The sequence below is a fragment of the Gilliamella sp. B2887 genome, assembly GCF_026537015.1.
Classification (GTDB): domain Bacteria; phylum Pseudomonadota; class Gammaproteobacteria; order Enterobacterales; family Orbaceae; genus Gilliamella.
The window spans coordinates 1-96,641 of the sequence record NZ_JAFNMX010000011.1 but is presented as its reverse complement, the minus strand read 5'-3'; the positions used below and the strand labels follow the sequence as shown (position 1 = coordinate 96,641).

At 34.1% G+C, this 96,641-nt stretch carries 92 protein-coding genes and 5 tRNA genes; 40 read left to right on the top strand and 57 right to left on the bottom strand.

The features are described 5' to 3' along the window. From J3U13_RS09360 to J3U13_RS09325, 8 genes are all read right to left on the bottom strand, one after another. The coding region (locus J3U13_RS09360) for a GTP-binding protein (RefSeq protein ID WP_010312103.1) at positions 1–85 on the bottom strand (85 nt) is incomplete at its 3' end. 184 nt (positions 86–269) lie between these two features. Next, positions 270–345 (bottom strand) — tRNA-Thr (locus J3U13_RS09355). 3 nt (positions 346–348) lie between these two features. Next, positions 349–423, bottom strand: a tRNA-Gly gene (locus tag J3U13_RS09350). 57 nt (positions 424–480) lie between these two features. After that, positions 481–565, bottom strand: a tRNA-Tyr gene (locus J3U13_RS09345). Positions 566–598: 33 nt separating this feature from the next. After that, positions 599–674 (bottom strand) — tRNA-Thr (locus J3U13_RS09340). A gap of 153 nt (positions 675–827) precedes the next feature. Then, the gene (adhE, locus tag J3U13_RS09335) at positions 828–3,524 is read right to left on the bottom strand and encodes a bifunctional acetaldehyde-CoA/alcohol dehydrogenase (protein WP_267341689.1); all 2,697 of its coding nucleotides are present in this window, start codon (positions 3,522–3,524) and stop codon (positions 828–830) included. 317 nt (positions 3,525–3,841) lie between these two features. After that, a complete protein-coding gene (tcdA, locus tag J3U13_RS09330) occupies positions 3,842–4,645 on the bottom strand; it encodes a tRNA cyclic N6-threonylcarbamoyladenosine(37) synthase TcdA (protein WP_267341688.1) in 804 nt (267 codons plus the stop codon). A 283-nt stretch (positions 4,646–4,928) separates the two neighbouring features. After that, a complete protein-coding gene (locus J3U13_RS09325) occupies positions 4,929–5,492 on the bottom strand; it encodes a hypothetical protein (protein WP_267341687.1) in 564 nt (187 codons plus the stop codon). A 354-nt stretch (positions 5,493–5,846) separates the two neighbouring features. Between J3U13_RS09325 and J3U13_RS09320 the strand changes: the two genes are divergently transcribed. Next, positions 5,847–6,851: a dihydroxyacetone kinase subunit DhaK gene (locus J3U13_RS09320; protein ID WP_267341685.1), complete on the top strand. Its 1,005-nt coding sequence runs from the start codon at positions 5,847–5,849 to the stop codon at positions 6,849–6,851. 1 nt (position 6,852) lies between these two features. After that, positions 6,853–7,482: a dihydroxyacetone kinase subunit DhaL gene (dhaL, locus tag J3U13_RS09315; protein ID WP_267341683.1), complete on the top strand. Its 630-nt coding sequence runs from the start codon at positions 6,853–6,855 to the stop codon at positions 7,480–7,482. Between the two features lie 185 nt (positions 7,483–7,667). Here the strand turns inward: dhaL and J3U13_RS09310 are convergent, their stop codons facing one another. The 7 genes from J3U13_RS09310 to J3U13_RS09280 all read right to left on the bottom strand — a co-directional run bounded on the left by J3U13_RS09310 (position 7,668) and on the right by J3U13_RS09280 (position 14,636). Further along, positions 7,668–8,330: a class II aldolase/adducin family protein gene (locus J3U13_RS09310; protein WP_267341682.1), complete on the bottom strand. Its 663-nt coding sequence runs from the start codon at positions 8,328–8,330 to the stop codon at positions 7,668–7,670. A 28-nt stretch (positions 8,331–8,358) separates the two neighbouring features. Continuing rightward, a complete protein-coding gene (locus J3U13_RS09305; RefSeq protein WP_267341681.1) occupies positions 8,359–10,464 on the bottom strand; it encodes a BglG family transcription antiterminator in 2,106 nt (701 codons plus the stop codon). Positions 10,465–10,511: 47 nt separating this feature from the next. After that, positions 10,512–11,891 (bottom strand): PTS galactitol transporter subunit IIC, encoded by a 1,380-nt coding sequence (locus J3U13_RS09300; protein WP_267341679.1) that lies wholly within the window; start codon positions 11,889–11,891, stop codon positions 10,512–10,514. A gap of 9 nt (positions 11,892–11,900) precedes the next feature. Continuing rightward, positions 11,901–12,179, bottom strand: coding sequence for a PTS sugar transporter subunit IIB (locus J3U13_RS09295; RefSeq protein ID WP_267341677.1), 279 nt, complete (start codon positions 12,177–12,179; stop codon positions 11,901–11,903). Between the two features lie 9 nt (positions 12,180–12,188). Further along, on the bottom strand, positions 12,189–12,626 hold the full coding sequence (locus J3U13_RS09290) for a PTS sugar transporter subunit IIA (RefSeq protein WP_267341675.1): 438 nt from the start codon (positions 12,624–12,626) through the stop codon (positions 12,189–12,191). Positions 12,627–12,976: 350 nt separating this feature from the next. Continuing rightward, positions 12,977–14,332 carry a PFL family protein gene (locus J3U13_RS09285; protein ID WP_267341674.1) on the bottom strand — a complete coding sequence of 452 codons (1,356 nt, stop codon included), beginning with the start codon at positions 14,330–14,332 and terminating at the stop codon, positions 12,977–12,979. Between the two features lie 34 nt (positions 14,333–14,366). Next, positions 14,367–14,636 (bottom strand): ACT domain-containing protein, encoded by a 270-nt coding sequence (locus J3U13_RS09280; RefSeq protein ID WP_267341672.1) that lies wholly within the window; start codon positions 14,634–14,636, stop codon positions 14,367–14,369. Positions 14,637–14,781: 145 nt separating this feature from the next. On the opposite strand from J3U13_RS09280, the gene J3U13_RS09275 reads away from it, so the two are divergent. Continuing rightward, entirely contained in the window at positions 14,782–15,996 is a 1,215-nt protein-coding gene (locus J3U13_RS09275; RefSeq protein WP_267341670.1) for a pyridoxal phosphate-dependent aminotransferase, read from the top strand. A gap of 356 nt (positions 15,997–16,352) precedes the next feature. On the opposite strand, the gene J3U13_RS09270 is transcribed toward J3U13_RS09275, so the two are convergent. Further along, a complete protein-coding gene (locus tag J3U13_RS09270; RefSeq protein ID WP_267341668.1) occupies positions 16,353–17,108 on the bottom strand; it encodes a M48 family metalloprotease in 756 nt (251 codons plus the stop codon). Between the two features lie 192 nt (positions 17,109–17,300). Here J3U13_RS09270 and queA point away from each other — a divergent pair, with 192 nt between their 5' ends. After that, a complete protein-coding gene (gene queA, locus J3U13_RS09265) occupies positions 17,301–18,338 on the top strand; it encodes a tRNA preQ1(34) S-adenosylmethionine ribosyltransferase-isomerase QueA (RefSeq protein WP_267341667.1) in 1,038 nt (345 codons plus the stop codon). A gap of 95 nt (positions 18,339–18,433) precedes the next feature. Here queA and J3U13_RS09260 read toward each other — a convergent pair whose 3' ends face one another. Beyond that, a complete protein-coding gene (locus J3U13_RS09260; protein ID WP_267341666.1) occupies positions 18,434–19,039 on the bottom strand; it encodes a M48 family metalloprotease in 606 nt (201 codons plus the stop codon). Between the two features lie 212 nt (positions 19,040–19,251). Here J3U13_RS09260 and tgt point away from each other — a divergent pair, with 212 nt between their 5' ends. Then, positions 19,252–20,400 (top strand): tRNA guanosine(34) transglycosylase Tgt, encoded by a 1,149-nt coding sequence (tgt, locus tag J3U13_RS09255; RefSeq protein ID WP_267341665.1) that lies wholly within the window; start codon positions 19,252–19,254, stop codon positions 20,398–20,400. Between the two features lie 60 nt (positions 20,401–20,460). Next, a tRNA-Pro gene (locus tag J3U13_RS09250) sits at positions 20,461–20,537 on the top strand. A 126-nt stretch (positions 20,538–20,663) separates the two neighbouring features. Here the strand turns inward: J3U13_RS09250 and J3U13_RS09245 are convergent. After that, the gene (locus tag J3U13_RS09245; RefSeq protein ID WP_267341664.1) at positions 20,664–21,695 is read right to left on the bottom strand and encodes a LacI family DNA-binding transcriptional regulator; all 1,032 of its coding nucleotides are present in this window, start codon (positions 21,693–21,695) and stop codon (positions 20,664–20,666) included. A 328-nt stretch (positions 21,696–22,023) separates the two neighbouring features. Here J3U13_RS09245 and J3U13_RS09240 point away from each other — a divergent pair, with 328 nt between their 5' ends. The 4 genes from J3U13_RS09240 (at position 22,024) to rimL (ending at position 24,888) form a co-directional block, all read left to right on the top strand. Next, positions 22,024–22,467, top strand: a complete 444-nt coding sequence (locus tag J3U13_RS09240; RefSeq protein ID WP_267341663.1) for a PTS sugar transporter subunit IIA — start codon at positions 22,024–22,026, stop codon at positions 22,465–22,467. 31 nt (positions 22,468–22,498) lie between these two features. Continuing rightward, entirely contained in the window at positions 22,499–22,771 is a 273-nt protein-coding gene (locus tag J3U13_RS09235) for a PTS sugar transporter subunit IIB (RefSeq protein ID WP_267341661.1), read from the top strand. 20 nt (positions 22,772–22,791) lie between these two features. After that, positions 22,792–24,153 (top strand): PTS ascorbate transporter subunit IIC, encoded by a 1,362-nt coding sequence (locus tag J3U13_RS09230; RefSeq protein ID WP_267341660.1) that lies wholly within the window; start codon positions 22,792–22,794, stop codon positions 24,151–24,153. A gap of 183 nt (positions 24,154–24,336) precedes the next feature. After that, positions 24,337–24,888, top strand: coding sequence for a 50S ribosomal protein L7/L12-serine acetyltransferase (gene rimL, locus J3U13_RS09225; RefSeq protein WP_267341658.1), 552 nt, complete (start codon positions 24,337–24,339; stop codon positions 24,886–24,888). Positions 24,889–24,993: 105 nt separating this feature from the next. Here the strand turns inward: rimL and J3U13_RS09220 are convergent, their stop codons facing one another. From J3U13_RS09220 to J3U13_RS09210, 3 genes are all read right to left on the bottom strand, one after another. Then, entirely contained in the window at positions 24,994–26,442 is a 1,449-nt protein-coding gene (locus tag J3U13_RS09220; protein WP_267341657.1) for an APC family permease, read from the bottom strand. A gap of 195 nt (positions 26,443–26,637) precedes the next feature. Next, positions 26,638–27,672 (bottom strand): alcohol dehydrogenase AdhP, encoded by a 1,035-nt coding sequence (gene adhP, locus J3U13_RS09215; protein ID WP_267341655.1) that lies wholly within the window; start codon positions 27,670–27,672, stop codon positions 26,638–26,640. Between the two features lie 496 nt (positions 27,673–28,168). Further along, positions 28,169–29,488 carry an MFS transporter gene (locus tag J3U13_RS09210; RefSeq protein WP_267341653.1) on the bottom strand — a complete coding sequence of 440 codons (1,320 nt, stop codon included), beginning with the start codon at positions 29,486–29,488 and terminating at the stop codon, positions 28,169–28,171. Positions 29,489–29,735: 247 nt separating this feature from the next. Between J3U13_RS09210 and J3U13_RS09205 the strand changes: the two genes are divergently transcribed. Continuing rightward, positions 29,736–30,770 (top strand): tagatose 1,6-diphosphate aldolase, encoded by a 1,035-nt coding sequence (locus J3U13_RS09205; protein WP_416380658.1) that lies wholly within the window; start codon positions 29,736–29,738, stop codon positions 30,768–30,770. Positions 30,771–30,925: 155 nt separating this feature from the next. On the opposite strand, the gene grxB is transcribed toward J3U13_RS09205, so the two are convergent. Both grxB and J3U13_RS09195 read right to left on the bottom strand, forming a co-directional pair. After that, complete coding sequence (gene grxB / locus J3U13_RS09200; RefSeq protein ID WP_267341650.1) at positions 30,926–31,576, bottom strand: glutaredoxin 2; 651 nt, start codon at positions 31,574–31,576, stop codon at positions 30,926–30,928. A gap of 2 nt (positions 31,577–31,578) precedes the next feature. Next, positions 31,579–32,202 carry a Pr6Pr family membrane protein gene (locus tag J3U13_RS09195; protein WP_267341648.1) on the bottom strand — a complete coding sequence of 208 codons (624 nt, stop codon included), beginning with the start codon at positions 32,200–32,202 and terminating at the stop codon, positions 31,579–31,581. A 254-nt stretch (positions 32,203–32,456) separates the two neighbouring features. Here J3U13_RS09195 and J3U13_RS09190 point away from each other — a divergent pair, with 254 nt between their 5' ends. From J3U13_RS09190 to J3U13_RS09150, 9 genes are all read left to right on the top strand, one after another. Then, a complete protein-coding gene (locus J3U13_RS09190; protein ID WP_267341646.1) occupies positions 32,457–32,729 on the top strand; it encodes a hypothetical protein in 273 nt (90 codons plus the stop codon). 12 nt (positions 32,730–32,741) lie between these two features. Beyond that, positions 32,742–33,134, top strand: coding sequence for a hypothetical protein (locus J3U13_RS09185; protein ID WP_267341644.1), 393 nt, complete (start codon positions 32,742–32,744; stop codon positions 33,132–33,134). Positions 33,135–33,269: 135 nt separating this feature from the next. Then, positions 33,270–33,533, top strand: coding sequence for a hypothetical protein (locus tag J3U13_RS09180; protein ID WP_267341643.1), 264 nt, complete (start codon positions 33,270–33,272; stop codon positions 33,531–33,533). Between the two features lie 599 nt (positions 33,534–34,132). Further along, positions 34,133–35,032 (top strand): site-specific tyrosine recombinase XerD, encoded by a 900-nt coding sequence (gene xerD, locus J3U13_RS09175; protein WP_324123803.1) that lies wholly within the window; start codon positions 34,133–34,135, stop codon positions 35,030–35,032. Between the two features lie 25 nt (positions 35,033–35,057). Continuing rightward, on the top strand, positions 35,058–35,762 hold the full coding sequence (dsbC, locus tag J3U13_RS09170) for a bifunctional protein-disulfide isomerase/oxidoreductase DsbC (protein ID WP_267341640.1): 705 nt from the start codon (positions 35,058–35,060) through the stop codon (positions 35,760–35,762). An 80-nt stretch (positions 35,763–35,842) separates the two neighbouring features. Then, a complete protein-coding gene (gene recJ / locus J3U13_RS09165) occupies positions 35,843–37,579 on the top strand; it encodes a single-stranded-DNA-specific exonuclease RecJ (RefSeq protein ID WP_267341639.1) in 1,737 nt (578 codons plus the stop codon). Positions 37,580–37,703: 124 nt separating this feature from the next. Continuing rightward, entirely contained in the window at positions 37,704–39,098 is a 1,395-nt protein-coding gene (gene mpl, locus J3U13_RS09160; protein WP_267341637.1) for a UDP-N-acetylmuramate:L-alanyl-gamma-D-glutamyl-meso-diaminopimelate ligase, read from the top strand. A 70-nt stretch (positions 39,099–39,168) separates the two neighbouring features. Beyond that, the gene (locus J3U13_RS09155; RefSeq protein WP_267341636.1) at positions 39,169–40,647 is read left to right on the top strand and encodes an NAD(P)H-hydrate dehydratase; all 1,479 of its coding nucleotides are present in this window, start codon (positions 39,169–39,171) and stop codon (positions 40,645–40,647) included. Between the two features lie 70 nt (positions 40,648–40,717). Next, positions 40,718–41,077, top strand: a complete 360-nt coding sequence (locus J3U13_RS09150; protein WP_267341635.1) for a helix-turn-helix domain-containing protein — start codon at positions 40,718–40,720, stop codon at positions 41,075–41,077. Positions 41,078–41,172: 95 nt separating this feature from the next. On the opposite strand, the gene J3U13_RS09145 is transcribed toward J3U13_RS09150, so the two are convergent. Both J3U13_RS09145 and J3U13_RS09140 read right to left on the bottom strand, forming a co-directional pair. Beyond that, positions 41,173–42,540, bottom strand: coding sequence for an L-serine ammonia-lyase (locus J3U13_RS09145; RefSeq protein ID WP_267341634.1), 1,368 nt, complete (start codon positions 42,538–42,540; stop codon positions 41,173–41,175). Between the two features lie 198 nt (positions 42,541–42,738). Beyond that, the gene (locus J3U13_RS09140; RefSeq protein WP_267341632.1) at positions 42,739–44,040 is read right to left on the bottom strand and encodes a serine/threonine transporter; all 1,302 of its coding nucleotides are present in this window, start codon (positions 44,038–44,040) and stop codon (positions 42,739–42,741) included. 422 nt (positions 44,041–44,462) lie between these two features. Between J3U13_RS09140 and proS the strand changes: the two genes are divergently transcribed. The 3 genes from proS (at position 44,463) to J3U13_RS09125 (ending at position 48,387) form a co-directional block, all read left to right on the top strand. Then, positions 44,463–46,184, top strand: a complete 1,722-nt coding sequence (gene proS, locus J3U13_RS09135; RefSeq protein ID WP_267341631.1) for a proline--tRNA ligase — start codon at positions 44,463–44,465, stop codon at positions 46,182–46,184. A 144-nt stretch (positions 46,185–46,328) separates the two neighbouring features. Beyond that, positions 46,329–46,796, top strand: a complete 468-nt coding sequence (locus J3U13_RS09130; protein ID WP_267341630.1) for a dual specificity protein phosphatase family protein — start codon at positions 46,329–46,331, stop codon at positions 46,794–46,796. Positions 46,797–46,932: 136 nt separating this feature from the next. Then, positions 46,933–48,387, top strand: a complete 1,455-nt coding sequence (locus J3U13_RS09125; protein ID WP_267341629.1) for a M48 family metalloprotease — start codon at positions 46,933–46,935, stop codon at positions 48,385–48,387. 78 nt (positions 48,388–48,465) lie between these two features. Here the strand turns inward: J3U13_RS09125 and J3U13_RS09120 are convergent, their stop codons facing one another. Both J3U13_RS09120 and rluC read right to left on the bottom strand, forming a co-directional pair. Beyond that, on the bottom strand, positions 48,466–49,128 hold the full coding sequence (locus J3U13_RS09120; protein WP_267341628.1) for a histidine phosphatase family protein: 663 nt from the start codon (positions 49,126–49,128) through the stop codon (positions 48,466–48,468). Between the two features lie 20 nt (positions 49,129–49,148). Next, positions 49,149–50,138: a 23S rRNA pseudouridine(955/2504/2580) synthase RluC gene (gene rluC, locus J3U13_RS09115; protein ID WP_267341627.1), complete on the bottom strand. Its 990-nt coding sequence runs from the start codon at positions 50,136–50,138 to the stop codon at positions 49,149–49,151. A 148-nt stretch (positions 50,139–50,286) separates the two neighbouring features. Here rluC and dsbB point away from each other — a divergent pair, with 148 nt between their 5' ends. The 4 genes from dsbB to rapZ all read left to right on the top strand — a co-directional run bounded on the left by dsbB (position 50,287) and on the right by rapZ (position 53,167). Beyond that, complete coding sequence (dsbB, locus tag J3U13_RS09110) at positions 50,287–50,829, top strand: disulfide bond formation protein DsbB (protein ID WP_267341625.1); 543 nt, start codon at positions 50,287–50,289, stop codon at positions 50,827–50,829. A 67-nt stretch (positions 50,830–50,896) separates the two neighbouring features. Then, positions 50,897–51,553 (top strand): bifunctional tRNA pseudouridine(32) synthase/23S rRNA pseudouridine(746) synthase RluA, encoded by a 657-nt coding sequence (gene rluA, locus J3U13_RS09105; protein WP_267341624.1) that lies wholly within the window; start codon positions 50,897–50,899, stop codon positions 51,551–51,553. A gap of 85 nt (positions 51,554–51,638) precedes the next feature. Further along, positions 51,639–52,235, top strand: a complete 597-nt coding sequence (locus tag J3U13_RS09100) for an XTP/dITP diphosphatase (protein ID WP_267341623.1) — start codon at positions 51,639–51,641, stop codon at positions 52,233–52,235. Positions 52,236–52,318: 83 nt separating this feature from the next. Then, positions 52,319–53,167 carry an RNase adapter RapZ gene (gene rapZ, locus J3U13_RS09095; protein ID WP_416380289.1) on the top strand — a complete coding sequence of 283 codons (849 nt, stop codon included), beginning with the start codon at positions 52,319–52,321 and terminating at the stop codon, positions 53,165–53,167. Here the strand turns inward: rapZ and J3U13_RS09090 are convergent, their stop codons facing one another. Together J3U13_RS09090 and envC are read right to left on the bottom strand one after the other, a co-directional pair. After that, positions 53,168–53,986, bottom strand: a complete 819-nt coding sequence (locus tag J3U13_RS09090; protein ID WP_267341621.1) for a divergent polysaccharide deacetylase family protein — start codon at positions 53,984–53,986, stop codon at positions 53,168–53,170. After that, complete coding sequence (envC, locus tag J3U13_RS09085; protein WP_267341619.1) at positions 53,986–55,197, bottom strand: murein hydrolase activator EnvC; 1,212 nt, start codon at positions 55,195–55,197, stop codon at positions 53,986–53,988. The genes J3U13_RS09090 and envC overlap by 1 nt, the downstream gene beginning before the upstream one ends. Before the next feature lie 210 nt (positions 55,198–55,407). Here envC and glyQ point away from each other — a divergent pair, with 210 nt between their 5' ends. The 4 genes from glyQ (at position 55,408) to ybaK (ending at position 59,876) form a co-directional block, all read left to right on the top strand. Next, complete coding sequence (gene glyQ / locus J3U13_RS09080; protein WP_267341617.1) at positions 55,408–56,340, top strand: glycine--tRNA ligase subunit alpha; 933 nt, start codon at positions 55,408–55,410, stop codon at positions 56,338–56,340. Between the two features lie 10 nt (positions 56,341–56,350). Beyond that, on the top strand, positions 56,351–58,420 hold the full coding sequence (glyS, locus tag J3U13_RS09075) for a glycine--tRNA ligase subunit beta (protein WP_416380657.1): 2,070 nt from the start codon (positions 56,351–56,353) through the stop codon (positions 58,418–58,420). 67 nt (positions 58,421–58,487) lie between these two features. After that, positions 58,488–59,291: a hypothetical protein gene (locus tag J3U13_RS09070; protein WP_267341614.1), complete on the top strand. Its 804-nt coding sequence runs from the start codon at positions 58,488–58,490 to the stop codon at positions 59,289–59,291. Positions 59,292–59,390: 99 nt separating this feature from the next. Continuing rightward, positions 59,391–59,876, top strand: coding sequence for a Cys-tRNA(Pro) deacylase (gene ybaK, locus J3U13_RS09065; protein WP_267341612.1), 486 nt, complete (start codon positions 59,391–59,393; stop codon positions 59,874–59,876). A 144-nt stretch (positions 59,877–60,020) separates the two neighbouring features. Here the strand turns inward: ybaK and J3U13_RS09060 are convergent, their stop codons facing one another. The 4 genes from J3U13_RS09060 to J3U13_RS09045 all read right to left on the bottom strand — a co-directional run bounded on the left by J3U13_RS09060 (position 60,021) and on the right by J3U13_RS09045 (position 63,120). Beyond that, complete coding sequence (locus J3U13_RS09060) at positions 60,021–60,293, bottom strand: HU family DNA-binding protein (protein WP_267341610.1); 273 nt, start codon at positions 60,291–60,293, stop codon at positions 60,021–60,023. Positions 60,294–60,467: 174 nt separating this feature from the next. Continuing rightward, positions 60,468–61,061: a YjaG family protein gene (locus tag J3U13_RS09055; protein ID WP_267341608.1), complete on the bottom strand. Its 594-nt coding sequence runs from the start codon at positions 61,059–61,061 to the stop codon at positions 60,468–60,470. Further along, positions 61,054–62,127 carry a uroporphyrinogen decarboxylase gene (hemE, locus tag J3U13_RS09050; protein WP_267341606.1) on the bottom strand — a complete coding sequence of 358 codons (1,074 nt, stop codon included), beginning with the start codon at positions 62,125–62,127 and terminating at the stop codon, positions 61,054–61,056. Before hemE ends, J3U13_RS09055 begins: the two co-directional genes overlap by 8 nt. An 87-nt stretch (positions 62,128–62,214) precedes the next feature. Continuing rightward, positions 62,215–63,120, bottom strand: a complete 906-nt coding sequence (locus tag J3U13_RS09045; RefSeq protein WP_267341604.1) for a LysR family transcriptional regulator ArgP — start codon at positions 63,118–63,120, stop codon at positions 62,215–62,217. Positions 63,121–63,326: 206 nt separating this feature from the next. Here J3U13_RS09045 and rpiA point away from each other — a divergent pair, with 206 nt between their 5' ends. Together rpiA and serA are read left to right on the top strand one after the other, a co-directional pair. Beyond that, positions 63,327–63,992 carry a ribose-5-phosphate isomerase RpiA gene (rpiA, locus tag J3U13_RS09040; protein ID WP_267341602.1) on the top strand — a complete coding sequence of 222 codons (666 nt, stop codon included), beginning with the start codon at positions 63,327–63,329 and terminating at the stop codon, positions 63,990–63,992. Positions 63,993–64,060: 68 nt separating this feature from the next. Further along, positions 64,061–65,302, top strand: coding sequence for a phosphoglycerate dehydrogenase (gene serA, locus J3U13_RS09035; protein WP_267341600.1), 1,242 nt, complete (start codon positions 64,061–64,063; stop codon positions 65,300–65,302). 189 nt (positions 65,303–65,491) lie between these two features. Here serA and srlR read toward each other — a convergent pair whose 3' ends face one another. The 6 genes from srlR to srlA form a co-directional block, all read right to left on the bottom strand. After that, positions 65,492–66,271, bottom strand: a complete 780-nt coding sequence (srlR, locus tag J3U13_RS09030; protein WP_267341599.1) for a glucitol operon DNA-binding transcriptional repressor SrlR — start codon at positions 66,269–66,271, stop codon at positions 65,492–65,494. Positions 66,272–66,384: 113 nt separating this feature from the next. Beyond that, complete coding sequence (locus tag J3U13_RS09025) at positions 66,385–66,744, bottom strand: transcriptional regulator GutM (protein ID WP_267341598.1); 360 nt, start codon at positions 66,742–66,744, stop codon at positions 66,385–66,387. A 79-nt stretch (positions 66,745–66,823) separates the two neighbouring features. Further along, positions 66,824–67,603 (bottom strand): sorbitol-6-phosphate dehydrogenase, encoded by a 780-nt coding sequence (gene srlD, locus J3U13_RS09020; RefSeq protein WP_267341596.1) that lies wholly within the window; start codon positions 67,601–67,603, stop codon positions 66,824–66,826. 11 nt (positions 67,604–67,614) lie between these two features. After that, on the bottom strand, positions 67,615–67,983 hold the full coding sequence (locus J3U13_RS09015) for a PTS glucitol/sorbitol transporter subunit IIA (RefSeq protein WP_267341594.1): 369 nt from the start codon (positions 67,981–67,983) through the stop codon (positions 67,615–67,617). Between the two features lie 89 nt (positions 67,984–68,072). Further along, positions 68,073–69,065, bottom strand: a complete 993-nt coding sequence (locus J3U13_RS09010) for a PTS glucitol/sorbitol transporter subunit IIB (RefSeq protein WP_267341593.1) — start codon at positions 69,063–69,065, stop codon at positions 68,073–68,075. A gap of 19 nt (positions 69,066–69,084) precedes the next feature. Next, positions 69,085–69,633: a glucitol/sorbitol-specific PTS transporter subunit IIC gene (gene srlA, locus J3U13_RS09005; RefSeq protein WP_267341591.1), complete on the bottom strand. Its 549-nt coding sequence runs from the start codon at positions 69,631–69,633 to the stop codon at positions 69,085–69,087. Positions 69,634–69,909: 276 nt separating this feature from the next. On the opposite strand from srlA, the gene J3U13_RS09000 reads away from it, so the two are divergent. The 5 genes from J3U13_RS09000 (at position 69,910) to J3U13_RS08980 (ending at position 75,526) form a co-directional block, all read left to right on the top strand. Further along, positions 69,910–70,470 (top strand): Dps family protein, encoded by a 561-nt coding sequence (locus J3U13_RS09000; RefSeq protein ID WP_267341589.1) that lies wholly within the window; start codon positions 69,910–69,912, stop codon positions 70,468–70,470. Between the two features lie 83 nt (positions 70,471–70,553). Then, complete coding sequence (locus J3U13_RS08995; protein ID WP_267341587.1) at positions 70,554–71,102, top strand: NADPH-dependent FMN reductase; 549 nt, start codon at positions 70,554–70,556, stop codon at positions 71,100–71,102. A 69-nt stretch (positions 71,103–71,171) separates the two neighbouring features. Then, complete coding sequence (gene mutH / locus J3U13_RS08990; protein ID WP_267341586.1) at positions 71,172–71,849, top strand: DNA mismatch repair endonuclease MutH; 678 nt, start codon at positions 71,172–71,174, stop codon at positions 71,847–71,849. A 392-nt stretch (positions 71,850–72,241) separates the two neighbouring features. Further along, positions 72,242–73,657, top strand: coding sequence for a glycoside hydrolase family 28 protein (locus tag J3U13_RS08985; RefSeq protein ID WP_267341585.1), 1,416 nt, complete (start codon positions 72,242–72,244; stop codon positions 73,655–73,657). 615 nt (positions 73,658–74,272) lie between these two features. After that, positions 74,273–75,526, top strand: coding sequence for a PTS ascorbate transporter subunit IIC (locus J3U13_RS08980; protein ID WP_267341584.1), 1,254 nt, complete (start codon positions 74,273–74,275; stop codon positions 75,524–75,526). A 40-nt stretch (positions 75,527–75,566) separates the two neighbouring features. On the opposite strand, the gene argA is transcribed toward J3U13_RS08980, so the two are convergent. The 7 genes from argA to J3U13_RS08945 all read right to left on the bottom strand — a co-directional run bounded on the left by argA (position 75,567) and on the right by J3U13_RS08945 (position 83,227). Further along, positions 75,567–76,895, bottom strand: a complete 1,329-nt coding sequence (gene argA, locus J3U13_RS08975; RefSeq protein ID WP_267341583.1) for an amino-acid N-acetyltransferase — start codon at positions 76,893–76,895, stop codon at positions 75,567–75,569. 237 nt (positions 76,896–77,132) lie between these two features. Continuing rightward, a complete protein-coding gene (locus tag J3U13_RS08970) occupies positions 77,133–78,431 on the bottom strand; it encodes an MFS transporter (RefSeq protein WP_267341582.1) in 1,299 nt (432 codons plus the stop codon). 76 nt (positions 78,432–78,507) lie between these two features. After that, a complete protein-coding gene (locus tag J3U13_RS08965) occupies positions 78,508–79,707 on the bottom strand; it encodes an MFS transporter (RefSeq protein ID WP_267341581.1) in 1,200 nt (399 codons plus the stop codon). Between the two features lie 285 nt (positions 79,708–79,992). Continuing rightward, positions 79,993–80,505, bottom strand: a complete 513-nt coding sequence (gene aroL / locus J3U13_RS08960; RefSeq protein ID WP_267341580.1) for a shikimate kinase AroL — start codon at positions 80,503–80,505, stop codon at positions 79,993–79,995. 221 nt (positions 80,506–80,726) lie between these two features. After that, positions 80,727–81,080: a DUF1870 family protein gene (locus J3U13_RS08955; RefSeq protein WP_267341579.1), complete on the bottom strand. Its 354-nt coding sequence runs from the start codon at positions 81,078–81,080 to the stop codon at positions 80,727–80,729. A gap of 161 nt (positions 81,081–81,241) precedes the next feature. Then, positions 81,242–82,072 carry a shikimate dehydrogenase gene (aroE, locus tag J3U13_RS08950; RefSeq protein WP_267341577.1) on the bottom strand — a complete coding sequence of 277 codons (831 nt, stop codon included), beginning with the start codon at positions 82,070–82,072 and terminating at the stop codon, positions 81,242–81,244. A gap of 255 nt (positions 82,073–82,327) precedes the next feature. Continuing rightward, on the bottom strand, positions 82,328–83,227 hold the full coding sequence (locus J3U13_RS08945) for a LysR family transcriptional regulator (protein WP_267341575.1): 900 nt from the start codon (positions 83,225–83,227) through the stop codon (positions 82,328–82,330). Between the two features lie 306 nt (positions 83,228–83,533). Between J3U13_RS08945 and rpmB the strand changes: the two genes are divergently transcribed. Beyond that, a complete protein-coding gene (gene rpmB, locus J3U13_RS08940) occupies positions 83,534–83,770 on the top strand; it encodes a 50S ribosomal protein L28 (protein ID WP_025314527.1) in 237 nt (78 codons plus the stop codon). 15 nt (positions 83,771–83,785) lie between these two features. Further along, the gene (rpmG, locus tag J3U13_RS08935; RefSeq protein WP_025314526.1) at positions 83,786–83,953 is read left to right on the top strand and encodes a 50S ribosomal protein L33; all 168 of its coding nucleotides are present in this window, start codon (positions 83,786–83,788) and stop codon (positions 83,951–83,953) included. 252 nt (positions 83,954–84,205) lie between these two features. Here the strand turns inward: rpmG and gltP are convergent, their stop codons facing one another. The 11 genes from gltP to J3U13_RS08880 form a co-directional block, all read right to left on the bottom strand. Next, a complete protein-coding gene (gltP, locus tag J3U13_RS08930) occupies positions 84,206–85,528 on the bottom strand; it encodes a glutamate/aspartate:proton symporter GltP (RefSeq protein ID WP_267341570.1) in 1,323 nt (440 codons plus the stop codon). Between the two features lie 75 nt (positions 85,529–85,603). Continuing rightward, positions 85,604–88,300: a DNA topoisomerase (ATP-hydrolyzing) subunit A gene (gyrA, locus tag J3U13_RS08925; RefSeq protein WP_267341568.1), complete on the bottom strand. Its 2,697-nt coding sequence runs from the start codon at positions 88,298–88,300 to the stop codon at positions 85,604–85,606. Between the two features lie 98 nt (positions 88,301–88,398). Beyond that, positions 88,399–88,977, bottom strand: coding sequence for an SIS domain-containing protein (locus tag J3U13_RS08920; protein ID WP_267341567.1), 579 nt, complete (start codon positions 88,975–88,977; stop codon positions 88,399–88,401). A 16-nt stretch (positions 88,978–88,993) separates the two neighbouring features. Then, the gene (locus J3U13_RS08915; RefSeq protein ID WP_267341566.1) at positions 88,994–89,362 is read right to left on the bottom strand and encodes a YraN family protein; all 369 of its coding nucleotides are present in this window, start codon (positions 89,360–89,362) and stop codon (positions 88,994–88,996) included. Beyond that, entirely contained in the window at positions 89,331–91,166 is a 1,836-nt protein-coding gene (locus J3U13_RS08910; RefSeq protein ID WP_267341565.1) for a penicillin-binding protein activator, read from the bottom strand. The genes J3U13_RS08915 and J3U13_RS08910 overlap by 32 nt, the downstream gene beginning before the upstream one ends. Positions 91,167–91,188: 22 nt before the next feature. Next, on the bottom strand, positions 91,189–92,271 hold the full coding sequence (gene rlmM / locus J3U13_RS08905; RefSeq protein ID WP_267341564.1) for a 23S rRNA (cytidine(2498)-2'-O)-methyltransferase RlmM: 1,083 nt from the start codon (positions 92,269–92,271) through the stop codon (positions 91,189–91,191). A 45-nt stretch (positions 92,272–92,316) separates the two neighbouring features. Then, positions 92,317–93,267 carry an LpxL/LpxP family Kdo(2)-lipid IV(A) lauroyl/palmitoleoyl acyltransferase gene (lpxL, locus tag J3U13_RS08900; protein WP_267341563.1) on the bottom strand — a complete coding sequence of 317 codons (951 nt, stop codon included), beginning with the start codon at positions 93,265–93,267 and terminating at the stop codon, positions 92,317–92,319. Between the two features lie 213 nt (positions 93,268–93,480). After that, positions 93,481–94,275 (bottom strand): thymidylate synthase, encoded by a 795-nt coding sequence (gene thyA / locus J3U13_RS08895; protein WP_267341561.1) that lies wholly within the window; start codon positions 94,273–94,275, stop codon positions 93,481–93,483. Further along, the gene (gene lgt, locus J3U13_RS08890) at positions 94,272–95,141 is read right to left on the bottom strand and encodes a prolipoprotein diacylglyceryl transferase (protein ID WP_267341560.1); all 870 of its coding nucleotides are present in this window, start codon (positions 95,139–95,141) and stop codon (positions 94,272–94,274) included. The genes thyA and lgt overlap by 4 nt, the downstream gene beginning before the upstream one ends. After that, positions 95,138–95,710 (bottom strand): RNA pyrophosphohydrolase, encoded by a 573-nt coding sequence (rppH, locus tag J3U13_RS08885; RefSeq protein ID WP_267341559.1) that lies wholly within the window; start codon positions 95,708–95,710, stop codon positions 95,138–95,140. Before rppH ends, lgt begins: the two co-directional genes overlap by 4 nt. A gap of 96 nt (positions 95,711–95,806) precedes the next feature. Beyond that, complete coding sequence (locus J3U13_RS08880; protein WP_267341557.1) at positions 95,807–96,367, bottom strand: YgjV family protein; 561 nt, start codon at positions 96,365–96,367, stop codon at positions 95,807–95,809. Positions 96,368–96,641 lie beyond the last annotated feature (274 nt).

The window sequence follows — 96,641 nt, the reverse complement described above, 5'->3', positions numbered from 1 at the left end:
TTAAAGTTGTTTTACCATGGTCAACGTGGCCGATTGTACCAACGTTAACGTGGGGTTTTGTACGTTCAAATTTTTCTTTAGACATTGATTGTCCCTCAAATGTAATACAAATCGGTGGTGAATCACCACATTAACCAAGTATCATATTAAATTATCAACATAATACTAACTTAAAATTAGCTCTGAATAATAACAGATAAAGCTGTATAGTGACAAGCTTTAAAGCAGGCAAATTCGATATTTTTAGAAGTTTAGGAGAATAACAAGAATGGTGCTGATAGGCAGATTTGAACTGCCGACCTCACCCTTACCAAGGGTGCGCTCTACCAACTGAGCTATATCAGCAATTGGAGCGGGCAGCGGGAATCGAACCCGCATCATCAGCTTGGAAGGCTGAGGTAATAGCCATTATACGATGCCCGCATGTTCAAACTCGGCTACCTAAATGCTTCGATTAGCTATTGCTAATATCAGATTACATGGTGGTGGGGGAAGGATTCGAACCTTCGAAGTGTGACACGGCAGATTTACAGTCTGCTCCCTTTGGCCGCTCGGGAACCCCACCCCGAATCTTTATTAATTTGTCTACTTAGGAAAATGGTGCCGGCTGCCGGAATCGAACTGGCGACCTACTGATTACAAGTCAGTTGCTCTACCTACTGAGCTAAGCCGGCCTAAGTGCTGCGCATTATGTACTAGAACATTTAACCTTGCAAGCAAAAAAAACAAATTTTATTTTGTTTGCTTAAAAATAAATCAAAAAATACAAAAAAGCCTGAAATTTAGGCTATTTCAGGCTTTTTTTAGATCAAAAATAATGTATTAAATTATTTCTTTTTTGACGCTTTTTTCTTAGTACTTGCTACGCCTTTGGCTGCTGTATGTACAGCAACTTCCTCGCTAATATCTCCATTATCTTGATATGCACGACCATAATATGTATCAAGTAGGATTTGTTTTAATTCAGCAATTAGAGGATAACGTGGATTAGCACCCGTACATTGGTCATCAAAGGCATCAACAGCAAGTTGATCCACTTGGGCCAAGAAGGTCTTTTCATCCACACCAAACTCTTTAATTGAGAATGGAATATCAAGTTCTTTTCTTAATTGATCTAACCAACCAATTAATTTCTCAACTTTCTTCTCATCTTTATCAGCTACAGCAGTTAAACCTAAATGATCAGCTATCTCAGCATAACGGCTAACAGCTTTAGGATAACCATATTGGCTAAAGGTGCCTTGTTTAGTAGGTTTATTGGTTGCGTTAAAACGCACCACATTACTAATTAGCATTGCATTTGCCACCCCATGAGGAATATGGAATGCAGCACCAATCTTATGCGCCATAGAGTGACAAACACCTAAAAATGCTTGAGCAAAAGCAACACCAGCTAATGTTGCAGCACTATGTACTTTTTCTCGAGCCAGTGGATTTTTAGCCCCTTCTTTATAGCTAGCAGGTAAATAAGCTTTTAACATGCTTAATGCTTGTAATGCTTGCCCATCAGAAAACTCCGTTGCCATAATTGAAACATAAGCTTCTAAAGCATGAGTTACTGCATCATAACCACCCGCAGCACAAAGTGATTTTGGCATATTCATTACTAAGTTAGCATCAACAATAGCCATGTTTGGAGTAATTGCATAATCAGCTAAAGGATATTTTTGACCAGTAGCATCATCAGTAACTACAGCAAAAGGAGTCACTTCAGAACCTGTACCAGAAGTGGTTGTAACACAAATTAGTTTCGCTTTTTTACCCATATTAGGGAAATGGCAGGTACGTTTACGAATATCCATAAAGCGTAATGCTAGCTCATCAAATTTGGTCTCAGGGTGTTCATAAAGAACCCACATAATTTTAGCCGCATCCATTGGTGAACCACCACCTAAAGCAATAACAGTATCAGGTTGGAAGGATGTCATTGATTCAGTACCCTTTCGAACCACACTTAACGTTGGATCGGCTTCAACATCATAAAATGTTTCACAGATAACGCCTTGCGATTCTAATTGATCAGTGATTTGTTTTGAGTAACCATTGTTAAATAAGAATTTATCGGTTACTAAAAATACTCGTTTTGCGCCTTGTTCGACAACTTCACTTAAAGCAACAGGCAATGAGCCCCGTTTAAAATAGATAGAACTTGGTAATTTGTGCCATAACATGTTTTCTGCTCTCTTAGCGATGGTTTTTTTGTTTAGTAAGTGTTTCGGTCCAACATTTTCAGATACCGAGTTTCCACCCCAAGAACCACAACCTAATGTTAAAGATGGCGCTAAATCGAAGTTATACAAATCACCAATACCACCATGAGCAGCTGGTTGATTAATTAAAATACGGCAAGTTTTCATCTTACTGCCAAAATAATCAATACGATCACGGTTGCTATCTTGATCTGTATAAAGTACAGAGGTATGACCCATCCCCCCCATTTCTACTAATTTTTCCGCTTTCTCAACTGCTTCAGTAAAATCTTTTGCTCTAAACATTGCTAAAGTAGGGGAAAGTTTTTCATGCGCAAATGGCTCAGATAAATCAACTTTAGTTACTTCACCAACAAGTACTTTTGAACCTACCGGAGCTTTAAATCCTGCTAATTCTGCAATTTTAATAGCTGGTTGACCTACAATATTAGCATTTAAAGCGCCTTTATCATTCAATATAATGCCTTGTACTGCTCTAGTTTCTTTAGCATTTAAAACGTATGCACCATATTCTGATAATAAACTACGCACTTCATCATAAACAGAGTCAACTACAACGATCGCTTGTTCTGACGCACAAATCATACCATTATCGAATGTTTTAGACATCAGTACTGAAGCAACAGCTCGTTTCAAATCTGCCGTTTCATCAATAATTACTGGCGTATTACCTGCTCCAACACCTAGTGCTGGTTTACCAGAGCTGTATGCCGCTTTGACCATACCTGGTCCACCAGTCGCTAAAATAGCTGCAATATCATCATGATGCATCAAAGCATTAGACAATTCGATAGATGGCTCATCAATCCAACCAATAATATCTTTCGGTGCACCAGCTTTAATTGCGGCATTTAATACAATTTTGGCTGCTTCGATAGTGGATTTTTTTGCTCGAGGGTGAGGTGAAAAGACAATAGCATTGCGAGTTTTTAAACTGATTAACGATTTGAAAATTGCGGTAGAAGTTGGGTTGGTAGTTGGGACGATACCACAAATGATGCCCAAAGGTTCTGCTAAAGTAATAGTGCCAAATGGTTCGTTTTCAGCCACTACGCCACACGTTTTATCGTGACGATATTTATTTAATATATACTCTGCGGCAAAAAGATTTTTTATTACTTTATCTTCAACAATTCCCATTCCTGATTCTGCAACTGCTTGTTGTGCGAGAGGGATTCGAGCTGCGGCGGCCGCTGTTGCTGCTGCTATGAAGATTTTGTCGACTTGCTCTTGAGTATAATTTGAATAAGTTTCTTGTGCTTTCTTCACACGAGTCATTAACTCATTTAACTCATTCATATTAGTTACTGCCATAGATTTCTCCTTGAAATATAAAAAATAAACCGGGATCGTTTGGCGTCTTCCTTGAAACTTTTTAATGCTTAGACATAATTACAAAACGAAATTGGCATTATCGTAAATCAGATTTGCGCTTTATACAATAATATATGAACAAAAAAAAAGATTGTTTTTTAAATCAATAGATATATTTAGACTTTTAGAAGGTAAATAAAGAAAAATATTTACAATAGGAACTCAAAAGACAATTATTTTTAGTCAAACGTTAATTGTCCTTTAAAAGAATTTATTTTAAAAAAATAAAAACTATTTTTTTAAATTGAGAGAGAGAATCATATGTTACATAATTTGTTCAATACATAACTCACAGCAACAAAACCAAACGTTGCTGTTACCGTTGTTATTGCTCCGAATCCTGATTCACAGTCCATTTTTTTATTACTGTCGGCTTGATTTTTAGCAAAACAAATCTGACCATTTTTAGTTGGATAAGTTAGCTGCTCAGTCGAAAATACGCAAGGGATGGAATATTTACCTTTACTGTCTTTATTAAGCTTATAATCATTTTTTAACTTTTCGCGTAATTTAGCCGCTAAAGGATCTTGAATGGTTTTTGCTAGATCAACAATCTTTATTTGTGTAGGATCTTTTTGACCTCCTGCCCCCCCTATTGTAATCATTTTTAATTTTTGACGCTTACAATAAGCAAGGACAGCTGCTTTATCACGAACGCTATCAATTGCATCGATAATATAATCATATCGTGGATTTTGTTTCGTTCCCAAATATTGGCTAACATTATCAATATTAATAAAATCATCGATTTCATTGACAATACATTCAGGATTAATTTGCAAAATTCGTTCTGCCATGACGGATGTTTTAGGTTTGCCAATATTAGATTTTAATGCGTGAATCTGACGATTAGTATTAGTAACACACACATCATCCATATCAATTAAGGTAATTTGCCCTATACCACTACGCGCGAGTGATTCAGCAACCCAAGAACCTACTCCGCCAATACCAATCACACAGACATGTGCACGAGAAAAAAAAGTTAATGCAGACTCACCATATAATCGTGCAACTCCGCTAAAACGTTGAAAATAAGATTCTGAAAATGTGTTTTGCATAATTACCATTCATCTATCAAATTATGCCAGCATACTAACAGCGCATAGATTCAAGCGCAATATGTTAACCAATCTCAATAGATGGTCTCCTCTACATGAGTAATAATCCTAAAATAGATGTTTAATTCTAACCGTTTCTCCATTATTTTTAGTATTTATTGTTACTCAACTGCTTTTTTTAAAGCTATTAATAACTTTTTAATTACTGTCCTTTTATAAAGGTGAGAACATTTACTTTTATTGTGGTTAGTTCTCGTCAAAATACGAATACAATCACAAATGATTATTTAGCAAAATTGATTAATTCATCAACCAGTTGCTGTGGTTCAATGGGGTTTATGATATCAAAAAAATCAGTATTTTTAGTATTGAGTCGATAGACTAAAGATTTTATTGTTACTAAACTGTTAGCCTCATCAAATTGTTGGACAAGAATATAACGTCTGTTTAATCTGGAATCAATACCATCAATATATTTGACGTTATTATAAAGTTTGATTTCTGGTTTTGGATTACCACGCGTTTTAGCTTGCCCAAGAAATATTTGCATGGCCTCTTTTTCATTAGCGACAACTTCATTAATAATTAAAATTCTTGCGTCATTCAAATCATTACTATAAAGCACGACATAATTATCAGTGAAATTCTGGATATTATTAGAATTGAACGCTTCAGTTTTTTCAAAATCGATAGTAAAAAATCGACTTTTCTCTGGTAACTTAAATTTTGACAAGACTTTATCAGATGATTGAATTGAAATTTCATCCGTTTTAGGTACAGATAACGCTTGATTAGTTGGCATGTTTATTAAAATGCATGCAGTAAAGATCGCTCCAAGATTTTTCATACTCTCTACTCTATTTATTCATCAAATCATCATGCTTGAAAATCGATTATAACCTTATTGTGCAAGTTAGCAATTTATATGAGAATCCCTTAACAAAAATTTTTCTAATATCAAACCAATGATTTAAATAAATTTTATCTTATTGAATTAATAATGTTTTTACACAAATACACCTATAACCTCAAACTTTTTTACAAACAGATGTTGTATTTTATTAAATAAATGGTTGAAAAGGTTGCTTCCTATGATGAGCAACCAAAGGGATATTATTTGTCATTAAATGTGTTCGTTTGATTTTTTAGTTTTACCTACAATAAATGCCATTAAACATGAACAATTAAAGAGGAAAAATCAATGCGTAAGCCTAAAAAATTACTTAATGATCCAAATAACATAAGGCAAGAAGTCATGCAAGGATTGGTCTATGCCTATAATGGTAAATTAACGGCTATTTCAGATTATTGTGCTGTTTATGGTAACCATATCTCAAACAAACAAGTGGTAGTTATTTCAGGAGGCGGTAGTGGTCATGAACCAACTTTTGCCGGTTTTATTGGTGAAGGAGGCATTGATGGTTGCGCATTAGGAGAAGTATTTACTTCACCATCACCAGACCAAATAATTGAACTCACGAAAGCCATTGAAAATGGTAAAGGTGTCCTTTTTTTATATGGTAACTATTCAGGTGACGGGATGAATTTTGATATTTCAGCCGAATTATTAGCGGAACAAAACATTGTCACTAAAACTGTTCGAGCAACCGATGATATTGCCTCTGCTCCTTTATCCAAGCTTTCTAACCGCCGTGGTGTAGCCGGTATTATGTTTTTATATAAAATTGCAGGTGCTGCATCTCAATTTGAGAAATACCATCTTGAAAATCTTTATCAAGTTGTATCAAAAGCTAACGTTAATGTTCGCACTATAGGTGTCGCACTTGATGGCTGTGCTTTACCTCAATCAAATAATTTTAATTTTGCATTGGATGAAAATGAAATCGAAATTGGGATAGGTATTCATGGTGAGGCAGGATTACATCGACAAGCTATGACACCAAGTGATGAAGTGGTCAAAGAGATGATAGATCGCCTGTGTGATGATTTACCTTTTCAAACAGGAGATCGTGTATGCGTACTGATTAACAATTTAGGGGCACTTAGTAATACAGAATTATTAGTGGTAACACGCAAAGTCGGAATTGAACTTAATAACCGAGGTATTATCAGCCACGATATTGCTGTCGGGCATTTTTGTACATCACTTGAAATGTCAGGTTTTTCAATCTCACTAATGAAATTAGATGATGAATTGCAACGTCTTTATGATCTACCTTGTCAAACTCTTGGATGGAGAAAATAAAATGAATTTATCACACATTCGTAAAATAATGTTGTTTACTGCTCAAAGAATGGTCGAAATCGAACCAGAATTAACAGCTTTAGATCAGATAATTGGTGACGGTGATCATGGAATTGGGATAAAACGAGGATTCACATCTATCATTGAATTACTCCATGATGAGAATTTTCAACCTGAAGATATAGGTGATTTATTTACCCAAATTGGCACAAAATTAATGACAAGTATGGGCGGAGCTTCAGGTGCTATATTTGGAACATTATTTAGGACAGGCGGAAAAAGTATTGCTGGCACGATGGAATTAAACTCTGAACTCTTCGCTAAATTTCTTAATTCCGGTTGGCAAGGAGTATATCAACGTGGTAATGCAGAACCAGGAGATAAAACGATGGTAGATGCATTAGCAGCAGGTGCAAAAGCAGCCAATGAATTAACTTCACTTACACTTAATGAAGCGTTACCAACAATTGCTAAATCAGCAATGGAAGGCGCAGAAAAAACCAAACAAATGATTGCGGTATTTGGGCGGGCTAAAAATTTAGGCGACCGTACGATTGGGCATATGGATCCTGGGTCGGTTTCAATGGCATATATTTTAAAATACATGAATGAATGTATTCAAATGCAATAAATAACATAATCCGCTGGTCATCGGCGGATTTAAATAAATCACATTGAGTAAAAACAGTTTATAAAACTCCTATTGAGTAACAATAAAAAAGATCTTTCAGTTAATAGTATCAAAATAAATGAAAACATCTGCATTTTATAACGTAATGTTGAATTATTACGTTATAAAATAAAGAATATTAAACATTAGTTTTTAAATTTGATTTGTGAAGGATACGCCCAGTTTTGTAACTCTTCTGGTGGAAAACCGCCTGGATCTTTACCATCATTGATAAGCAATGCGTGATAATAAATTTCAGCCATTTCCTCAATATAAGCAGCTTTTAAAACAGCTTCATAAGGATCTTTATCCACAGCTATAACGCCATGTTTTTCCATTAAAATCGCATCAGCACGTTTAATGGGTTCTATAACACTATGTGAAAGTTCCGTTGTTCCTGGTCTGCCGTAAGGTGCAACAGGGATAACGCCATCTTTTAAATTAAGAATAGCACATTCATAAACGACCGCTGGAATAGGTCTTGATAAGACTGCAAATGAAGTAGCAAAAATAGAGTGAGTATGTGATACAGCAAAAATATCTTCACGAGCTTTATAAATCTCAAGGTGCATTAAACATTCACTTGTAGGTCTTAATCCTGAATCAGCTTCAATAATATTACCATCAAGATCCATCACCACAATATCCCGAATGGTTAATAATTTTTTGTCAATGGTTGTTGGTGTTACCAGCACATACCCAGTTTGTTCATCTCTAACACTTGAGTTACCAGCTTTATGTTTACATAATCCCCATTCGCTGGATTTTTGTGCCATATCAACAACCTTCTGTTTTTGAATCTCTAACATTTTATGACTCCTGTTTTTGGCAAAATATTCATTGATAGTGTGCAAACAATTTCCTAATTTCATGGCTATCGTTTGCTTTTCGTATATTTGCTGCTCCGTCATGAAGTTCTAATAATTCATTTAATTGAGCTAAAGCTTTAAGATGTTTTTGTGGATTATTGGTCGCAAGAACAACGATTAAATCTGCTTGAATGTAACCACAAATATCAATTTTCTGGGGGAATTTAAGCAACGACATGGCTACTTTATTAACACCATCATCTATTCCAGCATGAGCAATAATTAAACCATCCACCAACATAATATAAGGTTGTTCAAATTGAATTTTGTTAACCATTCTTTCAAGATAACAACGCTCAATAGATTGATTACTTAAAAGTGGCTTAGCGGCTAGTTCAAGTGCATCTTGCCATGAAAGATCGACTAATTGCGCTATATTGATATGTTCTTGTTGCATTAAATCAGCAAGCGATGGAATTTCCTGTTGAGTAATGCGTAAAGGATTATCATTTACTTCATCGTTATACAAATATGCGGTTAACTCTTTTTGTAAAGCTTTTCGCTCTTTTATATTACTGAACTTTTCAATAATTAACATGAGCTCTTCAACTTGAATGATGCTTGGATCAATTCCTTGTAAAGTACCGATCACCTGATTACGAAAAGCATTTTTATGAAAATTATTAACGGAAGGATTAACAATAAATAAAAGTTTATCCGTCGATAAATATGATGTTGAAAACACAATATCATAATAGTGATTATATTTTTCAAACTCACGTTTTGACATCGCATCGGAGAAATGCAATTCAGGTAGTAAGACCTGTAAAGTTAAATAAAGATAAGTTGAAACCGTTGCGCTATTTTCACAAACAACAATTGCGATTTTTTTGGTTTTAATTTGATTTATCAAACCTTCACGAGTTAACCAACCACCGAATAAAACCGTAATAAAAGCGACCTCTTCATCAGGCATGTTACCATGCAAAATTTTTTCAAATGGTGCGATGGCTTTTCGTACCATTTCATGCAAATGACCAAACTCTTGTAATACGATGTCATAGACACTATTAATATTGGTAATGTGGTAACGAATTCGATAATAGGCGGGTTTCCAATGTTGGTAAATGCGTTCAATAAGTTCACTTTTATCCTTAAAAGTAATACAGCTAATCTGCTCAAAATTATTAATCACTTCAACAGCGCTTTCCAATAAGACTGTATCTAAATGGAAATATTTATCGGATAACGTTTGGATATTTGAACTTTGCACAAGAATGGTTAAAAAAATCTGCTCATTTAAATCGGTAATACCAAATTTTTCAATCAACTTTTTCATTAGTTGAAAATCACGGCTATTAGCAACTTCAGCATAATTTTTTGGTAAATATTCAATTTTTTTATTCGATTCAATGCGCCTTAACATAAAACAAATAAAATAGGTCAGTTCTTGTAACTGCTCATCGGTAAAAATAATTTTTAATTTTTTCTCTATTTCACTAAATACTTGTCCTACTTGTTCTAATCCGCCTTGGGTAATAATATCATTTTGTTTAAAAATTTTATCTGCGATAGGCATACTGATAATTCTATGAATTAATTCCAGCAACAAATAACGCTTGTCAATTTCGTTACCGACAATTCTGTAACCATTTTCACGGTCGTAACTTATTTGAAGATGATATTGCACCATCATTATTTGTACTTTTTTTATGTCATTAATAACGGTATTTTGACTAACAGTAAGAGCGGAAGATAAATGTATCAAGGACAATCTTTCGGTTCGAGTTAATAAAAAGAACAAAAGCAAATGGACACGCTCATCTTCCGAATATATATAACGTCCGATAGTTTTGGAAACAGGTTCATCTCTAAATGTTTCAATGACATGTTTTGGTACACTAAATTTTCCTGTTTTAAAACGTTTAATTAATTCAAGATTAGAAGACTCAAGAAAATCATTAATTTTCTTAAAGGTATAACTAAGCTGTTTGCGTGTTAACCCAAATTCAGCTTGAAGTTCTACACCACTGATACTTGGATTTTGAATCAAGGCATTTAGGACAGTATGAATTCTCTTATCAACAACCATATCACAATTACCTTTTGTTCGTTGTCTGATGATCATTACCATCAGAGAGACCAAAAACTATTTCCAACGAAAGCTTAAATACTCATTTATCAATTATTTTTAGCTAAATCTTGTAGTGTTTCCCTGCGCAGCTCACGGGAATAAAAGAAATACCCGACACACCAATAGACAGCAAAAATTAAGGGTATAAAATAACCTTGCAAACATTGCCAAATAAAAGAAAACGCATAGGTAAAAATCGGTGCATCAATAGAGCTGTTTGAAATCAATTGATTGGCTGGAATATCAATTGCTTTTGTTGATAATCCTAAATCTGTAATAATAGGCGCAAATTGGGTACCAACAAATAAAAAAAATGGCACACCTATAATTGCTAAAATCACCATTCTTAAAGTATTACCTTTAGTCAAAATATAAGCTGGAACAATAAGAGCAATGTTAATGATGCCAGCAAATGGTAGAATTTTATTGCCCGGTAAAATAACTGCCCAAATTAAAGTAACCGGAATAGCAACAATTACACTAAACCAAATCTCACTAGCCCCGCCCATAAATGGCCAGTCCAAACCTACGAACAATTTCCGTCCAGAAAAACGCTTATTCATATAATCACTAATTGCTTCAGAAATTGGCGAGAGCGCTTGCATAAATAATTTAGAAATCATTGGAAATAACATCAATGCAGTAGCGGCTTGCACTCCTAACATTAAGATGGCTGCTACATCATAACCAGCAATAATTCCAAAGGTCACGCCTAATAAAAAACCAATAACATGATTTTCAGCAAAAATACCAATTTTGGCACGTAATGTTGCTGCATCCATCGGTTTATTTAAAATAGGGATTTTGCGAAGTAGCAGATCAAAAGGATAATAAATCGCACAGAAAAATAACATTCGATGGGTACACGTCACCCCAGGAATACCAGTTAATTTTTCAATACGATGTTGATTTATATCACCAGAATTGAGTTCCAATATGATTTGGAGTATGGCAATAATAAAAGCAAGAATTAATGCCACAAGAGGACCTAAAATAGGTGTAGCTACTGCGACAACAATAAATGCAGTAAAGATTTTGCCCCATACATTCCATAAATCAGCGTTAAATGTATCGGTCTTTCTTAAGACCAGCATTAAAATATTGACGCCCACTTGTAAAGGAAACATAAGAAAAGCATACGGCCAAGCCCAAGATACGTTTGCCATAGTCGTCCAACCGCCATCAACAATACTAAGCTCAATGCCTGTACGTTCCATCATTGTTTGTGCAGCTGAGCCAATGGCACCAACCATAAAACCAATCAACATACTCATACCCACAAATGCAACACCTAGCGTAATAGCGGCTGATGCGTCTTCTCTAAATTTCATTCGTACAATTAAGCCAGCAATAAGCATAATGAAAGGTACAAAGACTGGAGCACCTAAATTTAAAATATAATTTATCATTGTTGCAAGAAAGTCCATAATGCACTCCTATTTACAGGCATCGATAATTTTTTGTAACTCAGCTTCCATATTTATTCCCGTTAAAAATGCAATGCCATTAATTACTGGGATAGGATATTGTTTTTCAATTTTGGTTATCGCTATGTATGCCGCGCTATTTTTGATGTGAGCATCAACCGATTTTAGATCGACAACTTCGACCTTTATGTCATCAAGATTTCGTTCTTTTAATAAACGTGTAACTTTACTTGCAACAGTTTGAGATGTAGCAACTCCACTGCCACATGCAACAATAACTTTTTTCATATTGCCTCCTTATAGATTAATATTCGACGTTAGTAATGTAAAAACTTCATGTTTGTTTTTTGCATGAAAAAGCGACTCTAAAAAACCTGAATTGACAAAGTGGGACATTAATTTTTGTAACAAATCAATATGTCCATTTTTTTCATTAAATCCAAGTAAAAAAACAAAATTAGCATTTAAAACATGGTCGTTATTTGCCATTTCACACCATGGAATGGTTCCTTTGAGTCGAGTAAAAAAGATAAATGGCTTAATCACATGTTCAATGTCAGTATGAGGCATAGCAACGATATAAGGTTCAGTAGGTAAAGCGGTTGGGAATGAAGATTCTCTTTTTTTAATTGCCTCTAAGAAGGAGTGAGTAACATACTTTTTCTTTTTTAAGACAGAAAATGTGAATTCAAAAAATTGATTTGTATTTTGGAAGTCTTTATCTAAAAGAATCAAATCTTCAAAAAAATTTGGTCGCTAGATTCATTCCCCATTTCATCCTCCATCATTCTGTGATCATCAAATTTTAAAATACTGATTGTTGGCTATTGCTTGAATTAAATAAGTACTGTTTAGATGTGATTGATTTTATGAAATAAAAATAAAAGACACGAATGGATTTGATACCAAAAAGTCGCCATGATATTGCACATCATAGGGAGCGTTATAACTTCAGTGATAATAATTTTACCAAGCGAGTAAAAGATATTTCTGAAGGAAGAATAGAATAGAATATAAATCGGTTGACTTCCGTCTGCTTTTTACAGACGGTGTATAATATAAACAACCAATTTATTAAAAATGAATTAATTTTTAAATGAATGAATTGGAGCCGGAATTCGTCCACCACGATGGATAAAATCACTAGAGGAATATTTATTGACTGACATCACAGGTGCATGCCCAAGTAACCCACCGAATTCAATATTATCTCCGACTTTTAGACCAACCGCTGGAATAATTCGCACCGCGGTAGTTTTGTGATTAATAACACCAATAGCAGCTTCATCAGCGATAATTGCCGAAATGGTTTCAGCTGGAGTATCACCAGGAATGGCTATCATATCAAGCCCTACTGAGCAAACACACGTCATAGCCTCAAGTTTTTCCAAATTTAATGCGCCATTATTTACTGCATCAATCATCCCCGCATCTTCCGATACAGGAATGAAGGCGCCACTTAAGCCCCCCACATGCCCACATGCCATTACACCACCTTTTTTAACTGCATCATTTAGCATAGCCAGTGCTGCAATTGTTCCATGAGTGCCAACAGCTTCTAATCCCATTTCCTCTAAAATATGGGCAACAGAATCACCAATAGCAGGAGTTGGCGCTAAAGATAAATCAACAATACCAAATTTTACGCCTAAACGCTCTGATGCTTCTTTACCAACAAGCTGTCCCATTCGAGTAATTTTAAATGCGGTTTTTTTGATCGTTTCAGCAACAACATCAAACGGCTCACCTTTCACTTTTTCAAGCGCTCGTTTAACGACACCAGGACCACTGACCCCCACATTAATGACACAATCGGCTTCACCGACACCATGAAATGCCCCAGCCATAAAAGGATTGTCTTCAACCGCATTAGCAAATACCACTAATTTAGCACATGCCATACTGCTATTATCGGCTGTTAATGCCGCAGCTTCTTTAATGATCTGCCCCATTAATTTTACAGCATTCATGTTGATGCCTGTTTGCGTAGAGCCGACATTAACTGATGAACAGACTCTTTCTGTTTGTGCTAATGCTTGAGGAATTGATTTAATTAGAATTTCATCACCTTTATGGCATCCTTTTTGTACCAACGCTGAAAAACCACCAATAAAGTTAACCCCCACAGCTTTAGCTGCTGCATCAAGCGTTTTAGCAAATTCAACATAATCTTTATCGTCACTCGCTCCAGCAATTAACGAAATAGGGGTAACTGAAATGCGTTTATTAATAATTGGAATGCCAAATTCTGAAGTAATTTCATCCCCAACTTTAACCAGATTTTTAGCTAATCGCGTAATTTTTTTATAGATTTTTTGACGTGCTTTTTCACCATCACTGTCAATACAATCCAGAAGTGAAATACCCATGGTAATTGTACGAATATCGAGTTTTTCTTCCTCAATCATTTTAATCGTTTCGAGGATTTGTTTGGTTTCCATAAGTATTATCCTTTAATAAAGTACAAAATTTAAATTATAAATGATGCATTGCATCAAAAATTTCTTCCCGTTGAATATTCACTTTTACTTTTAGATTGTCGCCCGTTTGAGTCAATGCAGTCTTCACATCATCAAATGACATATCAATTTTCGATAAATCCAATAACATAATCATGGTAAAATATTCACCCATAATCGTTTGACTTACATCTAAAATGTTAATATTTAACTCATATAACTTCTGACTGATACCTGCAATAATCCCCGTTCGATCTTTACCGATTACCGTTAAAATAGTTTTCATAACACTCCCGCACAAATTTTACACAATCAAAAGACATTTCCTAAGCTAATTATAATAACATCTTCAAAAATTATCGAAATAGGAGTAGATTATTTTTTTAATTAAAAAATAAAAAATTATCACAATAAATAGAAAGGGCAGAATTATGGTAAATTTCCAAAAATCCAATAAATTGGATCATGTTTGTTATGACATACGTGGACCAATTCTTGAACATGCAAAGCGTCTCGAAGAAGAAGGTCAAACGATTCTTAAACTCAATATTGGAAATCCCGCCCCGTTTGGTTTTACCGCTCCAGATGAATTATTAGTTGATGTCATTCGCAATCTCCCCACTTCACAAGGATATTGTGATTCAAAAGGTCTCTATTCTGCTCGCAAAGCAATTATGCAACATTATCAATCGAGAGGAATTACAGATTTAGATGTTGAAGATATCTACATAGGAAATGGTGTTTCAGAATTAATCGTACAGTCAATGCAAGCACTACTCAATAATGGGGATGAAATTTTGGTTCCAATGCCTGATTATCCATTATGGACAGCCGCAATTAGTCTATCTGGAGGGAATGCAGTCCATTATCTCTGTGATGAAGAGTCCAATTGGTCACCCGATTTAGAAGACATTAAGCACAAAATTACTTCCAAAACAAAAGGAATTGTGATTATTAATCCCAACAATCCAACGGGTGCGGTTTACAGTAAGGAAGTGTTACTTGAGATTGCAGAAATTGCTCGACAAAATAATTTAATTATTTTCGCTGACGAAATTTACGATAAAATTTTATATGATGATGCTGTTCATCATTCAATTGCAGCCTTGGCTCCCGATCTTTTTGTCATAACCATGAGTGGTTTATCAAAGACGTATCGGACAGCAGGATTTCGACAAGGGTGGATGGCTCTTTGTGGACCAAAACAGCACGTAAAAGGCTATATTGAAGGTTTAAATATGCTGGCGTCAATGCGTTTATGTGCAAATGTGCCACTGCAACATGCCATTCAAGCTGCTTTAGGAGGATACCAAAGTATTAATGAGTTTATTGTTCCCGGAGGGCGACTCTACGATCAATGTATGTTGGCATGGCGATTACTCAATGATATCCCTGGCGTATCATGTACTAAACCACAAGGTGCTTTGTATTTGTTCCCAAAACTTGATCAGAAAAAATTCAATATTCATAACGATCAAAAATTAGTCTTAGATTTTTTACTGCAACAAAAAGTATTACTGGTACAAGGCACTGGATTTAACTGGCATCAACCTGATCATGTTAGGATTGTCGCCTTACCTCATATTGGTGAACTTGAAGATGCTATTGAAAGATTCGCTAAATTCTTATCTTCCTATAAACAATAAAATAACCCCAGTCACCGCTGGGGTTAGGATATCAAAATATTAAATTGGGTAATAAAGCACATTAATTCTGTCAAGTGCTTTTCAATTTGTTTGATATTTAACCTTAATACTGTGAGTGACTGTTTATAAATAAGATCTACTTTTCTCATTGAGTAAGACTGATTATTTCCACTACATTGCTTTTCAACATCTCATCGTAACTATACTCAATATTAGAAAAGAACCGAACATTACTTAATAGGTCAGGAGAAGAAAAATAAGATCACTGACGATGGTTTTTTATCAATGTAGAAAAATAATTGCATAAAAGTTAGATAAAAAACGCCATAAATGGCGCTTTTAAAAATAAAGGAGTTTTATTTTTTTATTTGGGCAATTTTTTTGCGGATATTTGCTGCACGGGATTTAGAAGATGGATGACTGCTTAATATTGAAGAATCTCCGCCACCTAATTTATCAAATGCAGTTGCAAGTCCTGATGGATTAATTTTTTTCTTAACTAAGTAATCAAATGCGTAATTATCAGCTTCTTGTTCTTGTTTTTGTGAGAATTGAGAATTAATTACTGTAGATGCTAAAGCACCTAATTTAGATTTAGAGATTGAAGAAACTGCTGCATTACCAGATGCAGATGCGGCATCTTGAGCAATTTCGGTTGCATAAGCAATTTGCATGGCTTTTTTACTATGACCTAAAGCAACATGACCTAATTCATGTCCTAAAACACCTTGAATTTCATTATCTGTCATTAAGTCCATTAAACCACTATAGACACGCACACAACCGTTCGCCATTGCCCAAGCATTAACGTCTTTAGTAATATATACTTTATAGTTAATAGGCGTACCATCAACTTTGTTACCCAAAGCTTTAACGATTTTCTTTAATCTTTTAGAGTAAGCGCTGTTTGCAGAAGCAACTTTTGACGTAGCATCCATTTGTGCACAAGAATCTTTACTTAATTGTTTAACATCAGCATCACTTAATGTTGCAGCTTTCAGACCTTTCATGCCAAGGTTAGCTAAATCATCTGGGTTCATATTACAACCAGTGAGAGACATGGTTGCAACTAGTGGTAAGGCAACTAATAATGTTTTTTGATGTTTTTTCATAATATTTTCCTTATTTCAATAATTATTTATATCCATCTAAACTAAAGATAAGTTAAGTTAGACGAAGAAATTTTAAACTAACTTTATTAATAATCAATAAATAATTGCTTGTTTTAACACTTGAAAAATATTTACTTGATTACTCAGTATATGAGATTTAGACTAATCATCCATTTTTTAAGGTATAAACTTATGCAACTATCTGATTTCGATTTTACACTTCCTAAAGAACTCATTGCCAAATATCCATCAGAAACTCGAAGTGCATGCCGACTTTTATCGCTTGATGGAAAGACAGGTAAGATTAGCCATGGCATTTTTACTGACATTATAGACAAAATTAATCCCGGCGATTTACTTATTTTTAATAACACACGAGTCATACCAGCACGTGTTTTTGGGAAAAAAATATCTGGCGGTAAAATTGAAATACTCATTGAACGATTATTAGATGGAAATCGTGCACTTGCACATATAAAAGCGTCAAAATCACCTAAAGAGGGAATGGAATTAATCTTAGGAGAAAACTCAACTGTTACTGTAACTATGGTAACTCGTCATGATAGTCTTTTTGAACTACAATTTCCGGACGACGTACTTACCATTTTGAATCAAATTGGACATATCCCTTTACCTCCTTATATTGATAGACCTGACGATGACCAAGATCGTGAAGTTTACCAAACAGTCTACAATAAAGTACCTGGAGCAGTTGCAGCGCCTACGGCTGGACTTCATTTTGATGAAAGTTTATTAGAAAAACTGAATCAAAAAGGGGTTGAAATGGCTTTTGTCACTTTACATGTTGGTGCAGGAACATTTCAACCGGTAAGAGTTGAAAATATCGAAACGCACATTATGCACGCAGAATACGCGGAGGTTTCCGAAGAAGTTGTCAAAGCGGTATTAGCCTGCAAAGCCAGAGGTAATAAAGTTATCGCTGTGGGTACCACTTCGGTTAGAGCACTTGAAAGCGCCGCACAAAAAACCGGAGAAATTGCTCCTTTTTTTGCTGATACACAGATATTTATTTATCCTGGTTACCACTTTAATGTCATTGATTCACTGATCACAAATTTTCATCTGCCTGAATCAACATTAATTATGCTTGTATCAGCATTTGCAGGATATGAAAACACAATGAATGCTTATCAGGAAGCTGTCAAGCAACAGTATCGATTCTTTAGTTATGGTGATGCTATGTTTATCACCAAACAATCTAATGAATAATTCTATAATCTTATCGATATTTAATGAAAAGTTGCTTAATCAAGCGGATAGGTCAAATTTGATTGGTAACTTTTCCAATAAATCAATTTTACTATCTATTGATTATCTAATTTATCTAAAATATTATTAATACGATACAAATTTGAAGGATGAGATGTTGGATGCTCTGATGCATGAATGGGCATTTTAAATAACATATTTACCAAACCTCTTGGATCAATTTTTTCTTTTAATAACAGATTAAGAGCATACTCGTCAGCCTCAATTTCATACTTTTGAGCAATCTCTTGTTTTACAATGATAACAATTTCATTAGCTTTATCGGTAACTTCAATATACGGGGCTTGTCGAAATGATTGAATAGCATGGTTAAGTGCAATATGTCCGTGCTCATGCGCCAATACAGCTTGCAATTCATTATCCGTTAATAATTTCATTAATCCACTGTTCACTCGAACACAACCATTTGCTGTAGACCATGCATTAGGTTCAGTATTTAAATAGACTTTATAATTTACTTTTATGTTATGAATATTATTAGGCAATGTTTCAGCTATTTTAGTTAACCGTTTACTTAAAGCATGATGATTAGCTGCAATCGTTGCCTTATTATCCATTTCATTACACGCTTGCTTGCTAATTGCTAGAATATCTTGTTCAGATAAAATTTTTACTGCTTCAGATGGTATGCGTTTAGGCATACAATATTTTCTGTTATTTTGACATGCGGTCGACAAAAATATTAATGATAATAAAAATAACAATATCACATAATTCACAATTCTAAAAATCCCATCAAAAGTTGTTAATTCAAGTCAAGCACGATAAACTAGGCATCGCAATGTAATAATACACAACGCATTATATCAATAATACGCGCCAAACTGTTTATTTGGTCGCAAGAGGTAAATAAATGAAATTTGAATTAGATAATACCGACGGCTTAGCTCGTCGTGGGCGTATGAAATTCGATCGTCGTGGAGTCGAATATACGGTAGAAACCCCTGCATTTATGCCTGTCGGAACTTATGGAACGGTAAAAGGTATGACACCGGAAGAAGTCGCCGCAACGGGAGCTCAAATCTTATTAGGTAACACTTTCCATTTATGGCTAAGACCAGGTCAAGAAATCATGCGTAAACATGGTGATCTGCATGATTTTATGCAATGGCATGGCCCAATCTTAACCGATTCAGGTGGTTTTCAGGTATTTAGTTTAGGTGATATTCGCAAAATTAAAGAAGAAGGTGTCTATTTTAGAAATCCAATCAATGGAGACAAAATCTTTTTATCTCCAGAAATTTCTATGGAAATCCAATATGATCTTGGTTCTGATATCGTCATGATATTTGACGAGTGTGCGCCATATCCTGCCGAATGGGATTATGTCAAAAAATCAATGGAAATGTCACTACGTTGGGCCAAACGAAGCAGAAAACGCTTTGATGAACTAGGCAATAAAAATGCTCTATTTGGCATTGTTCAAGGTGGTATCCATCAAGAATTACGAGACATCTCAATTAAAGGATTAACGGAAATTGGTTTTGATGGTTATGCCGTTGGTGGTCTTGCAGTTGGGGAACCTAAAGCGGATATGCATCGTGTTTTGGAAGGTACATGCCCGCAGTTGCCGATTGATAAACCTCGTTATTTGATGGGTGTTGGTAAACCTGAAGATTTAGTTGAAGGTGTTCGCCGCGGCATTGATATGTTTGATTGCGTAATGCCAACACGTAATGCACGCAATGGTCATCTCTTTGTAACCAATGGTGTAATCAAAATCCGTAATGCCAAATATAAAGACGATACGACACCGCTCGATCCTCAATGTGATTGTTACACATGTAAAAATTATACAAAATCTTATCTGCACCACTTAGATAAATGTGGGGAAATTTTAGGTGCACGATTAAATACTATTCATAATTTGCGTTATTACCAACGTCTAATGGCAGAGATCCGTGAAGCTGTAGCAAACAAACGTTATGAAGAATTTGTTATCGAATTTTATCAACGTATTGGTAAAACGCCTGCCCCATTTACAAAATCTGAAAATAACTAGCATATTTTTTTAGGTAAGTATTGACACTTTTTTGTTAGCGCAGTATTATGCGCTTCCTAACGGCGAGTAGCGCAGCTTGGTAGCGCAACTGGTTTGGGACCAGTGGGTCGGAGGTTCGAATCCTCTCTCGCCGACCAATTTCAAATAAAAAAGCCTACTCAGTAAGTGGGCTTTTTTATTATCTGTATTTTGACAGGATGAGAACTGATTAGAGGTTCGAGTCGAGTGTAATATAATTTAAATCATCTATCTTATAAAACTAGTTAAACACTAGCCCGCAATCGAATGACTGGAGCTAATTCGGACAAATCTGTTTTTTCTGATGCTTTTTTATTCTTCAAACTATCTAATAACAAAGTGGCCGTATATTCACCGATCTTTTTATATGGTAAAGCGATGGTTGTTAATGCAGGAAAACTCACTTGGCTGAACTCATTATCACCAAAACCACTTACCGCTAACTGATGAGGTACTCGAATATGACGACGTTGGCATTCATACAGGACACCACAAGCTAATTCATCGGAAGTACAAATTAATGCGTCCAATTCTGGCCAATTTAATAACATATCGGGTAATAACTCACTTCCAGTGCTAAAATTAGCTGGTTTAGCGGCATTAATAATTCGATACGTAGGAAGATGATAGACCAACATTGCTTTATGCCATCCGTGTAAACGCTGTTGAAAAATTTGATATTCTTGGTTAGCACAAAGTAAACCAATGTATTGATAACCTTTTTTAATTACATGTTCAGTTAGCATATACATAGCCAAACTGTCATCTATTCCAATATTTATATTGGTTAATCCGTCATAATTCTTACCAATATTCAAAATAGGAACAATTTTATTTTTCAAAATCTGCTTAACAAAACCTTCATCTTCAAATTGGAATAGTAAAATTGCTTCAAGATTGTGACTATATATAGCATCTAACATTTGTGATTCAAATTTGTAATAATGATAAGATTCAATGATTAAGGTTGTATACCCCGCTTTTGCTAAGTGTGTTTGAAGCGAATTTAACCATAGTTGAGCTGAATGATCATATATTTTAGTCGTGATAACAGCAATAACTCGATTCGCTGATGCGGAAGCTAACAAACTTGCTGCAATATTGGGTTTATATCCTAACGTATCAACAGCAATTTGAATTTTTTGGCGAAGTTTATCTGAAACTCGATCTGGGGTTCGTAAAGCTCTGGATACGGTCATTGTTCCGACACCTGCATATTTAGCAACATCAAACAAAGTAATTTGTCCCGTTGTTTTACGCTTCTTTATTTCTTGCATCTTTTATTCCGATTGAATTTAATCTAAACTTTTACTAATAAATGTTATATTAATGACAGCAAAACACGAAAAATAGACAGCATATAATCAATAATATATAAGTGTGATAGCTTCATTTGAACTCACTCTGATTTACATAATACTATTACGTCTAAATAACTATTTTATGTTCGTCGTATTAAAAATGTTATCTCCATCACAAAATAAGAAAAATTTTCATCAACTTTGATAGCGCTATCACATTTCTATTTTTTTTTTATTTCTATTCTTATTTAGTATGTTAGTTTTTAAAGTAACTATTATTGATATCGGTTTTAATGGAGGAAAAATGTTAGGTAAATGGTTAACCAGCCAAGCAGTCAACATTGTCGATTCTGTTCAAGATTGGAAAGAAGCGATACAAATTTGTGCAAAACCATTATTAGAAAATAATGCCATTTCACCCAATTATGTCCAAGCAATTATTCAATTGCATGAATCAATTGGACCTTACTACGTATTGGCGCCTGGCATTGCCATGCCACATGCCAGACCGGAGCAAGGTGTCAATCAATTAGGGTTATCTATGCTATTGGTCAAACAAGGAGTGAAATTCAATTCAACAGAAAATGACCCCGTATATTTAATTACTTTGTTAGCCGCTAGTGACAGTACAAGCCATATTGAAATATTAACTCAATTAGCTGGTCTGTTTAGTGAATCAAACGATATGCAGACAATTTTTAAGGCACAAAACAGTGATCAAATTTTGGCTGTAATCAATCGCTATTAAATTTAATAACATTAAGAAAGGGATAAATAAAATGAAAATTATGGCAGTTTGTGGTTCAGGTCTTGGTAGCAGTTTTATGGTTGAAATGAATATCAAAAAAGTTCTAAAAAAATTAAGTATTGAAGCAGAAGTAACACATGCAGATCTTGCCTCAGCAACACCTGAACAGGCTGATGTATTTGTTATGACCAAAGATTTAGCAGACAGCTCTGGCATTCCTAGTAATAAACTTGTGGTTCTAAATAATATAATTGATATCAATGATTTGGAATCCAAGCTCGTTGAACATTTTGCTAAGCAATAATCGGATAATGAGGTGTTGCGATGATTCAAGAAGTTGTTAAATTTATCGTTGATATTTTAAAAGTACCTGCTGTGTTAGTTGGCATGATTGCTATGGTTGGGTTAATCGCCCAACGCAAATCATTTGCTGATACGGTAAAAGGAACGGTTAAAACGATTTTAGGATTTTTAGTTTTAGGCGGTGGTGCAAGCGTACTCATCAGTGCAATTACACCCTTAGGCATGATGTTTGAGCAAGCCTTTAAATTACAAGGCATCATTCCTAATAATGAAGCAATTGTATCGATGGCATTAAATGAATATGGAGCAGCAACAGCATTGATTATGGCTTTTGGGATGATTGCGAATATTGTTGTTGCGCGTTTTACATGTTTAAAATTTATCTTTCTAACTGGGCATCATACATTTTATATGGCGTGTATGATCAGCATTATTCTAACTGTTGCAGGTTTTGAAGGATGGCAATTAGTCTTTACTGGAGCATTAGTACTAGGGTTAATAATGGCATTTTTCCCTGCGATAGCTCAACCTTATATGTGTAAAATTACAGGTAATAATGATGTTGGATTTGGTCACTTTGGTACCTTAGGTTATGTATTAGCGGGAGCGTTTGGTCAAGTCGTAGGTAAAAACTCTCGATCAACAGAAGAGATGAATTTACCTAAAAATCTCAGTTTTTTACGTGATAGCTCAATTTCAATCTCATTAACAATGATGATTATCTATTTAATTCTTGCCATTTTTGCAGGACCTGATTATATCCAAACAACATTAAGTAATGGTGATAATTACCTCGTTTATGCAATTATCGAAGCAATTACCTTTGCAGCTGGTGTATTTATTATTCTACAAGGCGTACGCTTAATTCTTGCTGAAATTGTCCCTGCATTTACAGGTTTTTCAGAAAAACTTGTGCCAAATGCCAAACCAGCTTTAGATTGTCCAGTTGTTTTCCCATATGCACCTAATGCCGTATTAATTGGTTTTTTATTTAGTTTCCTTGGTGGATTAGTTGGTCTATTTGTATTAGGTCAGTTAAATGCTGTATTAATTCTACCTGGCGTGGTTCCTCATTTCTTCTGTGGCGCAACGGCAGGTGTCTTCGGTAATGCAATGGGCGGACGTCGAGGTGCTATACTTGGTGCATTTGCTAACGGTTTATTAGTCACATTTTTACCGGTACTTTTATTACCTGTTTTAGGTTCACTTGGTTTTGCAAATACGACTTTCTCAGATGTTGATTTCTGTGGAATTGGTATTATCTTGGGTAATATGGCTAAATGGTTCAATAAAGACATAATAATGGTGATTATTATTGCTATCTTTACGCTATTGGTCATCCACAATTACTTGTTTAACCATAAAAGAACCGCAAATGATTAAAGCGTAAAAGTTTCTAATTAATACAAGATAACAATTCAATGACCAGATCAAATGGTCTGGTAGGTTTTTATAAGTACAGTAACAGCACAATTAAAATTACAACTCATGAACTAACTTATATTTATATCATTCTTTAATTTGTGTTAATAAAAAATTGATTGTACTCTTTTAAAGGAATCGTTAATGACAAATCCCAATCAACAAGGCATCTTTGTCAATGAGCATATTCACTTAGTCCCACCAGATCGACGATACTCGACAAAGTTATACAATATTATTGATGTAAACCGTGATAATTTTAGTCAATATATGGCATGGACGAAGTTTGTCAGTAATGAAACAGACACATCAAATTTCTTAGATAATTGTACAATTGAACATCAAATAGATCTCACCAAAACTTATCTAATTTTACTGGATAATAACCTCGTCGGTTTACTGTCTTTCAATCAGATAGATAAAAACAATAAAACCGCTTATATTGGTTATTGGCTCGATAAACGAACAGAAGGTAAAGGTATTATGACTCAAGCCATTCAAGCTCTTACTCATCACTATGCATCACAAAAAATAATTAAACGATTTGTTATCAAATGCTCTGTAGATAATCCAAAAAGTAATGCTGTTGCAAAACGATGCGGTTTTAGCTATGAAGGTACACTTAAACAGGCGGAATACTTAAATGGAATTTATCATGATCAAAATATTTATGGTCTAATTTCAACGTACCTTTAAAATTATCACGATGAAATTATGCACAAAAAAACCGACTAATGTCGGTTTTTTATTTCTATCATTTTTAAATAACCTATCTCACGATAAGCTTTATACATTCAATAATTATCTACTAACCACATTACCATAAAGAGCTAACAGAGCAACGATAATCATTGCAGAAATGGCGATAATATATTGCATTTTCACTTTGTATTTCTTCATTTTACCAAGCGAAAGCTCTTTATTCTGATTCTTTCTATGGTAATAATAATATAAAGGTAAACCAATTAATGTCAGAATGATGGACGCAATGCCATTAAAGGTTTGATAAACAAGCATACCATAAATAACATACATAGCACCCAATATAGCTATAATCGGAATAATTGGATAACCAATTACTTTATAAGATCTTGGAACATTAGCATACTTTTTACGGGCAATGATAACACCGATAAATGTTAATAAATAAAATACCCAAATTGAAAACATCGAGATTTCCGATAAACGATCTGCATCAAGCAAGATCGAATATAAAAAAGAAAATATCACTAATACACATATAGCATTAACCGGTGAGCGGCTATCATCATCAATTGTACTTAAATAACGTGCACCAATGATGGTTCCTCGTTCTGCCATACTAAAAATAGTACGAGATAACGTCATAATATAACCATTAATTCCTCCTAAAATTGAGATCATAATGCCAACAGCAACTAAATTACCACCTAAATGGCCAAACATACGTTGTGAAGCAACAGCCGATGCATCATGACCGAGTGATACCATTTCTTGTACAGGAAAAATTTTAAATAATGCAATATTGATGCAAGCATAAACAATAACTAAAAATATAATACCCAAAATGATTGCTTTAGGTAACACTTTTGCAGGGTTATGAATTTCACCAGCAACCGAGGCTACTTGAGCCCAGCCATCATAAGCAAATAAAGTGGCCAAAATCGCTACAGCAAACGGAGCATAAGTTTCAATACCTTGACCACTAGTACTAAATAATGCGACTTGACCATTGCCTTTCAATAGTCCAAATACCGCTAATAATAAAATAGGAATAAGCTTACAAACAGTAGCAATCGTTTGCAGATAACCGGCTTGTTTCACGCCAATAGCATTAATAACAGCAATAAAACCTAAAACACCAGCACTGACCGCCATTTTAAAAGAATCATCTATGCCAAATAACAGACAAAATACCGAACTAAAATACCCCACCAATGCGCCAACTAATGACGGAGCAAAAAGCACCGTAATCATCCAACCATAAAGATGGGAAACTTTTGAGCCATAAATTTTTTCCAAATAAACCAGCATACCACCTGTACGTGGAAACATAACACCCAATTCACAAAGTGTTAATCCACCACAAATAGAAAAAACACCACCAATAATCCACGCTAATAATGCATAGTTATAATCACCAGCAACTTCTAATACGGCAGGTGGTTTCATAAATGCACCTGCCCCTAAAACCATACCAACCACCAGTGACAATGCAGAAACTAAACCAAGATCTTTCCGTAAATTATTTTCTAAATTGTGATCTTCCATACAGGTCCTCTTAAAACATATTAAATTAGCGAGCAAAATAGATTTATGATAGGGATTTATCAATAAAATACAAGAAAGATTAATATTATTGATAGTAAAAGTCGCGAAAGTAAAATGAATAAATCAATATTTAGTCAAGAAAAAAGCCGGCATCAAGCCAGCTTTTATTCTTTTTCAACTTAAATAGAAAAACGATCAGCTCTGTTTTTTCATTTTCATATCAACAACCATACGACCGCGAATTTTACCTTCTCTCATTTCATTAATCATTTCGTTGATGTCTTCAAATGGACGCTTTTCAACTATTGGTACAACTTTACCTTCAGCACTAAATTGGAATGCTTCAGCTAAATCTTCACGCGTACCAACCAAAGAACCTAAAATTTGAATCCCATCTAATACCGTTTTAGGAATACTTAAATCCATAGTTTCAGAAGGTAAACCTAAAGCGACCACTCTACCTAAAGGACGAACAGACTCAATTGCTTGATTAAAGGCTGTTTTAGTGACCGATGTCACTACCGCACCATGCACACCTCCACCCGTATGTTTTTTAATATAAGCACCAACATCAGTTACTTTTTTCGGATTGACAATTAAGTCAGCACCCAGTTCTTTACATAGTTCTAACTGGCTGTCACTATTACTAATCGCCACCACTTTATTGTTGAATACTTTTTTGCCATATTCAACTGCCAAGGTGCCTAAACCACCAATACCAAATACCGCAAGCCATTGCCCCGGTTTGGTGTCTGCAACTTTAATACCTTTGTAAGTTGTTACTCCTGCACAAGTTATACTGGTTGCTTGAGCTGGATCTAATCCTTCTGGCACTTTAACAGCGTAATCCGCTTTTACAATACACTGTTCTGCCATACCACCATCAACACTGTATCCAGAATTTAAAGCACTACGGCAAAAGGTTTCTTGACCTGAAATACAATACTCACACGAACCACAGCCAGCATGGAACCAAGCAATACTGACACGATCACCTATTTTTAAGCTTTTTACATCTGGAGCAATTTTAGTCACGATCCCTACTCCCTCATGTCCAATAACACGACCTGGTTTTTTACCAAAATCACCTGCCGCGACATGAAGATCGGTATGACAAAGGCCACAATATTCAACTTCTACTAAAGCTTCACCTGCTTCTAATGGACGCAGTGGAATATCTTTAATTTCAACTTGACCATCGCACTCTTGTCTAACAACTGCTGCCTTCATTTTTTTCTCCTACATAATTTGAAAATACAATATAACTGAGTTTATTTTATCCTAACCATGCTGAAAAAAAATGAGTTATTTCACAAAATTATTAAAAACATTGAATATTTAATAATCCTAATTGAAACGTATATCTAACCTCAAACATATTGACAAACAATAGCGAAATATTTCAAAAAAACGTGTTTAAATTAGATTTTGATAATTTGGTTAGTTTTTTATTTTTTTGTTCTCTATTGAATAAAAAAGCATACTTATAAACTTAATTAAACTTTGCCAAATAAATGGATAACAAAAGTATTTTCACGATCAATAATCCTAATTTTAACTTTGCATTCATATCATGAAATTTAACGCCAGTTAACAACGTATTAAGATATTTTGAAAGATTCTGTCAGGAAAAGAATGGACGATCATGGGCAGGAAAAAATGTTTATATACCTTAAAGGAACGAGTCTAAATACTCGCTCCTTATTTAAGTTTAACACAATGATTATTAACCAATATCTTTTGCAATATATTTCTGACTCTGGTTATTTATTAATAAAAATAGCCCAATTAATGCACCTAGTGTAAATAACCCAACCACATACATAGCAGGTGCCATTTTGCTTACAAAGTCACTCAAAAAAGATATTAATAAAGGTGTTAATCCACCTGCGATGGCATACGCCATATTAAATGAAAACGATACGCCACTATAACGAATTTGAGCAGGAAAAACTTTCACCATAAAACACGCAAAAGCCCCAACAATACCAACACAGAATCCGGCTAGAGAATAAGTGATAAATAAAAGTTGATGGTTATCTAATGATAAATAAAAAATAGCGATAGCAAGTGTAGCAAAAATACAACCCATTAATATGACTTTACCCATAGCAAACTTATCCATCATCATGCCATAAAAAGTACAACTTATAATCAGACCAATGATGGCTAATATATTAGCTTGTAATGCATCAATAGGTGAGTAACCAAATGCTTTTTGCAATAAAATGGGGGTCATTAACATAATGACCATAATACCGGCAGACAAAACCCAAGTCAGTAACATTGATAATATTGTCTGGGGTAAATATTGAGTTATCACGGTAATAACAGGAATTTTATTAGACAATTCTTGCTGTTTACGTTTCTGAATTTCAAGAAAAATTGGGGTTTCTTTTAACCAACGGCGCAAATACATTGCCATCAAACCAAAAATACCACCAATAAGAAAAGGAATTCGCCATCCCCAATCAATTAATTGTTCGGGAGAGACGCTTTTATTTAAAACAGTTGAAACCAATGATCCGAATAAAATACCTAAACTTAAGCCACTGGTTAAAATTCCACATGCTAAACCAATTTTATTTTTTGGTACGTGTTCAGCAACAAATGTCCAAGCACCGGGTACTTCACCGCCTACTGCCAGACCCTGACATAATCGCATAAGTAGGAGTAATAAAGGAGCAAAAACACCAATATGGGTATATGTTGGTAAACAACCGATAAATAACGTCGGTAAAGCCATAAGCAGTATACTAAGCGTAAACATTCGTTTTCGACCAAAAAGATCGCCAAAGTGCGCCATAATAATTCCTCCAAAGGGACGAATTAAATAACCTGCTGCAAAAATACCGAATGTTTGTACCTGACTTAACCATACTGGCATATCATTTGGAAAAAACAGATGACTAATAGTAATTGAAAAGAAAACAAATATAATAAAATCATAAAACTCTAAAGCTCCACCTAAAGCAGACAATGCTAACGTTTTATAATCTTGTTTATTTAAAGTACGAGTGTACGTAATGGGTGCTGTGTATGACATGATCTTCCTTGTAATTTTTTTTTTACACATAGTATATTTTAATGTACTAATATACCTGAACACCCTATTTTTTAAAAGAAAATATCAATTAAAACGACAACCTACATTTTATTATCGGTATAATATAAAATCTTTTTTTAAAATATATCTTATTTGATTAGATAAACAGCACTAAATGATTAATATACCGTGACAAATTAAAACTACAATCAAAAAATATTTTAAAATGGAGAGTCGTGAAATGGCTATAAAACATATTACTCGAGGTAAATTCACACGCATGCAACAATTATCTAACCAAGATGGTGTGATTGCAGCATTAGCGATTGACCAACGCGGTTCAATGGTAAAAATGATGGAATCGGCAGTAGGTAAAGATCACTATCATATAGATATGGTGTATGAGTTCAAAGAGCTTGTCTCACAAGAATTAACCAAATATGTTAGTGCTATCTTGTTAGATGAAGAGTATGGCTTTAAAGGTATGGCTAAAAAAAATAAAGATGCTGGATTAATCATCTCCTACGAAAAAACAGGTTATGATGCTAATACTCCAGGTCGTCTACCCGATGTTTTGCCAGAAGACTCTCTACAACGGTTATTGAAAAAAGGAGCCGATGCCGCAAAAGTTTTGGTTTATTATAATCCCGATGATCCTCAAGATATTCTAGAAAAAAAACATGCCTTTTTAGAACGTATCGGTACTGAAGCAAGAGCGGCGGATATCCCGTTATTTGTAGAACCAATCGTCTATGATAATGTGGTAACTGATGATAAAAGCCCTGAATTTGCCAAAATAAAACCTCAAAAAGTCATTAATACCATTAAAGAGTTCACTAAAAATCAATATTATATTGATGTACTAAAAGTTGAAGTCCCAGTACTTTTCAAAAATGTTGAAGGATTTAATGATAATAATGTTGTTGTTTACACCCAAAAACAAGCTGCTGATTATTTTAAACAGGCCAGTGACGTAGCAACTCGCCCATTTATTTATTTGAGTGCAGGTGTACCCACTAAAACTTTCCATCAAGAATTAATTTTTGCTGGCGAAAACGGCGCTAAATACAGTGGTATTTTAGGTGGTCGCGCAACATGGTTTGAAGGCGTTGCAGCTTATGCCAAAGAAGGAAAAGACGGTCTTAAACGCTGGTTAGATCAAACAGGACGTGAAAATGTTGAACACCTCAATAAAATTTTAAAACAGTATGCGACACCTTGGTATGATATTTATGGTGGTAAACAAAACATAGAAGTGATCGATATTAAATTAGGTAATTAATCATAAATTCGAACCAAATAGCTGTAAATTACGAGTAAGCAAAGATAGAGTACAGGATGTTATCCTATTTACCTGTACTCTCTTTTAAAGTGCTAAAAATGTTATTACCAAGATGTGCTGTCAATAAAAAATAAATTAGAACGTCCTAAATGATATTAGAGCGCTTTATCAAAAAATAAATTTACTTTAGTTAATTTAGCCATCGACTCAATATAACTTTGCACTTTAGGTGGAAAAGACAATCCTTTTACACATGTTAAGTTGCGTAGCACAGGAAACAAACATATATCATCTAAAGATAATTGCCCATTACACGCTTGTGACGAGATAATTAACGGTTCAAGATCATTCAATAATTTAGATATTTTAGATACCAATGAATCCGTCTGTGCTAAACATTCATCAAACGAACCTATTTTTTTAGTTTTACTTGTGACAAAGTAGTTAATTGCACTTTGAGTAGTAAATTCTGCCAAACCAAGTTTTATATAGCGTGGGCACTCTAATTTATAATCATATTGTTGTAGTTGTTTAATTAAATTTTCAATATTTGCAGATGTTGGTCCGATTAAAATAGGTTTGCTCCCATAATGATTATCCACATAATGAACAATATCTAAACTTTCAGGCAAATAACTGCCATCATCTTTTTGTAAAATTGGGGCCATTTTATGACCTATCATGCTTTCGGGAGACTTAAAATCATCACTTAGAAATACATGTAGCTCAACTGGGATATTTTTTAAACCAAAGATCATTCTAGCCCTTACACAAAAAGGACAATGTTCGTAAATATATAATTTCATTTTTACCTCCTTCTTAACCAATCAATAGCCCATAATAAATATGCGAGCCCGAGGAATACCAGTATAACAATGCTTGCATTAATCAATGCTTGCCAATAACCGATTTTTGTTACATTGATAAAAGGATACGGATAGAAATGAGTAAAATACCCTCGTACAAAAGTATAAACACCATAAATTAACATGCTAATTAAAGATCCCATAATGACGCGAAAATTAATCCGCTGAAATGGTCCCCAAATCAACCAACTTAAAATACCAAATGTGGGAATAACGACATGTAAACTTTCATTAGCTAATCGCATATATATATTGGGCGGGATATGAATGCCACGCAAAAGCGAGTTATACACAATAGCAGTAATGATTACCCCCACCAACCCATTTAATCGAATAACTCGAAAAATAAAACGATTACAATTCGGGCTAAAAGCTAACCATAAACAACTTATTGCCAACATAAGGTTAGATAATACAGTAAAAAAACTGTAATAAAACACCATACGCCCTATTGGTGTTGCTGGTTGCCAGCTTCGAAGTTGTGCATGCCAATAAGTATAAGTTTCAAAACCGACAACAAACAGCACATATAATGCAATAAAAAAATGAAAATTTCGTTTCAACATAACAAACATAAAAAAATCAAACCGTATTGCAGTATATATCAGTTCATATAAAAAAACGAAAATATAAAAATAGATTAATGTGTGACTTTTAATCAAAACTCTGAACAAAATACTCATAAAGAAAGCATAAAGAAGGCATAAAGAAGGCATAAAATCTAAGTATTTTTCACTATTGCAATTTACGCTTCTAATTTAAAATTACCACGATTTTAGAATAAAACGGTATACACTCCTGAATATTTTTTACAACTTAAATGATCATTTTTGTCATTATTTTGGGTTTTATTATCGGTATTGGTCTTATATATTTAAGCAATGATGATTCAAAAAAACAAAACCATGAACTTAATCAACCGGAAAATTTAATTATAGACCTTACAATTTACCCTTCAACCATTCCTGAAAATCAATTATTACATATAAAAGAAGCTAAAAAGTTGTATGAATCAGCTTTTGACGATCAAGTATTCCATGCGGTAGTTAGCCCGGACAACTTAATCAAATTTTTAAAACATGCCTGGCAATAAGATAAAAATGCCATGCCATATTATTACTCTCTTCTTACTTGGCATAAATTCTTTGATGAAGATTACGAAGAAAAAGGGATGATCTCATTTACAGAATTTATGCATAAGTATCGGGATCAGTTAGTGGATAATCCAGGTAAACCGTTAGTCGAACCTTACGTATTTAAAAGTGAGCAAATGCGGGGGTACTTATGGGATAAGTTTGCCGATTTAAAATATCCGTATTTTGCAATTAGAAAAGGTTGGAGTAAGGGGGCTTGTAGGTATGATGAACAAGGCATGGCGAGACCCTGTACAGATGAGCAATTAGAAAAAAGTATTGAGTATTTTAATTACGCCATTGACGGTGGCTATCATTGCTACGAAGGTTTGATAGCCCGTATGTTATTTCAACAAGGGCGTTAATATAAAGATCAGAAATATGAGCAACTGAATAAATTAACCGAATACCGCAAAGTATTAAAATCAGACAATTTAAAACAGGCGATAGATTATGCATAGCTAATAGCAGAGCATAGCTCGATTATAGGCATATTGCGCATGACTGAAGCCTATTTATATGGTTTAGGACGGGAGCAAGATCCGGTTAAAGCCAATGCCTGGTCACTATTAAGTGATTATGCAAAAAAAATTATCGAGATAGGCAGGAATTTAGCGTGGGATGCAGAGCAACTACCACCGGTTTGGGAATATAACAAAGAAATCCAAAATCGTTTGGAGCAACAACTTACCCCCAACCGAAAAACAAGCGGCATTAGATTATTTGGAAACGCCGAAAACCAAAGTGGTCACTTGGAATTATAATAAATGGCGAGATCAAATAGATAATTTTCACCCTAAACCATAGACAAAATCCTATTTCAATTACAGAAGCCCATTGGCTTATTTGCTAATAAATTGAGCCTAAAATTCGTTGCCAACCTGCCTATCGTAAAAAAGTATTTCTGCTTCAGAAACAAAGGATTCAAAGAGTTATACCGGTATCATTTATTTTAAAACAAAAACTACCATTACATCTGAAAATCAAGGAGATCGAAGTCAGAATTGATGATAAAAGTAGTTAAAATTGTATTAAGAACTCATATCAAGCTTCTTAGATTTTTCTAAATTGAAACGTCGGATATTTAATAGTGCTATGCAGCTAATGACGTATAATTAAAAATGGACATTAACGTTTTTACAAAATTCAGTGTGACTAGATAATGAAATTAATTTTGTCAAAAAGTTTCAGGTTAACTATATCTTTGAGTAAAAATATTGGTTAAATCTAATTGTAATTGAGCATCAAAAAAAGATTATATCGCCTTATAATCTGAACCTATCTTTAACTTCTTATCTTCAGTTGGTATATAATATTTATCACAAATTATTCGTAGGGACTACTTTTGATATCTGATAAAAACATACCAGCACAAAATAAAATGTTAATTGAACAATTTTTAGACTCGCTATGGCTGGAACGTAGTTTAGCAGAAAATACTATTACATCTTATAAACTTGATTTAATTGCATTAAGTCAATCACTGCAACAACAAGATGTAACATTATTGACCGCGCAAACTAACAATTTACAGAATTTTTTAATGCAGCGTGTTCAAGATGGTTATAAAGCCAGTAGCTCTGCACGTTTACTCAGCGCGACTAAAAGATTTTTTCAGTATCTTTATCAAGAAAATTATCGCACTGATGATCCTTCAGCAGTTTTATCATCACCAAAATTACCGAAAAAACTGCCCAAAGATTTAACTGAATCACAAGTCGACGCATTGCTTGAATCTCCAAGTATTGAAGATCCTATTGAGCTTCGAGACAAAGCCATGTTAGAAGTTCTTTACGCCACAGGTTTACGTGTTTCTGAACTGGTTAATTTAGAAATAAGTGATGTGAGCTTACGTCAAGGCGTCGTTCGAATCATCGGTAAGGGTAACAAAGAACGCTTAGTGCCACTCGGTGAAGAAGCGATTTATTGGTTAGAGTATTATTTTAAATATGCCCGAAATGATCTTTTAAAAAATGGCGCAGTTGATGTACTATTTCCAAGCAGATTAGGTAAAAAAATGACCAGACAGACCTTCTGGCATAGAATTAAATATTATGCCATACTAACCGGTATTAACATTGAGGCACTTTCCCCACACGTACTTCGACATGCTTTTGCAACCCATTTGCTTAATCATGGTGCAGATTTACGCGTGGTACAAATGTTACTCGGTCATAGTAGCTTATCGACCACTCAAATTTACACACATGTGGCAACGGAAAGATTAAAACAGTTACACAGCAAACATCATCCTCGAGCATAGTTCTCAACAAAATAAGGATAATTAAATGAAGAAAATAGTTTTAAGTATAGGTTTAGCATTGATCTCAACTTCAGTACTAGCAGCGAATGCCGATATTACAAAAAGCTTAAACCAATTAGGATATCAAACCAAAGACATAAAAATTGAGAATAGTCCAGTAAATGGATTTAAAACCGTGATCACACCTGATGGCGTTTTTTATGTTTCTGATGATGGAAAATACCTAACTCAAGGACCAATCTTTGATGTTCAAGGCAACGAACCTCAAAATATCGCTAATAGTCACAATGCTAAATTAATCAAATCGATTGAGAAAGATGCTATTGTCTATAAAGCTAACAATGAAAAATATGTTATTTCCGTATTTACGGATTATACCTGTCATTATTGTAAACTGTTGCATGAAAATATTAATAAATATTTGGATGCAGGTATTTCAGTACACTATTTTGCTTTTCCTCGAGCTGGCGCAGATAGCGAAGTTGGAAAAAACATGCAATCAATCTGGAGTGTAGCGGATCGTAAAGCTGCTTTTGAAAATGCTTACAAAGATAATCCTATCTCTCCAGCAAGCAGTATGATACCTTATGTAACCCAACAATTTAATGTTGGTAAACAAATTGGTATTACTGGCACACCTGCCATTGTTTTAGCTGATGGTCAACTTGTTTCTGGCTATGTCCCTGCTGATAAATTACTTACTATTTTAAATAAAAAATCGGTTAAGTAAGATTTTACGAATCAATTTTAATTATTAATTAAAACGAACATAAAGACATATGTTAGCGTTTTGACGCTAACATCTATAATATGAATAAAAATAGAATATTACATCGAAAATTACCTGATTCTTTTCCCGAGTTATCACAAGATATTCCGCAATTATTGCAACGAATATACGCATTACGTGGCATTAAATCCATGCATGAACTTGATTATACAACGCGTAATTTATGCAATTATGATAAATTAACTGGCACACAAAATGCTGTTGAAATCCTTTATTCAGCAATGAAAGAGAACAAACGCATTGTTGTTGTAGGTGATTTCGATACCGATGGGGCAACAAGTACGGCATTAACCGTAACAGCACTGAAAAAAATGGGCTGTCAATTTGTTAATTATATCATTCCAGATCGCTTTGAAGATGGTTATGGATTGAGTGTAAGCGTCGTAAAAAAAGCCATTTCACAACGTGCGGATTTGATAATCACTGTTGATAATGGTATTGCTGCCATTGAAGCTGTTGAGTTTGCAAAGCAAGCTAACTTAATGGTCATTATTACTGATCATCATTTATGTCCAGAACAGTTACCCAGGGCTGATGCCATAATCAATCCTAATTTACCTAATTGTTCTTTTCCATCTAAACATTTAGCTGGAGTCGGGGTAGCATTTTATTTTATGCTCGCATTAAGGGCCAAGTTACGTAAGGAAGATTGGTATACAAAAAATAACTTAATACCATACAATGTTGCCAATTTATTAGATTTAGTAGCTTTAGGTACCATTGCCGATGTAGTAAAACTGGATCACAACAATCGAATTTTGGTCCATCAAGGCATAAGACGAATTCGATCTGGCTATTGTTGTGAAGGAATAAAAGCTTTATTGTATATTGCAAGAAAAGAGCCATCTTCTTTCACTGCAACAGATCTCGCTTTTTATATTGCACCAAGATTAAATGCAGCAGGAAGAATGGATAATATGTCTTTAAGTGTTGAATTATTACTTTGTGATGATTTTGATACGGCTATAGAACAAGCCAAAAATCTTGATATGCTCAATAATGATCGCAAATTGATTGAGCAAACTATGCATAAAGAAGCATTATCATTTATTCAACAAATTGAAAAACAAGCAACAGCCATTCCAGACATACTGATTGTTTACCACTCTCAATGGCACCAAGGTATTATTGGTATTTTATCGGCTCGATTAAAAGATAAGTATTATCGACCTGTTATCTCATTTGCCTCAACTACAGATGGTTATTTAAAAGGATCTGGAAGATCAATAGCAGGAATACATTTACGTGATTTATTAGATGAATTTGATCAGCAATACCCGAATTTAATTGTGAATTTTGGTGGTCATGCAGTGGCGGTAGGTTTAACCATTCGTGAAGAGGATTTTGAACAATTTAAAACTTGCTTCGAAGAGCTAGTCAATACTAAATTCATTAAGACACCATTAGAACAAATCATTGAAACAGATGGCGAAATAGAGGGTAAAGATTTTAATTATGTCATAGCAAAACATTTAAAAGAAGCCGGTCCTTGGGGAGAAGGTTTTTCTGAACCCATTTTTGATGGGGAATTTATTATTCATCAACAGCGCTTGTTTGCAGAAAAACATCTTAGATTAGTTTTGGAACCCAAAAAGGGAGGACCACTTGTTGAAGGCATATTGTTTAATGCTAACTTGCAACAATGGCCAGATCAATCATTAAAAAATGTCAAAATCGTTTATCATTTAATGGTAGATGAATTTCGTGGTAATCAAATGGCAAAACTATTGATTAGATATTTATGGCCTATCGCATAAGCCATAAAAATCGACTATAATTACGCAGACATTTCGGAATTACATCCAATTGCCAATCAAAACAACAGTGATAACTAAACAAATATTATTATCAATACATTTTTATTAAAGTTAAGGACTAAAAATGCATATTCATATTCTAGGAATTTGTGGCACATTTATGACAGGAATTGCATTAATAGCCCGTTCGCAAGGTCATAACGTAACGGGTTCAGACAAGAATGTTTACCCGCCGATGAGTACACTTTTGCAAAAAGAGCATATCGATATTATTGAAGGGTATGATCCTTCTCAATTGACCCCTACTCCCGATCTGGTAATAATCGGTAATGCGCTATCAAGAGGTAACCCTTGCGTTGAATATGTTCTTGATAATAATATTCCCTATATTTCAGCCCCTCAATGGTTACATGATAATGTCTTACGCGATCGTTGGGTGATTGCTGTTGCAGGTACCCATGGTAAAACAACGACTGCTGGAATGGTCAATTGGATATTAGAAAAACAAGGTTATCAGCAAGGTTTTGTTATTGGTGGTGTTCCGGGTAATTTTGATGTATCGGCACGATTAGGCGAAGGTAATTTTTTTGTAATTGAAGCTGACGAATACGATTGTTCATTTTTCGACAAGCGATCAAAATTTATGCATTATTGCCCTAAAACCTTAATCATGAACAATTTAGAATTTGATCATGCTGATATTTTTGATGATCTTGGTGCAATCCAAAAGCAATTTCATCATTTAGTCCGTTTAGTACCAAGTAAAGGACTTATCATCACGCCACAAGATGATGTAAATTTAAAACAAGTATTAGCTAAAGGTTGCTGGAGTGAACAAAGCTTTACGGAATCTGAAACAGGTTGGCTAGCACAACGTATTAATAGTGATGCCAGCCACTTCGCGGTTTATTATAATAGCGAAAAAGTGGGCGAAGTTAAATATTCTTTAGTGGGTGAATATAATATGCATAATGCGCTGATGGCTATTGCTGCCGCTCATAATGTGGGCATTCAACCTACGGATGCTTGTGCAGCATTAAGTACGTTTATCAATGCGAAAAGACGATTAGAACTTTATGGTGAAGTTAATAATATTGAAATATATGACGATTTTGCCCATCATCCGACTGCAATTTTGGCAACTCTTGAAGCTTTGCGTAGCAAAATTGGAGCTAATCGCCGAATTTTAGCCGTTCTTGAACCTCGCTCAAATACAATGAAACTTGGTGTATCAAAAGATGAGTTGGCACCATCACTGGGTCGTGCTGATGAAGTTTTTATATTCCAACCGGAACAATTACCATGGTTAGTAGCAGATGTTGTTGATGGTTGTATTCAACCTGCATACTGGTCTGGCGATATCGATTTGCTTGTTGAAATGATAACGAAATCCGCTAAACCTTCTGATGCCATTTTAATTATGAGTAATGGCGGTTTTAGCGGAATACATGATAAAATTTTAGAAAGCCTAAAAAAAAAACAGCTAAAAGATCAATTGGATGAACAATCATTACTCTAATGATGGGTGAATTTACCTGTATGATTTTGCCACTTAATGTGGCATCTCATTTACAGTAAGAGGCAGTATCATGCAATACTTAGTTACCTCGTCTGAAATGAAGCATTATGATGCTTATATCTCAAATAAAATTGGTTTACCCTCCTTGGTACTCATGGAACGTGCTGCCCTAGCCGTGGTGAATCAACTTAATAAAAATAACTATAATTTAAATAAAGTGGCTGTAGTATGTGGATATGGTAAGAATGGTGGTGATGGTATTGCTATTGCTCGCTTACTCAAATTACAAAACATTGATGTTAATGTTTATTTAATTGGCAAACCAGAAAAGGCTTCAAATGAAACGTTACAGCAAATCAAAATAGCACAACATTATAATATTACCTTTGTAACTTCACTCAAAGGGTCCTTAACTAAATATACAACGATTGTTGATGCTATTTTTGGTATAGGGCTTAATCGTATCGTTACAGGTGATTTTTTTCATACAATTAAATTGATTAATCAGAGTAACGCTGAAGTTCTTGCTGTTGATATTCCTTCAGGACTTTGCAGCAATACGGGTAACATTCTTGGTATTGCTGTCAAAGCGAAACAAACGGTAACATTCGCCTATTCAAAAATTGGTTTATCACTTTATCCAGGAGCTGAATTAGCCGGCGAAATCACTATTGCAGATATTGGTCTCTATGCAGATACGCCAGCAACTCATTATACTTATCAATCTAGTGAGTTGAGCCAGTTATTACCACGTAGATCGAATCATAGTCATAAGGGTAGCTATGGTAACGTATTGATTATTGCCGGATCAGAAAATATGTCCGGAGCAGCCTTCTTTTCAGCTAAAGCCGCTTATAAAACTGGTGCTGGGTTAGTACGTATTTACACACCAATATGTAATCGTGATATTTTATTAACACAACTACCTGAAGTATTATTTACACCTTATATTCCCAATCAAATTGATACAACAAAACTTGAAGAATTAATAAATTGGGCCTCAGTCATCGTTATTGGGCCGGGAATGGGAGTATCTAAAGATACTTATACAATATTAATGCACGTATTACAATACGCTACGATTCCCATTATTATAGATGCTGATGGACTTAATACCTTAGGTGGGAATTTGAAATTATTAAAACAAGCGCACTCAACCATCATTGTCACTCCACATTTAGGGGAAATGTCCAGATTAATCAATCTACCAATTGAAAAAATTAAAAACAATCTCATCATGACAGCAAAAAAATTTGCACAAGACTATAACGTAATCTGCGTTCTTAAAGATGCAAAAACCATTGTCACAATCCCTCAAAACGCCACTTATATTAACCAAACCGGTAATAATGGTATGGCAACGGGCGGGACAGGTGATGTTTTAACCGGAATTATGGCAGGACTTATAGCACAACATTTACCACCTATAAAAGCGGCCCCAGTAAGCGTTTACTTACATGGATTGGCGGGTGATGAGGCGTTAAAAAGACGAAATAAATACAGTTTATTAGCCAGTGATGTCATCGACAGTCTAAATGATATATTATAAATTTAGCTCAACATATAACCTGTAGTTTTAGTTTTAGTTTTAGTTTTAGTTTACTCAGTAAGGATATTTCATGAATGAAATTACCGATATGATTAAATTGTTATGTCGCCGAATAAAAATAACTAGAATCGAAAAAAATTTATCACAACAAGAACTTGCAGATAAATCTCAAATTGGTATAGCAACGATAAAACGTATTGAGCAAGGCGAATCAATCACATTACAAACATTAATTTCAGTTCTTAAAGGATTAGGTGAACTCGATCAACTCAATAATCTACTCGCCTACAACGAAGTCATTCACAAAACTTATGCAGACCAACCAAAACGAAAAAGAAAACAACGAACAACCAGAAAAGAAACAGTTGAAATACTAATTGAAAATGATTTTTTACGCTCTAAAGTGAATACCATGCGCTGGAAATACTAAAAAGATACTCTAAAAAACAAAATGCTAAAAATAAGTATATAGGGTAATTTTTATCTTCGCCAATGATAAAACAGACGAAGATAAATAATGAGATCTTAATTACAATGTACCGTAATTGCCAATCCTCCTCGCGATGTTTCTCGATATTTAGCATTCATATCTTTACCGGTTTCATACATTGTTTTAATCACCTTATCTAAAGAGACTTTTGCTGCCGTTATTCTTCTCAACGCCATTCTTGTGGCATTAATAGCTTTAACCGCTGCAATAGCATTACGCTCAATACATGGCACTTGCACCTGCCCAGCGACAGGATCGCACGTTAAACCTAAATTATGTTCCATCGCAATTTCAGCCGCCATACAGACTTGTTGAGGATTACCCCCTAAAAGTTCGGCTAATCCCGCAGCAGCCATTGAACAAGCCACGCCCACTTCACCTTGGCAACCCACTTCGGCACCAGAAATAGAAGCATTCATTTGATAAAGTTGTCCAATTGCACCACAGGTTAAAAAGAATCGAATACAAATATCAGGCGTGACTGGATTAATAAATTTATTATAATAACCCAAAACAGCAGGAATAATACCGCAAGCACCATTAGTTGGAGCCGTAACCACACGCCCACCAGCTGCATTTTCTTCACTAACTGCAAATGCAAACATATTCACCCAATCAATGATCACCATAGGATCGCCGATGATCTGATCATTCATTGTTGATAGCTGCCGATAAAGAGAGAAAGCTCGGCGTGGTACCTTAAGTGGCCCAGGTAATAAACCTTCTGTGTTCATGCCACGTTTGATACATTCTAAAATAGTTTGCCCTACGCGTGAAAAATAATCTTCAATTTCTTCATACGAATGAAGTTGCAGCTCATTTTTCATTATAATACTTGAAATTGATAAAGAATTATCTTCACAATATTTTAATAATTGTGAGGCAGAAGAAAACCGATAAGGCAGTTTTACTGTTTCTGGTTTTTGCTGTGCAAACTGTTCTTCTTCTACAATTTTACCACCACCTACTGAATAGTAGGTTTTCTCAAACAGCAGAGTTTCACCATTGTAGGCACTCAATTTCATACCATTTTCATGGAGTGGCAAAAATTTTGAATGAAACACCATACAACTCGCAAGAGAAAAATCGATTTCGTAACGCTTATTATAAATCGGTAAGCGATGCGTTTGACTGATTCTTTCAATGAATGATGGAATACTATCAATATTAACCCTATCAGGTTTTTCGCCGGCAAGCCCCATAATAATTGCAATATCGGTTTGATGACCTTTACCTGTTAGTGATAAAGATCCATAAACATCAGCAACAATTTTGGTAACTGATGACATCATGTCATTATTTATCAGTTGATCTACAAATGCCTTTCCTGCTCTCATAGGGCCAACAGTATGTGAGCTTGAAGGACCAATACCTATTTTAAATATTTCAAATACCGAACTCATATTTTTCCCTTTTTGATACAAACGCAACTCAATGGCGCGAGTCTAAATCTTTAAAAATTTACTATTGTAACAAAACGGCCAATAAGCTAATTCACTATTAACACTATTTTACCTATAGATCCTGCATACTATTGGCTAATACCCATGGATTTTATTCATTAAAAAATCAAATCATTCATAATAAATAATGGGTTAATCTTAAATTAAATTATAAATAGCGGCTGAAATCGCAATGAATCCCATGATCACAATAAATCCATTACTCAGTTTGCCACGATATTTTGCTAATGTGGGCAATTTATGAATGGCATACATAGGCATTATGAACAATAGGACAGCCAAAATTGGACCACCTAGTGATTCAATTAAACCTAAAATACTCGGATTTAGTGTTGCAACGCCCCATGCTGTTAAAAACATAAATGACACAACAAGTTTTTCAAGTTTGTTTTCAGATATTGTTTTGTTACGACAACGTAAAGCTTTATTCACTATACCATTAAACCCTTCTTTAGCTCCCAAATAGTGTCCCAAAAACGATTTAGCCATAGCAATAAAGGCAATTGGTGGACCAATATACTCAATCACCGGCGAATTAAAGCGATTAGCTAGATAAGATAATATTGAAATATTTTGCGCTTTTGCTTCTAAAAGTTCTGTAGGTGATAAACAAAGTGCACAACTAAATACAAAAAACATCACAGTTACAACCATCATAATATTACTGACTGCAATAATTTTAGTGCATTTTGGTTCAGCATAAGTTTCCCCATATTCTTTACGTTTCGCAACAGCTAAAGAAGAAATAATCGGCGAATGATTAAATGCAAAAACCATAACAGGAATGACCAACCAAAGTGTCATTAAAGTACCATGACCACTATAATCATTATTACTAAAAGAAATATTATGAAAAATTTCACCATTCCATTCAGGAATTAAAAATAATGCTAAAATCATTAATACCGCAATGAAAGGAAACACCAAAATGGACATAACATTTACAATAAACCCTTCACCAAAATGAACAATCGACATTAAAAAAGCGACCAAAATAAAAGATAACAAAACTCTTGGTAGTGAAGCCAAACCAAGTTGGTGCACCATAAAACTGTCGACGGTATTAGTAATGCCAACACTGTATACTAATAAAATGGGGTAAATAGCAAAAAAATAAAGTACTGTTATCCAGTTACCTGCAGTGCGGCCAAAAGCTTCTTCAACGACAACAGTAATATCCCCTTCTCGGTTTTTACCTGACAATACAAATCGACACAAAGCTCGATGAGCAAAAAATGTCATAGGAAAAGCAAGAACTAACATCACTAATAAAGGAATTAAACCTCCAACACCCGCATTAATTGGTAAAAACAAAACTCCTGCACCAATCGCAGTACCATAAAGGCTTAGCATCCATAGAGTATCGCTTTTACGCCATTTAGATAATGCCGCATCCTCTTTAGAAATTGTTATCCCCTCATTAATGGTTAATTGGTCCATATTAAACTACTCCTTATGTTTAAAAATTTTGCGCATATGATATCAACTTAATATCCTTATCAACGTGATCTTTGTCACATAAACATAATAAGTTAAATATAATCAATATCATATATTTTAAAAATATATCTATTTTGATACTTAGTGTTGCCAAAAAAATTAAAGCATCAATTTTAATACAAAATATTTATAAAATTACCAACAATTTTCAATTGGCCAAAAAATTATAATGCAATTTAAATTAGAATTAGATTTGGCATTGATCGCAAGTCGCTTGTGTTATTTGAAAGGCTATTAAGGTTTTTATTATCTATTTCACATCAAAAATAACGATAAAATTACTTTAGTGTTGCGCTGGGTACTGCTAAACTAGCAAGCATTTTTAGTATATTTATAAGTAAATTATTTTTCGGGATAAATTCATGCGAACCAGTAAATATCTTCTTTCTACGTTAAAAGAAACGCCAGCTGATGCTGAAGTAATTAGTCATCAATTAATGTTACGTGCCGGTATGATTCGAAAAGTTGCGGCAGGTTTATATACTTGGTTGCCAACTGGTTATCGTGTACTTAAAAAAGTTGAAAACATTGTCCGAGAGGAAATGAATAAAGCTGGTGCAATTGAAGTACTAATGCCTGTTGTCCAACCTGCTGATATTTGGCAAGAAAGTGGACGTTGGGAACAATATGGCCCAGAGCTATTACGTATTAAAGACCGAGGTCATCGCGACTTTGTATTAGGACCAACACATGAGGAAGTGATTACCGACTTACTACGCAATGAAGTTAGTTCCTATAAGCAACTACCATTGAATGTTTATCAAATTCAAACCAAATTCCGTGATGAAGTTCGCCCACGTTTTGGTGTAATGCGTTCACGTGAGTTTATTATGAAAGATGCTTATTCATTCCATACGTCACAAGCATCATTACAAGAAACTTATGATGACATGTACAAAGCTTATAGTGCAGTATTTACTCGCGCAGGCTTAAACTTTAGAGCAGTACGTGCCGATACCGGATCAATTGGAGGTAATTGGTCACACGAATTCCAAGTCTTAGCTGATAGTGGTGAAGATGATATTGTTTTTTCAACTGAATCAGATTATGCAGCCAATATCGAAATGGCCCAAGCATTAGCACCGACTCAAAACCGTGCAGCGCCAACAAAAGTAATGGAAATTGTGGATACTCCAAATGCTAAAACCATTGATGAATTAGTTCAACAGTTCAATTTACCAATTGAAAAAACGGTTAAAACATTAATGGTAAAAGCAACTAAAGAAAGTGGTCATCAATTAGTCGCATTATTAGTGCGTGGTGATCACACTTTAAATGAAATCAAAGCTGAAAAAATTGACATTGTTGCTTCACCATTAGAATTTGCAACTGATGAAGAAATTCGCGCTATTGTTAATGCTGGTCCTGGATCATTAGGTCCAATTAACCTAAATATGCCAATTATTATTGACCGGGATGTCGCAGTAATGAGTGATTTTAGTGCTGGAGCGAATATTGATCATAAACATTACTTTAATATTAATTGGGAACGAGATATTGCTCTTCCACGCATTGAAGATATTCGTAATGTGGTTGAAGGTGATATGAGTCCTGATGGTAAAGGCACATTACAAATTAAACGCGGCATTGAAGTTGGGCACATTTTCCAACTTGGAACTAAGTATTCAGAAGCCATGAAAGCTACGGTTCAAGGCGAGGATGGACAAAACCATGTTATGATTATGGGGTGTTACGGCATTGGTGTCAGTCGCATTGTGGCCGCAGCAATTGAACAATGCCATGATGAACGTGGTATTGTATGGCCAGAAGCCATCGCTCCATTTAGTGTTGTCATTATTCCTATGAACATGCATAAATCTGAAAAAGTACAAGCAACAGCTGAAAGACTTTATGCGGATTTACAAGCTACAGGTATTGAAGTGTTGCTTGATGATCGTAAAGAGCGACCAGGTGTGATGTTTGCCGATGCTGAGTTAATAGGAATTCCACATACCATTGTTATTGGTGAACGAAATCTTGAAAATGGCGAAGTGGAATATAAACACCGCTGTGGAGGGGATAAAGAAATGGTAAAAATTGAAAGCATCATTGAATTTATCCAAAACCGTCGTCAATTGGTATAAAATTAATAGATAAATTGCACATATTTATGCTGTCACAACACAACAATTAAGTCCTTGTTATTGCTTTATCAACGTAAAAATAACAAATTTATTCATGTTGTGTTGTGTTGTGTCTTTTTCAGGATATTTGACTGCCAATTTAATATGAAACCTAGCAATAATTTACCCAATAATTTTTATAAAATCTCGAACGATCTTTCACGATCAGAACAGCCTACTCGAAAACAGATACAATATCTTAGTAAGTTAGGTTTTAAAACCATTATCAACTTGCGTTTATTGCATAGTAATCGAGATAAGTTAGAAAATACTGTTCTTTCCGAAGTTTGGATCAAGGTACGGGCTGGCAATATTACCGACGAAAAAATGATTGAGATACTCAGAGCTTTTAAACAATCACCCAAACCAGTCTTAATTCATTGTTGGCATGGTAGCGATCGTACTGGTGTTGCTGTGGCTATGTATCGTATAGTCTTCCAAAATTGGTCAAAATCTCAAGCCATTGATGAATTAATGAACCCAGAATTTGGTCATCACTATAATGTTTATCCTAATATTGTTAAATACATCAAAAATGTAGATATCGAAAAAATTCGAGCCGCAGTATTATAATATTTTATTATTTTATTATTTTTTATCCTCAAAACCTGATATATTTATAGATTGATTAATAAATCAAAGTGAAATTGTGTTTTTTTTCATCTAAAATGATAATTGTCAAATATTCATATTCCTATAGGTTGAAATAATGTTAAAAAAAACAGTCGCATTTGTGCTATCTACCTCACTATTATTACAACATGCCCCTTTAGTTTATGCCGATAATATCAATCTTCCTGATATAGGTACGACCGCTGCTTCAACGTTAAGTATAGGACAAGAGATGGAGATGGGCGATTATTCTATGCGGTTATTACGCGCGGATGCCCCTATTATTAACGATCCAGTTTTGAATCAATATATCAATGATTTAGGTAAAAAATTAGTTTCAAAAGCAGAATCAGTACAAACACCTTTTCATTTTTATATTATACGAAGCAATATAATTAATGCATTTGCTATGTTTGGCGGTAATGTGGTTATTCACTCTAAATTAATATTAGATACAAATAATGAAAGCCAATTAGCTTCTGTCATGGCTCACGAAATTGGACATGTTACTCAACGTCATTTAGCGAGATCAATGGAAAACCAGAATCGTAACAGTCCTTATGTTTGGAGTGCTACATTAGGTTCTTTACTATTAGCATTAGCCAATCCAGAAGCTGGGATGATGGCAATGACAAGTACTATTGCTGGTTCAACGCAAAGTATGATTAGTTTTACTCAAAGTAATGAACAAGAAGCCGATCGTGTTGGTTTAAGGACACTTGCTAAAGCAGGGTTTGATCCATATGCTTCATCGGAATTCTTGCAAAAGCTAGCGGATGAAACCCGTTTTAGTAGTAAGCAGCCAGAAATTTTGCTTACTCACCCGCTACCAAATAGTCGTTTAGCCGATATTCGTAATCGTTCAATGCAATATTCCAAAAAAGATGTTGCTCCTTCACTTAATTATTATTTAGCCAAAGCAAGAATAGCAATTTTACTCAATAATAATAGCAATACTGGTAAATTATTACTTGAAGATTACAAAAAAATCAATAATGAACAAAGCAAAATGGCTATGATTTATGGTGCTGCACTAACGGATTATCGAGATGGTAATTATCAAAAAGCAAAACAGCAACTGCAACCATTATTAGATAATGATCCCAATAATCTTTGGTACATAGATTTAATGACAGATATTGATCTAAGTACGAATAACAATAGTGCTGCAATTAATCGATTGCAAGCTGCATTAAAAAAATCTCCAAATAGTTCAGCATTACAACTCAATTTGGCTAATGCTTATGTGCAAAATAAAAATTATCAAAAAGCCGTAAGTATCCTTCATCGATATACTTTTGATCACAATGATGATACCAATGGTTGGGAGTTACTGATTTTGGCTTATGGGGGATTGCATTCAAGAGCTAAAGAAATGAGTGCTCAAGCAGAACTCATTGCACTACAAGGTCAATTTCAACGTTCAATCCAAATATTACAAAATGCTAAAAATCATACGAAAGGCGATCAAATCTTGATGTCAAGGATTGAGGCTAGAATTAAACAGTTACAACAGCTACAACAACGGTATTCACAATACAGTAAAACATAAATGTTATGCCAGTTTATTATCTCTCATTTTATGTTATTAAACACATTATTTGAGAGATAATAAAAAATACATGGCCAATTATTTATCCGTTAAATGATCTATATTGTTATAATATTTAACCGTAAATTTCCCTTCTGACTGGTCATCGGCTTGTTGATAATTAACAACACTTACGCTGGTATTTAACATACGAGGAAAGTATTGTTCATCACGATGTAAACGCCAATCGCCTCCATTTAATACGCAAAGTAATAACCGTAATACCGTTCCATGCGAAACAACCAAAATATTGCCTGTATTTTGTGGCACTTGTTGGATTATTGTATTTAAAGCTTGTTTCATTCGTGTTAGAACATCCAGGTAATTTTCACCTTTATTAACAGATGCATCAAAATTAGCGGGATCGGTTAAATAAGTCATAAATTCTGGCACTTCTTTTTTAAGAGTCGGTACGTGTTTTCCCTCCCAATTACCAAAATCCATTTCTTGCAAATCAGACAGTTCGAAAGTTGGAATATTATGAAGATTTTCGTTAACAATATAATTTCGTGTTTCTATAGCACGTTGTTGAGTACTGGAGTATGCTTGCAAAAAAGGCACATTTTTTAAATGTTTCCCTGTTATTTTCGCACCCAAAATGCCTTGCTCTGTCAAAGGTGAATTTTGCGATCCTTGCATTTGATCTTTAACATTCCACTCTGTTTGCCCATGTCTAATTAAGTATAAATTGAGATCTTTCATTCGTACTCACTACCTTTTTTTTATTTTAACGATTCTGTTTGTTGATATTTATCATTTCTAAGCTGATTTAAACATGCCTGTAACTTATCATCCATAGGCGCATGTAATTGCATTTCTTGTAAAGTTTTAGGATGAATAAATTTCACATTTGCTGCATGTAAAAATAACCGGTTAAGCTTTGTATTTACCAATAGTGCATCAAATTGGTTATCACCATAACGATCATCAAAAGCAATTGGATGGTTAGCATATTGAGTATGAACTCGAATTTGATGAGTACGCCCCGTAACCGGACTGGCTTTAATTAAAGTTGCAAAATCAAATCGCTCTTCAACTTTAAATCGTGTTTCAGAAGGTTTTCCTTCTTTATCAACTCGGACAACTCGTTCACCACTTTTTAATACGTTTTTAAGTAATGGAGCCTGCACTACTTTACATTCCGACGACCAATTTCCTTTAACTAATGCAAGATAATTTTTTTGCATCTGTTTAAGCCTCAGCTGCTCATGTAATGCTTTTAATGCAGAACGTTTTTTAGCGATTAACAACACACCCGATGTTTCACGATCAATTCGATGGACTAATTCTAAAAATTTTGCTTCGGGTCTTAATGCACGTAATCCTTCAATAACACCAAAACTCAAACCACTACCACCATGAACAGCAATACCAGAAGGCTTATTAATTGCTAAAATCACATCATCTTCATAAATAATTGCTTTTTCCAAATCGGCTACTTTATTAAGCTTAGTTGAAATTTCGGGGGTCGATTTTTCGGCAACGCGAATAGGAGGAATACGAATTTCATCACCATGATTTAATTTATATTCGGGTTTTACGCGTTTTTTATTAACTCTCACTTCACCTTTTCTTAGTATGCGATAAATCATACTTTTAGGCACACCTTTTAAATGTGTGATTAAAAAGTTATCAATTCGTTGTGTCGCATTTTCTTCTGAAATTGTAACAAATGAGACTTGCAATTTAGTTTGTGGAACGTTTGAATCCATAAGAAGTGATTAATCCGCCATCAATGTATAAAAGTCGTTTACATTATCCGAAAATAAACTACACTACCATCACTAAAAAATCAGTTAGATTACTTTCGATATAATTAAAGATAGGTAATTATAACGGAATATGGAGGAATAAAATAGTATGTTATCACTACTCAATCATTACTCACATGGCAGAGCTGCTTGGTTTTTATTATTCCTTTCTACCTTTATTTTTGAATTAACGGCTCTCTATTTTCAATATGGGTTAGGACTAGCCCCTTGTACATTATGCATTTATCAACGCTGTGCAATTTTTGGAATTATGCTTGCAAGCATTATTGGATTGATTAAGCCTAATAATTTTATTTTTCGATTAATCGGAATTTTGATTTGGTTGATTAGTGCATATAAAGGATTTACCCTAGCCACATTTCATGCCCATTTACAATTTGAACCCAACCTCAGTGATACATGTTCAATTAACGTTCAATTTCCATCTTGGTTACCTTTAAATCAATGGTTACCAAGTATGTTTAATGCGTATGGCTCATGTGCCGATAAAATTTGGACTTTTTTAACCATCGAAATGTCTCAATGGATGATTATTATTTTCGCCTGTTATTTTCTTGTTGGGCTAGCTGTCTTTATTGCTCAATTTTTCTCGGCAAGAAAACATAATGTCAAGCCAGAGGCACTTTTATAAAACTGGCACTTTTTGTTGAGTTTGCTAAAATGTATGGCAATTTTATTTTGAGAATTGTCATACATAAATGCTTTTGGAATATCATCCCCCCATTGACCCTTGGCTTTCTATCCTACATCAAGATGACCATATTGTCGTTGTTAATAAACAACCTGGTATATTGTCGGTATCAGGCAATAAACCTCAATTTATTGACAGTATTATTCACCGTTTACAACAGAAATACAGTTATGTGGAGTCTGTTCATCGCTTAGATATGGCAACCAGTGGTATTATGGTTGCAGCACTATCAAAATTAGCAGATCGAGACATCAAAAAGCAATTTCGAGAACGGATCCCTAAAAAAACCTATATTGCTGTTGTATATGGGCATCTTGCGCAAGATACGGGAAAAATTGAACTGCCTTTAATTTGTGATTGGCCTAATCGCCCTAGGCAAATGGTCGATTTTGAAAATGGTAAACATGCATTAACTGAATATCAAGTTATTTCACGAAATGCCAATAATACCACCAGAGTTAAATTATTTCCATTTACGGGGCGGTCACATCAATTACGTGTTCATATGCAAGCTATTGGGCATCCAATTTTAGGAGACAAATTTTATGCGCATCCTGAGGCATTTTCGATGTCTCAAAGATTGTTGTTACATGCCCAATTACTGACCATTAATCATCCTAAAACAGGTGAAAGCATGACTTTTACGTGCGAACCTAATTTTTAAAAATGTGCATATATCAACTCCCCACAGTGACACAAAATTCACTAGCGATAATATTTAACAAACAAGTTATATTAAGGAAATTAGAATGCAAAAAATTGTTTTAGCAACAAATAACCAAGGTAAAGTTAATGAACTCCAAAACCTTTTAGCCAATGCAGGGTTTAACATTGTTGCACAAAAAGAGTTCAATGTACCTGATGTGGATGAAACAGGTTTAAGCTTTATTGAAAATGCGATATTAAAAGCAAGACATACCGCTAAATTTACTGGATTGCCAGCAATCGCTGATGATTCCGGATTAGTGGTTAATGCTCTTGACGGTGCTCCAGGGATCTATTCTGCCCGTTATGCAGGTGAACAAGGTAACGATGAAAACAATAATCAAAAATTATTACAGGAATTAAACAATGTACCAAGTGAAAAACGTTCCGCTTATTTTTATTGTGCATTGGCATTTATGCGACATGAAAATGATCCAACACCAATTATTTGCTTAGGAAAGTGGAATGGCATCATTTTGAATGAAACACGAGGTACAGGTGGCTTTGGCTACGATCCATTATTTTATGTACCTGAACTCAATTGCAGTGCAGCAGAGTTAACAAAAGAGCATAAAAGCCAGATTTCTCATCGAGGACAAGCACTTAAACAACTTATTGCTAAGATTAAAACCGAAAATTAAATCAGTTTCATATCAACACGAAATTGCATCTTTACAAACAAACAGTATATACTGAAAAAAACATCAATATTGGAGTTTTAATTGTGATTCTGATGATAGTAAGTGGACGTTCTGGTTCAGGAAAATCAATTGCTTTACGAGCGCTAGAGGATATGGGATTTTATTGTGTTGATAATATTCCTGTCGCTTTATTACCGCAATTAGCCGATGCATTAAAAAATAATAATACGCCTGTTGCTGTTAGTATTGATATTCGCAATTTACCTATCAATTTTGAATTTAATTACGATATACTGCAAAAACTTCCTGAATCAGTAACACCTGAAATCATTTTCTTAGACTGTAGCCGTAATACTCTTATCCGTCGTTATAGTGAAACAAGGCGAATCCATCCTTTAGCCAACCAAAAATATTCACTTGAGGAAGCAATCGATCTTGAAGAAAATTATTTAGAATCGTTAAAATCACATGCAAGTTTAGTAATTAATACTGATAATCTTTCCGTTCACGAATTATCTGACATTTTAAGAACACGTATTTTAGGTAAAAAAGAGCGTGAATTGACTATCATTTTTGAATCATTTGGGTTTAAACATGGATTACCAGTTGATGCCGATTTTGTATTTGATGTCCGTTTTTTACCTAATCCTCATTGGGATATCAATTTAAGACCCCTAACCGGATTAGATAAACCTGTTATAAATTATCTATCCAAACAAGATGAAGTAACCAATTTTATTTATCAAACCGCTAATTATTTACAACAATGGTTGCCAATGTTGGAGAAAAATAATCGAAGTTATTTAACTATCGCTATTGGCTGTACCGGTGGACAACACCGTTCTGTTTTTATTGCAGAACAGTTAGCTGAATTTTTTCAAGCACAAAATAAACAAACACAAATTCGCCATCGAACATTAGAAAAAAGATAATTATTTATTTAGATCATTATTAAAATTCCATGCATCTTCTAAACGTTTTATACAATGTTCAAAAATGTATTTTAATGTTACTTTTGGTTTAGATTCTGTTGGTAATGGAATTACAAGTTGACTGACTTTGATTAATTCAATATCTAATGGTAAGTTAGCCAGTTTATTTTTAAGCACATTGATCGTCTGTGGATGTGGGTGCCCAATAGCAATGGCTGAACCATTTTTACGTGCAACTTTGATAGCTAACTCGAATTGTTGACTAATAGCAGCTTCATTTTGCTTATCATCTAGAAATACATCTCGTTCTAAGACGGGAATATCATAAATACTTGCAGCATCTATGACCGCTGTTTTTCCGACAGTTTTACTATCTAAAAAAAACATTGAGTGATGGCGGAGTGCTTTCATAACATTTTCCATTCCAATTTGGTTGGATGTCATTAAGCTACCCATATGATTATTAACACCAATTGCATGAGGTACTTGTGCTACCGCATCGGTTACAATACGATCAACTTCCTCTTCTTCCATATAAGGATACAAAGTATCTTTTTCTAACGGCTGCTTACCAAATGGCGCCATTGGCAAATGAATGATCACATCATTACCATGTTGATGAGCGATATTTGCAATACGATGCGCATTTGGAGAATTAGGCAATACCGCCACAGTAATATTAGGCGAAAGCTTAATAATTTGTTCTTCATTATGTTGCCTATAGCCAAAATCATCAATAACAATTGCTAACTGTGCCGCCCATACATTGCTTGTTTGTAATAATAGACCGAGGGCCATTGAACTAAGTAAACGAACCACTATTTTAACCATCCACTAGGATTTAACGCTTTTCCATCTCGACGAATTTCAAAATATAATCCTGAACTATTTTGCCCACCACTAGAGCCTACTAAAGCAATGGGTTGACCACTATAAATTTTATCACCGACTGCCACAAGCACTCTCTGATTATATCCATACAAACTCATATCACCTTTACCATGTTCAATTGCGACAACAAAACCATAACCTTGTAACCAACTCGCTAATATTACTCGTCCATTGGCTATCGCTTTCACTTGTGTACCATCTTTAGCATTTATCACCATTCCTTTCCAATATAATTCACCTTGTAGTGACTCACCAAATCGATGTAAGACAGTTCCACTTACAGGCCAATTAAACTGGCGTTGTGGTTTACCAATGCCACTCACTCGAGCCATGAGCGAACGCTCATCAGGGCTTAAAGTATAATTATTATTTTTTTGTTTTGCTTGTATATTTTTTGCTTGTCTTGCTTCTTCTTCTGCTACACGCCGGCTTTCTCTCTCAGCTTCAGCAATTTTTGCTTGTAGTTTTGTCTCATTTTCATGCAATTGAGCCAGTTTTTGTTGATTTACTTGCATGGATGATTCTAATGAAGTAATCGTTTTTTTTCTATCTTGACGATTTTTTTCAAGTCCTATTTGTTCCTGCTTTTGTTTTGTTTGTAACGTTTGCTGGGAGACCTGTTTCTTTTGTAAAGCTAATTTTTTTTCGTTAAGCTGTAATTGAGTTTCACGCAGAGCATTAATATGTTGTTCTCTGGCGTCATTAATGTAACCAAAATAGGTGATAAGACGTTCATTACGTTCACTTTGTTCACTAGCAAAAATAAGCTCAAAACCTGTTTTTTTACCTAGTTTAAAAGCTGTTTCAAGTTGCTTTGCTAATGCGCGTCTTTGTTGCTGTTGTTTAACATTTAACTCATCGATCTGCTTGATTAACTGAGTAATTTCCTTATTAAGTTTATTCAATGTGACATTATTTTTTTCAATTGAAGTCAACAGTTTGGCAATCTCAGTTTCTTGGTGTTTGAGATCACTCACTAATTGTGTTCTTTCCTTTTTCTGTTCAGCTAAACGAATTTCTTGTTCTTTAATTGACTGGCGCAAAGTTTGTAACTTCTGATTATCATCCATAGCATACAAGAAGTTGGCGTGCATTAATCCAATTAAAATAGGGATAAGAAATTTTTGATAAATAGCCATAGAATTGTAATTAGGATTTATTATCAAACGTAAATGATAAAATACTATACATACAAATAACTAAATAAGCAAAATGTATACCATCTCAGTGGGTTTAAGAATAATTGCAGCATAATAGTATATTAGATATTTCACAAGCACTGATAAAAAGTATAAAATATAAAACTATTTAAATTACCAAAAAATCAATTCAACCATAAAGATAACATCATGCAAAAGTTTAATGTCAAAACCTTTCAAGGGTTAATACTAACGTTACAAGATTACTGGGCTAATCAAGGTTGTACGGTGATTCAGCCGTTAGATATGGAAGTCGGGGCAGGAACCTCTCACCCTATGACTTGCTTACGAGCTCTTGGTCCCGAGCCTATTAATGCTGCTTATGTACAACCTTCGCGTCGCCCTACCGATGGTCGCTATGGCGAAAACCCAAACAGGCTACAACATTATTATCAATTTCAAGTTATCTTAAAACCTTCTCCTGACAATATTCAAGAGCTATATTTAGGTTCATTAAAAGAGTTAGGTCTGGATCCAACTATCAATGATATTCGTTTTGTTGAAGACAACTGGGAAAACCCAACTTTAGGCGCATGGGGACTAGGTTGGGAAGTTTGGTTAAATGGTATGGAAGTTACCCAATTTACTTATTTTCAACAAGTTGGAGGACTTGAGTGTAAACCTGTTACAGGTGAAATTACTTATGGTCTTGAACGACTCGCTATGTATATTCAAGGTGTAGATAGCGTATATGATTTAGTTTGGAGTGACGGTGCATTTGGTAAAACAACTTATGGCGATGTGTTTCATCAAAATGAAGTGGAACAATCAACTTATAATTTTGAATATGCCAATACTGAATTTTTATTTTACTGTTTTGAACAGCATGAAAAAGAAGCTAAATTTTTACTTGAACTCGAAAAACCACTGCCATTACCGGCTTATGAACGTATTTTAAAAGCTGCTCACTGTTTTAATTTACTTGACGCACGTAAAGCAATTTCAGTTACTGAAAGGCAACGGTATATTTTACGAATCAGAACATTAACCAAAATGGTGGCTGAAGCATACTATGCATCACGCGAAGCACTCGGCTTCCCTATGTGCCAAAATTCACGTTCTAACCCAAGCGTAGCAAAGTAGGAATTTAAAGATTATGCAAAAAACATTTTTAGTGGAAATTGGTACTGAAGAGTTACCTCCAAAATCACTCCGAACATTAGCTGAGAGTTTTGCAGCGAATTTTATTGAACAACTTGATAATGCCAAATTGGAACACGGTGAAGTACTTTGGTATGCATCGCCTCGTCGTTTAGCATTAAAAGTATTGAATTTAAATGATACACAGCCAGATAGCCAAATCCTGAAACGTGGTCCAGCAGTGAGTGCTGCATTTGATGCAAATGGCAATCCAACCAAAGCAGCGGAAGGATGGGCTCGCGGATGTGGTATTAGCGTAGTGCAGGCTCAACGGATCCAAACTGATAAGGGAGAATGGCTTTGTTATACGCAAAATCAAAAAGGCCAGCCTGTAGTTAATTTATTGTGTGAAATGGTAAAAAATGCATTAAGCAAATTACCCATTCCTAAACCGATGCGTTGGGCTGCCCGTCAAGTTGAGTTTATTCGACCAAGTCATACTGTAACGATGCTTTATGGTGAAGATTTAGTGCCTGGTATTATTTTAGACATTGAATCTAACCGAGTAATTCGTGGTCATCGCTTTATGGGGGAACAAGAATTTACTATCGATAATGCTGATCAATATCCTGATATTTTAGAGCAACGAGGTAAAGTCATCGCGGATTATGATAAACGTAAAGCTATCATCAAACAACAAGCTCAAGCTGCTGCAGCTAAACTGAATGGTAAAGCAGATTTAACCGACAGTTTACTTGAGGAAGTGTCTTCTTTAGTTGAATGGCCAGTAGTGTTAACAGCTAAATTTGAAGAACGCTTTTTAGCTGTACCTGCCGAATCATTGGTCTATACCATGAAAGGCGATCAAAAATATTTCCCAGTTTACGATAAGCAAGGCAAACTGCTACCAAATTTTATTTTTGTGGCAAATATTGAATCAAAAGACCCACAAGTGGTGATTTCAGGTAATGAAAAGGTTGTTCGCCCTCGCCTTGCGGATGCGGAATTCTTTTATCAATCTGATTTAAAACAACGTTTAGAAGATCGCTTACCTCGTCTTGAAACCGTTCTATTTCAACAACAATTAGGAACAGTTAAAGATAAAGCGTTGCGCTTAGAAGCTTTGTCTGGCTTTGTTGCCGATAAAATAGGTGCTAACGTTGAACAAGCTAAGCGTGCAGGTAAACTGACTAAATGTGATTTAGTGACAAATACCGTTTTTGAGTTCCCTGAAACGCAAGGTATCATGGGTCGCTATTTAGCACTAAAAGATGGAGAAAGTATCGAAATAGCTACAGCTATCGAGGAGCAATACAAACCTCGCTTTGCTGGTGATGAGTTACCGAGTACTTACGTGTCATGCGCTGTGTCTATTGCCGAGAAAATGGATACTTTAGCGGGTATTTTTGGTATTGGTCAACACCCTAAAGGTGATAAAGATCCATTTGCGTTACGTCGTGCAGCCATTGGCGTTCTACGTATTATTGTTGAAAAAGCGCTACCTTTAGATTTGTCAGATTTATCAAGTTATGCGGTGTTACTATATGGCGATAAGTTAAACAATAAAAATGTTGTTGAAGATATTGTTAGCTTTATGCAAGGACGATTCCGTGCTTGGTATCAAGAACAAGGTTTTACCATTGATACCATTCAAGCTGTATTAGCACTCAATCCAACTAAACCTGCCGATTTTGATGCCAGAGTTAAAGCAGTAACGCATTTTAGGACATTATCGGAAGCATCGTCATTAGCGGAAGCCAATAAACGTGTTTCAAATATTTTGTCTAAAACCGATAGCATTATCTCTGAACATGTAAATGCTGCCCTGTTGGTAGATGGTGCTGAAGGAGAATTAGCTAAACATGTGGCAATATTAACGGATAAATTAGCGCCTTACTTTAACGATGGACGTTATCAAGAGGCTTTAGTTGAATTAGCCGCGCTTAAAACACCAATTGATGCCTTCTTTGAGAAGGTCATGGTGATGGTAGATGATGAACAGGTTAAACTCAATCGTTTAGCCCTTTTGAAAAAGCTACAAAATTTATTTTTAAAAGTTGCTGACATTTCACTTTTACAATAATATCCCTTTCGTTAATTATATTTAGTGGTAACTTAATAGTTACCACTAATGAGGTAAGAATATAAACATGCAAACAGAACTCTCTTTTTCCATAGTTTTTACTCAGGCCGCTAATTTTATTCGAAATCGGTTTTGGCCAATCGCGCTAATCAGTTTATTCTTAAATTTAGTCTCATCATTAATTTTAAAAAATACAGTTGATCTAGCTACTCTCACTCAACTTCTTCAAACAGAAAATTCAAGCGCATTTCCACATTTATTAAAATTGCTAGTAATTAAATTAGTATTATTTATAGTAATTGATGCTATTTTAATTGCCGTTATTTATAACTATTCTATCCATGAAAAACTGAATTTAAATACAGTATTCTCCAGAATGCTACCCAATTTACTCTATATGATTGGTTTTGAATTGGTATTCTTAATCATATTGCCAGTAGTATTTCTATTTGGGGGATTAATATTTATGATTTTAGGATTAATTATTCCAAATACTGTAGCCATTTTTTTATTTGTAATTGTCGCGATTGTATTTGCTGTATTTTTTAATGCACTTTACTATAATTTTTGTGGATTAATCACTCAACCAACGACTAAAACTTTTTTCGAAAAATTCGCTGAGTGTAACAGATATACCTTAAAGTATTGGCGTTTCGCTCTTCCAATGATGCTAATATATTTTCTTGTAATTTTAGTCGTTTCGCTTTTTAATTCAGTAAACAGTAATACTTTTTTATCTGTTATTTATTCAACATTATTAACAATCTTAAATATTTTTACAATTTGCTTCTTTTATCGATTGAATATGCTATTAACAAATAACAAATCAGATCTTGAAGCAACTGAGCAAAATAACAATTTAATTATTTAAATAATAATTACTTTCTCATATTACCCTATTCACTTTCGTGACTAGGGTAGTTAAAATTAAATAATTAACCTATTTTATTTCATCCTAGTAGACACCACTATGACACCTGCGATTAACCTTCTCAAAAAGTTAAATATCACATTTAAAATTCATCAATATGAACATAATCCTAATGATACACATTATGGACAAGAAGCCGTGAATAAACTCGCTCCCAGTTTAAACGTAGTTGCTGCACAAGTGTTTAAAACATTGGTTGTGAGTTTAAATGGTAACGATAAGACGTTAGCAGTTTGTGTATTACCTGTTGATAATCATTTAGATCTTAAAAAAGTAGCCAAAGCGCTGAATTGTAAAAAAGTCGATTTAGCAGATCCTAGTTTAGCTCAAAAAATTACCGGTTATTTAGTAGGAGGTATTAGTCCATTAGGACAGAAAAAGCAATTACCTACTGTTATAGATTCAAGTGCAGATCAACTAGAAAAAATGTTTATTTCGGGAGGAAGAAGAGGCTTAGAAATAGAACTGATCCCACAAGATTTAGCTAGAATATTAAAAGCAACATTTGTAGAAATAAAATCTTAATTTTATATAAATCTGCTTTTGTTTTATAACAAATCGCTGTGTGTTGAAAAAAGAAAATAGCCAAGAAAAACTAGGCCACAAGACAACGTCTTATGACCAAAAGTACATCCCATCAATATAATAAAATAGGAAGAAAAACCAAACTTATTTGATTGCTTCTTTTAAGCTTTTACCAGATACAAACGCTGGTACTTTACTTGCGGCAATTTTGATTTCTTTACCAGTTTTTGGATTACGACCAATACGAGCTTTACGATCGTTAACTTTGAATGTACCAAAACCAACTAATTGCACGGATTCACCCGCTTTCAATGATTCAGTAATAGCTGCTAATGTTGCTTCTAGAGCTGTTTTTGCAGCAACTTTTGTAATATCTGCTTTGCTAGCAATAGCATCGACAAGTTCTGTTTTATTCATGGAAATATCCTTACATAATTATTTTATTGTTAAAGTTAACATTATAAGCAATGCCGAGAATCAACTTTGCTTCTGTAAACAACCTCAGATTACATTGTTATTAAATGTAGTCTATATTCTCCTAATGTTAAAGAAAAATTTGGTAAAAAATAAAAAAATGACGCATTTAAAAGCTTAATCGCTCAAAAAAACACCAATATTACTTATTGCTGATTCTCGAATATCGGCTTTTAAACCTTTTATTAAGTCAATCATATCGTTATTTTCATCTCGTAATAATCGATAGATTTCCCATTGAAAATCAAATTCATCAATCACACTAGGTAAAGTTTGTTGCTCATCTTCACTTAGAGCAATATTTGATTTTGTCATTTCAAATTCTGCAACAGTTGTTGCCGATATACTACTCACTTTTATTGCGTGCTCAGCTATTTCACCAGTTAAGTGAGAGTGTAACACCTCACTTAAAGCCTGACATGCATCAATAGCAGGGTAAATCATGTAGGGACTATTTTCGGTGATAATAGGAATAATGACTTCTAACTTTTCCAATTGTAAATCAAAATTGATTTTTACATTATCAATCAGTAATGATTCCCACATCAGATCAAGTATCTTTTTATAACTTTTAGCATCTTCTTCATTTTTCTGCTGTTTTGCATAAAAGACAAAATTTGGATACATTCTCTCACACAAACAAAGCATAAATAAACGTTGTTGCCATAATGCTAATTTTTCGATTCTTAACTGAATTGGATTTTTAATCATGATGAAACCTTTTGGAGCGTTGATGTACAGCCTCAATTAAATATTGTACATGTTCTACTGGAATATCTTGATGAATACCGTGTCCTAAATTAAAAATATGACCATTCTCTGTACCATACTCTTTAAGAACAGTATCAACATTAGATTCTATTGTTTGTCTATCAGCATATAAAACCGACGGATCTAAATTACCTTGCACAGCAATTTTACCTTTTTGTCGAATATCACTTAAATTAACGGTCCAATCAACACCAATCGCATCGCAGCCAGTGTTAACAATATTATCTAACCATAATCCACCACCCTTGGTAAACAATGTAACAGGCACATATGAGGTGATATCCGGAGTTTTATTACCTCGTTTTAACTTTGATAAAATTAATTGCATATAGTTGAGAGAAAATATTTGATAACTTTGATGACTTAACACTCCCCCCCAAGTATCAAATATCATTATTGATTGAGCTCCCGCTTCAATTTGTGCGTTTAAATATAAAGCAACACTGGTTGACAATTTTTCAAGTAATAGATGCAGTGCTTTGGGATTACTATAAAGCATCTTTTTTATTTTGGTAAAAGCTTTACTGCTTCCCCCTTCAATCATATAAGTCGCCAACGTCCAAGGACTACCAGAAAAACCGATTAAAGGAACTTTGCCATTAAGCTCTTTTTTTGTCAGGCTTATCGCATCCATTACATAGCTTAGAGACAATTGCGGATCGGGAATAGGTAATTTTTCAATATCAGATAAGTGAGATATAGTTTTAGCAAATTTGGGACCTTCCCCCGCTTCAAAATATAATCCAAGTCCCATTGCATCAGGAATGGTTAATATGTCTGAAAAAATAATTGCTGCATCAAGATCAAACCGACGTAATGGTTGTAAAGTCACTTCACACGCTAATTCTGGTGTTTGGCACATCGTCATAAAATCACCAGCTTTAGCTCGTAACTGTCGATACTCAGGCAGATAACGTCCAGCTTGTCGCATCATCCAAATAGGGGTGTAATCAACAGGTAAACACTGTAATGCGCGTAAATAACGATCATTTTTTAATTGATTCATATTATTTGCTCTGTAAGTGATGATTGTACTTTGTAAAGAAGTTTCAGATTAGCACTACGTTTCAGTAAAAACATCTCGTTTTATTTATTATTTTCTATCTTGTGGCTGAGATAAAGAACGTTGGGCATAACGAATTAAAGTTTCAGAAATATTTTGCATTACACTACTTTCAGGTGCAAACCGATGCCAATAAAGCATTCGTCTTTGGTATAAACCTTCGGTCAAATTTACCAATTCACCATTTTTTAACTCTTGCTCAACTTGTAACATCGGTATCATACAACAAGCAGATCCTTGCTTAGCAAGCTGAACAAAGGCTTCTGATGAACTTGTGATATGACAAATTACACTGCCAGGTGTAAGATTAAAATTTTCTTGTAAAAAAGCTTGATGCATATCATCCAAATGGTCAAAAGCAACCGCAGGTGCTTTTAAAAGCGAAGATCGAGTCACACCATTAGGAAAGTATTTTTTAGCAAACTCAGGAGATGCAACAAAAATATAGTCAAGCGCCCCTAGTAAATCAGATAAACAACCAGGTAATGGATTAGCTTGAATACTGATGGCCGCAACCACCGTGCCTAAACGCAATAGTTCTAAAGTATGCTCTTCATCCCTTACTTGAATATCAAAACGAAGAATATTTTTATCCAACACGGGTTTTAAAGCAGGTAAAAGCCATGTGGCTAAAGAGTCTGCATTAATCGCAATAGATAACGACAAAGGGGTCGTATTTTGCTCATTATCACCTAACCATTGCTGTTCTAATAATTCAACTTGATGAAGCAATCCTAGAAGATGCTCTCCTTGTTTAGTGGCTTTCGGTGGTATAGTTCTAACTAATAATTGTTGACCGAAAAAGCTCTCTAATTGTTTGATACGCTGTGATACGGCTGGTTGTGTAATACACAATTTATCAGCTGCTCGTTCAAATCCCCGTTCTTTTATCACTGCATCTAATGCTTGTAATGCTCTATAATCTGGACGCTTCATAATCTCTTTACTAATGATTTGATCATTGATTGGATATTCAAGCTATTTTAATATCGTAAAAAATTTTTAATAGATCAAAAATTAATATATTTCTTAAAATACTAATGATTTTTGCTTTCCAATTGGGTACTATGCCATATCTTTAATAATTTTTCTTTTAAAATTTTATTTTTTTGAGAAAATTATCCTTCAGATAGGATGATATCATGACACAAGACGAATTAAAAAAAGCTGTAGGCTGGTCAGCCTTAAAATATATCAAACCAAATTCTTATGTTGGAGTGGGAACAGGTTCTACTGCGTCTTATTTTATTGATGCATTAGCTACAATAAAAGATCAGATTAAAGGCACCGTTTCAAGTTCGGAAGCATCGACACAAAAATTAAAAAGCTACGGTATTCCAGTATTAGACTGTAATGATGTTGATAGTTTAGATGTATATGTTGATGGCGCTGACGAGATAAATCAACAATTACAAATGATCAAAGGCGGGGGTGCTGCATTAACACGTGAAAAAATAGTCTCAGCGCTGGCTAAACAGTTTATTTGTATTGTCGATGAATCTAAAGTCGTCAATGTTCTTGGTAAATTTCCACTTCCAGTAGAAGTAATTCCGATGGCCCGTTCTTATGTTGCTCGAGAATTATTTAAACTTGGCGGTAAGCCAATCTATCGACAAGGTGTAGTGACCGATAATGGCAATGTTATTTTAGATGTGCATGATCTTCTTATCACCAATCCTGAGCAATTAGAACATCGGATTAATAATATTGCAGGAGTGGTAACCGTTGGATTATTTGCCAATAAAGGGGCAGATATTGCATTAGTCGGATGTCGCTCAGGTGTAAAAGAGTTAAATAAAGCTATCTAATTTTTAAAAATTTAAAATTTTAAATCATAGTAAATACCAAATCTATTTTGTAGGAAAGAGAGGAAATAATGGTTGTTCAGTCGTTAACAAAAGATGAAAATAAGTTTGTATTACTTGAAGGTATCCACCCTAGTGCGGTTGAAACACTTAAATCAGCAGGTTATAGCAACATTGAATATCATAAAGGTGCATTATCGGAATCGGAACTCAAGGCCGTTTTAAAAGATGCAAGATTTATTGGAATTCGATCACGAACACACTTAACGAAAGATATCATTGATGCCGCCCCTAAACTTGCTGGGATTGGTTGTTTCTGTATTGGTACCAATCAAGTTGAACTTAATGCCGCTACCGTTAAAGGTATTCCTGTTTTTAATGCACCGTTTTCTAATACCCGTTCTGTTGCAGAGCTAGTATTAGCTGAAGCGATTTTATTACTTCGTCGTGTACCAGAAGCCAATGCCAAAGCTCATCAAGGAAAATGGAATAAAATGGCTACAGGCTCCCATGAAGCGAGGGGTAAAAATTTAGGTATCGTTGGCTATGGTCACATTGGCAGTCAATTGAGTGTACTTGCTGAAGCATTAGGTATGAATGTTTACTTTTATGATATTGAAACAAAATTGTCATTAGGCAATGCCAAACAAATTTCAACTATGAAAGAGTTACTTGCCATGAGTGATATCGTCAGCATGCATGTTCCTGAAAATCCAACAACAATTAAAATGATCGGTAAATCAGAAATTGATATGATGAAATCAGGAGCAATCTTAATTAACGCTTCCCGCGGTAGTGTCATTGATATCGATGCCCTAACTCAAGCGTTAGAAGCCAATAAGCTCAGTGGTGCAGCAATTGATGTATTTCCAACTGAACCAGCCAGCAATAATGATCCATTTGAGTCGCCATTATGTAAATTTGATAATGTCATTATTACTCCACATATTGGTGGTTCAACCAGCGAAGCCCAAGAAAACATTGGTATTGAGGTGGCAACAAAACTGGCTAAATACTCAGACACAGGAGCAACACTTTCCGCAGTTAATTTCCCTAAAGCTGCTCTACCAATTCCAGCAAAAGGGTCAAGTCGTTTTATTAATATTCACCATAATCAACCTGGGGTATTAACGGCAATTAATACTTTATTTGCAGAACAAGGCCTCAACATATCTGCGCAATATCTGCAAACGGACCCTAAGATTGGTTATGTTGTTATTGATATAGATAGAGTAGAACAAAGCAAAGCTGAAGAGTTATTAGTTAAATTAAAAAATGTAGAAGGCACAATTCGAGCGAGATTATTATTTTAATAATGCGTTCGAGCAGTAATTTTTTTAAGGATAATAAATAAAATTATCTTTTGAGCAATTTTAAATAAAATCGGAAATTACTCAAGATCATTAAAAACTCAAAGCTTGTTATTATGTTAATTTTAATAAGCTTTGATATTTGCTATTGAGTTTAATACCCACTTTCTAAGATTTTAAATTTAGGTTTTCTTACTTATCTAACGGCTTTACTTTAATAACGTTAATAGCCTTTTGAATTAATGCATTATAGTATTTATCATCTAAATTATCGTCGGTAATGATGGTATCGACAGCACTTAAATTACACACGACATTCGGGCTGCGTCGTCCAAATTTTGAAGAATCCGCTAATAAAATTAGTTTAGCAGCAGCCTTACTCATTGCGACACTACCATGATAGCTTTCATTAAATGTAGTTACACCACCAACTAAATCTACGCCATCGGCACCCATAAAAAGTTTATCAAACGTATAGGATTCAAAAGCGGCGATGGCTGAAGCATTATTGCTATGAAATGAGGCTGATTTACGGCGAAATGTTCCCCCTGTTAAGATAATAGTTTGATCATTATCATTAGCTACCAGTTCATTTACCATATGTAAACTATTGGTCATAATAGTCAGATTATTGAATCTAGCAAGCATAGGGATCATCTGGGCAACCGTGCTACCTGCATCAAAGATAATTGAATCCCCCTCATAGATCAATTTAGCAGCTTCTTGAGCAATCGCTTTTTTAGCTACAGTATTAATGTAAGTTTTATGATCGATGGCTCTATCACCAATTTCACGATTTAGCATAGCGCCACCATAAGTACGCAAAACTAAACCACTTTCATAAAGCTGTGTAAGATCTTTACGAATCGTTGTACCAGTTGTTTTAAAGTGTCGAACTAATTCATCAACACTAACTTGTCCGTGATTTTGCAAGTATTCTAAAATAGCTGTCTGTCTTTGCCTTACCTTCATGCTTGGATCCCATCATTATTAGTGTATAAAAAATTAGTGTATAAAAATTTTTATTTTATATAATTATTATACTTTATAATGAAAGAAAATACTTTTCAAAATAAAAGTTAATTTTACTTATTGGCAGTCAAAGCAACTATTAATGCACTTTGTGAAGACGGCTCACTGGGAAATACCTTTTCAGGTATGATATCTAAAACTGACAGTCCATGTAATTGTGAGACGGGTTTGGGTTTAGCAAATACCGTGATCCCTTTCATAATAACAGAATCAATGACTATCTGGTTTTCATCCAATGAAAGCGCAATTAATACTCTCGGTTTAAAATGTTTATTTTTACTACGGCCAACACCCAAGTACCTACTTCTTTTCATAGATGAAAAAGCATGATTAAAACGGCGTATTTGCAACCAACTCAAAATAATTTGGGTACACCATGCAAACAATGCCATGACAATTAGCGTATTGGTCATAATTATGATTTGTCCATTTGATATAAACTAAATAATGAAGTGCGATAAGTTTTACATTAACTTACGCACTTTATTCTAATTAAAACATTACTTGACCACCAGTTATATTAATTGATTGTCCTGTGCAATAAGAAGCTTTGTCACTTGCATAAAATAATAGGACATTAAGCACATCTTGATAATCACAACCACGTTTTAGTGGTACTTTATCAATATAAACTTGCTCAACTTGGTCTTCCTCAATACCTAACTTTTTAGCATATTGAGGTATTAATGATTGGAACATGGGTGATTTTAATAAATTACCTAACATTAATGAGTTAACAGTAATACCATAATCAGCAAGATCAAGAGCTAATGATTGAGTTAAACCAACGCCACCAAATTTAGCCGCACTATATCCAGAGTTATGTTTACTGCCCACTTTACCCGATTTTGAATTAATTTGAATAATTCGACCAGAGATTTTATGATTTACCATTAATTTAGCAAATTCACGTGCACATAAGAAATAACCTGTAAGGTTAACATTCACTGATAGTTGAAAGTCGCTTAATATAAAATTAGTAACCGGTGCAGCTTTAGCAATGCCAGCGCTGTACACCATTAAATCCGTACGTTTAAAAGCATCATCAACATCACTCGCCAGCTGGATAACACTCTTTTCGTTCGTTGCATCAACACCAAAACCTTTTGCAGCACCCATACCATGTTTTTGATTTATCTCGTTTGCAACTTTATTGGCGTTAGCGATATTTAAATCGGCAACAGCAACCTTGTATCCAGCATCAGCAATCCCCTTACATAAGAATTCACCTAAAGTTTGACCACCACCTACAATAACTGCTACTTGTTTCATTTTTATATTCCTTAATTAGTTAAAATTCTAATTTCATCACCGACAAAAAGTTTTGCAGGGATGTCACCTTTTACATGCACCGTTCCAGGTAATTCAGCTTGATTATTACCATCAAACCTTATTGTGATATGTCCTAACTGTTGAAAATTAACATTTGCTACATCACCTACCGCTGTAATGTTATAAATACGACTGCCTAAATAAATTACTTGCCCGACTTGCAAATTCTGCTTTAAAACATCATGGCTATGAATAAAACAGTAATCTGCTAAATCTGCTGGTGCGCCAGTTTTAAATAGAATTAGCATGCCATCGGCTAATGCTTCTAATGCAAATTCACCGATTTGATTAATATTTGAATGATAGATAACTTTGGACATTTTTAACCTTCTCATATTTTGACTAAACACTCATTTCCATTACTATCGTCAGCTTAAAATGGGATGTACAATTCCATTTTTTAGTTCGTTTATTGATAAATAAATAATGATACGGCCCAAGCGATTAATACAGTTGGTGCACCAGTTAAAAATCGACTGACTAAAACAGAAGGAACGCCAACTCTAACTGTATCTTGCTTAGCTTCAGCCAATGACAACCCAACAGGGATAAAGTCACATGCGGCCTGAGCATTTATGGCAAATAACGCAGGTAAAGCTAAATGTGGTGGAATATGACCAAGTCCTATTTGCACCCCAACTAAAGTACCAATAACTTGTGCAATTACCGCGCCAGGACCTAAGAATGGTGAAAGCAAAGGAAAAGAACAGATTAACGATAATATAACCAGACCAAGTGGATTATTAGCTAATGGTACAAGACCATGTGCAATAAAGTCACCTAAACCGGATGCGATGATTATTCCTATTAATGCCGATACAAACGCCATAAAAGGAAGGATGGTTTTAAGTACTGTATCAATCGTATCACGACCAGCTTGGAAGAAAACTGCAACACCGGATCCCATTCCAATACCAATTTTTGCCAATAAACCATCACTTTGTTCAGTAATTTTTTTACTGCTATCATAATCTTTAAAATTAGAGGTGGTGCCGCTCGCTTGGTATTCCGTGTTGTCACCAACTTCATCTTCTTTTTCAATTAATGTGATATTGTGTGGTTTTACAGCTGACACATAAATGTCTTCAACAATATATTGCGCAAGAGGCCCTGATTTGCCCGTTGCATGAATATTAATGGTTGGTATGCGATTTTTTGGATAAATACCGCACCGTAATGTACCACCGCAATCAATTATAGCCACGCCAATGTCTTCTTTTGGTGGTTCCCCTTCTTTAAAACCATCAATCGCTTGCCAACCCGTTAATTGGGTGAGAGTGTCAACAATTGTAGGTCGCGTACCGGCAGCAATATAGACAATTTTTTTTCCAGCAATGACAGGCAATTCTAAAGGTCCGCCCCAACCAGATTCACCTTTTTCTATACGAATAAATTCAGCCATTTTGTGTTCCTTATCATTGTTATAAATGCACTTTTCTATCTAATTTAATACCCATTTTTCGTTCGAAAATGGCTGTACAAAAGTCTGTGATCCAACCTCTAAAAAAGTTTGTACCTAAACCGATGAGGAAATAGCTAACCGCTAAAGGACCTAATGGTAAATTTAAAGTGGTTAAGCCTGCTGCTACCCCTAAATAAACAAAAAGTTCACCAGGATTAACATGAGGAAATAAACCATTCATTGAATGGCAGCTATAAGATGAAGCAGCGTAATAACTTGGTTTGTAAAACTCTGGCATAAAGCGTCCTAGACTTAGTGTCATTGGATTACAAAATACAAAAGTACCAATTAGCGGTAAAATCAAATAACGAGAAACAGGATTACCCGCACAAGCTTGAGCTAGACGTTCAATACGTTCTTGTCCAATAAATTTAATCAGTGCGTTCATCACTACAAGCAATGAAATTAATAATGGTAAAATCGACGTTACCATCCCCACAAAAACTTTTCCTCCTTCCTGAAATAAACCAATAAACCATTCAGCACCAAATGAAATAGCATCAATCATATTGTCTCCTATTGAGTTGAATTTCGATTAAATACTATCAACATCAAAAACAAATAACTTTTAACTAGATCACACTTTGAAATATTTTCTTTTATTTTGAAAGAAATAAATTAGAAAATAATTAAAAAAAAAGGTGTTTATGAAACGATTGTCATCCATAGATTGCTAAAATAGCAGTGATAGACAACAATAGCTCATTTTGATTGGACTTTAATTGATAGTTAGCGTAATTTGTAAATACTTACTTGTTTTGTTTTTCAACTTAAGGAGAATATCATGGCTAAAAGTATTACCTCATCTAAATCTAAAAAAGTTGCTAGTGTAAAGAAAATACAGCAATCAGCAATTTTGTTTCCTACTGATTTAGGTCAAAAGGCATCAAAAGATATTTCCGGCGCAATGAACTCTGTATTAGCAGACGTGTTTGCCTTATATTTAAAAACTAAAAACTTTCATTGGCATGTAAGTGGTCCTCATTTTCGTGATTACCATTTAATGTTAGATGATCACGGAGATGAATTATTTGCAATGACTGATCCAATTGCGGAACGTGTGCGCAAATTAGGTGGCACAACATTACGTTCTATTGGTCATATATCAAAATTACAAAGTATTTCTGATAATGATGCAGATTTTGTTGAACCTTCAGATATGATTGCTGAACTTTGCCAAGATAATATTAAACTTACCACTCGTATGCGTGTTGCACATGATATTTGTGATAAATATAACGATTCAGCAACAGCAAGTTTGATTGAAGAGTGGATAGATCAAACAGAAAAACGTGCTTGGTTTTTATTTGAAACCAGTCGTAAATTGGATTCTTCGGGTCACTAAAAATTTAGTAATGCTGAATCATTATCCCTAATAAGAGACACATTATTGTGTCTCTTTATCATTTCATTAAGGGGGAATTACAAATGAGTAAAAAAATTGCTGTTCTTGTTGGGAGTTTACGTAAAGAGTCCTATAATTTAAAAGTAGCCAAAGTGTTTCAACAGATTGCACCACCATCACTCTCACTCAATATTGTTGAAATAGGTGATTTACCTTTTTACAACGAAGATATTGATGCTGATACGCCACCACAATCTTATAATCGTTTTCGTCAAGAAATTACTCATTGCGATGGTGTGATTTTTGTTACACCAGAATACAATCGAGGATTACCTGCTGTCATAAAAAATGCACTGGATGTTGGTTCACGTCCTTATGGTAAAAGTGTTTGGTCAAAAAAACCAGCCGCTGTGGTTTCGGTATCACAAGGTGCCATTGGTGGCTTTGGTGCTAATCATCAGTTACGACAATCTTTAGTTTTTCTTGATATGCCTACATTACAACAACCGGAAGCTTACATCGGTAATATTGGTACAGCTTTTAGTGAAAATGACAATATTAATGAAAAAACCAAGTCTTTTCTTTCATTAATTATTGAAAGTTATGCTAAATGGGTTGAACAGCTAAGTTAATAATGATTTATTTTAATATCCACAACCAATATAATTGACTGTGGATATTATTAAATTTATTTGAAACACATGCTAAACTTCCATCCTTCTAATGAACAAGAGTTATTAAATCGAGCAAAAATGGCTGCTGGTTATAGCTTTGCTGAGATAGCTCAGTATGTCAATATTCCTATCCCTGCTAATCTTAATAAGCAAAAAGGATGGGTAGGCAATCTGATTGAAACTTACCTTGGTGCGAATGCTGGCAGTAAAGCAGAAAGAGACTTTTCTAAATTAGGTATTGAGCTAAAAACAATTCCAGTCAATAAAGACGGTAAACCATTAGAAACCACCTTTGTCAGCGTTATTCCCTTAATGGCAAATCACGGTGTGATTTGGGAAACCAGCCATGTTAAATACAAACTTAGCAAAGTGCTTTGGATCCCTATTGAAGGGGAAAGAAGTATACCTCTTGCAGAAAGAAAAGTTGGAGAACCAATACTGTGGACACCAACTTTTGAACAAGAGCAACAGCTTAAACAAGATTGGCAAGAATTGATGGATATGATAGCACTTGGTCAAGTTGAAAAAATTACCGCACGTTATGGCACCTATTTGCAGATTAGACCTAAAGCAGCCAATGGAAAAGCTTTAACTCAAGCCATTGGTAAAAATGGCGAGATCATTTTAACTCGCCCAAGAGGATTCTATCTTAAAAAGTCATTCACTTCACAAATCCTACAGAATTCCATTGATCATTTTAGTTAAAAAGAATTGATCATTTAATTTCTATCACCCTTATTTTTTTAGCCTTACAAAACTTTTTTTTCGTTAAGAAAAAATCATTTCTTTTATTTTGAAAGATTAAAATACCACTTTAAAAATATTTGTTAGAGGTGATGCTGAAAAAGTTAACAGTTTGATTGCGGTATTAAATGCAAATTATATTGATGTATTAGTCTTTAGTAATAAAATGGCAAATCAATTATTTGATTAAATTCATGAATAAATTGACACATAAATATAATATTAAACACCATGTTATTTTCATAAACTGTTTTTAAAATTTGTGACTCTATTAACAGATTCTTAGATTATTAACCTCGATAATCATGTCTATCTTCAATCTTTGATCTTTTATTCTTCATTTTGGAAAAAACATGTATCGTTTAATTATAAAAAATGGATTATCGATTAGTTTACTCACGCTTACCGCTAGTTTCGCTGTGATAGCTTCACCACCATTTGTTCCAGTTACTTTGGACAAACTTAATATTCCTAATAAACAATGTAATGTTAGAGATTATGGCGCTGAAGCAACAGGTATTTGGTATGATACAAAAGCATTTCAAACCGCTATTAATGATTGTGCGCAAAATGGCGGTGGTAAAGTTATTGTTCCTGCGGGTTATTACCTATCTGAACCTCTATTTTTAAAAAGTAATATTGAATTTCATTTAGAAAAAGGGGCGGTAGTACAAGCTTCAGCAGAGGAAAGTGCATATCATCCTTCAGAAGAACAAAAAAAATGGTCATCATCAGATGAATCATTACCACTAACAAAACAATGGATTGGGTTTATTAATATTGCAGAAGAAAAAAATATTGCTATCACCGGTGAAGGAATTATTGATGGGCAAGGTTCAACGCTTCTAGAAAAATACCGCGCTGAGACTCGTCAAGCCGGAAAAAAGGGACCAACAAATCGCCCACGTCTACTTTTATTTAAAAACGCTAACAATATTTTAGTTGAAGGCGTCACAATACAAAATTCGCCAAGTTTTCATATTGTTTTTAAAAATGTGGAAGATATTACAATTAATAAAACAACAATATCCGCTCCAGCTTGGTGGCAAAACACCGATGCCATTGATCCAATGGATAGTAGAAGAGTCAGTATTACAAAAAACACAATAAGTGTGGGTGATGACCATGTTGCAATTAAATCAACAGTAAACAACCTTAGCCATGATTTTTATATTGCAGATAATAACTTTATGCTCGGTCGTGGATTATCTATTGGTTCAGAAACATATGGCGGTGTGAGCAATTTACTTGCAGAAAATAATACCTTTACCGATGCGATGTATGGTATTCGAATCAAATCGCCAAGAGGCAAAGGTGGTGAAGTTAAAGATATTGAGTATAACAATACAACAATGGTCAATGTAAAAACGCCAATTGTTTTGTCAGCTTATTATAAAGGCGGCCCAACAACAAAAGATGCAAAAATTAAAGCGTTGCAAGAAGGTGAATTTGCTGGTGGATTTATGTTAGGCGATCAGATTTATCCTGCGGATACTGAACAACCAAAAGAGCATAAACAAACCCCATACTTCAATAACATTAGCTTCAATAAGCTTACTGTAAAAGGTAAAAGTAATTACGCTGGTTTTATTATTGGAACACCAGAAAAGCCATTCAATAATATTAGATTTTCAAACATCAATATTGAAGCGGAAAATGGTTTTAAAATTCGTAACGCATCAGTTGAGTTTAGTCACACTAAAATTAATGTAGAAAAAGGATCAGATATTATTAAAGAAAAAGGAAGTCATATTACTCATCAAGAGTAATTTGGTGGCTCAGATTTGAGCTAATAAAAAATTCACAAACTAGAGCGTTACCAATTGAAACTGTCAAACCGACAAACAAAACAGGTAACGCTTATATTTCTGACTCAAAATTAACGCAATAAATAATCTTATTAAATTTACTTGAAGAACTACAGAATATTTCATTGATCTTCGCTAAAAAGTGCATTATCTATCATTAATTTCCGTGAAATCAATACCGACTAAGCGCAAGCAAGACATCACGCTTTTGTTCATTATGCTGTTTTTTAATTTTTCTTTTTACCACAACGTGATCTCTCATTAATCGTTTTGACTTTAAAAGCTCGCCTCTAAAATGATTTTTATCCGTTCAATGTAAATTAAGTAATTCAATATAGAACTCAAAACTTAATGAAATGGTATAGACTCCTCAATTATTTTTACAAATAAACGTCAATCAACCCAGAAAATCATCAACTAAAAAGTTTAATTAATGTTCCATAATCAAGATCAATAATTTGCTACCAATTGATTATTCGCATATTGTATTTGATGATTTGTAATCCAAAACACAATATAAAACATCGGTTTAATTATAATGATCTTAAGTTATGTTATTGAGTTTGGAGCTAAAAAATGGACCTTTTTCTAAATATATTTGGTCAGCCAGCTATTATTATTGCATTAGTTGCGTTCATAGGTTTGGTACTACAGAGAGCAAAACTTTCTAAAATTATTACTGGCACCCTACTTTCATTTATTGGTTTTGTGTTAATTAAAACGGGTGGAAAAATCTTAGGTGGCGTGTTAATTATGTTCAGTAACATGTTTACTCATGCATTTGGAATGCATGGGGTCGTACCAAGTAATGAAGCCATTACCGCATTGACGATGGAATCACTTGGTACTAGTGCCGCCTTTATCCTCTTTTTTGCGATGATAATTAATCTACTATTAGCAAGATTTACCCGCTTTAAATCGATTTATTTATCATTGCATTTAGTGCTATTCATGGCATTTTCATTTACCGCAGTTTTACAAGGTATGGGCTATAATGGCTATATCATTGTTGCAACTGGCGCAATGATTATTGGCCTTTATATGGCGATATTTCCAACTTTACTCTCTAAATTTAGCCGTACAATAATAGGGAATAATGATTATTGTATTGCCCATGCTGGTACCGTTTCATACTTATTAGGTTCCTATTTAGGTAAATGGCTAGGAAATAAAAAAAATGATATCGAAAAGATTAAAATAAATGATCGTTTTAGCTTTTTGAGGCAATCAGATGTTGCGACTTTTATTACCATGTTTGTTTTACTAGGCTTATCCGGTGCTTTTTCATCCGCTGAGTATTTGAAAGAGATACTTAAAAACAATACGTTTATTATTTTTGCGTTGGAACAATCCGCTATTTTTGCCGGAGGACTCTATATTGCCAAAAAAGGGATCGCTATTTTTACTGAAGAAATCATCCCAGCTTTTAAAGGATTTGCCCAAGTTGTCGCACCTGGTTGTGTACCGGCAGTCGATCCAATGGTGTTATTTGATAAAGCACCAAATTGTGTATTAGTTGGTTTTATTGTGAGTTTCTTTACTGAAATAGCTTGTGTGGTTGTTTTCCCTTTTATTGGTTTACCTATTATCATTCCCGGAATTATGGCAAGCTTCATCACTGGTGGAACAGCAGCAATATTTGGTAACTCAACAGGTGGAGCAAGAGGAGCGGTTATTGCCTCTTTCGTTAATGGTTTACTTTTATGTGTGTTGCCAGCCCTCGCATTACCTCTCTTTAAATTTTTAGGTGTTGAAGGTGTAACCTTTGCTGATCCTGATTTCACATCCTTATCGTTAATCACTGAATTTATTGTTAAGCTATTTAGTTAATCAAAAAGTCCGTTGCTATACGGACTTTTTCTCGATAAATTTAAATTAAATCAAACATTAATATTTTTGAGTTTCTTTGATAATTATAGAGTTGTTTCTTTTTAATCGGCAGATCATCCACTTCAGCTGGATTAAAACCTTTTTCACGAAACCAATGAATGCTTCGAGTGGTAAGCACAAAGATTTTTTCTAATCCTAAATTATTAGCACTTTCTGAAATTTTTTCTAATAATAAATCACCGCGTGATGAGTTTCTATATTGCGGATGAATCGCCAAACAAGCCATTTCACCCATTTTTTCTTCGGGATAAGGGTAAAGCGCAGCACAGCCAATTGTCATATTATCACGTTCAATAATAGTGAATTTGTCAATTTCCATCTCTAATTGTTCTCGTGAACGTTTAACTAAGATACCCTGCTCTTCAAGTGGTCGAATCAGCTCCAATATTCCACCTATATCATTGATTGTTGCCAAGCGAACTTGCTCTGAATGTTCCATTGCAACTTGTGTACCAATACCATCGCGAGAAAACAGTTCTTGCAAAATAGAGCCATCTACTAAATAGCTAACTAAATGGCTACGGCGGACGCCATTACGACATGCTTTGGATGCCGCACGCAAAAAACGAGCCTCACTAGATAGGTGTTTACCACATTCTTCTTTGCGATTAACATAATTATCAGCATCCACTGGGAACAGATCAGTTATTACATGATTTTGTTCATCAAGTACACCTTGTTCTGCACAAAAACTGATGAGTTTATCGGCTTTTAAGCGAATAGCAACTTCAGCAGCAATATCTTCAGATGCTAAATTAAAACTTTCGCCAGTTACCGAGACACCTACAGGACCGAGCAAGACAATAGAACCTCGCTCTAATTGTTCAGCAATAGCTTCGTTGTTTATGCGGCGAATTTTGCCTGTATGACAATAATCGACACCTTCATCAACCCCTAATGGCTGAGCAATGACAAAATTACCGCTAACTACACTAATATGAGCACCTTGTAACGGGGTATTATTTAAACTCATAGATAAACTTGCGGTTATGTTGAGCTGTAACAGACCAGTAACTTGCTTGATGATATCTAATGTAGTTGCATCAGTAATACGTGTATTTTTATGGTATTTAGGTGCAATGTGATGGTTTTTTAACGACGCATCAATTTGGTTACGTGCACCATTAACAATAACGAGTTTAATACCGAGACTGTAAAGCAATCCAATATCACTGATGATACTTGAATAATTATCACTGTTTAGGACAGCGCCAGTAAGTAAAATCACAAATGTTTTACCCTGATGCGCATTAATATAAGGTACTGAATGTCTTAAACCTTCAACTAACTCAGTTGTACGCTCTTTCATTTACACAACCTTTTAAATTGAATATTTATTCATTATTTGTGTATTTTTATTTATTTTTATTTTGATCGCAAGCAGTTTTTGAAAATAATTGAGAAAAGAAATTTTATTCATGTAACAGTAAAAATTTCAATTATTAAATTGAAATAATTGATTTTATGAATGTGATTTGTTTAATCTATAAAAAAGAGCCTGCAAGTAACCGCAAACTCTTAAGATTAAAATATTTTGTTAAATGAATTATTGAGCTTTATCTACTCTTTTAGGAAAGTTAAATATTTTTTGGTAACGCATCAAGACAACAATTGCTAATAATGTTCCTAAACCAGCAATAATTGCATCACTAAGCATAACATAACGCAAACCAAAATTTGTTGATATCCAACCAATAAAAAATGGTATTACGGTAGTTGCAATACTTGACGATGTGAAGAAAATACCCAATACTTTTCCTTTACCCGATGGAAAAAATTCGGCCATTGTTGTTAATGCTAACTGCAATACGCCACCTGCTGCTGTAAATCCAAGCACAAAACCTCCGATAATACACATTATTGGTGTTGGATGACTATAAAGAATAATTAACATTAACATTGAAAATAAAGGATATATAACAACAATATAAATAGGTCTTACCAAACTTTTTACTAAAATTGAAGTTAAAAATACACTGGCTAATGTGCCAATACCGTATGATGAAAATGCCTGAATCGCGCCAGATGAGTCCATACCAGCAACTGTTTGTGAAAAATCTTTTAAACAAGATGAGACTAAATAAAATGTCGCTGTAGAGGTAAAACCAATCACAATAAAGCATATACCTTCAATAAAAAAATTAGCTTTTTGTTTCAATGTTGGTGTCTCGTTTTCCAAAGTTTGTAGATCTTTCTCTTTTTCCTTTGCAGTAACTTTATAATTCGGAAATGGCATTTTTAATACAATTAACGCATTTAATCCTAAAATAATACAACATAATATAAATGACCAACCAAAATAACCATGGTTAGCCATAATAATACCCACAATAATTGGCAGTACAGATTGACCGGCGGCAATGGCTGCTTTAATTAAAATTGACGCTGACCCTGGTGATTTTGGAAATGCTTCCATTAAAGCTGGATAAGTACCAGCATCTAATGTTGAGTTAGCTATACCGCCTAAGACGGCAAACATAAATGCAATTTGCACATTCGGGCTTACTAAAATACCGAGTAAAAATCCAATATAAAATAGGGCTCCTAAAACTATAAACGGTTTACGTCCAAATGTATCTGAAAGAGTTCCCATAATAAATAAAACTAATAATCGACCGACACCTAACCCCATCATGACATTATAAACACTTTGTTTAGCTTCACCTACTAATCCAAGTTGTTCCGGTGTTAATGAATCTTTTGTAATACTAAATAAATAGGCAAGCTCTGGATTAAATTGTGCGGCTAAATAATCAATATTAAGCCCAAGAATTATCGCTCCCATTCCGTGCACAAAATAGTTCATATATAAACAAACTGAGGTGCCTAAATATTTATTTAACATTTATTATTTCCTTTAAACTTTCATTTTTTATTTCGAATAATTATTTGGTTTTTAAAAACTTTATTAAAATTTTGTCCTATATTTTTTTCATATCAATCACTTGTTTAAATCGATAAAAGACAATAGAACCAAGTATTACACTAGACAACGCGATAAAAAAGTCGATCAAAATAGCATAACTTACATTATAGATAGCTAATTTAGGAACAATGAGCGGTATAACAATAAAGGATAACCCACTAAACGTATACATACACCCTACAGCTATACCTTTGCGTGTTGGAAACAATTGCTGCATAACAACTAGAGTTAATTGAAGTACACCTCCTGCTGCTGTAAATCCCATACCAATTGCGGCGATAACACACATCATAGGTGAAATATTAAAGTAAAATAGGATTAATACTATTGCAGAGAGTAAAGGTAATATAATGATACAATATATTGGTTTTAATAAATGTTTAACGATAAATGCCGTTACAAAGACCGAGATAATTGATGCGGTACTATAATAGCTAATCAATTGTTTAGCTTCGATATCGCTCATATTAACCCCATTAATGGCAATTGTAGGTAACCACTGTAAAATTATGACAAACGTTGCTGTTGTAGTAAATCCCATAATGATCAACAAAACGCCTTCAACTTCGAACTTAGGTTTAGCTTTGAAATAATTTTCAGTACCACCGTTACCTTTTATTGCAGTTTCTTTGTTAGGAAAATTTTGAGGAAATAAAATTAAACTATTAATAACTAAATAAGCAGTAAAGCCAAGAAACGCCCAACCATACCAGATTTTGTTTGTATCAAAAAAAGTGACAATGAATGGAAGAATTAGTGTTCCAATAGAAATAAATGCTTTAATAAGGACACTTGCAGAACCCGCTGAACGTGGAAAACACTCTGTCAGAGCAGGCATTGAACCTGTATCTAAAAAAGAATTGCCAGCCCCTACTGCAATTGCAAGACAAAAAGCGATATGAATATTGGTACAGAAAGTCATGCCAATAAAGAAAATCGCATAGCAGGCCATACCCAGATAGATAAAAAGTTTTCTTCCAAATTTATCTGATAAAATTCCACCTGCAAACATTAGAAAAATCTTACCAATCCCTATACCAGAAGCAACATAGCCAAGACCAATCATATCTGTGTTAAGCTGCTTTGAAAGATCTAGAGAAAATTGCATAATCACAATCAATGCGATACTTTGAATAATATAATTTGCATAAATAGATCCGACTATTCCATAAGAATTTATTTTTCGATTATCCATTTGCTATACTCCATATGTAGAATTAAATTTTTAACCTTATAATTGTATTCAATATACAAGCATCAGCATTAATCTGAAAGCAATAACGACAAATTTATTGTTAAACTTTACATTTTTCACATTTATCTATAGATTTGAATTTATCTATAAATAAAAGCAGCATAATATTGAATAAAAATCAAACTTACCAATAGGTTTTTTTTATAAATTATTAAATAATTATTTTTATTTATTATCAATAAAAATACCACTTTATTAAGTGGTATTTAGTAAAAGAGTATTCAGTTAGTTTTGCAACATGTGAAGTATATTAGTGAGTATTAGAGCTTCATCCTGTTCAACATTAACAACATGATGTGCTGCATCATGATATAGCGGTAATCGCTCAGCCAACACTTTTTCCATTTCATCAACAATAGACAGACCTGTCAATGAAGGTCGCTGAGCAATATTGGGATCTTTCATTAAACGTGCAGCTAATGTTTCAGCAGTGGCCGATAAAAAAATGACAGTCCCATTTTGTTTCATAAAATGGCGATTATGATCAGCGAGTACCATTCCGCCACCGGTAGCAATGACTCGATTAGGCTTCGTTGTATCAATTAAAATCTGGCTTTCTCTGGCTCTAAAGCCTTCCCAACCTTCTTTTTCAACAATTTCAGCTACTGTTTTTTTTGTAGTTTCAAGTAAATAACAATCTGTATCAATGAAAGAAAACGATAGCTTATTTGCAAGCATTTTTCCCATTGTTGTTTTGCCAGCTGCTCTGGCACCTACTAAAAAAATAGTATTATTCATATTGAGTCATGTCCTTTCAAATTTACAGCTTATAGAATATACCGTCTATGCTAGTGATTCACTCTAAATTTTGCAATATTTTTTTTACATATTATAATAAATTTAAAAAGACATTGATTTTTATAAAATAATTTAATATATTTCAATCCATATTCGTAAACAATAGTTTACACATTATTAAAAATATCTCTAAATATAAATATTGGTTGCATTATATTTTATTAACACAATTTTTCTAACCCCCGAAAATATAACTCTGTAGCAATAGATTGATGTAATCGCCATTGAATGATATCAAGTTTTGGATTCACTTTCTTGAACTCTTCATAGGTCAAAAAATAGCGAATAGTACTACTACCAACCCGATCATTAATACTATTAATGATAATATTGACTTTATCAGTTCGGAGTTTTTTTAATTCTTGCATTGCTGTAACAACATATTGGGGAACAGGGCTAGTGCCTTTTTCCCAATTATGCCATGTACTAACATCAGTTTTACCAATATATTCACTTGCCTCTGAAACTTTTAGCATAAGGAAGCGACGATACGCTTGCAATTCTAGGTTAGTCATAAATACTCCTCCTTAACATATTTTTACATATACTGTAACTCTACATATGGTACCAATATCATCCATTGAAATAACGTGTTTAAAATAAAATTTAAACATATAGATATCAGCAATACATCTAATTTAAATTAATTAGATAAGTCAATACTTTTACTTATTAATCATTTTCCTGCTAGAGCATCAATTACAGCTTGTTTTGCCCGTTCAGAAAGATCTTTGCCTGTCCAAATTTTAAATTGAGCATTTGCTTGCCCGATAAACATCTCTCGACCTGAAATTGATTCCCAACCAGCTTTTTCAGCTTCTTGTCTGAATCGAGTATTATAGGGCGTATATACGATATCATACGCAATACCTTTACCTTTAAACCATGCTTGTTCATAAGGTGTTTGCTCTTCAAATTTACCTGTCATACCCAATGGAGTCGAATTAATAATTATTTGTGCTTCTACTTTACTTCTATCTTGCCATGTAACGGTTTTAAGATTGAACTCATTTGCTAACGATTGTGGTAAATCATCAACAATATCAGTGACAGTAATATCTGTATAACCGAGATCTTGTAATCCAACTACTGCTGCTCGTGCGGCCCCCCCCGCCCCAAGTAATAAAACTCTTTTGTATTCGGCTGGCAAATTCTTTTCTCTAAGTGGTTCCATAAAACCAACAATATCCGTATTATCACCACAAAGCTTATCGCCATCCCAATAAACTAAATTAGCTGCCCCCGCTTTTTTTACATGCTCTGTGACTTCATCTAAATAAGGAATAATTGTCTGTTTGTGTGGGATAGTGACACATAATCCACGTATATTTAATAATCTTACAGATTTAAATAACGTTGGAATTTCTTCTGGAGGAGTAGGAAATGGAACTAAAACAGCAGCAATACCATAATCTTGAAATGAGGTAGTATGAATAAGTGGACTCATACTGTGACCTAAAGGATAACCGATAATACCGTATATACTATATGGCTTAAACTGACTCATATAATCTCCTTGAAAGTTGAAAAATCAAAAGGCATAAATAAAATCTTAATCCTAATTATTAAAACACATTTATTATAAAATTGAATCATTTTTTCTAAAATTACAGAAGAAGTTAAGATTTTGTTTTATAATAATTTGTTTAATTTATAAAAAATAATTCCTACTCTATCAAAAGAATATTTTGAACAGAATTTAACTTTTTAATTTTTCACTGTTTCAAGGTAATATTTTGACATCTCAAATAGCAAGATAATTTTAGCGGCCAAAAATAGCATCATCACTATGCTCAATTAGGAAATGATAAAACTTTTGTGGTGCAGGCAATAAAGGTCTATTTTTCATTGTTGCAATGAAAATATCTCTTTTTTGATAACATTTATTCATGGGAACAAGAGTAACATTAAATTCTTCAGGAATAAGTACTCTTGGCATAATGCCTATACCATAATTTATGGAAGCCAAACCCATCATGGCACTTTCTGTTTCAACATGACAAGCAATATTGGGTTGCAAACCTGTTTTAGTTAACATATCATCTATCACAGTTTTTATACCGTTTTTTTCATTAAAAAGAATTAGAGGTTCATGAATCAATTCTTTTAAATCAAGTTTTTTACGTTTAGATAAAGGATGATCATTAGAAATAATAAAAACAAGTTCTTGCTTAGTTAACTTTCGAAAGTGAACATCGGGTTCATTTTGTAAATGAGAGCAAATTCCAATCTCATACTTTTTTTCTCTAAGTCCTTCAATAATATTTTGTGATGTCCCTTCATAAAAAGAAAACGTAATGTCGTTATTTTCAGGTTCAGCTAAAAAAGCTTTAATGATTTTAGGAATATAATTTGAGCTAATGGAGTAGATAAAAGCCAACCCAATATGTCCATGGGAAACATTGAGCAATTCTTTAACAAATTGTTCACCTTCCGATAGTGCATTTAATGCTTGCTCAACATAGGTTAAATATTGTTTACCTTCTTTAGTTAACTCTACATTTCGGCCTCGTTTTTGAAACAATTTAATTCCAATTTCCTTTTCAAGTTCTGAAATCGAATGGCTTAAACTTGGTTGACTAATCGAAAAATAGTCCGAAGTAGATGTGTAATGTTGAGTTTTTGCAAGCAATTGGAAATATTTTAATTGTTTCAAATTCATATAGTCAAACATTCTTTAATGATTTATACCCAAGACAGTATAGGATAAATATTTATTAACACAATATTTGTATTTGGGTTTTATTTGAATGACATTTACTTAAACTTATTTTAAGCTTACATAAGATAATGCTTGAGAATTTGTGTATAACAGCGTATACTTCGCTACCTCATTATTGTGGGTGTAGTGTGAGAGGTTAGACTGCTTCTCAGATAGAACTGCAGCAAACTAAAAGCCTGACGAGGTTAATTCCATTAACATATTACGCCCAAGGCTTAAGCATAGAAATTTCGGAGAATTATTGACATGTCACGAGTATGCCAAGTAACAGGAAAAGGTCCTTTAGTGGGAAATAATCGTTCTCATGCGATGAATGCTACTAAACGTCGTTTTCTACCAAATCTTCAAACTCACCGTTTCTGGGTTGAGAGTGAAAAACGTTTTGTAAAATTGCGTATATCTGCTAAAGGTATGCGAACTATCGATAAAAAGGGTATTGATGCAGTTTTAGCTGAACTTCGTGCCCGTGGTGAAAAGTACTAATAAGGAAACCCTATCATGGCAAAAGGTGTACGCGAAAAAATTAGATTAGTTTCTTCTGCTGGTACAGGTCATTTTTATACCACTAGCAAAAATAAAAGAACTATGCCTGAGAAAATGGAAATCAAAAAATACGATCCCGTTGTTCGTCAGCATGTTATTTATAAAGAAGCTAAAATTAAATAGTTATCTAATAAATAAAAAAACCCAGCAAATGCTGGGTTTTTTTATATCATTATATAAAATTCTCTTAATATTATTTGTAATAAATTATGCAATATATTTTATTTATCTAGGATGAGCAAAAGACGGATAATTCATTTCAAATATTAAAGAATATAAATTATACCTGTTTAAGTAAAATAAATTATTTATTAAAATTTTACAAAAAAAAAGCTTCAGTAAAACTGAAGCTTTTTTAAGAAAATAGTTAATACGTTATTTTAAATAGTGTTGTTCATATACTTTTGCTTTTTTATCATCAAAAGCATGTTCCCAACGAGCAATAACAATCGCTGCTAATGCATTACCTACAACGTTAACAACAGTTCTACCCATATCTAAAATACGCTCTACCCCCATAATATAACCAATACCCTCAAGTGGAATACCTACACTACCAAGGGTTGCAGATAAAACAAGAATTGAAGCACCTGGTACACCTGCTATGCCTTTAGAAGCAATCATCAATGTTATAACAATAATAATTTGATCTAGAATAGTTAAATCAATATGAAATAACTGAGCCAAAAAGATGACCGTAATACTTTGATAAAGCGTTGAACCATCGAGATTGAAGGAATAACCAGTTGGAATAACAAAACTTGTGATCGATTTTGGAGCACCATATGCTTCCATCTTTTCAATAATTTTGGGTAATGCCGTTTCAGAACTGGCTGTTGAAAATGCTATGACTAACTCTTCTTTTAATATTTTTAAAAGGGTAAAAATATTAAATCTACAAAGTTTACATACAAGTCCTAATACTACTAATGTGAAAATAATCATTGCTGAATAAACAGTTAAAATTAATTTAAACAACGGTAGAAGAGATTCAAATCCATATTTAGCAACTGTTACTGTGATGAGCGCAAAAACACCAATTGGCGCATAACGCATAATCATATTGGTTACTTTAAACATGGTGTCAGATACCACTTTTAAGAAGAAAACAAATGGTTCACGTTGTTTATCTGGTAACGACATTAAACCTAAACCGAAAAAGACACAGAAAAAGATAACTGGCAAAACAGCGCCATCAGTCATAGCTTTGAAGATATTAGCTGGGATCATATCTAGTATCATCACAATCAAACCATGAGGTTTTCCGCTTAATTCTTCTGCGGCTTTAGTATATTTAGTGATATCTGTCGTTGCTAAGGTTGTTGAATCAATTCCCGCACCAGGTGCAAAAATATTTCCCCACAAAAGCCCTAATAAGATGGCAATCGTGGTGATAATTTCAAAATAGAGAATTGTTTTGAAACCCAATGTTCCTAATCTTTTTGAACCACCAATACCTGCAATGCCTAAAGTTAGAGTACTGAGTATAATAGGTAATACAATCATTTTAATTAAACGAATAAAGATATCACCTGCTGGTTGAAAAATGTTAACTATCGAAAATTGATAGTATGAATGTAAAGGATGGCTTGGGACAGAAAGTTCAAATAAATAAGCGCCCATCGCTACGCCTAGTATCAAAGCAATTAAAATTTGCCATGCAAGATTCGTTAAGATTTTCTTTAAAAAAAATGACATTTAATACTATTCCTTTTCTGGATTTTATAAATAAAAAAGGATTAGTTATAACTAATCCTTTTTGATAATTAAAAATTATTCTTCGGACTCCAGAGCTGAATTCTGCCGTTCCTCATCTTGAGAAAAATCAGATTCACTTTCCTCATCCTCAGTTTCAGCTATTCTCTGTAATCCAACCACTTTCTCGTTATCTGCTGTACGAATAAGCATAACACCTTGTGTATTTCGGCCAACGATACTTACTTCTGATACACGGGTACGTACAAGCGTTCCAGCATCAGTGATTAACATAATTTGATCCGTTTCATCAACTTGAACGGCACCAACGACTTCACCATTTCTTTCACTAACTTTGATAGAAATCACTCCTTTGGTTGCTCGTGATTTAGTTGGATATAATTCTTGTTGTGTACGTTTACCGTAACCGTTCTGTGTTGCGGTTAAGATCGCGCCATCACCACGAGGAACAATAAGTGAAACAACTTTATCATTACTATCAAGTTTGATACCTCTAACCCCTGCTGCTGTTCGTCCCATGCAGCGGACTTTATTAGCTGGGAAACGAACAACTTTGCCATTAGCAGAAAATAACATAATGTCTTCAGTAGTTGAAAGCAGAGTAACCTCTTCATCCTCACTTTCAATATCCTCAACAACATTATCATCATTAAGTTCTTCATCATCGCAAACAGCAGAAGGATCATTACTTGTTAGATCAATACCAATTAATTCATCATCATCACGTAAATTAATTGCGATAATACCACCACTTCTAGGACGGCTAAATTCAATTAATGAAGTTTTCTTAACTGTACCTTGTGCAGTTGCCATAAATACACAATGTTCATCATCAAATTCTCGGACTGGTAGAATTGCAGTAATTCGTTCACCTGCTTCAAGTGGTAATAAATTGATAATTGGACGTCCACGTGAACCTCTACTTGCTTCAGGTAATTGATAGACTTTCATCCAATATAACCGTCCACGGCTTGAGAAACAAAGAATAGTATCATGTGTATTTGCTACTAGTAATTTTTCAACAAAATCTTCTTCTTTGATTTTGGTTGCAGATTTACCTTTACCACCTCGACGTTGCGCTTCATAATCAGATAAAGGTTGGTATTTTACATAGCCTTGGTGTGAAAGAGTTACAACAACATCCTCTTGAGCAATAAGATCCTCAATATTAATATCAGCACTGCTTGCTGTGATCTCAGTTTTTCTTGCATCTTGAAATTGATCACGAACCGCTTCAAGCTCTTCACGAATCACTTCCATTAAACGTTCTGGACTAGCTAAAATATGTAATAACTCACTAATTTGAATAAGTAATTGTTTATACTCATCCAAAATCTTTTCATGTTCTAGACCCGTTAAACGATGTAGACGAAGATCTAAAATAGCCTGTGCTTGTGCTTCTGATAGGTAATAATAACCATCACGAATACCAAATTCTAGTGCTAAATCTTCTGGTCGGGCAGCATCATTACCCGCTTTTTCGAGCATTGCTGCTACATGACCAAGCTGCCAAGCTTGAGATAATAATTTACTTTTAGCTTCAACTGGTGTTGATGCAGCGCGAATTAATTCGATAATGGGATCAATGTTAGCTAGCGCAATAGCTAATCCTTCTAAAACATGAGCTCTTTCACGAGCTTTACGTAATTCATAGATAGTTCTACGAGTGACTACTTCACGTCGATGAAGCACAAAGGCTTCAATCATATCACGTAAATTTAAAAGTTTAGGTTGCCCATTATGTAAAGCTACCATATTGATACCAAAGGAGACTTGCAATTGAGTCAATGAGAATAAGTTATTTAATACAACCTCAGCGACAGCATCTCGTTTAATTTCAATAACAATTCGCATCCCATCTTTATCAGATTCATCACGCAGTGCTGAGATACCTTCAACTTTTTTGTCTTTGACTAATTCTGCTATTTTTTCGATCAGTTTTTTCTTATTAACTTGATATGGAATCTCATTAACAATGATTGTTTCACGTCCAGTATGATCATCAACTTCGATAGTTGCTTTAGAACGAATATAGATAATACCACGTCCGGTTCGGTAAGCATTTTCAATACCCTTTCGGCCATTAATTAAAGCGGCAGTAGGGAAGTCAGGCCCATGAATATGTTCCATTAATCCATCGACTGAAATATTTTCATCTTCAATAAAAGCAAGGCAACCATTAATGACTTCAGATAAATTATGAGGAGGGATATTAGTTGCCATACCCACTGCGATACCTGAAGAACCATTGATTAGTAGATTAGGAATACGCGTTGGCAATACATCAGGGATCATTTCTGAGCCGTCATAGTTTGGAGAGAAATCAACAGTTTCTTTATCAAGATCAGTCAATAACGCGCCTGCAAACTTTTGCATACGTATTTCAGTGTAACGCATTGCTGCAGCCGAATCACCATCAACAGAACCAAAATTGCCTTGACCATCAACTAACATATAACGTAATGAAAATGGCTGTGCCATACGTACGATTGTGTCATATACAGCAGAGTCACCATGCGGATGGTATTTACCAATGACATCCCCAACGACACGAGCAGATTTTCGATAAGGTTTATTCCAATCGTATCCGGCTTCATGCATGGCAAAAAGGACCCTTCTATGGACCGGTTTTAAGCCATCGCGTACATCAGGTAAAGCACGCCCAACAATGACAGACATTGCATAGTCAAGATAAGAGGATTTTAGCTCATCTTCAATATTAACGGGGGTTATTTCTTTGGCTAGTTCGGTCATAACACCATATTCTCTTATTAAATTAGGTCATCAAAATAGCTTGTAATTATAGCATAAAATTCGTTATTAATGCAGGACTATACTGTTTTTATTTCAACTTATTCATGTTGAATAAACAAAGTATTTTCAATTAATTGGCATAAACAATTTAAAATCATGGCATGCATTTCATATGCCATTACTTTTTTGTAAGATGGAACTCTTATTTCAATATCATTTTGACCTAGTAAGCCAATAACTTCACCACCATCAAAGGCAGTTAAAGCTACAATTTTCATATCTTTAATCACTGCTTCTTGAACAGCACGAATAATTGAACGGCTGTTACCTTGGCAAGTCAATACGATCAAAATATCACCGCGATGACCCAAAGCTTGTATTTGGCGAGCATATACTTCTTCATGATTAGCAATTGCACTCAATAATACATTATCCGATACCAAAGCTATAGCGGGTATGCTGGGCCTTTCTATATTAATACTGGTAATTAATCGAGAAGTAAAACTTTGTACATTTGCAGCTGATGAACCATTGCCACAACTCATAATTTTATTACCATTAAGTAAACCTTGAACAATAATGCTTGCCGCTTTTTCAATTGATGTACCTAAAGACTCAGCCATTACAATTTGAGTTTGAATACTCTCAGTAAAATAATTTTTAATTAAATCTTGCACGTTTTTCACCTAAAAATTAAAACGCATTAATAATCCATTTTTGGTTTTTGCCCGTAATGGCAAAAATATCAAATCTAAATTCTGTATCATCAATATTCATATTTTCTGACAACATCCAGAGTTGTGCCGCTTGCTTAATTTTATTTTGTTTACTAGATGTTACTGTCATTTCAGCATTACCAAAATTAGCATTTTTTCGATAACGGACTTCAACAAAGACAAGACATTGTTTATCACGCATAATCAAATCAATTTCGCCTAAACGATACTGGCTATTTTGAGCAATAAACAAAAGTCCCTGTTTTAGTAAATATTGACAAGCAATGTCTTCATAATACTTGCCAATTTTTTTGTTATTCTTGTGAATTTGATTTAGATGACACATGGGTATATTGTTGCCAAGATAAAGCACGAGTGACTTCACATTGATCCTTCGTCGATAATTCTCCTGTCATACCATTTAAAAAGTCAGTTTGATAGGAATTGATTTGATTAAAGCGATTTGCAAGTCTCCATGCATCTATCCCCATTGCATATAAACGCATTAATGAATAATTTTTCTTGATATTATGAGGGATCATTTCTGACACATTATCAGAATAATTAACGATCATTGGGATTTCAGCATACTCTGTATGATTCATATCATAATTAAAATCCTCTGAAGCATTCGCCACATGACTTTTAGAGCTTGTGTAGATCATAAGTGATGATGAATTACCAACTGTTCTTCCTGCTGCCATATCAATCATTGGTTTTATAAGAGTTAGTTCATCGTATGAGGCATAAATATAGACAGCGTCAAAATTATCGGATTGATCTTCTGTATTATTTGTTAAAATCGGCGTTCCAGTAAGTGTTATCCCAACATCACGATTCATACCAGAACTTAATGTACTTTTATTACCAAAATATTGGACATAAGCTTGTGAGCTATCAGATGATAATTCAGACCATTTTTTGGCAAAACTTTGAGCCACACGTTGACCGAGATCATTTTGAGGAACAAGCAATAACGGCTTTAATTTGTTTTGCGCATAAATATGATCTGCTGCATCTTGTGCTTCATCTTCTGGTGATAATGCGAAATAACACATTTTACTCGCTGTGGTGGAACTATTATCCACTTTATTTAATGCTAAAACAGGTAAAGAAGGAGATAATTGTTTAATCTTAATCACTTCATCTTTCAATAAGGGGCCAACTATCAATTCTACATTTTGTTCCTTAGCTTGTCTTAGAAGTACATCTATTTCGGTACTTGTTGTATCAAGTAAAACTATACTTTGTTGTGGCTCTTGTGGAAAAAATTTAATAGCATCAAAATAACCTTGTCGAATAGTATCACCAAAAATACGTGATGAACCTGTTAATGGTAATAATAATGCTACTTTTTTAGCATTAGCATCATCAACATTTAATACTGGTTCTCCAGTTAATACAGAAATAATATTTTTAGCAGGATGATCTGGATATTGTATTAACCAATCATTTACAGCCTGTTTTAATAATTGGCTCTGTTTTTGTACTTTTTCTGCAATAATTTCGGGTGTATCATCTTCTTGTGTTTTTAGTTCTATACTATTACGCTTATAAGCATCAGTTAGATTAATCCAACCTTGTAAGGTTATTTCATCTTCATAAACTAAAATGGCATTAATATCTTTAGAACTTAATTTACTAAAAAATTTCCATGTATCATTTAATAATTGTTTTTTCTGGTTTGCTGGGATATATTTTTCTAATTCAATATAATCATGGGCTTGTCCATTAACATCTCTATTTTTTTCATCCAAACTTAATTTAATAAAGTAGTAACGGTATAATTGTGAATTAGTTAATTCATCAGAATTTAACTTTTTGATATTAAATGATTTGCCTGATTTTACGGCAATTTCACCTTGCAATAATAATTTTTCTTTTTGTTGTTTATCATTGAGATCAGAAGATAGTTGAGATAATAAATCCTTTGCTTGAGAAACTTTATTTTCTTTAATTAATGCCTGAATAGCTAATAAATGCCAATTGGTTTTAACATTTCCAGAACTTTGATCCGCGAGAGATAGATAATAACTAGAACTTTTATTTCCATCATAATCATTAAGTTGAGCTTGATTACTTGGGCATCCAGTTAAAAATGTCAATAATGTAGATATTAATATTGTATAAAAGAAATTTTTTAAATTCATACACCTACTCTCTTGTAATTTGCTATCCCCAAATTCGTTGCACATGAACAGTAATTTCTTCGCGATCATGATAAAGCTGTTTAGCCTGAATTTGAACATTGATTTGATTATTATTTAATTCATCGTTGAGTAACTTTATATTTTGTTTTACTTCTTCATACCTTTTTTTCATTGGTAATTTAAGATTAAAAATAGTTTCTCGACACCAACCGTTAATAAGCCATTTGGCTATTAATTGCGTTACTTTAGTCGGCTTTTCAACCATATCACAAACTAACCAATAAATATTATGCTTTTTAGGTATAAATTTAAAGCCATCTTCACGATAATGTTTAACTTGCCCAGTTTCCATTAACTTATCATTCATTGGACCATTATCAATAGCATAAACCATCATACTTCTTTTGACTAATTGATAAGTCCAACCGCCTGGGCAAGCACCTAAATCAACCGCGTTTAAACCACCTTTTAAGCGTTCATCCCATTCCTCATAAGGAATAAAAATATGGAAAGCCTCTTCTAATTTTAATGTAGAACGACTTGGTGCATCAGCAGGAAATTTTAGTCTTGGTATTCCCATATAAAATGGTGAATTATTCTGGCTTAAAGAATAACCAACATAACAACTATTGCTATTAGTAAAAAATAGATGAATAACAGGTTTTGTTGGATTTTCAACTTTTAACAAAATACGTTTACTTCGCAATGCTTGACGAAGTGGTACAGTAAATTTGCGACAAAATCCAGCTAATTCTTTACCTTCATTCGTATCAGGAACTTCTACACGCACATCACCTGCATTATTTATTAGACCAGATAACGCATTAATTATTGAAGTGATCCGATCGTTAGCTGGCAAATTAGTCAATAAATCACCGGATACAAACATTTGTCTAGCAAAAATCAGGGTACGAAAAGAGAGTTTTTTTATCAGTATTGTAGCTTGATCATCTTGATAACATTCAAAAGTGACATACCCACTGTTTTCTATCACTTTGGCAAAACCAAATATTTCTAGTTGTGCAGCTCTATCTGTGATTTCTGCAGCACATTCTTTTTCAAAACCACAACGACAGTATAGAATAATTTTATTTAGTTTTTGCATTTCGTATTTTTACTCATCAAACAGACACTATAAAAAATAATTGGATTAATCAGATTGAACATCATCAGTATACAAAGGTGCTTCCCCCTTTGGACGAGTTTTAAATCGTCGGTGTAACCACATATATTGTTCTGGAGCTTTTAAAATTTCCTTTTCAATAGCTTTATTCATAAAAGTTGCTGCTCGTACATCATCTTCAATAGGATAGCCTTCAAGCGCTGGTGTTACATATACTGTATAGCGACCATTTTTCTCACGCTTAGGTGTAAATGGAATAATGGCGGGTTGTCCTAATTTAACCAATATGCGTGTACCTATCGTAGTTGCTGCTTTTTCTACTGAAAATAATGGAGCAAATACACTATTTTTAGGTCCATAATCATGATCTGGGGCATACCAAAGTAACTCTCCATTTTTTAATGCACGGATCATACCCTTGGTATTATAGCGATCTAACATGTATTTATTAGATTTGAGTCTACCTTTAAGCTGAATATAATCCATTACCAGATTATCATTTGGTCGATAAACCCCTACGCCAGGATGACTCATTCCCAAAATACGCGCTCCCAATTCTAATGTTAAAAAATGGATTCCAATAAGTAAAACACCTTGACCGGATTGCTGTACATTTTTGATATATGGATCACCAACAATAGAAGAATGTTTAGCTAATCTTTTATCAGACCAGAACCATGCCATTCCTGTTTCAAAAATAGCTAATCCTGTGGAAATAAAATTTCTTCGTAATATTTGATCACGTTCAAGCTGTGATTTTTCAGGAAAACAAAGTTTAAGATTTTGTCTTGCTGTTTCTTTACGCTTACCAATTAATTTCATTGAAAGCAATCCTAAACCTTTTCCTAATTGATAAATTACTGGGTAAGGAAATAAAACAATTAAATATAAAATGCCAATACCAAACCACGTTAACCAGTAACGAGGGTGAAGTAGGCGTTTAGTAAAGATAGGATGGATTTCCTGATTTTGACTCATATTAAGATTAAGTTATTGTTAATAACAAAGTTGATTATTATATACTATATCTTGATTTAAAGGGCAAAAAATAGAAAGATCTTCGAAACAATAATTTATTGAATAAAGTATAGTTAATACAGATCACAACAATATATAATTATTTGCTGTGATCTTCGTTCTTTAAATTTTATATGCTAACGTAATATTTTTCTGAAACTTTTTTATAAGAATCTAAACCGCAACAGGTGCTTTGATCGCAGGGTAAGGATCATAGTCAATAATTTCAAAGTCCTCAAACTCATAGTCAAAAATTGTTGGTGGTTTACGTCTAATAACAAGTTTTGGCAGTGCCCTAGGAGTTCGACTCAATTGTAAATGAGTTTGCTCCAGATGGTTTGAATATAGGTGCGTATCACCACCAGTCCAAACAAAATCGCCCACATCCAAATTACACTGCTGAGCAATCATATGAATCAACAGTGAATAGCTAGCGATATTAAATGGTAATCCTAAAAACACATCGCAAGAACGTTGATAAAGCTGACAAGAAAGTTTACCATCAACGACATAAAATTGAAAAAATGCATGACATGGAGCTAAAGCCATTTGATCCAATTCCCCAACATTCCAGGCAGAAATGATTAGACGCCTTGAATCAGGATCATTTTTGATTTGATCTATCAGTTGTGATACTTGATCGATGTGCTGACCGTTAGGCGAAGTCCATGCTCGCCACTGTTTTCCATAAACAGGACCTAAATTACCATTCTCATCTGCCCATTCATCCCAAATAGTTACTTTATTATCTTTTAGATAGTTAATATTTGTGTCGCCTTTTAAAAACCATAGTAATTCATGAATGATAGAACGTAAATGGCATTTTTTTGTAGTGACTAATGGAAATCCATCTTGTAAATTAAACCGCATTTGATGACCAAAAATGGATAATGTTCCAGTTCCTGTTCGGTCTGACTTAGGCGCACCTTCAGCTAAAATCTTTTGCATAAGTGCTAAATACTGTTTCATTGTGTTGTCGCCTTTTTGTTAACTCTATATGTATATAAAAGAAATAAAATACCAGCAAAAATCATTGGTAGGCATAAAATTTGTCCCATACTAATGATATTAAAAAATAGTCCCAATTGCTCATCAGGTTGTCTAAAGAATTCGATTATAAATCGAAATAAACCATAACAAAGCAAAAACAATCCAGAAACAGCACCAGTTGGTCTATTTTTACGAATGAACAAATTTAGAATGATAAATAAAACAATCCCTTCAAACATCATTTCATAAAGCTGAGAAGGATGTCTTGGTAAAATACCATTAAGAGTAGTATAAAGCGATAACCACTCTGGATGTGCTTGTACAAACATAAAATCAGCATGAGAGGAAGTTGGGAATAACATGCCAATGTGTGATTGAGTCACACGCCCCCAAAGTTCGCCATTAATGAAATTACCAAATCGTCCAAACATTAATCCAATAGGTACTAATGGAGCAACAAAGTCAGCTACTTGCATAAAGGTTTTATGATTCTTTTTTGCGAAAATTGCAATAACGCAAATTGCGCCTATTAAACCACCATGGAAAGACATACCGCCTTCCCAGACTTTAAACAATATAATTGGATTTTCGATAAAAACTCTAAAATTATAAAAAAAGATATAACCTAATCGTCCGCCTATAAAAAGCCCTAAAAAACCCCAGAATAGCAAATTTTCAACTTGTTGTATTGTCCATTGGCTATTAGGTTTATTTGCCCTTCGTTTAGCTAAATAAAGTGCGCCAAGTACCCCAAATAAGTACATTGCACCATACCAATGGAGCGATATGGGACCTAGTGAAAAAGCAATTGGATTGAAATTAGGAAATTGTAAGTATTGATTCATTTTTTAACACACTGTTTATTTTTTCGTTTATGAGCGAAGAAATTAAATCGTTTCTTCTTAGAAACATTTGCTATTGGCGCTTCCACCTCAGATTGGATGCTAAATACTAACAATGAAAATTCTTTCATTGCTTTTCGATAAACTTCACGTTTAAAAGCAATAACCTGACGAATAGGATACCAATAACTAACCCACTTCCAATCATCAAATTCAGGAGTAGAAGACATATTAAGATTAATTACCGATGTATCAGAGATTAATTCTAATAAAAACCATTTCTGTTTTTGACCAATACAAACAGGTTGATTTTCCCAACGTATCATTCGTTTAGGTAATTTATAGCGTAACCAACCGTTTGTAACGGATAGAATTTTTACATCTTGAGGTAATAATCCTACTTCTTCGTTTAATTCACGAAACATTGCCTGCTCAGGCGTTTCGTTTAGTTTTATTCCGCCCTGAGGAAACTGCCAAGAATTTTGTCCATAACGACGAGCCCAAAGTACTTGACCATACCTGTTACAAATAACTATTCCTACATTTGGACGGTAGCCATCATTATCAATCACTGACTACCTCAAAAAATTTATTCTTATATAGCTAAATTGTTTCATACATACAGCAAGAAATAAATAGGAAAATGAATTAATCGAGTAAATATACCTTTATATAGTTTGTTTTTTAGATAATTTGATAATCGTTATAATATTAATTATGGCAAAAGTTACTTCAATTGCCAGACTACCTAAAGATCCTATCCATAAACTATAAATAATCCATAGAACACTGCTCATTAGTATAAGTAGCCGCATTTTCTGCTGTTGTAAACGAAATAATGCAATAGTAACTAATGTAGTACCGATAACAGATAAATAATGTATAAATTCAGTCGTATCGGGAGTAGTAAGAAAATAAAATATCCACATTAAAGCAATAAAAAATAACATTGCTAACATATTTTTAGTGTAATTCGAAGTAATATTTCTAAATATATTGACTATATTAAGAATTGCCGCAGGATAAGACTCTGGACCCAATAAGTAAAAGTGTACAGTCATAATGATATTAACAATTGTTAACTGCCAACGAAAAGCATTATCACTACGTTGTAAGAATGCACTAATACCTACAAGATAACCTAAAATACCAATTAATTGAGGTAAAGTAGTATATCTATCAATAAAATCTGGGCCCATGAATTGATACAAAAAGTTTAGATTATCCATTGTTCACTCCATAGATAAATGGATCTAATAATTAGTTAGTAACTTACATATGAATAAACAATAAAAAAAATAGTTTATTAAAAGTGATTAATAAAATAATCATCTAATCACATACTCAAACATACAAACTTCTAAAGAAGTTTGTAATTTCTGTATGCAAAAAAGCCCAGCATTCCTGCTGGGCTCTCAATATATTTAAAAGTCTGGCGGCTCCCTACTCTCACATGGGTAATACCCACACTACCATCGGCACTTCGGCGTTTCACTTCTGAGT

Coding starts and splice junctions, on each gene's coding strand:
- adhE (WP_267341689.1), bottom strand. CDS start 3,524: ATGGCAGTAACTAATATGAATGAGTTAAATGAGTTAATGACTCGTGTG.
- tcdA (WP_267341688.1), bottom strand. CDS start 4,645: ATGCAAAACACATTTTCAGAATCTTATTTTCAACGTTTTAGCGGAGTT.
- J3U13_RS09325 (WP_267341687.1), bottom strand. CDS start 5,492: ATGAAAAATCTTGGAGCGATCTTTACTGCATGCATTTTAATAAACATG.
- J3U13_RS09320 (WP_267341685.1), top strand. CDS start 5,847: ATGCGTAAGCCTAAAAAATTACTTAATGATCCAAATAACATAAGGCAA.
- dhaL (WP_267341683.1), top strand. CDS start 6,853: ATGAATTTATCACACATTCGTAAAATAATGTTGTTTACTGCTCAAAGA.
- J3U13_RS09310 (WP_267341682.1), bottom strand. CDS start 8,330: ATGTTAGAGATTCAAAAACAGAAGGTTGTTGATATGGCACAAAAATCC.
- J3U13_RS09305 (WP_267341681.1), bottom strand. CDS start 10,464: ATGGTAATGATCATCAGACAACGAACAAAAGGTAATTGTGATATGGTT.
- J3U13_RS09300 (WP_267341679.1), bottom strand. CDS start 11,891: ATGGACTTTCTTGCAACAATGATAAATTATATTTTAAATTTAGGTGCT.
- J3U13_RS09295 (WP_267341677.1), bottom strand. CDS start 12,179: ATGAAAAAAGTTATTGTTGCATGTGGCAGTGGAGTTGCTACATCTCAA.
- J3U13_RS09285 (WP_267341674.1), bottom strand. CDS start 14,332: ATGGAAACCAAACAAATCCTCGAAACGATTAAAATGATTGAGGAAGAA.
- J3U13_RS09280 (WP_267341672.1), bottom strand. CDS start 14,636: ATGAAAACTATTTTAACGGTAATCGGTAAAGATCGAACGGGGATTATT.
- J3U13_RS09275 (WP_267341670.1), top strand. CDS start 14,782: ATGGTAAATTTCCAAAAATCCAATAAATTGGATCATGTTTGTTATGAC.
- J3U13_RS09270 (WP_267341668.1), bottom strand. CDS start 17,108: ATGAAAAAACATCAAAAAACATTATTAGTTGCCTTACCACTAGTTGCA.
- queA (WP_267341667.1), top strand. CDS start 17,301: ATGCAACTATCTGATTTCGATTTTACACTTCCTAAAGAACTCATTGCC.
- J3U13_RS09260 (WP_267341666.1), bottom strand. CDS start 19,039: ATGCCTAAACGCATACCATCTGAAGCAGTAAAAATTTTATCTGAACAA.
- tgt (WP_267341665.1), top strand. CDS start 19,252: ATGAAATTTGAATTAGATAATACCGACGGCTTAGCTCGTCGTGGGCGT.
- J3U13_RS09245 (WP_267341664.1), bottom strand. CDS start 21,695: ATGCAAGAAATAAAGAAGCGTAAAACAACGGGACAAATTACTTTGTTT.
- J3U13_RS09240 (WP_267341663.1), top strand. CDS start 22,024: ATGTTAGGTAAATGGTTAACCAGCCAAGCAGTCAACATTGTCGATTCT.
- J3U13_RS09235 (WP_267341661.1), top strand. CDS start 22,499: ATGAAAATTATGGCAGTTTGTGGTTCAGGTCTTGGTAGCAGTTTTATG.
- J3U13_RS09230 (WP_267341660.1), top strand. CDS start 22,792: ATGATTCAAGAAGTTGTTAAATTTATCGTTGATATTTTAAAAGTACCT.
- rimL (WP_267341658.1), top strand. CDS start 24,337: ATGACAAATCCCAATCAACAAGGCATCTTTGTCAATGAGCATATTCAC.
- J3U13_RS09220 (WP_267341657.1), bottom strand. CDS start 26,442: ATGGAAGATCACAATTTAGAAAATAATTTACGGAAAGATCTTGGTTTA.
- adhP (WP_267341655.1), bottom strand. CDS start 27,672: ATGAAGGCAGCAGTTGTTAGACAAGAGTGCGATGGTCAAGTTGAAATT.
- J3U13_RS09210 (WP_267341653.1), bottom strand. CDS start 29,488: ATGTCATACACAGCACCCATTACGTACACTCGTACTTTAAATAAACAA.
- grxB (WP_267341650.1), bottom strand. CDS start 31,576: ATGAAATTATATATTTACGAACATTGTCCTTTTTGTGTAAGGGCTAGA.
- J3U13_RS09195 (WP_267341648.1), bottom strand. CDS start 32,202: ATGTTGAAACGAAATTTTCATTTTTTTATTGCATTATATGTGCTGTTT.
- J3U13_RS09190 (WP_267341646.1), top strand. CDS start 32,457: ATGATCATTTTTGTCATTATTTTGGGTTTTATTATCGGTATTGGTCTT.
- J3U13_RS09185 (WP_267341644.1), top strand. CDS start 32,742: ATGCCATATTATTACTCTCTTCTTACTTGGCATAAATTCTTTGATGAA.
- J3U13_RS09180 (WP_267341643.1), top strand. CDS start 33,270: ATGACTGAAGCCTATTTATATGGTTTAGGACGGGAGCAAGATCCGGTT.
- dsbC (WP_267341640.1), top strand. CDS start 35,058: ATGAAGAAAATAGTTTTAAGTATAGGTTTAGCATTGATCTCAACTTCA.
- recJ (WP_267341639.1), top strand. CDS start 35,843: ATGAATAAAAATAGAATATTACATCGAAAATTACCTGATTCTTTTCCC.
- mpl (WP_267341637.1), top strand. CDS start 37,704: ATGCATATTCATATTCTAGGAATTTGTGGCACATTTATGACAGGAATT.
- J3U13_RS09155 (WP_267341636.1), top strand. CDS start 39,169: ATGCAATACTTAGTTACCTCGTCTGAAATGAAGCATTATGATGCTTAT.
- J3U13_RS09150 (WP_267341635.1), top strand. CDS start 40,718: ATGAATGAAATTACCGATATGATTAAATTGTTATGTCGCCGAATAAAA.
- J3U13_RS09145 (WP_267341634.1), bottom strand. CDS start 42,540: ATGAGTTCGGTATTTGAAATATTTAAAATAGGTATTGGTCCTTCAAGC.
- J3U13_RS09140 (WP_267341632.1), bottom strand. CDS start 44,040: ATGGACCAATTAACCATTAATGAGGGGATAACAATTTCTAAAGAGGAT.
- proS (WP_267341631.1), top strand. CDS start 44,463: ATGCGAACCAGTAAATATCTTCTTTCTACGTTAAAAGAAACGCCAGCT.
- J3U13_RS09130 (WP_267341630.1), top strand. CDS start 46,329: ATGAAACCTAGCAATAATTTACCCAATAATTTTTATAAAATCTCGAAC.
- J3U13_RS09125 (WP_267341629.1), top strand. CDS start 46,933: ATGTTAAAAAAAACAGTCGCATTTGTGCTATCTACCTCACTATTATTA.
- J3U13_RS09120 (WP_267341628.1), bottom strand. CDS start 49,128: ATGAAAGATCTCAATTTATACTTAATTAGACATGGGCAAACAGAGTGG.
- rluC (WP_267341627.1), bottom strand. CDS start 50,138: ATGGATTCAAACGTTCCACAAACTAAATTGCAAGTCTCATTTGTTACA.
- dsbB (WP_267341625.1), top strand. CDS start 50,287: ATGTTATCACTACTCAATCATTACTCACATGGCAGAGCTGCTTGGTTT.
- rluA (WP_267341624.1), top strand. CDS start 50,897: ATGCTTTTGGAATATCATCCCCCCATTGACCCTTGGCTTTCTATCCTA.
- J3U13_RS09100 (WP_267341623.1), top strand. CDS start 51,639: ATGCAAAAAATTGTTTTAGCAACAAATAACCAAGGTAAAGTTAATGAA.
- envC (WP_267341619.1), bottom strand. CDS start 55,197: ATGGCTATTTATCAAAAATTTCTTATCCCTATTTTAATTGGATTAATG.
- glyQ (WP_267341617.1), top strand. CDS start 55,408: ATGCAAAAGTTTAATGTCAAAACCTTTCAAGGGTTAATACTAACGTTA.
- J3U13_RS09070 (WP_267341614.1), top strand. CDS start 58,488: ATGCAAACAGAACTCTCTTTTTCCATAGTTTTTACTCAGGCCGCTAAT.
- ybaK (WP_267341612.1), top strand. CDS start 59,391: ATGACACCTGCGATTAACCTTCTCAAAAAGTTAAATATCACATTTAAA.
- J3U13_RS09060 (WP_267341610.1), bottom strand. CDS start 60,293: ATGAATAAAACAGAACTTGTCGATGCTATTGCTAGCAAAGCAGATATT.
- J3U13_RS09055 (WP_267341608.1), bottom strand. CDS start 61,061: ATGATTAAAAATCCAATTCAGTTAAGAATCGAAAAATTAGCATTATGG.
- hemE (WP_267341606.1), bottom strand. CDS start 62,127: ATGAATCAATTAAAAAATGATCGTTATTTACGCGCATTACAGTGTTTA.
- J3U13_RS09045 (WP_267341604.1), bottom strand. CDS start 63,120: ATGAAGCGTCCAGATTATAGAGCATTACAAGCATTAGATGCAGTGATA.
- rpiA (WP_267341602.1), top strand. CDS start 63,327: ATGACACAAGACGAATTAAAAAAAGCTGTAGGCTGGTCAGCCTTAAAA.
- serA (WP_267341600.1), top strand. CDS start 64,061: ATGGTTGTTCAGTCGTTAACAAAAGATGAAAATAAGTTTGTATTACTT.
- srlR (WP_267341599.1), bottom strand. CDS start 66,271: ATGAAGGTAAGGCAAAGACAGACAGCTATTTTAGAATACTTGCAAAAT.
- J3U13_RS09025 (WP_267341598.1), bottom strand. CDS start 66,744: ATGACCAATACGCTAATTGTCATGGCATTGTTTGCATGGTGTACCCAA.
- srlD (WP_267341596.1), bottom strand. CDS start 67,603: ATGAAACAAGTAGCAGTTATTGTAGGTGGTGGTCAAACTTTAGGTGAA.
- J3U13_RS09015 (WP_267341594.1), bottom strand. CDS start 67,983: ATGTCCAAAGTTATCTATCATTCAAATATTAATCAAATCGGTGAATTT.
- J3U13_RS09010 (WP_267341593.1), bottom strand. CDS start 69,065: ATGGCTGAATTTATTCGTATAGAAAAAGGTGAATCTGGTTGGGGCGGA.
- srlA (WP_267341591.1), bottom strand. CDS start 69,633: ATGATTGATGCTATTTCATTTGGTGCTGAATGGTTTATTGGTTTATTT.
- J3U13_RS09000 (WP_267341589.1), top strand. CDS start 69,910: ATGGCTAAAAGTATTACCTCATCTAAATCTAAAAAAGTTGCTAGTGTA.
- J3U13_RS08995 (WP_267341587.1), top strand. CDS start 70,554: ATGAGTAAAAAAATTGCTGTTCTTGTTGGGAGTTTACGTAAAGAGTCC.
- mutH (WP_267341586.1), top strand. CDS start 71,172: ATGCTAAACTTCCATCCTTCTAATGAACAAGAGTTATTAAATCGAGCA.
- J3U13_RS08985 (WP_267341585.1), top strand. CDS start 72,242: ATGTATCGTTTAATTATAAAAAATGGATTATCGATTAGTTTACTCACG.
- J3U13_RS08980 (WP_267341584.1), top strand. CDS start 74,273: ATGGACCTTTTTCTAAATATATTTGGTCAGCCAGCTATTATTATTGCA.
- argA (WP_267341583.1), bottom strand. CDS start 76,895: ATGAAAGAGCGTACAACTGAGTTAGTTGAAGGTTTAAGACATTCAGTA.
- J3U13_RS08970 (WP_267341582.1), bottom strand. CDS start 78,431: ATGTTAAATAAATATTTAGGCACCTCAGTTTGTTTATATATGAACTAT.
- J3U13_RS08965 (WP_267341581.1), bottom strand. CDS start 79,707: ATGGATAATCGAAAAATAAATTCTTATGGAATAGTCGGATCTATTTAT.
- aroL (WP_267341580.1), bottom strand. CDS start 80,505: ATGAATAATACTATTTTTTTAGTAGGTGCCAGAGCAGCTGGCAAAACA.
- J3U13_RS08955 (WP_267341579.1), bottom strand. CDS start 81,080: ATGACTAACCTAGAATTGCAAGCGTATCGTCGCTTCCTTATGCTAAAA.
- aroE (WP_267341577.1), bottom strand. CDS start 82,072: ATGAGTCAGTTTAAGCCATATAGTATATACGGTATTATCGGTTATCCT.
- J3U13_RS08945 (WP_267341575.1), bottom strand. CDS start 83,227: ATGAATTTGAAACAATTAAAATATTTCCAATTGCTTGCAAAAACTCAA.
- rpmB (WP_025314527.1), top strand. CDS start 83,534: ATGTCACGAGTATGCCAAGTAACAGGAAAAGGTCCTTTAGTGGGAAAT.
- rpmG (WP_025314526.1), top strand. CDS start 83,786: ATGGCAAAAGGTGTACGCGAAAAAATTAGATTAGTTTCTTCTGCTGGT.
- gltP (WP_267341570.1), bottom strand. CDS start 85,528: ATGTCATTTTTTTTAAAGAAAATCTTAACGAATCTTGCATGGCAAATT.
- gyrA (WP_267341568.1), bottom strand. CDS start 88,300: ATGACCGAACTAGCCAAAGAAATAACCCCCGTTAATATTGAAGATGAG.
- J3U13_RS08915 (WP_267341566.1), bottom strand. CDS start 89,362: ATGTGTCATCTAAATCAAATTCACAAGAATAACAAAAAAATTGGCAAG.
- J3U13_RS08910 (WP_267341565.1), bottom strand. CDS start 91,166: ATGAATTTAAAAAATTTCTTTTATACAATATTAATATCTACATTATTG.
- rlmM (WP_267341564.1), bottom strand. CDS start 92,271: ATGCAAAAACTAAATAAAATTATTCTATACTGTCGTTGTGGTTTTGAA.
- lpxL (WP_267341563.1), bottom strand. CDS start 93,267: ATGAGTCAAAATCAGGAAATCCATCCTATCTTTACTAAACGCCTACTT.
- thyA (WP_267341561.1), bottom strand. CDS start 94,275: ATGAAACAGTATTTAGCACTTATGCAAAAGATTTTAGCTGAAGGTGCG.
- lgt (WP_267341560.1), bottom strand. CDS start 95,141: ATGAATCAATACTTACAATTTCCTAATTTCAATCCAATTGCTTTTTCA.
- J3U13_RS08880 (WP_267341557.1), bottom strand. CDS start 96,367: ATGGATAATCTAAACTTTTTGTATCAATTCATGGGCCCAGATTTTATT.